Annotated in this window: 87 protein-coding genes and 1 pseudogene (2 of these 88 running past the window's edge); 36 read left to right on the forward strand and 52 right to left on the reverse strand. The window is 70.6% G+C overall.

The features are described from left to right. The 5 genes from WMF17_RS16980 to WMF17_RS17000 all read right to left on the reverse strand — a co-directional run. On the reverse strand, positions 1-603 hold the 5' portion of the coding sequence (locus tag WMF17_RS16980; protein WP_437650474.1) for a hypothetical protein. The gene continues 480 nt to the left of window position 1, outside the view; only the first 603 of its 1,083 coding nucleotides appear in the window; it begins with the start codon at positions 601-603; its stop codon lies off the left edge, out of view. 50 nt (positions 604-653) lie between these two features. Continuing rightward, positions 654-1,784 (reverse strand): hypothetical protein, encoded by a 1,131-nt coding sequence (locus WMF17_RS16985; protein WP_437650475.1) that lies wholly within the window; start codon positions 1,782-1,784, stop codon positions 654-656. Beyond that, a complete protein-coding gene (locus tag WMF17_RS16990; protein ID WP_437650476.1) occupies positions 1,784-4,552 on the reverse strand; it encodes a TonB-dependent receptor domain-containing protein in 2,769 nt (922 codons plus the stop codon). The genes WMF17_RS16985 and WMF17_RS16990 overlap by 1 nt, the downstream gene beginning before the upstream one ends. A 126-nt stretch (positions 4,553-4,678) precedes the next feature. Next, the gene (locus WMF17_RS16995; protein ID WP_437603125.1) at positions 4,679-5,362 is read right to left on the reverse strand and encodes a potassium channel family protein; all 684 of its coding nucleotides are present in this window, start codon (positions 5,360-5,362) and stop codon (positions 4,679-4,681) included. A gap of 112 nt (positions 5,363-5,474) precedes the next feature. Further along, a complete protein-coding gene (locus WMF17_RS17000; protein ID WP_437650477.1) occupies positions 5,475-7,058 on the reverse strand; it encodes a CotH kinase family protein in 1,584 nt (527 codons plus the stop codon). 266 nt (positions 7,059-7,324) lie between these two features. Here WMF17_RS17000 and WMF17_RS17005 point away from each other — a divergent pair, with 266 nt between their 5' ends. The 4 genes and pseudogenes from WMF17_RS17005 to WMF17_RS17020 form a co-directional block, all read left to right on the forward strand. Further along, positions 7,325-8,590 (forward strand): hypothetical protein, encoded by a 1,266-nt coding sequence (locus WMF17_RS17005; protein ID WP_437650478.1) that lies wholly within the window; start codon positions 7,325-7,327, stop codon positions 8,588-8,590. Between the two features lie 71 nt (positions 8,591-8,661). After that, entirely contained in the window at positions 8,662-8,808 is a 147-nt protein-coding gene (locus WMF17_RS17010) for a hypothetical protein (protein ID WP_437650479.1), read from the forward strand. 54 nt (positions 8,809-8,862) lie between these two features. Then, entirely contained in the window at positions 8,863-9,888 is a 1,026-nt protein-coding gene (locus tag WMF17_RS17015) for a hypothetical protein (protein ID WP_437603128.1), read from the forward strand. 78 nt (positions 9,889-9,966) lie between these two features. After that, positions 9,967-10,413 (forward strand): annotated as a pseudogene (locus WMF17_RS17020) (hypothetical protein); the annotation flags it as partial. Between the two features lie 39 nt (positions 10,414-10,452). Here the strand turns inward: WMF17_RS17020 and WMF17_RS17025 are convergent. Next, positions 10,453-12,396 carry a TrkH family potassium uptake protein gene (locus WMF17_RS17025; protein WP_437650480.1) on the reverse strand — a complete coding sequence of 648 codons (1,944 nt, stop codon included), beginning with the start codon at positions 12,394-12,396 and terminating at the stop codon, positions 10,453-10,455. A gap of 171 nt (positions 12,397-12,567) precedes the next feature. Here WMF17_RS17025 and WMF17_RS17030 point away from each other — a divergent pair, with 171 nt between their 5' ends. Genes WMF17_RS17030 through WMF17_RS17040 form a run of 3 tightly spaced genes read left to right on the forward strand, consistent with a single transcriptional unit; the run spans position 12,568 to position 15,297 of the window. Beyond that, positions 12,568-13,932 carry an NfeD family protein gene (locus WMF17_RS17030; protein ID WP_437650481.1) on the forward strand — a complete coding sequence of 455 codons (1,365 nt, stop codon included), beginning with the start codon at positions 12,568-12,570 and terminating at the stop codon, positions 13,930-13,932. Between the two features lie 7 nt (positions 13,933-13,939). Further along, entirely contained in the window at positions 13,940-14,932 is a 993-nt protein-coding gene (gene floA / locus WMF17_RS17035) for a flotillin-like protein FloA (RefSeq protein WP_437650482.1), read from the forward strand. After that, positions 14,929-15,297 carry a hypothetical protein gene (locus WMF17_RS17040; protein WP_437603132.1) on the forward strand — a complete coding sequence of 123 codons (369 nt, stop codon included), beginning with the start codon at positions 14,929-14,931 and terminating at the stop codon, positions 15,295-15,297. The genes floA and WMF17_RS17040 overlap by 4 nt, the downstream gene beginning before the upstream one ends. Positions 15,298-15,348: 51 nt before the next feature. On the opposite strand, the gene WMF17_RS17045 is transcribed toward WMF17_RS17040, so the two are convergent. Further along, on the reverse strand, positions 15,349-16,221 hold the full coding sequence (locus WMF17_RS17045; protein ID WP_437650483.1) for an HPF/RaiA family ribosome-associated protein: 873 nt from the start codon (positions 16,219-16,221) through the stop codon (positions 15,349-15,351). Positions 16,222-16,608: 387 nt separating this feature from the next. Between WMF17_RS17045 and WMF17_RS17050 the strand changes: the two genes are divergently transcribed. Continuing rightward, positions 16,609-17,982 (forward strand): TAXI family TRAP transporter solute-binding subunit, encoded by a 1,374-nt coding sequence (locus tag WMF17_RS17050; protein WP_437650484.1) that lies wholly within the window; start codon positions 16,609-16,611, stop codon positions 17,980-17,982. A gap of 15 nt (positions 17,983-17,997) precedes the next feature. Here WMF17_RS17050 and WMF17_RS17055 read toward each other — a convergent pair whose 3' ends face one another. The 5 genes from WMF17_RS17055 to WMF17_RS17075 all read right to left on the reverse strand — a co-directional run bounded on the left by WMF17_RS17055 (position 17,998) and on the right by WMF17_RS17075 (position 25,034). Next, positions 17,998-20,646, reverse strand: coding sequence for a KGGVGR-motif variant AAA ATPase (locus tag WMF17_RS17055; RefSeq protein WP_437603135.1), 2,649 nt, complete (start codon positions 20,644-20,646; stop codon positions 17,998-18,000). Then, the gene (locus WMF17_RS17060; protein WP_437603136.1) at positions 20,643-21,263 is read right to left on the reverse strand and encodes a hypothetical protein; all 621 of its coding nucleotides are present in this window, start codon (positions 21,261-21,263) and stop codon (positions 20,643-20,645) included. Before WMF17_RS17060 ends, WMF17_RS17055 begins: the two co-directional genes overlap by 4 nt. A 501-nt stretch (positions 21,264-21,764) precedes the next feature. Then, the gene (locus tag WMF17_RS17065) at positions 21,765-23,138 is read right to left on the reverse strand and encodes a sigma-54-dependent transcriptional regulator (RefSeq protein WP_437650485.1); all 1,374 of its coding nucleotides are present in this window, start codon (positions 23,136-23,138) and stop codon (positions 21,765-21,767) included. After that, the gene (locus WMF17_RS17070; protein ID WP_437650486.1) at positions 23,135-24,661 is read right to left on the reverse strand and encodes an ATP-binding protein; all 1,527 of its coding nucleotides are present in this window, start codon (positions 24,659-24,661) and stop codon (positions 23,135-23,137) included. Before WMF17_RS17070 ends, WMF17_RS17065 begins: the two co-directional genes overlap by 4 nt. Before the next feature lie 37 nt (positions 24,662-24,698). Beyond that, positions 24,699-25,034, reverse strand: a complete 336-nt coding sequence (locus tag WMF17_RS17075; protein WP_437603139.1) for a hypothetical protein — start codon at positions 25,032-25,034, stop codon at positions 24,699-24,701. 194 nt (positions 25,035-25,228) lie between these two features. On the opposite strand from WMF17_RS17075, the gene gspC reads away from it, so the two are divergent. Continuing rightward, entirely contained in the window at positions 25,229-26,191 is a 963-nt protein-coding gene (gspC, locus tag WMF17_RS17080) for a type II secretion system protein GspC (RefSeq protein WP_437603140.1), read from the forward strand. An 8-nt stretch (positions 26,192-26,199) separates the two neighbouring features. Here the strand turns inward: gspC and WMF17_RS17085 are convergent, their stop codons facing one another. The 8 genes from WMF17_RS17085 to mbhE are packed head-to-tail and all read right to left on the reverse strand — an operon-like array spanning position 26,200 to position 32,130. Beyond that, positions 26,200-26,385 (reverse strand): hypothetical protein, encoded by a 186-nt coding sequence (locus tag WMF17_RS17085; protein WP_437650487.1) that lies wholly within the window; start codon positions 26,383-26,385, stop codon positions 26,200-26,202. Between the two features lie 39 nt (positions 26,386-26,424). Beyond that, the gene (mnhG, locus tag WMF17_RS17090; RefSeq protein WP_437603142.1) at positions 26,425-26,799 is read right to left on the reverse strand and encodes a monovalent cation/H(+) antiporter subunit G; all 375 of its coding nucleotides are present in this window, start codon (positions 26,797-26,799) and stop codon (positions 26,425-26,427) included. Continuing rightward, a complete protein-coding gene (locus tag WMF17_RS17095; protein WP_437603143.1) occupies positions 26,789-27,070 on the reverse strand; it encodes a monovalent cation/H+ antiporter complex subunit F in 282 nt (93 codons plus the stop codon). Before WMF17_RS17095 ends, mnhG begins: the two co-directional genes overlap by 11 nt. 1 nt (position 27,071) lies before the next feature. Next, positions 27,072-27,569: a Na+/H+ antiporter subunit E gene (locus WMF17_RS17100; protein ID WP_437603144.1), complete on the reverse strand. Its 498-nt coding sequence runs from the start codon at positions 27,567-27,569 to the stop codon at positions 27,072-27,074. 4 nt (positions 27,570-27,573) lie between these two features. After that, a complete protein-coding gene (locus WMF17_RS17105; protein ID WP_437603145.1) occupies positions 27,574-29,064 on the reverse strand; it encodes a proton-conducting transporter transmembrane domain-containing protein in 1,491 nt (496 codons plus the stop codon). Continuing rightward, positions 29,061-29,411 (reverse strand): sodium:proton antiporter, encoded by a 351-nt coding sequence (locus WMF17_RS17110; protein WP_437603146.1) that lies wholly within the window; start codon positions 29,409-29,411, stop codon positions 29,061-29,063. The genes WMF17_RS17105 and WMF17_RS17110 overlap by 4 nt, the downstream gene beginning before the upstream one ends. Then, entirely contained in the window at positions 29,408-29,830 is a 423-nt protein-coding gene (locus WMF17_RS17115) for an MnhB domain-containing protein (protein WP_437603147.1), read from the reverse strand. The genes WMF17_RS17110 and WMF17_RS17115 overlap by 4 nt, the downstream gene beginning before the upstream one ends. Further along, the gene (mbhE, locus tag WMF17_RS17120; RefSeq protein WP_437603148.1) at positions 29,812-32,130 is read right to left on the reverse strand and encodes a hydrogen gas-evolving membrane-bound hydrogenase subunit E; all 2,319 of its coding nucleotides are present in this window, start codon (positions 32,128-32,130) and stop codon (positions 29,812-29,814) included. Before mbhE ends, WMF17_RS17115 begins: the two co-directional genes overlap by 19 nt. Positions 32,131-32,950: 820 nt before the next feature. On the opposite strand from mbhE, the gene WMF17_RS17125 reads away from it, so the two are divergent. Next, positions 32,951-35,155, forward strand: coding sequence for a bifunctional alpha,alpha-trehalose-phosphate synthase (UDP-forming)/trehalose-phosphatase (locus WMF17_RS17125; RefSeq protein ID WP_437650488.1), 2,205 nt, complete (start codon positions 32,951-32,953; stop codon positions 35,153-35,155). A gap of 129 nt (positions 35,156-35,284) precedes the next feature. Next, on the forward strand, positions 35,285-37,024 hold the full coding sequence (locus WMF17_RS17130) for a DUF389 domain-containing protein (protein WP_437603150.1): 1,740 nt from the start codon (positions 35,285-35,287) through the stop codon (positions 37,022-37,024). Between the two features lie 31 nt (positions 37,025-37,055). Here WMF17_RS17130 and nhaA read toward each other — a convergent pair whose 3' ends face one another. Further along, complete coding sequence (nhaA, locus tag WMF17_RS17135) at positions 37,056-38,462, reverse strand: Na+/H+ antiporter NhaA (protein ID WP_437603151.1); 1,407 nt, start codon at positions 38,460-38,462, stop codon at positions 37,056-37,058. A gap of 267 nt (positions 38,463-38,729) precedes the next feature. Between nhaA and WMF17_RS17140 the strand changes: the two genes are divergently transcribed. Continuing rightward, entirely contained in the window at positions 38,730-39,752 is a 1,023-nt protein-coding gene (locus WMF17_RS17140; RefSeq protein WP_437603152.1) for a phosphotransferase family protein, read from the forward strand. Here WMF17_RS17140 and WMF17_RS17145 read toward each other — a convergent pair. Next, a complete protein-coding gene (locus tag WMF17_RS17145) occupies positions 39,721-40,368 on the reverse strand; it encodes a histidine phosphatase family protein (RefSeq protein ID WP_437603153.1) in 648 nt (215 codons plus the stop codon). The genes WMF17_RS17140 and WMF17_RS17145 overlap by 32 nt on opposite strands. 238 nt (positions 40,369-40,606) lie before the next feature. Continuing rightward, the gene (locus WMF17_RS17150; RefSeq protein ID WP_437603154.1) at positions 40,607-41,509 is read right to left on the reverse strand and encodes a LysR family transcriptional regulator; all 903 of its coding nucleotides are present in this window, start codon (positions 41,507-41,509) and stop codon (positions 40,607-40,609) included. A gap of 180 nt (positions 41,510-41,689) precedes the next feature. Between WMF17_RS17150 and WMF17_RS17155 the strand changes: the two genes are divergently transcribed. Then, positions 41,690-42,235, forward strand: a complete 546-nt coding sequence (locus WMF17_RS17155) for a hypothetical protein (protein WP_437650489.1) — start codon at positions 41,690-41,692, stop codon at positions 42,233-42,235. Then, positions 42,232-43,722: an MFS transporter gene (locus tag WMF17_RS17160; protein ID WP_437603156.1), complete on the forward strand. Its 1,491-nt coding sequence runs from the start codon at positions 42,232-42,234 to the stop codon at positions 43,720-43,722. The genes WMF17_RS17155 and WMF17_RS17160 overlap by 4 nt, the downstream gene beginning before the upstream one ends. 35 nt (positions 43,723-43,757) lie before the next feature. On the opposite strand, the gene WMF17_RS17165 is transcribed toward WMF17_RS17160, so the two are convergent. Both WMF17_RS17165 and norR read right to left on the reverse strand, forming a co-directional pair. After that, positions 43,758-45,071 carry a PQQ-dependent sugar dehydrogenase gene (locus WMF17_RS17165; RefSeq protein WP_437603157.1) on the reverse strand — a complete coding sequence of 438 codons (1,314 nt, stop codon included), beginning with the start codon at positions 45,069-45,071 and terminating at the stop codon, positions 43,758-43,760. A gap of 206 nt (positions 45,072-45,277) precedes the next feature. After that, entirely contained in the window at positions 45,278-46,846 is a 1,569-nt protein-coding gene (norR, locus tag WMF17_RS17170) for a nitric oxide reductase transcriptional regulator NorR (RefSeq protein WP_437603158.1), read from the reverse strand. 206 nt (positions 46,847-47,052) lie between these two features. Between norR and WMF17_RS17175 the strand changes: the two genes are divergently transcribed. After that, positions 47,053-49,371 carry a nitric-oxide reductase large subunit gene (locus WMF17_RS17175; protein WP_437603159.1) on the forward strand — a complete coding sequence of 773 codons (2,319 nt, stop codon included), beginning with the start codon at positions 47,053-47,055 and terminating at the stop codon, positions 49,369-49,371. Positions 49,372-49,481: 110 nt separating this feature from the next. Here WMF17_RS17175 and WMF17_RS17180 read toward each other — a convergent pair whose 3' ends face one another. The 3 genes from WMF17_RS17180 to WMF17_RS17190 form a co-directional block, all read right to left on the reverse strand. Continuing rightward, a complete protein-coding gene (locus tag WMF17_RS17180) occupies positions 49,482-50,675 on the reverse strand; it encodes a hypothetical protein (RefSeq protein WP_437603160.1) in 1,194 nt (397 codons plus the stop codon). A gap of 879 nt (positions 50,676-51,554) precedes the next feature. Then, positions 51,555-52,463, reverse strand: coding sequence for a glycoside hydrolase family 11 protein (locus WMF17_RS17185; RefSeq protein WP_437650490.1), 909 nt, complete (start codon positions 52,461-52,463; stop codon positions 51,555-51,557). A 1,058-nt stretch (positions 52,464-53,521) separates the two neighbouring features. Beyond that, on the reverse strand, positions 53,522-56,050 hold the full coding sequence (locus WMF17_RS17190; RefSeq protein WP_437650491.1) for a catalase: 2,529 nt from the start codon (positions 56,048-56,050) through the stop codon (positions 53,522-53,524). A gap of 256 nt (positions 56,051-56,306) precedes the next feature. Here WMF17_RS17190 and WMF17_RS17195 point away from each other — a divergent pair, with 256 nt between their 5' ends. After that, complete coding sequence (locus WMF17_RS17195; RefSeq protein WP_437603163.1) at positions 56,307-57,551, forward strand: YncE family protein; 1,245 nt, start codon at positions 56,307-56,309, stop codon at positions 57,549-57,551. A gap of 20 nt (positions 57,552-57,571) precedes the next feature. On the opposite strand, the gene WMF17_RS17200 is transcribed toward WMF17_RS17195, so the two are convergent. From WMF17_RS17200 to WMF17_RS17215, 4 genes are all read right to left on the reverse strand, one after another. Further along, positions 57,572-60,484: a biotin/lipoyl-containing protein gene (locus WMF17_RS17200; protein ID WP_437650492.1), complete on the reverse strand. Its 2,913-nt coding sequence runs from the start codon at positions 60,482-60,484 to the stop codon at positions 57,572-57,574. Positions 60,485-60,486: 2 nt separating this feature from the next. Beyond that, complete coding sequence (locus WMF17_RS17205; protein WP_437650493.1) at positions 60,487-62,220, reverse strand: acyl-CoA carboxylase subunit beta; 1,734 nt, start codon at positions 62,218-62,220, stop codon at positions 60,487-60,489. 113 nt (positions 62,221-62,333) lie between these two features. Continuing rightward, entirely contained in the window at positions 62,334-62,744 is a 411-nt protein-coding gene (locus WMF17_RS17210; RefSeq protein WP_437650494.1) for a CBS domain-containing protein, read from the reverse strand. Positions 62,745-63,141: 397 nt separating this feature from the next. After that, positions 63,142-63,561, reverse strand: a complete 420-nt coding sequence (locus tag WMF17_RS17215) for an outer membrane protein assembly factor BamB family protein (RefSeq protein WP_437650495.1) — start codon at positions 63,559-63,561, stop codon at positions 63,142-63,144. Between the two features lie 317 nt (positions 63,562-63,878). Here WMF17_RS17215 and WMF17_RS17220 point away from each other — a divergent pair, with 317 nt between their 5' ends. From WMF17_RS17220 to WMF17_RS17245, 6 genes are all read left to right on the forward strand, one after another. After that, the gene (locus WMF17_RS17220; RefSeq protein ID WP_437650496.1) at positions 63,879-64,331 is read left to right on the forward strand and encodes a hypothetical protein; all 453 of its coding nucleotides are present in this window, start codon (positions 63,879-63,881) and stop codon (positions 64,329-64,331) included. Next, positions 64,328-65,422 carry an AAA family ATPase gene (locus tag WMF17_RS17225; RefSeq protein ID WP_437650497.1) on the forward strand — a complete coding sequence of 365 codons (1,095 nt, stop codon included), beginning with the start codon at positions 64,328-64,330 and terminating at the stop codon, positions 65,420-65,422. Before WMF17_RS17220 ends, WMF17_RS17225 begins: the two co-directional genes overlap by 4 nt. Then, the gene (locus tag WMF17_RS17230; RefSeq protein ID WP_437650498.1) at positions 65,415-65,960 is read left to right on the forward strand and encodes a hypothetical protein; all 546 of its coding nucleotides are present in this window, start codon (positions 65,415-65,417) and stop codon (positions 65,958-65,960) included. The genes WMF17_RS17225 and WMF17_RS17230 overlap by 8 nt, the downstream gene beginning before the upstream one ends. Before the next feature lie 42 nt (positions 65,961-66,002). Next, on the forward strand, positions 66,003-67,442 hold the full coding sequence (locus WMF17_RS17235; RefSeq protein WP_437650499.1) for a LysM peptidoglycan-binding domain-containing protein: 1,440 nt from the start codon (positions 66,003-66,005) through the stop codon (positions 67,440-67,442). After that, positions 67,442-68,812: a hypothetical protein gene (locus WMF17_RS17240; protein WP_437650500.1), complete on the forward strand. Its 1,371-nt coding sequence runs from the start codon at positions 67,442-67,444 to the stop codon at positions 68,810-68,812. Before WMF17_RS17235 ends, WMF17_RS17240 begins: the two co-directional genes overlap by 1 nt. 275 nt (positions 68,813-69,087) lie before the next feature. Then, positions 69,088-69,654 carry a hypothetical protein gene (locus WMF17_RS17245; RefSeq protein ID WP_437650501.1) on the forward strand — a complete coding sequence of 189 codons (567 nt, stop codon included), beginning with the start codon at positions 69,088-69,090 and terminating at the stop codon, positions 69,652-69,654. Between the two features lie 156 nt (positions 69,655-69,810). Here WMF17_RS17245 and WMF17_RS17250 read toward each other — a convergent pair whose 3' ends face one another. Continuing rightward, positions 69,811-70,602 (reverse strand): CBS domain-containing protein, encoded by a 792-nt coding sequence (locus WMF17_RS17250; protein WP_437650502.1) that lies wholly within the window; start codon positions 70,600-70,602, stop codon positions 69,811-69,813. Between the two features lie 361 nt (positions 70,603-70,963). On the opposite strand from WMF17_RS17250, the gene WMF17_RS17255 reads away from it, so the two are divergent. Continuing rightward, positions 70,964-71,638 (forward strand): universal stress protein, encoded by a 675-nt coding sequence (locus tag WMF17_RS17255; RefSeq protein WP_437603172.1) that lies wholly within the window; start codon positions 70,964-70,966, stop codon positions 71,636-71,638. Between the two features lie 64 nt (positions 71,639-71,702). Beyond that, on the forward strand, positions 71,703-73,097 hold the full coding sequence (locus tag WMF17_RS17260; RefSeq protein ID WP_437603173.1) for a sialate O-acetylesterase: 1,395 nt from the start codon (positions 71,703-71,705) through the stop codon (positions 73,095-73,097). Between the two features lie 88 nt (positions 73,098-73,185). Here WMF17_RS17260 and WMF17_RS17265 read toward each other — a convergent pair whose 3' ends face one another. Beyond that, a complete protein-coding gene (locus tag WMF17_RS17265; protein WP_437603174.1) occupies positions 73,186-74,652 on the reverse strand; it encodes a hypothetical protein in 1,467 nt (488 codons plus the stop codon). A 1,006-nt stretch (positions 74,653-75,658) separates the two neighbouring features. On the opposite strand from WMF17_RS17265, the gene WMF17_RS17270 reads away from it, so the two are divergent. The 5 genes from WMF17_RS17270 (at position 75,659) to WMF17_RS17290 (ending at position 81,084) form a co-directional block, all read left to right on the forward strand. Next, the gene (locus WMF17_RS17270) at positions 75,659-76,741 is read left to right on the forward strand and encodes a latent transforming growth factor beta-binding protein (RefSeq protein ID WP_437603175.1); all 1,083 of its coding nucleotides are present in this window, start codon (positions 75,659-75,661) and stop codon (positions 76,739-76,741) included. 37 nt (positions 76,742-76,778) lie between these two features. Then, a complete protein-coding gene (locus tag WMF17_RS17275) occupies positions 76,779-77,558 on the forward strand; it encodes a hypothetical protein (protein ID WP_437603176.1) in 780 nt (259 codons plus the stop codon). 67 nt (positions 77,559-77,625) lie between these two features. Further along, positions 77,626-78,768 (forward strand): aromatic ring-hydroxylating oxygenase subunit alpha, encoded by a 1,143-nt coding sequence (locus tag WMF17_RS17280; protein ID WP_437650503.1) that lies wholly within the window; start codon positions 77,626-77,628, stop codon positions 78,766-78,768. After that, on the forward strand, positions 78,765-79,583 hold the full coding sequence (locus WMF17_RS17285) for a hypothetical protein (protein ID WP_437603178.1): 819 nt from the start codon (positions 78,765-78,767) through the stop codon (positions 79,581-79,583). The genes WMF17_RS17280 and WMF17_RS17285 overlap by 4 nt, the downstream gene beginning before the upstream one ends. Positions 79,584-79,704: 121 nt before the next feature. Then, positions 79,705-81,084: a cytochrome P450 gene (locus WMF17_RS17290; protein WP_437603179.1), complete on the forward strand. Its 1,380-nt coding sequence runs from the start codon at positions 79,705-79,707 to the stop codon at positions 81,082-81,084. Positions 81,085-81,574: 490 nt separating this feature from the next. Here WMF17_RS17290 and WMF17_RS17295 read toward each other — a convergent pair whose 3' ends face one another. The 3 genes from WMF17_RS17295 to WMF17_RS17305 all read right to left on the reverse strand — a co-directional run bounded on the left by WMF17_RS17295 (position 81,575) and on the right by WMF17_RS17305 (position 84,362). Next, positions 81,575-82,327: a c-type cytochrome gene (locus tag WMF17_RS17295; RefSeq protein WP_437650504.1), complete on the reverse strand. Its 753-nt coding sequence runs from the start codon at positions 82,325-82,327 to the stop codon at positions 81,575-81,577. Between the two features lie 766 nt (positions 82,328-83,093). Next, positions 83,094-84,023: an SGNH/GDSL hydrolase family protein gene (locus WMF17_RS17300; RefSeq protein WP_437650505.1), complete on the reverse strand. Its 930-nt coding sequence runs from the start codon at positions 84,021-84,023 to the stop codon at positions 83,094-83,096. 138 nt (positions 84,024-84,161) lie between these two features. Then, positions 84,162-84,362: a hypothetical protein gene (locus WMF17_RS17305; RefSeq protein ID WP_437650506.1), complete on the reverse strand. Its 201-nt coding sequence runs from the start codon at positions 84,360-84,362 to the stop codon at positions 84,162-84,164. Between the two features lie 477 nt (positions 84,363-84,839). Between WMF17_RS17305 and WMF17_RS17310 the strand changes: the two genes are divergently transcribed. Then, positions 84,840-86,903, forward strand: coding sequence for a PAS domain-containing sensor histidine kinase (locus tag WMF17_RS17310; protein WP_437650507.1), 2,064 nt, complete (start codon positions 84,840-84,842; stop codon positions 86,901-86,903). Here WMF17_RS17310 and WMF17_RS17315 read toward each other — a convergent pair. The 10 genes from WMF17_RS17315 to WMF17_RS17360 all read right to left on the reverse strand — a co-directional run bounded on the left by WMF17_RS17315 (position 86,878) and on the right by WMF17_RS17360 (position 102,179). Next, the gene (locus WMF17_RS17315; protein WP_437650508.1) at positions 86,878-88,068 is read right to left on the reverse strand and encodes a zinc-binding metallopeptidase family protein; all 1,191 of its coding nucleotides are present in this window, start codon (positions 88,066-88,068) and stop codon (positions 86,878-86,880) included. The two genes, WMF17_RS17310 and WMF17_RS17315, sit on opposite strands and share 26 nt — an antisense overlap. 253 nt (positions 88,069-88,321) lie before the next feature. Continuing rightward, positions 88,322-91,528 (reverse strand): glycosyl hydrolase 115 family protein, encoded by a 3,207-nt coding sequence (locus tag WMF17_RS17320; protein WP_437650509.1) that lies wholly within the window; start codon positions 91,526-91,528, stop codon positions 88,322-88,324. Positions 91,529-92,108: 580 nt separating this feature from the next. Further along, entirely contained in the window at positions 92,109-93,041 is a 933-nt protein-coding gene (locus WMF17_RS17325) for a non-reducing end alpha-L-arabinofuranosidase family hydrolase (protein WP_437603185.1), read from the reverse strand. A 445-nt stretch (positions 93,042-93,486) separates the two neighbouring features. Further along, on the reverse strand, positions 93,487-94,482 hold the full coding sequence (gene yjfF / locus WMF17_RS17330) for a galactofuranose ABC transporter, permease protein YjfF (protein ID WP_437603186.1): 996 nt from the start codon (positions 94,480-94,482) through the stop codon (positions 93,487-93,489). Next, complete coding sequence (locus tag WMF17_RS17335; RefSeq protein WP_437650510.1) at positions 94,479-95,537, reverse strand: ABC transporter permease; 1,059 nt, start codon at positions 95,535-95,537, stop codon at positions 94,479-94,481. The genes yjfF and WMF17_RS17335 overlap by 4 nt, the downstream gene beginning before the upstream one ends. After that, on the reverse strand, positions 95,534-97,057 hold the full coding sequence (locus tag WMF17_RS17340) for a sugar ABC transporter ATP-binding protein (RefSeq protein WP_437603188.1): 1,524 nt from the start codon (positions 97,055-97,057) through the stop codon (positions 95,534-95,536). The genes WMF17_RS17335 and WMF17_RS17340 overlap by 4 nt, the downstream gene beginning before the upstream one ends. 149 nt (positions 97,058-97,206) lie before the next feature. Then, positions 97,207-98,148 (reverse strand): ABC transporter substrate-binding protein, encoded by a 942-nt coding sequence (locus WMF17_RS17345; protein ID WP_437604265.1) that lies wholly within the window; start codon positions 98,146-98,148, stop codon positions 97,207-97,209. A gap of 113 nt (positions 98,149-98,261) precedes the next feature. Beyond that, positions 98,262-98,960, reverse strand: a complete 699-nt coding sequence (locus WMF17_RS17350) for an L-ribulose-5-phosphate 4-epimerase (RefSeq protein ID WP_437603189.1) — start codon at positions 98,958-98,960, stop codon at positions 98,262-98,264. Positions 98,961-98,970: 10 nt separating this feature from the next. Further along, positions 98,971-100,476, reverse strand: a complete 1,506-nt coding sequence (gene araA / locus WMF17_RS17355) for an L-arabinose isomerase (protein WP_437603190.1) — start codon at positions 100,474-100,476, stop codon at positions 98,971-98,973. A gap of 11 nt (positions 100,477-100,487) precedes the next feature. Beyond that, a complete protein-coding gene (locus tag WMF17_RS17360; protein ID WP_437604266.1) occupies positions 100,488-102,179 on the reverse strand; it encodes a ribulokinase in 1,692 nt (563 codons plus the stop codon). 187 nt (positions 102,180-102,366) lie between these two features. On the opposite strand from WMF17_RS17360, the gene WMF17_RS17365 reads away from it, so the two are divergent. After that, entirely contained in the window at positions 102,367-103,356 is a 990-nt protein-coding gene (locus WMF17_RS17365) for a LacI family DNA-binding transcriptional regulator (RefSeq protein ID WP_437604267.1), read from the forward strand. A gap of 34 nt (positions 103,357-103,390) precedes the next feature. Here WMF17_RS17365 and WMF17_RS17370 read toward each other — a convergent pair whose 3' ends face one another. The 4 genes from WMF17_RS17370 to WMF17_RS17385 form a co-directional block, all read right to left on the reverse strand. Then, positions 103,391-103,975: a hypothetical protein gene (locus tag WMF17_RS17370; RefSeq protein WP_437603191.1), complete on the reverse strand. Its 585-nt coding sequence runs from the start codon at positions 103,973-103,975 to the stop codon at positions 103,391-103,393. Then, positions 103,954-105,357, reverse strand: a complete 1,404-nt coding sequence (locus WMF17_RS17375) for a M64 family metallopeptidase (RefSeq protein ID WP_437650511.1) — start codon at positions 105,355-105,357, stop codon at positions 103,954-103,956. The genes WMF17_RS17370 and WMF17_RS17375 overlap by 22 nt, the downstream gene beginning before the upstream one ends. A gap of 91 nt (positions 105,358-105,448) precedes the next feature. Then, positions 105,449-106,879: a DUF1552 domain-containing protein gene (locus tag WMF17_RS17380; RefSeq protein WP_437603193.1), complete on the reverse strand. Its 1,431-nt coding sequence runs from the start codon at positions 106,877-106,879 to the stop codon at positions 105,449-105,451. Between the two features lie 2 nt (positions 106,880-106,881). Then, entirely contained in the window at positions 106,882-108,540 is a 1,659-nt protein-coding gene (locus WMF17_RS17385) for a DUF1592 domain-containing protein (protein WP_437650512.1), read from the reverse strand. Positions 108,541-108,953: 413 nt separating this feature from the next. Between WMF17_RS17385 and WMF17_RS17390 the strand changes: the two genes are divergently transcribed. Both WMF17_RS17390 and WMF17_RS17395 read left to right on the forward strand, forming a co-directional pair. After that, positions 108,954-109,283, forward strand: a complete 330-nt coding sequence (locus WMF17_RS17390) for a hypothetical protein (RefSeq protein WP_437603195.1) — start codon at positions 108,954-108,956, stop codon at positions 109,281-109,283. Between the two features lie 470 nt (positions 109,284-109,753). Further along, a complete protein-coding gene (locus tag WMF17_RS17395) occupies positions 109,754-111,442 on the forward strand; it encodes a glycoside hydrolase family 5 protein (protein WP_437650513.1) in 1,689 nt (562 codons plus the stop codon). Between the two features lie 141 nt (positions 111,443-111,583). Here the strand turns inward: WMF17_RS17395 and WMF17_RS17400 are convergent, their stop codons facing one another. After that, on the reverse strand, positions 111,584-113,365 hold the full coding sequence (locus tag WMF17_RS17400) for a right-handed parallel beta-helix repeat-containing protein (RefSeq protein WP_437603197.1): 1,782 nt from the start codon (positions 113,363-113,365) through the stop codon (positions 111,584-111,586). A gap of 282 nt (positions 113,366-113,647) precedes the next feature. Between WMF17_RS17400 and WMF17_RS17405 the strand changes: the two genes are divergently transcribed. The 3 genes in view from WMF17_RS17405 to WMF17_RS17415 are tightly spaced (at most 60 nt apart) and all read left to right on the forward strand, a layout consistent with a single transcriptional unit that may run on beyond the window. Then, the gene (locus WMF17_RS17405; protein WP_437603198.1) at positions 113,648-114,283 is read left to right on the forward strand and encodes a hypothetical protein; all 636 of its coding nucleotides are present in this window, start codon (positions 113,648-113,650) and stop codon (positions 114,281-114,283) included. A 2-nt stretch (positions 114,284-114,285) separates the two neighbouring features. Further along, positions 114,286-115,239, forward strand: coding sequence for a hypothetical protein (locus WMF17_RS17410; protein WP_437603199.1), 954 nt, complete (start codon positions 114,286-114,288; stop codon positions 115,237-115,239). Between the two features lie 60 nt (positions 115,240-115,299). Next, positions 115,300-115,343, forward strand: partial view of a DinB family protein gene (locus WMF17_RS17415; RefSeq protein ID WP_437603200.1) — the beginning only. Its footprint extends 520 nt past the window's final position; the window shows 44 of its 564 coding nt (coding positions 1-44); it begins with the start codon at positions 115,300-115,302; its stop codon lies off the right edge, out of view.

A 115,343-nucleotide genomic window follows, 5' to 3' on the forward strand; every position in this document is an offset into this window, starting at 1 on the left:
GTCCCGGCAGACCTCGCGCTCGAAGTCCCTCGCGGCGTAGTCCGGCGGGAAGAGGTCGGCCTTGCTGAGGGCGAGGATCCACTCCCGCGGGAAGCTCACCTCGTCGCCCGTGGCGGCGCTCGCCCGGCGCAGCCGGTCGCACTCATCGGCGAAGTGCTCGAAGAGCCACCGGATGTACCCGGTGCCCTCGTTCCGGTACTTCGCGCCGTCCGCGAGGAGGATGCCCACCTGGCTCATGCCGAGCCGGAGCAGGCCCTGGCGCATCGCCTCCCGCTCCTCCGCGTCGACCGGCTCGTCCTCCCACCAGCGCCCGGGGTAGTCGTACCAGTGGATGCGGAGCGCCGGCTCGGGCAGGTCCCTCGGGAAGAAATCGAACTCGTACTCGTCGAAGCGCGTGCTGCCGTCCGGGAACCTGCCGTCTTCGAGGCGGTAAAAGCGCCCGAGGAGCTGGTTGCCCTGCGCCTTGTTGACCGCCTGGATCTTGTACGCGTACTCCTGCTGGAACGAGGGCTGGGTCTGCGCCCGGTAGAAGGCCGCGAGGAGGACCGTCTTGCCGGCGCCGGAGGCGCCGAACAAGGCGACGTGCAGATCGAGGGGCGGCATGACGGGATGCGTACGGGAGCGCGCACCCCGGCACAAGCTCGATCCGAGCGCTACTCCACCTGCACTTCCCGCCGTATCACGCTCGCGCCGCCCCGCGTGTCGTGAACCACCGCCCACAGCGACACGCGCCCCGGCTCCGAGGGCGGCGTCCACGTGGTCCCGTTGCCGCCGCGGGCGCCCGTCACCGTATCGCTCACAAGGCGACGCGCCCCGTCGAACCCGCCCCCGTCCGTGTAATAGTCGACCCAGATCGCCTCGCGCACCGGCGGCCCGCCGAGCCCGGCGGCCTCCACGTCCTCCTCGGCGGCGCCGGACGGCACGAGCGCCTCGATCTCGTACGTCGTGCACTCGTCGTCTGCCGGGTCCGCCGGGCCGCAGCCCTGGATCTGCGCTTCCGGTCGAACACACCGCTTCACGACGGGCAGACCGCCCTCGCCCGGCGTGACCTCATTGTCCTCGAGCTTCAGCGTGAACCCGTCGATCGGCGGGTTCGTGTTGGTTCGCTTGTCCCTGAAGACGTACACCTGCGTGTAGCCCACGACGAAGCTGTCCGGGCCGAGCACCGACCCGTCCGTCCCGACGCACTCGAGCGGAAACCCGGCCTCCGCCGGCGCCGTCGCCACGCGGGTCCGGCCGGCGCACACGGTGAAGAACACATAGGCCGTCGAGTACACGCTCCCGGTCTCGGTCGGCTGTGCGCCCTCGAGGATGTCGTCGGGCAGGACCATCTTGAACCTGGCCTTGCCAGGCTCGCCGCTCTGCTCCGCGGTCAGGTCGTCCCGATCGAAGAGCCTGGGCGCGCCCTCCGTCTCCTCGTTCTCGCCGTTCTCCGCCGCGCCCCCGGGGGCGAACTCCCGCGCCGCGCCGAGGAGCTGCGGCAGACACCCGATGTGCTCGTCGATCCCGACAGGCGGGTTCACACAGCCACCCAGCCACATGATCTCGACCGGGCGCGGGCCGGCGCCGGCGCCGGGCGCGTCGGCGTACGTCATCTCGAACGTCACGCCGTCGCCGAGCGGCGTCGTCACGTACGGGGTGTCCGCCGTCACCGCGAGGACGCGGAGCCCCTCCACCTCGGACGACGGTGCGAAGTTGCCCCCCGCGCAGCAGGGGATGCCCAGGCCCAGGGTCGCGAGCGCGGCGAGCAGCGCGCGACGCGCGGGCGGTGCGGTCCGTTTCATCAGAAATCTCCTCGCAGCCCGAGCGTGGGCAGGAAGGGGAGCCCCGTCACGTACTCCCGCTTCGTGTAGTTGAAGTTGTAGCTGATGCCCTCCGCGGCCATGTAGTTGTAGACGTTCTGGATGTCGAGGTAGAGGCCGAGCTGCCACGTCTTGAACTTCCACGTCTTGTCGGCGCGGAGGTCGAGCTGGTGGAACAGCGGCATCCGCTCGCTGTAGTCACCCCCGAGCGGCATGGGCGAGTACCTGGCCGAGGACGCGTGGTAGATCGCGTTCACCCGGTTCGGGTTGCACCCCTTCTTCTCCGGATCGCAGACATAGGGCGTCTGCAGGTTGCCCGACACGAGGCGGAAGCGCGCGCCGAGCTCCCAGCCCCGGCCGAGCCGCAGGCTGCCAAGCATGGTCAGCACATGCGTCTGATCGTACTGCATGAGGTGCTCCTCCTCGCCGGGCCCGTCCGTGCGCACGGAGCGCGAGAGCGTGTAGGCCGCCCAGCCGAAGAAGCGATCATCGGGCTTGTACTTCAGGAGCACCTCCCCGCCCACGGCGTACCCGGTGCCGATGTTGGCGAAGCCGTCCGCCTCCGGCGAGAAGACCACCAGTCGATCGAGCTGCTTGTAGAACCCGTCCACCGTCACGTCGATCTGGCGCGTGATCTCCTGCTCCACGCCGAGGCCGTAGTGGACGGCGCGGTTCGACCTGAGCCCCGCGGTGCCAAACGGCTCGAGGCTCTCGCGGAACTGAGGCGCCTGGTAATAGAGCCCCACGCCCCCCTTGGCCGTCGTCCGCGGAAAGTCGCTCTGGATGTCGTAGCGCCCGTTGATCCTCGGGCTCACATCGAGCGACCGCGTGTCGAGCGCATAGTCGACCCGCACCCCGGGGACGAGCCGCGCGCGCGGCGTGGGGACGATCTCGAGCTCGGCGTAGGCGGCCGGCCGGGAGTACACGCCTTCGAGCGATTGATCCTCGGACGGGTACGTCGAGAATGGCTGGTTCGACGGATGGCCGGCGGGCTGCCGCGCCGGCGCGTGGATATTGACCGTGACGAAGCCGCCCGAGAGGTCGCTCCCGACGTTCATCGTGAGGTACTTCGCGAACCGGTGCGAGAGCTCCAGCCGGAGGTCGAGCGACCTCGACTCGACGCTGAAGGTGAGGGGAGAGACGACGATCTCGCCGATCTCCCGGCCGAGGGCCAGGGTCCACAGGAGCCGGTCCCGGCTCCCCAGGCGGTTCTCGTAGCTGAACTGGAGGCGCTGAAAGGCGGTGTGCAGCCCGAAATCGCCCGTGAGCGCCGGCTCGTCCTCCGGCGGCTCGTCGAGGAGGATCTCGAAGGCGTCGTCCGAGCCGTAGAAGCTCGCGCGCACGCGCTCGTTCGGGGAGGGACGACCCTCGAGCACGAACTGGTAATCGTAATAGACCGGCGCCTGCGTCACCGTGGTGCCCGCCTCCCTGAGCACGGGCCCGAGCCACGCGTCGACCCAGCTGCGGCGGCCCGCCGCGATGAACGTCCAGTCCTTGAGGTACGGGACCGGCCCCTCGAGGAGCACGCGCCCGTCGATGAGATCGAGCTGGACGACGCCGTGATACTTGCCGTCCTGCTTCGGCGAACGGAGCCCGACGTCGACGATGCCGCCCATGGCGCGGCCGTACACGGCGCTGAAGTTGCCCGGATAGAAGTCGATCTTCTCGAGCATCTCGGTCGGCACGACCGAGGAGAGGCCGCCGAAGTGGTAGATGAGCGGCACGGGCGTGCGGTCGATGAACGTGAGCGTGTCCTGCGGCGCGGACCCGCGCACGATGAGCAGCCCGAAGCCGCTGCGCGCGACGCCCGGCAGGCTCTGCAGCGAGCGCAGCGCGTCGCCGCCGGTCCCGGGGATGCGGTCGACCTCGCGGCGCTCGATCGTCCTCCGGGTCACCTCGCGCGGCGGCCGTTCCCCCTGCACGGTCACCTCGATGCCCGCCGGCGCGCCGCCCCTGGGCTTCGCGAGCCCGATCCGGTAGCGCACCTCGATCGCCTCGTCCGGCGCGATCTCCTCGTCGGCCGCGAACGGCTCGAAGCCGGGGGCGGTGACCTCGACCCGGTACTTGCCGGGAGGGAGATTCTTGAAGCGGAACTTGCCGCTCTGGTCGGTCTTCGCGTCCTCACGACCGCCGTCGGGGCGATGGAGGCTGATCGCGATGTCCGGCAGCGGCTCGCCGGTGTCCGCCGCCATGACGGTCCCGACCACCGTCTCGACGTCGGCGGGCGGCGCCGGTGCGGCCGCGTCGGCGGGCTTGGGCGTGAGCGTGAACGCGTAGCGGTAGAGGATGCGCGACGCGGCCGGCGTGCCGTCCGGGCGCCGCGCCGGCTCGAACTGGAGGCCGGGCGCGGCCGCGAGCGCGGCCTCGTCGAAGCCGTGCCCGCCCGGCGTCGCGACCTCGGCCTTTGTCACGCGCCCGGTCCGGTCGATGTCGAGCTTGAGGATGACGCTCCCCTCGACGCCGGCGCGCTGGGCCTCGATCGGATACGCGGGCGGGGAGTACGTGATCAGCGTGGGCGCGCTGACGGCGACGGGCGCCGGCGGGGCTGTGCCCGGCTCGGGGACGACGACCGCGCCGGCGCCGCCGCGCGGAACGGAGGCGCCGCCCGAGTCGCCCTCGGCGGCCGGAGGAGGCGCGGGCGGAGGCGCGCCGGCGGGCTGCGCGAGCGCTGTGCTGCCGGTCATCGCGACCGCGAGCAGCAGCGTTCCGGAGACGAGGAGGTGCATCGCAGGGGACGCTGTGGAAGCCATGCGGCTCGCCCTTTCGCATGGCGACGCCGAGGTGAGAAGACGCATACGGCAGCCGGGACCGTGCTCCCGGGATCGGGCGCCGCGCGCGTCCGCGGATGGCGCGCTCTCCGGCTGCGCGCGGCCCGCTCAGCCGCCGAGCTCGGCCACGAACCGGCTCACGTCGTCGCTGTCGCCCACGAGCAGCAGCGTGTCGCCGTCCCGGATCACGTAGTCCGGTGTGGGTGCCTCGAGCCGCAGCTTGTCGCCGGGCCGCTTTGTCGTGTGCGGCCGCACGCCGAGCACGTTGATCCGGTACCGCTGGCGGATCTTCGAGCCGGCGAGCGTCTGTCCGACGAGCGGCCCGTGGGCGTTCCAGGGGACGACGCGGTAGTGGCTCGCGAGGTCGAGGAGGTCCTGCGCGAGCGGCATGGTGATGTCGGCGCCGACGCGGCGACCCATCTCGGTCTCGATCTGGATGACGCGGGTCGCGCCGACGGCGCGCAGGATGTCGGCCTGGCGATCGGTGGCGGCGCGCGCGATGATCTCGCGCACGCCCATCCGGACGAGCGAGGCCACGCAGAGCACGGACGGCTCGAAGTGCTCGCCGAACGTCACGATCGCGGTCTCCGCGTACTGCGCGCCGATCCCCTCGAGCACCTTGTGGACCGTGGCGTCGCCGACGAACGCGGCCGAGGTCTTGTCCTTCACGGCGTCGACGGCCTCGGGGTTGTTGTCGACCGCGATGACCTCGGCCCGGTTCTTCCACAGGGTCTCGACGACCGACGTGCCGAACCGGCCGAGCCCGATGACAAGGACGCTCTTCGATTTCATGGTCTCCGGTCGCGCGCCGCTCCCTCGCGGCGGCGCCGCGAAGGTCGCACGGATGCGCGTCCAGCGCCACGGGTCGGCGCTGCGGCGCGGGCGCCGCGCGGGGGGCCGGCGCTCAGTAGAGCCCGTCCTGGTGCTTCCACCGCTCCGAGATCCACGCCTTCAGGTACGCGATCTCCTCCTCGTACGTCGTGAAGTCGCTGCGCCCGCTCCAGCCCTCGTAGCTGCGGTACGCCTCGCCCCACCGCGCCTCGTCCCGTCGCGCGCTCGCGTCGATGCGCTTCACGTAGCCGTCCACGATCGCCTGGATCGCGCGGTCGTCGAGCGCGCCGCGCAGGACCTGCCCGTAGCGGGCGCGCAGCGGGTCGCCGATCGAGGGCTCCTCCAGGAGGCGCTGGAAGAGGAGGTTCACGCTCGTGTACTCGACGCGCTCGGAGGCCGACTCGCGCTCGGTCTCCCACGACTGGCCGAAGCTCGCGTTGAAGTCCCACGGCGCGTAGCGGAAGACGCCGCCTGCGACCGGATCGCGGTAGTGGTAGCTGTTCTTTCCGGCCGAGTCGTTGGCCACGATGAACGTGGCGAAGATCCACCAATCTTCGTAGTCGCGCAGATCGATCAGCGACCCGATCTCGGAGGCGAACGTGGCCTCGTCGGACTCGGCCACGAAGCGCACGAGATCTTCCAGGTCGGCGAACGCCTCCGGCTCGCCCTCGGGCGGCGCCCCTTCTTTCTTCTCGTAGCCGTCGTGCAGCGTCTCCTTCGGCTCGCCTTGCGCGTTCTCCAGCGCGAAGTTCGCGGCGTGGTTGACCGCTTTGTAGAGATTGCCGTCCTGCGAGTATCCGTGATCCTCCATCAGATAGCCGTCGACGTGATCCGCGACGGTGTAGAGCCCCGCGTACTCCCCGTCGAGGTAGAGGACCGCGCTGTAGGTCTTGACCTGGATGTGCTCCGGATCGAGCCGGTTCCAGAGGTCATAGGCGAGGCGCTGCCGGACATAGGAGTTGTCGTCGAACGTGCTGATGAGCACGACCTTGCGACGATCGGTGAAGCCGCCCGCCTCGCCCGGCTCGCTGAACTTGTCGTTCTTGGGGAATTTGAGGGTGTAGCTCCGCTTCGGGTACGAGAGCGAGCTCTCGCCGCGGAGCTCCGCCTCGGCGGCGTACGTACGGCCGCGGTAGATCACCGTGGCCGGGGCGTACTCCTTCGCCTCGGGGACCGGCGAGAGGAAGAGCACCGGCAGGCCGTGCTCCTCGGGGTAACGGGCCGGATCGACGACGGGCACGTTCGATGGATCGGCCCAGTTGTCGGCGACGCCGATCTTGACGCGCCCGACCTCGGACGTCTGCGCGACGCGGATCTCGATGTCGTGGACCGCGGCCTGATCGAGCCCGGGCGAGAACGTCACCTCGCGCGCGACAGGGTCGTAGGCGGCGCCCTCGGGGAGCGGGTCGAGCTCGAACGCCTCGCCGGGGAGGGTAAGGCCGCTCGCGCACGCCACGGGAAACGTCACGGTCTCCCCCTCGACGAGCCAGTGCGGCCCGCCGCCCGACGGCTCGCAGCGCCGATCCCCGGTGCTGGACGCCGCCCCACCCGTCGTGGCGCCCGCCGGAGCGGACGACTCGCCGGAGCAGCCGGATGCGTGCAGCGATCCGAGGATCAGGGCCGCCGTCAGCGGCAAAAGCTGGTGAAAATTTCGCATGACAGCATCTTACGCGATCGCGCGTGGCGGCGTGTGGGTAGCCGCTGCGGGGCGCGGCTCCCCGGGGGCTGTTGCGGCGGCACGGGACGGCCGAGGCCGAGACCGCCGGTGACCGGGGCGAAGGATGGCGGCCCTGCCCTTGACGCGCCGTCGCTCGCCTGTTAAACGTTTGTTTGAAACGGTTGATTGACAGGGGTCTGCCGGAGAGATGCGGCCCCTGAACCAGCCGAGAGGCCAGGAGGTGTGCGATGACGTGGTGCAGAGCCGTGCGTAGAGCACGGAGCGCGGCGGTGTTCGTCTTTGGGGTGGTGGGGGCGGCCGGGTGTGGCGATGACGGGGAGGCTCTCTCGCCGCCGGCTCCGGAGGTGACGTGGTATCGGGACATTCAGCCCCTCGTGGAGCGCTCGTGTGCTTCCTGCCACGATGGCGCGGGCGTCGGCGGGGTGGCGCTGACGGACGTGGAGACGGCGCAGCGGCTGGCCGCGCTCATGGCCCTTCGTGTGGGCGCCGGGGACATGCCGCCGCCGGTGCTGGACCCGAGCTGCCGCAGCTATGAAGGCGCGGAGCGGATGAGCCTCACCGCCGAGGAGCGCCTTCGTTTCGACGCCTGGGCGCGCGACGGCGCTCCGCTCGGCGATCCTTCCGATGCGCCGCCGCCGCAGCGCGCGACGGACGCCATCGCGTCTCCCGACGCCACGCTCGAGATGCCCGAGGCGCACGAGGTGACGCTCGACGACGACGGCAACGAGTATTTCTGCGTGGTCCTCGACAACCCTTTCACGGCGCCGGCCTGGATCACGGCGTTCGAGGCGGCGGTCGGCGATCCCGCGGTGGTGCACCACATGGCGGTGTACCGGGATCTCGGGGGCGACGCGGGCATCGGATACGGTGTTGCGCCGGGGACGCGTGCGTTTCCGTGTCGCGATCCGGTGATCGAGCTCGACTGGCAGCTTCTCCACAGCTGGGCGCCCGGCGTCGGGGTGACGCGGCTGCCGGAGGGCGCCGGCGTCCGCGTCGAGCCCGGCGAGCAGCTCGTCCTGCAGATGCATTATTTCGGTCACAGGGGCACGAGCAGCCTCGACAAGTCGGGATATCGCTTGCAGCTCTCGAGCGAGCCGCCCCGCGCCGAGGTCTACATGGATGTGTTCGGCCCGGTGCCTTTCACGATCCCCGCCGGCGCCGGGGCGCACACCGAGCGGAGCAGCACGCCGAACGAGGGCCCGCCGCAGCTCGTGTACGGCCTCTTGCCGCACATGCACCTGCTCGGCCGCTCTTACCGGGCCTGGGTCGAGCGCGACGGCGGCGCGGACGAGTGCGCGGCGCGCGGCGAGTTCGAGTTCCACCACCAGGCGCTCTACATGTTCGACGAGCCGCTCCGCTGGGGGACGGGAGATCGCTTCGTCGCCGAGTGCACCTGGGACAACACGGCGGAGAGCGAGGGGCAGTTCCAGCTCCCGCCGCAGGACGTGCCCTGGGGGGAGGGGACGAATCAGGAGATGTGCTTCATGGTCGCGTATCTGTCGAAGGAGTGAGCGCCCGGGGGGAGGGGAGGGTCACGTTGTGCGCGCAGACGGTGCGCGCATCCGGAATGGGGAGGAGAGCAATGGGAGACGGATTGAAGAAGGCGAGCGCGCTCGTGCTGTGCGGCGGGCTCGTGATGATGCTCGCGTCGGCATGCGACTTGTCGTACACCTACGAAACAGTGGAGCCGGGAAGCGCGGGTGCTGGATACCCGACGGAGATGTTTTAAGTGCGGATTCTAGAGAACATGGTGAGCACCCCGAGTCTTCTGAGTGGAACACATGTGGCCTTCGATCCGCCAACAGCAGAGCGTCTGGTGAAGCTCGGCGCCACGAGCATCGTCAGTGCTTTTGAGAGCCTTCTCATCGGACCGAGCCGCCGGAGCCCGCTGGAGCATGTCCGGACGCGTGAGATGTGGTTTTCTTCGTGTGAAGAGTGTTCAGATAGAGATGAGTCAGGCGAAAACTTCGATCGGCTCTACTCATCTGATGTCCGCTGGGAGCCGCCCATTGTCTTGTGGGTGACAGATAGTCTTGACGATCGGGTGAACCTCTGGAGGACCTGTAGCTGGTTGCGAGGCCTGAAGATCCCGTGCAGCGACGTCTTTATTGTCGAGTTCGAACCTGTCTACGGTACAGCGAAAAGATTGGCCGAGCCACCGAGGATACCGCCGTTCGACTGCTGCGGATCGGTCGCCCACCACCCCGACCCGGTGCTTCTGGACCGCCTCGACAAGGCGAGCCCCTGGCCGTCAGGACGCCACGATCGTGCCGTTCGCCTTTGGGAGAGCTACGTCGATGAGAACCCCTTACCGTTCGTGGAGAGCTGCGCGCGTGGTGTCGAAGGATTCCGAGAGCTTGCTCCCTTGTGGGGGCTTCTCTCTTGCTTCTTTCCGCGAAGGACCGCCGATGGTACCTTGCGTCTCAGTCGATATGACGATCTCATCTTGACTATCCTATCGTTAGAGGAGTGGCAGACTCCAGTGAGAGTCAACTGCCACGAGTCGCAGCTTGGGTTGGACTTGCTGGATCTCGTCTCCTGCACAGGGGACCTATTCCTGGGAGACCGCCTCGCCCAATGGGCAAAGCACGACTTGAGCGCCGCTGTGGAGCGCGCTCCTGGACCGAAGCCGCCTGACTACCCGCTGCTCTCGAAGGTGTACCGCCTCACCGAACGTGGGATGCAGCTCCGAGACAGGGGGCTCGGTCAGCTCGCGGACGCACCAAGCCTGCCCATCGCCGGGACCGAGGCGTACTCGCCTTCAGCCCCCTGGGTGCTGCTCGAGGATGGCGGGCTCGCTCGGCTGTGAGGGATAGCGGTACAGCGGGCCCGGCCGGAGCTGCCTGACCGGGACGCGGCTGGAGGTCTCCCGGAGGTCCGGGAGCGCATCCTGGCGGCGCCCGAGGTGGCCGTGCTCTCGGCGATGGCGCACGGGCAGAGCGCGGCGGCGGAGGCGATCGGCGTGGCCTTCCTGGCGGCGGCAGCCGGGCTCGATGAGGAGCGCCGCGCCCTGTACGGAGACCTGGTGCTATCCTCGCTGAACGCAGCGGCGAGGCGGATACTGGAGGCGATGATGAAAAGCGGATACGAGTTTCAGAGTGAATTCGCGCGCAGCTATGTAGCGAAGGGCGTGGAGAAGGGGCGGCAGCAGGGGATCCTCGAAGCCAAGGCGCACGACGTGCTCACCTTCCTCGAGGCCCGCGGCCTGGAGGTCCCCGCCGACGTCCGGGAGCGCGTCCTCGCGAGCACCGACATCGCCGAGCTGGACCGCTGGATCCGCCGCGCCGCGGTCGTCAGCGACGCCAGGGATCTCCTTGCCACGCCCGGCTCCTGAGCGCTCGCCCCCTGCTCCCGCCCACCCAGCTCCCCCCGCTCACCCGATCCCCACGCGCTCCTCCGGCAGCCGATAGCTCCGCGTCTTCCCCTGGTTCGCCAGCGCCAGCGCCAGGGTCAGCGGCCCGATGCGGCCGATGAACATCGCCAGCGTGATGACCAGCTTCCCCGGCGCGCTCAGCGACGCCGTGATGTTGGCCGACAGCCCGGCCGTGGCGAACGCGCTGACCGCCTCCAGCGCGAGGCCCATCGGGTTGTGCGGCTCCAGGGCGAGCAGGACCAGCAGGAACCCCGACACGAGCATCACGCTGAGGAACGCGACCCCCAGGGCGCGGCGCACCGTGGCCGCCGGCAGCGTCCGCCCGAGGAGGTGCGGCGCCTCCTCGCCGCGCAGCTCGGCGCGCAGCGCCGCGAGCAGCGCGGCGAACGTCGTGAGCTTGATCCCGCCCCCGGTCGAGCCCGGCGCCCCGCCGATGAACATCAGGATGCAGGTGAACATCCAGGTCGCCGGGCCCATCAGGCTGTAATCGACCGTGCTGAGGCCCGCCGACCGCGTCATCGCCGACTGGAAGACGCTCGCCTGCACCTTCACCGGCCACGACAGCCCGCCCATCGACCGGCGCCACTCGAGCAGCAGGTAACCCGCCGCCCCGACCACGAGCAGCACCGCCGTCGTGATCAGCACGACCCGGCTGTGCAACGACAGCCGCGGCGACCGCTCGCCGCGCAGCCGCAGCCGGATCCGGGTCAGGAGCTCATCGTGCACCGGAAAGCCCAGGCTGCCGAGGATCACCAGCGCCGCCACGACGCCCGACACCGCGGGCGAGCCGACGAGCGGGACGAGCCCCTCGCCGAACAGGGAGAAGCCCGCGTTGCAGAACGCGCTGACCGAGTGGAAGACGGCCGCCCAGAGGTGATCGCCGGCGCCCGAGAGGGGCTCGCCGGGGACCGGCCCGGAGGCGATCTGGTGGTGGGGCAGGAAGCTGAACAGCAAGGCGAGCGCGCCCACCACCTCGATGCCGAGCGTGAACAGGACGATCGCGGCGACATTGCGGCGGAGCCGGGCGAACGAGTCGGCGTCGATCATCTCGGCCATCACCGCCGCGTCGCGGAGCCTGAGCCGCCTGCCGGCCACGATGGCGAAGAACGTCGACAGCACCATGATCCCGAGCCCGCCGATCTGGACCAGCAGGAGCAGGACCGCCTGGCCGAACGGCGTGTACGTCTCGGCGATGTTGTGCACGGCGAGCCCGGTCACGCACACGGCGCTCGCGGACATGAACAGGCCGTCGATGAACGAGGCGTCCGCGATGTCCCGGAGCGACTGCGGCAACGTGAGCAGGAAGCTGCCGAGCAGCGTGGCGACCCCGAACGACACCGCCATGAGCCGGGCCGGGTGCTCCGCGGCCGTGGCCAGGAGCCGCTCGAGCGGCCGACGCCCCAGCAGGCCCACGAGGGCCACGAGGAACGCGAGCACCGTGTACGAGCGGTAGAGCACGACGCCCCGCTGCCCCGGATCCCCGGCCGGCTGTCCGAGCACGAGGAGCCACTTCTCGCCGATGCACGCGAGCAGCAGGATGATCGCGAGCAGGAACAGGGCGAGCCGGGGCCTCCTGGCCTCGACCCTGGCGCCGGGGCGCGCCGTTCGCGCGCGGTCGAGCGCGACCACCGCCGCGAGCCACGCTGGCACGAGCAGCGTCTCCACCGCGGTCAGCGCGGTCGAGACCCGCGGCGTGATCGCCAGGGCGAGGTCGAGCCCGAGCAGGACGGTGCTGCCGACGACCAGGGGGGCCGACCGCATCCACGCGGCGCGCCTCCGGAGCCTGACGGTGACGGCGACGACGCCGGAGACGGCGACCCCCGGCGCGGGCTGCGCGAGCATCGAGGTGACCGTCAGCGGCGACGGGACAGGGGCGCCGGACGGCGCAGCGCGCGGCGCACCTGGCCGCGACGACGGGCTCGGCGATGGATCCACGCGCCGCATTCACGCCGCCGCGACGGTCGCTGTCAAGCCGCCCTCCAGGCCGAGCCGCGCGGCCGACGCGCCCCGGGTGGGCGCCGCCGCTCAGCGCGGGGCGGCGGCGCGCTTCCGCCGAGGCGATCGCCGCCCTAGGTCTCCGGCCGGGGGTGACGCGTGTCGCTGATCGGAGGGCGCTTGAGCGCGCGGCTTCTGCGCTGGATTCCGCATGTGCTCGCGCTCGTCGCCGCGCTCCTCGCGTCGCCGGCGCGCGCCGCGGCCGCGCCGGTTGTCCACGGCGCGCCGATCCAGGGCGAGATCGACGCCGGGGTGTCGGCCTTCGTGAAGCGGGCGATCGCCGGGGCCGAGGCGGCAGGGGCGAGCGCGTTGATCCTGCCGACGAACACGCTCGGCGGGCGCGTCGACGCGGCGATCGTCATCCGGGACGCCCTGCTCGCGACCCCGCTCCGCACCGTCGTCTTCGTCGACCCGCGGGCGATCTCGGCGGGCGCGCTCATCGCGCTCGCGGCGGAGGAGATCGTCATGGCCGACGGCGCGACCCTGGGCGCCGCGGCGCCGGTGCGCGCCGGGGCGGGGGGGATGGAGCCCGCCGGGGAGAAGGCGACCTCGTACGTCAGGAAGGAGTTCCGCGCGACCGCCGAGCGCCGCGGGCGACCCCCGGAGCTCGCCGAGGCGATGGTGGACGAGGACGTCGCCGTCGAGGGGGTCGTGGGGCCGGGGAAGCTGCTCACGCTCACCACCGCCGAGGCGCTCTCGCTCGGCGTCGCGGATGCCCAGGCCGGCGACATCGACGCCGTGCTCGCCCGGCTCGGCCTGGAGGGCGCGGAGATCCACGCCGTGTCGCCGAGCTGGGCAGAGCGCGCGCTCCGGTTCCTGACGATGCCCGCCGTGAGCTCGCTCCTCCTGAGCCTCGGGCTGATGGGCGTGCTCCTCGAGCTGCGCACGCCGGGGTTCGGCGTCCCGGGCCTCGTCGGCGTCGCCTGCCTCGTGCTGTTCTTCTGGGCGCAGTGGCTGCTGGCCCTGGTCGGCTGGGAGGAGATCGCGCTCGCCGCGGCCGGCGTGCTGCTCATCGGCCTCGAGGTCTTCGTGATCCCCGGCTTCGGGGTCGCCGGCGTCCTCGGCGCGATCGCGCTGCTCGCCGGCCTGAGCATGAGCCTGGTCGGCGCCGGCGTGACGCTCGAGCGCGCCCTCGAGGCCGTCGCCCAGGCCGCGCTCTCCATCGTGCTCGCGCTGGCGGGCGCGCTCGTCGCGCTGCGCTTCCTGCCGCGGCTCCCGTTCGGGCGGCGGCTGGTCCTGGAGACGAGCCTCGGCGCGGAGGTCGCCGCCGGCCAGGAGCCCCCGGCGAGCCGGCCGCTCCCGGGCGAGCGCGGCGTCGCCGCCTCGCCGCTCCGGCCGGCCGGGATCGCGCACATCGGCGAGGCGCGGGTCGATGTGGTGTCCGAGGCCGAGTACATCGAGGCCGGCGAGGCGATCGAGGTGATCCGCGTCGAAGGCCACCGCGTCGTCGTGCGCCGGATCGTGGCGGAAGGGGAAGGGGGGTGACGAGATCATGGGGATCGATCTGGGCCTGTTGGGGCTCGTCCTGCTGCTGTTCGCGGCGCTGTTCATCGGGCTCTACATGATCCCGATACCGCTCTGGATCGCGGCCTGGGCCTCGGGCGCGTACGTCGGGCTGCTCACGCTCATCGGGATGCGCTTCCGGCGCGTCCCGCCGGGCACGGTGGTCACGGCGCGCATCAGCGCGGTCAAGGCGGGGCTCGATATCTCCGTCAACGACCTCGAGGCGCACTTCCTCGCCGGCGGCGACGTGGTGCGCGTGGTCAACGCCCTCATCTCGGCGGACAAGGCGAACATCCCGATGCCGTTCAAGCGCGCGGCGGCCATCGACCTGGCCGGCCGCGACGTGCTCGAGGCGGTGAAGATGTCCGTGATCCCGAAGGTCATCGAGACCGCCCGCATCGCGGCGGTCGCGAAGGACGGGATCCAGCTCATCGCGATCTCCCGCGTGACGGTCCGGACCAACATCGAGCGGCTCGTGGGCGGGGCCGGGGAGCAGACCATCATCGCCCGGGTCGGGGAGGGGATGGTGAGCACCATCGGCTCGGCGGCCACCCACAAGCAGGTGCTCGAGAACCCCGATCACATCTCGAAGAACATCCTCGCGCGGGGGCTCGACGCGGGGACGGCCTACGAGATCCTCTCCATCGACATCGCGGACGTCGACGTCGGCGCCAACATCGGCGCCAAGCTGCAGATCGACCAGGCCAACGCGGACAAGCAGATCGCCCAGGCCAAGGCGGAGGAGCGGCGCGCGATGGCGGTCGCGCTGGAGCAGGAGATGCGGGCGCGGGTCGTCGAGGCCGAGGCCGAGGTGCCGCGCGCCATGGCCGACGCGTTCCGCCGGGGCAACCTCGGTGTCATGGATTATTACCGGATGAAGAACGTCCAGGCGGACACCGACATGCGCGGCGCCATCGCCTCGGACATGCCCACCGCCGACGGGACCCCGGAGGCGCTGCAGCCGCGGAGCGGACACCCGTGAGCCTGGCCGATCTGCTGCTGATCGCGCTGTTCCTGCTCTTCGCGCTGGTGTCATGGTTCGGCGCGGCGCTCGGTCGGCGGCGCGAGTCGCCGGGCGAGCGGCGTCAGGACGGCGAGGCGTCCCCGCGCGCGCCGCTCCACAGGGGGCCGGCCGCCCGGCCCGGGCACGCCGCGCCGCAGTCCGTCGGGCCTCTGCTCTCGGGGCAGACCGAGGCGTCGCCGGCGGGCGGCTCCGTCGCGGGCGCCGGGCGCGCTGCCGTGCGCCGCCGCGCGCCGCTGGCGAGCGCGCTGCGCCACCGGGCCAGCCTGCGCAGGACCTTTGCGCTGATGGCGGTCCTGGACCGCAGGGCGGACCGCGGCGGCTGAGCGGACGCGCGGGCGGGGCGTGGCCCCCCGTCCGGCGCGTCGGGTATGGCGCTAGGCGCCCGCCAGGGCCTTCGCTGCCCGGGTCTTCGGAGCGCGCGCCACGCGCGTCTGCCGTTGTCGCAGGTTGTTGTCCTGCTTCTGCCGGTTTTCGCTCTTGCGCGTCGACTTGCGCGAGGGGCGGCTTTGGGCGGAGTCCTCGAGGGTGGCGGACGCGCGCGAGGTGTTCAGCTTCGTGTTGCGCGCGGCCGTCGAGCTGCCGCCCGCGCGCCGGTCGGTGGCGCTGTAGCCGGGCTGCGCCGTGTCGACCGTGGCGTCGCGCCGCTCCTTGTCGGGCCGCTCGGCCGCGCGCGCGAGGTTGTCCGTGTGGCGACCGACGCGCCGGCCGATCAGGCTGCCCTCCTCGGGCATCGGCAGCGGCCGGCGCTTGGGCCGCCGGCCCCCGGCCGCACCGTCGCCGGCGGCGCGAGCCCTGCGCGCGGCCGGGGGCGAGGCGCTCCGCCCCGCGCCGCGCAGCGCTTGGGCTGCCGGCCGCGAGCGGCCGATGGCGCGGCGGACGGCGCGCTCGGCGACGTGGCTCGCTCGGTCGATCGCCTCGCGGAGCTGCGCCGCGACTTCCTGGGTGACGACGCTCTCGAGTCCGCTCAGCACCACCTTGATGCGACACGCCGTATCCACGCCGCCCCGCGGCCCGTTCACGTCCTCCAGACGCACGCTGATGCGCTCGATGTGGGGGGCGAATTTGCCCAGCCTGCGGCCGAGGCGCTCCCGCACGTACTCGCGCACGTCGGGACCGAGCTCGACGCCCGTGGTGCGCACCGCGAGCGGCGTGCGCGCGGCCGCTGTCCGGCCGCTCACCCGCTTGACCGGGCGGGCCACTTGGCTCGCGAACGCAGCGCGCCGCGATGGCTTCTGACTCTGGCTCATCCTTCTTCTCCTCCTCTGTCGGTCTGAGTGAACCGCGGGGTCGTGTGGCAGTTTGCTACATGGCGGGGCGATCCTCCCTCGCGCGGCGAGGCGTAGCTCCGCAGCCGCTCTCGATCGCACGATGAGCATGCGCGTCTCGCACGATGAGCGTGCGCGTCGTCAGCCCACGTCGGACGCTGCGGGCACAGCAGCATGACGCGTGCCACCTCGGCTGCCCCGGACGCGCGCGCGGCCGGCGCCTGACACCCGTCGAGCAACGGTATTGTCCCGGGGATCCCAGCCGGGTCATCATGCGCTCCCTGGCACCCCCGGTCGCGCCGGCGGTCCGCGCGCGATCGAGGCGGGCGCGGGTCCACGTCGAGGCGGACAGGTCCAGGCGAGCCGCTCATGATCAAGCTCGTCTTCCGCCGCGAGGTCGCCGAGGGGTACCGCAGGGAGCTCCTGCGCGTCTGGACCCCGTTCCTGGTCCTCGGCGTCGTCGCCCTCGTCGTGACCTATCTGCTCTTCGTCGAGCCCCCGCCGCCCCGCGTGGTGACCATCGCCACGGGCCAGCCCACCGGCCGCTACAACGCCTTCGCCGAGCAGTACCGCGCGCACCTGGCCGGGGTCGGCATCACCCTCGAGATCCGCGAGACGGCGGGCTCGGCCGAGAACGTGGCGCTCTTGCTCGATCCGGCGAGCGGGGTCTCGCTCGCCTTCGTGCAGGGCGGCGCCATGCCGTCCGGGGCCCGCGATCGCCTGAGCAGCCTCGCCAGCCTCTACCGCGAGCCGCTCTGGATCTTCCACCGCGGCGACCGGGCCGACGATCGCCTCACCGATCTCGCGGGCAAGCGCCTCTCCATCGGCCCCGAGGGCAGCGGCACCCGCGCGGTCGTGCAGCGGCTGCTCGCGGACAGCGGCATCACCGCCGGCGCGCAGGCCGCGGCCGGCGCGCCCTTCGAGGGCTTGCCCGATCGGCAGGCCGCCGAGGCGCTGCAGGCTGGCCGCATCGACGCCGCGTTCTTCATCGTCGGCCCCGGCTCCGCGCAGGTGCAGGAGCTGATCCGCGCCGAGGGCGTGCACCTCATGAGCCTGCGCCGGCACGACAGCTTCGTGCGCCGGTATCCCTATCTTTCCAGCGTCCCTCTCAGCGAGGGGTTGCTCGACCTCGAGCGCAACATCCCGCCCGCGCCGAGCTCCCTGCTCGCCCCGCCCGCCGCGCTGCTCGCCAACGCGACGCTCCACCCCGCGTTGATCCCGCTCCTGATCGAGGCGGCGCGCGCCGCGCACGAGCCGGGCAACCTCCTCGACGCGCCCGGCGAGTTCCCGTCCACGCGCTTCGTGGAGGCGCCGCTCCACCCCGAGGCGCGGCGTTACCATGAGGAAGGGCCCTCGTTCCTGCGGCGCGTCTTGCCCTTCTGGCCGGCGTCGATGGTGAGCCGGCTCAAGCTCATGCTGCTGCCCCTGGCGACGGTGCTCTTCTCCATCTTCAAGATCGCGCAGCCCCTTTACAACTGGCGGATCAACGCGCGGATCTACCGCCACTACGAGACCTTGCGCCGCGCGCAGCGGGAGCTCTCGCGCCCGGTGGATCCAGCGCGTCGCGCGGAGATGGCCGCGACGCTCCGGCGGCTGGAGGACGACCTCGCCACCGTGTCGGTCCCGCTCCGGGCGATGGCGGATCTTTACCAGCTCTACCTGCACCTCGGGTACGTGCGCCGTCGACTCCAGGGCGAGCGGCCCTCGCCGCCGCCGCCGCCGCCGCCGCCGCCCGCCGCGTGACCCGCTGGCGCCGGTTCACGGGCGCCGGGCTTGCGCGGCGCGGTAGAGGGCGAGGACGCGGGCGCGGCGACCCTTGTCCATGCGGAAGCCGAGACCGTGCCGCACGATCTCGGGGAGATAGAGCTCATCCTGCTCGACACGGATGACCACGCCGTGGGTCTCGAGAAAGGTGACGTCCGCGCGCGCGAGCTCGAAATCCTCCGCCTGAAAAGGGATTTTTCGCCGCTCCTCGGGCGCCTTGCGAAGACGTTCGAACAGAGGCAAGAGGCCGGGGATCTCGACCTCGATCTCCTTGATCTTCGCTGCCGAGCACTCGACGAGCGCATCGCGGAGCGAGCGCGGCGTCAGCTTCGGCTCGTCGGGCACCTTCTCCGCCGCAACTCGGACGAGCCGCACGAGATCGCGGGCCTGCAGGCGGCCCTGGAAGTCGGACAGGGCGGCGACGACCCAGCGATCGGTGTGGGCTTCGCGGGATCTCTCGGAGCCCAGGCGGTCGCCCCAGAAGGCCTTGAGTCCCTCGCGCAGCTCGTCGTAGGGCGCGAGCGGGATGCGCTCCGGATCGATGACGTGGAGCCCCGCGCGATCGAGGATCCAGGCGACGAGCCGCAGCGCCTCCGTCGACGTCCAGACGATGGAAAATTTGCCATGGAGCGCCTCGAACTGGCCGAAATTCTGCACGATCGCGGCCTGCGCGAGATCGCGGCGCACGAAGGTGACGACGCCGAGGTGGGGCGAGCGCAGGTCGCGCACCCGGAGCGTGAAGCGCTGGAGCAGATCTCGCAGGAGACGTTGCTGGCCTTCGCTGAGAGGGGATTGGGGGCCGGGCTGGAACGAGTCCTCGATTCCGTCGATCGCGAGGCACACGGCCACACCGCGCTTGGCGAGCGCGGTGGCGACGGCCTCGACGCTCACCCCGGCGGTCTCTGGAAGACCGAGGCGCGCGGCGACGCGCCGGGTCCAGAACTCCGTGTCGTCCGTGTCCCGCGTGGGGGCTCGATCGAGGTCGGTGCGCATCGCGTCCTCGGTGAGCGGTGCCTCCGTGCCCGGAGGGCGCGGGCTGAGGGCTTCCCAGACGAGACGCTCGGCGTCCGCCACCTTCGCGGCGAGATCCGGCTGTTTGTTCACCGGGCTGAGGAGAGGAAAGACGAATGCCTGATGTTGACCCGGGAGCGGAAGAGCGGGGGCGCTGCTGGAGACCAGCGTGGAGAACGTCCGCCAGTCGCCGGCCAGGACCATCTGACCCCAGGCGAAGGTCTTCCCGGCCCCCTTAGCGCCCAGCACCACGGCGGCGGGGAGGCCCATGGGGAATTGGTCGACCAGCGCCGCGAGGGCCGGGGTCACCAGGAGGCCGAGCTTGGCGTTGCCCTCCGCGTACTCGAGCTTCCTGGCTTCCGCTGCGACCGCTTTCAGGCCGCGTGCCGATGGAGCCGGTGAGGGCGTGGCCGCGGGCGTCACCCGGGGCGCGAGCAGCGCCGCGAGCCGGGGTGCTGCTCGCTTCCCCAGGTCTGTCCCGGGGAGCAGATCACGCAGCAACTGCTCGACGGAATCGAACCGGATGAGCTCCTCCGCGAAGCGGGCCTCATGTACGTTGCCCTGCACCGCTTCCTCCGCGATGTCGTCCGCGGCGTGGGGAATGGAGTCCTGCAAATCACCGGAGAGGCGCGCGATGGCCTCGCTCGTGAAGGAGGGAGGGATCATCGAGAGGACCACCTCGGGGCGCCTTTCCTTCCGCACGCGGCTCCTCATGCGCTCCAGCACGAAGGTGGTACCCCGGATCGACTGCCCGCTGCACGACGTCACCAGGATCGTCTGGACTCGCGGATCCAGCAGAAGAGGGGAGGAGAGCTCGGTGACGCCCGCGCGGAGATCAAGGAGGACAACGTCGACGCCGAGCGCCTGACCCAGCGCCGCGAGCGCCTCCGCGATGACGTGCGCCCGCCCCGGTCCTCGCACGACCTGCTCGATCGTGACCGGCTGCGCGAAGAGCTGCTCCTTGTCGCGGTGGGATGGGAGGAAATAGAAGGTGGCGCGACCCCCGGAGAGCTCCACCCCTTCGCTGTTCAGGCGGAGCCGCTCGGTGGCGAGCGGGAGCACGGCGCGCCAGTCGTCCGCGTCGTGCACGAGCGCGAGGAAGTCGAGCAGGCAGAAGCGGTCGGGGGGGCCGGGGATCTCGAACGTCAGCCCCGGGGCCTCGAGATCCGCGTCGACCACGAGCACATGGCCCCCTCGCGGGGGCGGCTCGACCAGCGCTCCGAGGGTGGCCAGAAGCGTGGTCGTACGGCCGACGCCGCCCTTGTACGAATAGAACGCGGCGAGCCTCGGAGAGCCCTCGGGGAGCGGATGGAGTTGGCCCGGGACCTCCTTGGCGTCGGTCCAGAGGGGGCGGACCACGTGAGGCGACGGTGTCGCGTCTTCGCCTGACTCGTGGATCTCGATGCGGAGCGATCGGGGTGCGTTGAGCGTCGACTCGAGCGCCAGCGTCACGCCATCGACGGCGATCTTGGGTCCGAACACATCGGCGAGTCGCCTCGCCACGTCCGCGCGGCGTCCAGGCGCGCACGTGACGTTGAGCGTCTCGAGGTCCGCCGAGACTTCGAGCCAGGGCGGAGCCTCCTCGCCTCGCAGGGCGCGCTCCACGTCTCGCCATGTGTACAACGGGGTCATCGGATGTTCTCCTCGAGGTACTTCAGCACCGCTTTTGCCGAGATCAGGAGCTTTCTACGGGAATCCACGGACAGTCGCCGCCCGTAGCGCAGCGCCTCGTGGATCCGGTCCGGGCCCACGTCCTCGTCGGGCTCCACCAACCTGACCGCGTGAAAGCGCGGCGTCTGGCCGACCAGTCGGAGCAGTTCGTCGAGGTGGTGCGTCAGGTCGTCCTTGTCGAGCTTGAGCGTGGTCTTCTTGCCTCGCCTGTCGAGCAGGACCCGCTTGAGGCCGCACTCGATCGCATAGATGACGAGGAGCAGCGACGAGTCGCTCAGCTCGGCGCCGTTGAGTCCGGCATCCTTGTGGCGTCGGAATGCTCTCTTGAGCTGCTCGGAGCTGACGTGCGCCTTGGCGCCGCCGGGGTCGGCCCGCTGCATCATCCGGTCGGCGACGAGCGTGCTCGCGTACTCGAAGCACGCTCGCATCTCCTCGCGGGTGATGTTTACGTGATCGCCGACGTCGTCGTCGACCTTCGCGAGCGCCGCGAGCACGTCCTCCACCGCGTCTCCCGTCCGCTTGAAGACGGGCCGGGTCCCGGCGTGCGGCGCTGGGATGATGTGGTCACTCCAGGGCACGGCCGGCACCGTAGTGCAAGCGCGCGGCGGTTGTCATCGGCGCCCGTGCCGCGGAGCGGCAGCTCGGCTCGCCAGGGTTCACGATGACGCCAGCTGCTGCCCCGGGGAGACCGGATCCGATGGCCTGGAGGCAGCCAGCTGCCCCGGGGAGCTCGGATCCGATGGCCCGGAGGCAGCCAGCTGCCCCGGAGAGCTCGGATCCGATGGCCTGGAGGCAGCCAGCTGCCCCGGGGAAACCGGATCCGATGGCCTGGAGGCAGCCAGCTGCCCCGGGGAAACCGGATCCGATGGTCCGGAGGCAGCCAGCTGCCCCGGGGAAACCGGATCCGATGGCCTGGAGGCAGCCAGCTGCCCCGGGGAAACCGGATCCGATGGCCTGGAGGCAGCCAGCTGCCCCGGGGAAACCGGATCCGATGGCCTGGAGGCAGCCAGCTGCCCCGGGGAGACCGGATCCGATGGCCCGGAGGCAGCCAGCACACCCGCCATCCCCCGCGCGCTCCCTCACGCCCCCTCGTCGCCGTCGCTCCCCCCGCCGAACCAGCGCTGCAGCGTCCGCCGGTCGACGCCGAGCAGCCCCGCTGCCCGCTGCTTCTTGCCGCCCACGCGCCGCAGGACGATCTGCGCATACTCGCGCTGGAGCTCGTCGAGCGTCATCAGCCGATCCGCCGCGACCTCCAGGAAATCCGGCGCGCCGCGCCGGGCGCGCACGCCCTCGGGGAGGTCGTCCGGGGAGATCCGACCGCCGTCGCAGAGCGCCGCCGCCCGCTCGATCGCGTTCTCCAGCTCGCGGACGTTGCCGGGCCAGTCGTGCGCGAGCAGGCGCTTCACCGCCGCGCCCGAGAACCCCGCGATCGGCTTGCCCGCGTGCGCGGCCGCGCGGGCAAGGAAGTGCTCGGCCAGCGGCAGGATGTCGTCCATCCGGTGCCGGAGCGGCGGGATCGCGATCTCGATCACCGCGAGCCGGTAGAAGAGGTCCTCGCGAAAGGCGCGCTCGGCGACCGCCGCGCGCAGATCGCGGTTCGTCGCCGCGATGACGCGCACGTCGACCGGCTCCGACGACACCGAGCCGACCGGGCGGACCTCGCGCTCCTGGAGCGCGCGCAGGAGCTTCGCCTGGAGCGGCAGCGCCAGCTCGCTCACCTCGTCGAGGAACAGCGTCCCGCCGTCCGCCTCCTGGAACATCCCGGGCCGATCGCTGCGCGCGTCCGTGTACGCGCCCTTGCGCACCCCGAAGAGCTCCGCCTCGATGAGCGTCTCCGGGATCGCCGCGCAGTTGACCGCCACGAACTTCCGCGCGCGACGCCGGCTCTCGCCGTGGAGCGCGCGCGCCACGAGCTCCTTGCCGCTCCCGCTCGGGCCGCTCACGAGCACCGTCGCCGGGTTGTCCGCCACGCGCCGCACGAGCGTGATCACCTCCTCGATCGCCCGGCTGCGCCCGACCATCCCCGCGATCGAGAACCGCTGCGCCACCTCCGAGCGCAGCTCGGTCAGCTCGACCGTCATCGCCCGCTGCCCGAGCGCCCGCTCCATCCGGAGCGCCATGTCCGCGGGCTGGAACGGCTTCGGCAGGTAGTCGAACGCGCCGGCGCGCATCGCGCGGACCGCCGTGTCGATCGAGCCGAACGCCGTCATGGCGATGATCGCCGCCCGCGGGTCGAAGCGCGCGATCTGCTCGATGAGCTCGATCCCGTCCATCTCGGGCATGCGCACGTCGGTCACGACGAGATCGAACTCGCGCTCCTCGAGCAGCGGCAGCGCGAGCAGCGGCGCGGTCAGCGTCGTCGGCTCGTGGCCCATGTCGCGGGCGATGTCGGCCACGAGCTTCACCATCTCGAGCTCGTCGTCGACGACGAGCACCCTCGCGCGCGCGCTCACGCCCGGGTCTCCGCGCCCACGCCGCCCACGCCGCGCGCGATGAGCGGCGCGGCGGCGCTGCGCGGCAGGGTGACGCGGAAGCAGGCGCCGCCGCGGCCCGTGTGGACGAGCTCGACCGAGCCGCCCGCCTCGCGCACCACCCCCTCGACGATCGCCAGGCCGAGCCCGGTGCCGCCGCGATCGCCCCGCGACGTGAAGAACGCCTCGAAGATGTGCTCGGCGACGCCGGGGGGGACGCCCGGGCCGCGATCCTCGACCTCGAACGACGCCTTGCGGCCGTCGGTCTGCGCGAGGCGCACCGCGATCTCGCCGCCGCGGGGCTGCGCCTGCGCCGCGTTCAGGCAGAGGTTGAACAGCACCTGGAACAGGTGATCCGCGTCGAGCACCACGTGGACCTGCGCCGCGTCGTGCTCGATCCGGGTCGTGATCCCGCGCTGCCGGCACTCCGGTCCCAGGAACGCGAGCACCTCGCGCGCGACCTGGGCCACGTCGCTGCCGCGGCCGAGGAGCCGGGGCGGACGGGCGATGGAGAGCAGCCGCGCCACAACGCGGGAGATGCGCTCGGACTGCGTGGCGATCGTCTCCAGCTCGCCGCGGGTCGCCTCGGGCCAGCCCGGCTGATCGGCGAGGCGGCGCGCGCGCGCCAGGATGACGTTGAGGGGCGAGCCGATCTCGTGGCCGATCGAGGCGACCACCTGACCGACGGCCGACAGCGCGTGCGCCTGCTGCAGCTTGCGCTCGACGGCGGCCCGGGCGGCCTGCTCCTGCTCCAGGTGGGCGCGCGCCTCGGCGAGCGAGGCGGTCATCGCGTTGAACGCCCGCGCGAGCCGCCGGAGCTCCTCGGCGCCGCCCTCGGGCACCGTCACCCCGAGCTCCCCGCGCGCCACCCGCTCGACGCCGGCCACGATCGCGCCGGCCGGCCGCCCCACCGTCGCCCGGCTCGCGAACGCGGCGATCAGCGCCGTCGCGGCGAGGAGCGCGGCGCCGGCGAGCGCCAGCCCGCGGTTCGAGCTGCTCGCGAACGCGTCCAGGTAGCGGAGCTCCCGGACGACCACGGCGACGACCGACAGCCCGCGCTGCGAGAACGTGACGGTGCGCACGAGCGCCGGCGCCCCGCCGAGCGTCTGCTCCACCTCGATCTCGGCGCCCGTCGCGAGCGCCCTCCGCGCGAGCGCCGCGAGCGCCGCCGCCTCGCCGGCGATCGGATCCGTCACGAGGATCGGGCCCCCGGCCGCGTCGAACGCCGCGATCCCGAGGATGCGGTCGGCCTGCGCGAGCCGCTCGATCCGGTGCTTGAGCAGCTCGACCTGGCCGCGCTCCACGGCCCCGCCGATCGCCGCCTCGACCAGGCTCGCGTGGTGGCGCAGCTCGGCGGCCGCCTGGCTGCGGAGGAACTGGTGCCGGCTCGTGTGGATCGCCGCCCCGTAGAGCGTCACGGCCAGGACGATCGGCACGAGGAGCATGAGCCAGAGCTGGAGCGTCAGCCCCATCGTGCTCCGCCCCTCTTGGCTTCGCGCGTTCATGCGATCCATTGTCCCAGATGCGACACCATGTCGCACCTCATCGGGCCTCGCAGGTGCCGTCGCGGCAGAGCTGGTCGGATCGGCAGTCGCGCGCGTCCCGGCACCGGAGCACGCATCGTCCGTCGACGCACTCGTTCCCGGCGCCGCAGATCGAGCTCGAGAGGCACTCGACGCACGTGGAGCTGATGCAATACGCGAGATCGTCGTCGCGGCCCCGGCACTCGGCATCGCTGGAACAGGGCATGTTCCGCGGCTCCGGAGCGCAGCCCGCGGCGCTCGCGGCCAGAAGACCGGCGGTGGCGGCGAGCGTGGCGAGCGTGGCGAGGAAGGCGATGGGGCGGGGGAGCCGTGCGGAGCCTGTCCTTTTCGTCATGCGTTACCTGGCAGCAACTCCCAAGCCACCTGGGCACGGATGCTGCTCCACAACGGGCAGGCTGCGCTCGCGCGAGGGCCGCTGCGCGCAAGGAACGCCCGCGCGGGCCCCCGCGCTCCATCCATGGACCATGGCTGCTGGCGGATCGCGGGGTGCACCGGCGCTCGTGTGGACACTCGCTCTGGAAGACGACGGTGATCCCGGAACTCCTCATCAAGCGAACTTTCCCGGTGCTCCTCGGCGGCATGATCATGACGGCTGCGTACCAGCAGGCTTCCGGGATCTCGTACCTCGTGGAGGAAGCGTTGCTCTCCGGGTTGCCCGGAGCTCGGTCGCTGCCGCCGTCGCCGCCGCCGCGGCCCGTCTTGGGTGCCGGAGATCACACGACAAGCGCGGTGGCCATCCTCGCGCGGAACCCGTTCGACTCGAGGACGGGGCCCCTCACGCCGAAGCCTCCGGAAGCGGAGGAGGAGGACGGGGACGCCGTCACCTACGGAGATCCGCTGCTGGATCCGATCTGCGAGGACGCGCGCGTCCTCTTGATCGCCGCCTCGGAGGATCCCGCGTGGTCCTTCGCCACGATCGCGTCCGGGCGCGGGGAGCCGCTCCTCCGCCGGGCGGGCGATCCGGTCGAGGGCCGCTCCGTCCTCGCGATCGCCTGGGATCGCGTGTGGCTCGCCGAGCCGGGCGCGCGCTGTCAGGTCCGCATCGGCGACAACCGGCGCGCGCCTGCGCCCCGCGCTGCGCCGAAGCCGTCGAAGCCGCCGAAGCCGCCGAAGCCGCCGAAGCGCGGCGCGCTCCCGCCCGAGATCGCGTCGAAGATCCGGAAGATCAGCGACACCGAGTTCATCGTCGACCGGACGGCGATCGATCTGGTCCTGGAGAAGCAGGGTGAGCTCATGCGCTCCACGCGGATCGTCCCCGTCCGGGAGGGAGAGCGGGTGATCGGCGTCCGCCTCGCGCGCGTCACGGACGGCTCGCTGCTGCCCGCGGTCGGCCTGCGCAAAGGGGACACGATCCGGTCGATCAACGGCTTCGATCTGACCGACCCGCAGAGCGCGCTCCAGGCCTATGCCCGGCTGCGCTCGGCGAACAACCTCGCGATCGCCGTCCAGCGGGGCGGCAAGGACATGACGATCGACCTCCGGATCCAGTGAGCCTGCGCTTACAGGTCGATGACCTCGACGCGATCCGACTCGGAGGCTCCCTCCGTGATGCGCAGGAGGCCGTCGAGCAGGTGGCCGAAGACGTCGTCGAGGCTGTCGCCGCCCGGCGCGCCGAGCAGCGGCACCGAGTCGCCCCAGTCCCTGACGAGCATCGTCTCGCGCCGGTCCGGAGGGGGCCAGCTCATTGTTTGAGGTCAAAGCAATCGCGGCGGCGCGCGCTCGGCTCACCCGTCCTCTTTTTCACCCGCCGCACGCCCGCGTTCGTCGCGCAGGCGCCGCACGGAAGAGCCGTAGTCGTCGACCAGCGTGCCGGGCGCCCGCACGCCGCTGCGGTACGCCGCCCGCGCCACGATGTGCGCGCCGACGGGCGCGGTCATGCCCACGAAGAGCAGCGCCAGCGCCGCCTTGGTCACGCTCGCGAGCTCCCTGAAGTGCAGCGCGAGCGCGGCGAGCAGGAACGCGAGCCCGAGCGTCGCCGCCTTGGTCGGCGCGTGAATGCGCGCATAGAAGTCCGGCAGGCGCAGGACGCCGAGCGACGCCACGAACATGAAGAACGTCCCCGCCAGGGCGGCGGCGATCTCGAGCGCGCTAGCGAGCAAGGGAGCCCTCCAGGTAGGCGGCCAGCGAGATGGTGCCGATGAACCCGAACAGCACGGTCACCAGCACCATGTCGATGAACGCGTCCGTCTCGAGCAGCATCGATGCCACGAGCGCCACGCCGACGACGTTCATCAGCAGGCAATCGAACGCGACCAATCGATCGAAGTGCGTCGGCCCGCGCGCGATGCGGATCGTGCAGAGCCCGATGCCGGCGCCGAGCACGACGAGCGAGGCGAAGAGGACGGCGGATCGCGGATCGACGCTTCCCATGTCATTCCTCCGGTGATGACGGCAGCCCGCGGCCTGCGGCGCGCTGGATGAGACGAATGAATTGGCGCAGCCGGCTGCCCAGCTCCGCCGGATCGCGCGCGTAGAGGGAGTGGATGTAGAGCGCCTGCTCCTCCAGGCCCACGTCGACCGTCAGCGTGCCCGGCGTCAGAGATACGAGGCAGGCGAGGAGGATCGTCTGCACGGGGCTCAGGTCGCGCACGTCGAGGCGGACGAACGCCGGATGGAACACGGGCCGCGGGCGGAGGATGTCGCGCGCGAGCGCGAGGCTCGAGAGGACGAGCTCCCGGACGAAGCTCCAGGCGAGGGCGAGCACGCCGGCCGCAGCGCGCGCGTAGCGGCTCCGGCCGAGCGCGCGCTCGGTGAGCGCGATCGCGCCGAAGCCCACGAGGAAGCCCACGATCAGTCGCCTCAGAGAGAACTCCACCTGGAGCAGGACCCAGACGATCGCGAGGAGCAGGTTCAACGCGAGGTGGTTCATCGGCTCATCGTCGCTGCACGAGGACCGCATCCACGTACGGCGTCGCTTCCAGGAGCGCGGTCGCCGTCCGCTCGAGGTGCGCGAAGAGCGGCGCCGCCGCGAGGCCCAGGATCACGGTCAGCGCGCCGAGGCCGAGCGTCGCGCCCAGCATGCCCCGGTCGCCGCCGGCGCCGCGCGACCGCGGGCCGGTGGGCTCCCCCCAGAAGACAGCCGTCCATATCTTGAGCATCGACGCGAGCGTGAGGAGGCCGACGACGAGCGCTACCGTGGTGGCAACGACGGCGCCGGCCCGGAAGCCACCGACGACGAGGAGCAGCTTGCCCCAGAACCCGCTGAGCGGGGGCAGTCCGGCCAGCGACATGGCAGGGACGAAGAAGCCCGCGGCCACCCATGGGTGCGTGCGCGCGAGCCCGCGGGTGTGGCCGAGCGCCCCCGGCCCTCCGATGCCCTCCACGACGCCCCCTGCGAAGATCAGCGCTGTCTTCGCGACCATGTTGTGGATCGTGTGGAACAGCCCCGCTGCCACCCCGATCGGGGTGAACAGCGCTAGCCCGAAGATCATGTAGCCGACCTGGCTCACGATGTGGAACGACAGGATGCCGCGCATCGTGCTTCGCCCGAGCGCCCCCACGACCCCGATGACCATCGTGACCGCGGCGATCATGAGGAGCGCCGGGCGGAGCCCGCCGGGCGCGGCGGCGCCCAGGAGCGGGACGGCGCGGAACAGCGTGTAGACGCCCACCTTGGTGAGGAGCCCGGCGAAGAGGCCGTTCACCACGGCCGATGCCTCCGGGTACGCGTCGGGCAGCCAGAAGAACACCGGCGCCAGGGCCGCCTTGACCATGAAGACGACGATCACCAGCGCCCCCGCGCCCCAGAACGCGGAAGGCAGGCCCCCCTCGCGGACGCGCACCGCGAGCTCGGCCATGTTCACGGTGCCGGCCGTGCCGTAGACCGCGCCCACGCCGCCGAGGAGCACGGCGCTGGCGACGAGGTTGATCACCACGTACGCGAGCGCATGCTGCTGCCCTGCCGCCCGGGTGCCGAGCGCGAGCAGCGCGAAGGACGAGAGGAGCATGAGCTCGAAGAACACGAACAAGTTGAAGAGATCACCGGTCACGAGCGAGCCGTTGACCCCTGCCATCATGAGCTGCTGGAGCGGATAGAAACACCGCCGCTCGCGCGCGCCGCGGAGCGATCCGGGCGCGTAGGCGAGCGCGGCCAGGGCGACGATCGACGCGAACAGCAGCATCAGGGCGGCGAGCGAGTCCGTTACCCACACGATGCCGACGCGCGGGCTCCAGCCTCCGAGGGCGAGCACGAGGATCGCACCGCGGGTCGTCCGGGCGGAGATCACCAGAGCGGTCGCGAAGAGGAGGGCGCCGCTGGCGAGCGACAGCCACCGCTCCAGCCGCGGCCTCCCGGAGAGCAGCGCCAGGAGCACCGCCGTGAACAGGGGCAGCAGCACCGGGACCACCACGATCGTGGCGTTCATGCGTCGTCCCTCCCGGAGGGCTCATCGCTCCCCTCCCTCCGGTGGATGTCGAGGGCCATCGCGAGCAGGAAGGCGGCCATTCCGAAGCCGATCACGATCGCCGTGAGGATGAACGCCTGCGCGAGCGGATCGGCCGTGGGGCGGGCGAGGGCGGCGGCCGGATCGTCCTCCGGGATCAGCGGCGGCGCCGCGCTCGCGGGCATCCCCGAGGCGGTCAGCACGAAGAGGTTCACGCCGTTGGACAGCAGGAAGAAGCCGATCGCCACGAGCTGCACGTCGCGGGACAGCATGAGGTACAGCCCCGCAACGAGGAGCGCCCCGGCCGCGATCGCGGCGGTCCCGATCACAGCGGCGCCTCCGCTGCGAAGGTGTCGAGCACCTTGATCGCGGCGCCTACCACCGTGAGATAGACCCCGGTGTCGAAGAGCAGCGTCGTCGAGAGGCGGAGCCCGGGAGCATCGGCGGCGCCGATCTGCAGGTGGTAATGGGTCAAGAAGGCCTGACCGCGCGCGACCGCTGGCAGCCCGGACGCCGTGGCGACGAGGAGGCCGAGCCAGGGCAACCGGCAAGCGAGCGGGGCGAGCGCGGCGCGCACGGTGCCCGCGCCGAAGGCCAAGGCCGCCAGGACGAACGCGATGGTCGTGACGAGCCCGGCGATGAAGCCACCGCCCGGCGCGTCGTGCCCGCGGAGCAGCAGGAAGAGCGCGAAGACGGTGATCAGCGGGAGCACCCCTGCGGCCACGTAGCTCAGGAAGGGCGATCGCATGACCCGCCTCCCCCATGCCTGGACGTCGGAGCCGGCGCGCGCCGGGGACGCAGCGCCGCCACGCCCAGCGCGGCGACGGCGAGCACGGTGATCTCGCCGAGGGTATCGGCGCCCCGGAAATCCACGAGGATGACGTTGACGGCGTTTCTCCCGTGCGCATCGGGGAGCGACAGCGCGAGCTGCTCGGCTCCGGCAGGGGCTCTCGGAGGATGGACACCGGAGCTCCAGGCGAGGGCCGCCGCGAGGGCCGCGACGGTGCCGGCCACCGCGGCGTGAGCGACGCGCGTGCTGCGAGGCCGGACGTCGGGGCCTGGCCTGGGAAGCCTGCGAAAGACGAGCAGGAGCAGGATGAGAGAGACCGTCTCGACAAGGATCTGCGTGAGCACGAGGTCGGGGGCGCGGAAGAGGATGTAGAAGACCGCGACGCCGTACCCCGCGACCGCCATGGTCACGATCCTGGCGATACGGCTCCGCCCGAAGGGCGTCAGCGCCGCGCCGGCGATGATCATGAGCGCCGGAAGGCAGGAGACCCCGAGATCAGGGCCCCACGTCCTCGTCGCGGAGAGCCCATCCCCCAGGGCGACGGCGGCGCACGACGCGGCGGCGGCGAACAGGAGCATCACCGCCAGGTAGCGAGGCAGCCCCCCTGCCTGTGCGGCTCGACCGGCCCAGCCCGAGAGTCGGAGGACGGCCCCGGCGATGCGGTCGGAGAGGATCTGTGTCTCCGGCTCGCTGGGGGGTTTTGCGAGCCGCCTCCAGAGGAGATAACCGCCCACCCCCAGCGCGATGGTGATCGAGCTGAGGGCGAAGAGGGCGTCCACGTGGTGCCACACGGCCAGCCACCCCAGCCGCTCGGCTCCGGGCTCGAGGAGGGAACCCAGCCACCCGGGCGCCATGCCGCCGATCACCTGCGGGGCGAGCAGGATGAGCGGGACGACCAGCAGCCAGGGCGAGAGCTGGTGCCTCGGATGCCCGCGATCTTCGGGCGGGATCTCGGGACCCCAGAACGAGCTGACGAAGAGCTTGAGCGCATAGGCGACGGTGAAGGCCCCGCCCACGAGGGCCACCACGAGCGCGGCCACGCCGGCCGGGGAGTGAACGGTGAGCAGCGCCTCGTAGAGGACCTCTTTGCTGATGAAGCCGAGCACGAAGGGAAAGCCCGCCATGGCGGCGGCGCCGAACCCGATCAAGACCCCGGCGACCGGCTCGCGCCGGAACCAGTGCTCCTCCTTCAGCACCGACAGATCGCGTGTGCCCGTCACCTTCTCCATCCAGCCGACGAGCAAGAACAGAGAGGACTTGTACAGCGCGTGGTTCGCGATATTGAGCAGCTCACCGCGCGTCCCTGCCGTCGCGTACAGGCCGTAGAGCGCGGTCAGCACGCCGAGGTACGCCACCGTGCTGTACGCGAGGAGCTTCTTGAGATCCCAGGCCCGGACGGCGTCCCATCCGGCGACGACGAAGGTGGTGAGACCCACCGTGACGAGGACAGGTTGCCAGGCCGGGGATGCATGAAACACCGGGAACAGGCGGCCTATCAAGAAGACACCTCCCTTCACCATCGTGGCGGAGTGGAGATAGGCGCTGACGGGCGCGGGTGCGGCCATGGCGCCCGGGAGCCAGAAGTGGAACGGGAACTGCGCCGATTTTGTGAACGCCCCGGCGAGCAGGAGGAGGAGCGCGGTGACATGGGCCGGGTTCGCCACGATCTCGCCCGCGCGCGGGGCGAGCTCGGACAGGTCGTAGGTGCCGGCCATCTGCCCGAGCAGCACCACGCCGGCGAGCATCGCGAGGCCCCCTGCGCCCGTGACCAGGAAGGCGCGGATCGCGCCGCTCCGCGCCTCCGGATCGGTGAAGTCCATCCCGATGAGGAGCGCGGACGCGATGGTGGTCAGCTCCCAGAAGACGTAGAGGAGCACGAGCGAGTCCGAGAGGACGACCCCGATCATGGCCCCCATGAACGCGAGGAGCGCCGCCCAGTAAGTGGGGCTGCCCTTCGGTCCCAGGTATACGCGGCTGTACTGGACGACGCCGAGGCCCACGCCGGCGACGAGCAGCACGAAGAAGGCGCCGAGGCGGTCCAGGCGCAAATTCGCCGTTATCCCGAGGGAGGGGATCCACGCGATCGGGACCGTCGTGGATCCGCCCGCGGACACCTCGGGCCAGCGCGGAAGCATGATGACGAGCAGGAGCGCAGGGGGGAGGAGCGCGACGCGTCCAGCCCACCGCGGCGAGAGAAACAGCACGAGCGCGGCGCCCAGGAAGGGAACAGCGATGGTCCATGCGAGCGTCGGTAGCATGCGAGAACCCTTGTTGCCGAACGGTGCATGGCCCCCTTGGCATGTGGCTACGCGACCAGGCGATCAGCGCCCTCGGCGACGAGCACCGGGAGGGGCGAACTCCGAAGTCTCTCTTCGACGCTGCGCCCGGACAGCCTCTCGACCCGGATTCCGGAGCGATGCGAGATCACCATCAGGCGGGCTCGGCAGGCGCTCGCGATCCCGGCGAGCCCTACGTGCCGGAGCCCGGCGACGAGCCGCGCCTCGACCCGCGCTCCGAGCTGCTGTGCGGCTGGAGAAAAGTCGGTGTCGCATCCGATCGGCATGGACTGCCGTGAAGCAGCGAAAGGTGTGCCTGCCTGTGCGGCGTGCGACGATTGCGCGCTCGGTTGCTGGCCAAGCGACCGAGCAGGCAGCTCGTACCGGCGAGCCGCGCCGCCCCGAGAGCGCGCCCGCGCGGCCCGCCGGCGTCGCGCCCTCCCGAGCGACCGCGATCGCGCGCCCGGCCCGCGGACCTGTCGGCCCACAGCCCGCCTCGCCCTCCACCGGCGCGCGACGCGCCGCGACGCTCCTGCGCGGCGCGATCGCGGCTCGATCGACGCGCAACGTCGGCCGGCGCGCCGGATCAGCTTGCACGACGCCGCGCGATATGTTTTGAGTTCAAAGTATTCGCTCGCCCGCGACGATCCCGGGTGGGCATCGCGCCCTGTTCGTCTTCGACGGCACGAGGCCTCGCGGCTCGTCCCTCTGCGCCGGCGCGCCTCGCGCCCGGCGGATGAGGGCCGTGCCGTGCCTCGCGCCCGACGCGCGGCGCCTCGTTACCGCAGAGGAGGGGAGTTCCATGTCCCGACTGCTCATCGTCTCCAACCGTCTCCCGATCAGCGTGCGCGTCGACCGCGGCGCGCTCTGCCTCACGCGCTCCTCGGGCGGCCTCGCCGCCGCCATGCGCGGCCCGCACGAGCGCCACTGCGCGCTCTGGGTCGGCTGGCCAGGCAGCGTGGCGAGCCTCACACCGGAGCAGCGCGACGACGCCGACGAGGCGCTCGCCGGGATGCGCGCCGTGCCCGTGCACCTCGGCGCCGCCGAGCAGCACCGCTTCTACGACGGCTTCTCGAACGGCGTCCTCTGGCCCCTGTTCCACTACCTGCTCGACAAGGTGAACCTGGACGCCGAGCTCGACTGGGAGGCCTACCAGCGCGTCAACGAGCACTTCGCCGACGTCGTCGCCACGCAGTACAGGCCGGGCGACGCGATCTGGGTGCACGACTACCAGCTCATGCTCCTCCCGGCGCTCCTCCGGCGGCGCCTCCCCGGGGCGCGGATCGGCTTCTTCCTCCACGTCCCGTTCCCGTCCGCCGAGGTCTTCCGCATCCTCCCGTGGCGGGAGCAGATCGTGAGGGGCCTGCTCGGCGCCGACCTGCTCGGCTTTCACACGGCCAGCTACCGCAGGAACTTCGCGGCGTCGGCGGCGCACGTGCTCGGCGTCGAGCCGGGCGAGGCGGCGATCGAGCACGACGGGCGCACGGTCGCGCTCGGGGTCCACCCCATCAGCATCGACGCCGCCGAGATCGAGCGGCTCGCGGGCCACCCCGGCGTCCGGGAGGAGGCGGCGCGCATCCGCGCCGAGGCGCGCGGCCGCAAGATCGTGCTCGGGATCGACCGCCTCGACTACACGAAGGGGATCCCGCGCCGCCTGCTCGCCATCGAGCGGCTCCTCGAGCGCGAGCCCGAGCTGCGCGAGCAGATCCGCTTCATCCAGCTCGCCGTGCCCACGCGGGAGATGGCCGGCGCGTACGCCGACTTCCGGCGGGTCGTGCACGAGCTGGTCGGCCGCATCAACGGCCAGCACGGTACGACGTGCGCCACGCCGATCCACTACATGCACCGCTCGCTGCCGTTCGAGCAGGTGGTCGCCCTCTACCTCGCCGCCGACGTCATGCTGGTGACCCCGCTCCGCGACGGCATGAACCTCGTCGCGAAGGAGTACGTCGCCGCGCGGGTCGACGACGACGGTGCCCTCATCCTGAGCGAATTCGCGGGGGCCTCGGCCGAGCTCGCGGAGGCGATCTCCGTCAACCCGTACGACATCGGCTCGGTCGCCGCCGCCGTGAAGCGAGCGATCGCCATGCCGCCCGCCGAGCAGCGGGTCCGGATGGCGGCGCTGCGCCGCCGTGTGGCCACGCACGACGTCCACGCCTGGGCGCAGTCGTTCCTCGATGACCTCGACCGCGCGGCGGCGCCGGAGCCCGCGGGGGCCGCCGCGGCGTCGCGCCGGGGGATGCCCGAGAGCGTCGTCGAGAGCGTCCGCCTCGCGCCGCAGCGCGTGTGGATCCTCGACTACGACGGCACGCTGGTCCCGTTCGCGTCGGTGCCCGACCTCGCCGCGCCCGACGAGGAGCTCCTCGCGCTGCTCACGGCGCTGTCCGAGCGCGACCGCGTGCACGTCGTGAGCGGCCGTCGGCGCGCCGACATCGAGCGCTGGTTCGGCGCGCTGCCGCTCCACCTGCACGCCGAGCACGGCTTCTGGTCGCGGCCCAAGGCGAGCGACGACTGGGTCGCGCTCGAGTCGGACGCCGCCGCGTGGAAGGGCGAGGTGCGGGCGATCCTGGAGGACGTCACCCGGCGCACCCCGGGCAGCTTCATCGAGGAGAAGACCGTGACCCTGGCGTGGCACTACCGCACGGCCGAGCCCGAGCTCGCGGGCGAGCACGTGCGCGAGCTGCGCGCGCGCCTCGAGGCGCGCATCCCCATGGACACGCTGGAGCTCCTCGCCGGCGCGAAGGTGGTCGAGGTCCGGCCGCGCGGCGTCCACAAGGGCAGGGTGGTGCCGCTCATCCTGGACGATGTCCCCGCGCGGGCGGCGGTGATCGCGATCGGCGACGACCGCACGGACGAGGACATCTTCGCGGCGCTCCCGCCGTCCGCGTGCACCATCCACGTCGGCAACCAGAGCAGCCGCGCCGCCTACCGCCTGCCCGACGCGGGCGCTGTGCGGCGCCTCCTGCGCTCGGTCCACGCTGGATCCGACGCCGGATACGACGCCTGATCGCGCCGGACGCCGCGCCTCGCCCATGCCGGACGACCTTGGCCGCCGCCGCCCGCTGCGCGGCGCCGCCCGCGAGCGCCCCGCGCTCCCAGGGAGGGCGCGGCGGAGAGGCGCGTTATAAGGCGCGCCATGGATCAGGATCCCGACCATCAGACGCCCGCCGGAGCGCCGCACGGGCGGCACGCGTGGGCGGTCCTTCAGGACCGCATCGCCGCCGCGTTCGACATCGAGCCCGAGGCCCGCGAGGCCATCGTCCGGAGCATGCTGGAGCGGAGCGCCAAGGGGGCGGCGGGGTACTGGCTCCAGCTCTTCCTCGCCATGGGCATCGCCTCGCTCGGGCTCGTCCTCGGCAGCGGGGCGGTCGTCATCGGCGCGATGCTGATCTCGCCGCTCATGGGCCCCATCGTCGAGCTCGGGATGGGCCTCGCGATCGGCTCGCCGTTCCTGGCGCTGCGCTCCTTCACGCGCGTCGCCTTCAGCGTCGTCATGGTCGTGGCGAGCGCCGCGGTCCTCACGCTGATGCTGCCGTTCTACGAGGTGACGTCGGAGATCGCCGCGCGCACCTCGCCGACGGCGCTCGACCTGCTCATCGCGATCTTCTGCGCGATCGCGGCCGCCTACACCACCGTGAGGCCCGGCTCGGAGACGACCTCGAGCGCCGCGGGCACGGCCATCGGCATCGCGCTCGTGCCCCCGCTCTGCGTTGTCGGCTACGGGATCGGCACGCGGGTGACGAGCATCGCGAGCGGCGCCGCGCTGCTCTTCACGGCGAACCTCTGCGCGATCCTCCTGTTCGCGATCCTCTGCTTCTTGCTCCTCGGCTACAGCGCCGTCAGCACCGCGGAGCTCGAGCACGCGGAGCTCGCGAAGCAGAAGCCGGGGGCGATCCGCCGCGTGGCGCGCGCGCTGCAGGTCTTCTTCGAGCTGCGCCACGGGTGGATCTTCCGCGTGATGATGCCGCTGGCGCTCCTCGGGGCCGTGTACTCCCCGCTCCGGGAGGCGCTCGCGCGGGTGTCGTGGCAGGTGCGCGTCCGCACGGCGATTGTGCGCATGCTGGACGCGCTGCCGCAGAGCACGGTGCGGTCGAGCGTCTCCGTCGAGCACGGCAGCGTCGCCGTGCGCCTGGTGACGCTCGGCCGAGCCGACGAGGCCGAGCGGATCGAGCGCGACCTGCGCGACAAGATCGCTGGCGTCGCGGGCATGATCCCGAAGGTCGACGTGATCGCGGTCCTCGACGCGAGCGCGCTGGAGGAGGTGGCGGCGTCGCTCAGGGCGAGCTCGACGCCCGTCGACGTGGTGCGCAAGGAGCCGGAGCTCGTGCTCGTCCAGAAGGAGCTCGCCGCGTCGCTCGCGGGCGCGTGGCCGCACGCGGCGGGGCCGCTCGTCGCGTGGCGGCTCCGGTTCCCGGACAACGAGCCGGCCGTCGTGGAGGTCGTGCACGTCGGCCCCGCGCTCGGCGTCCCGGCGGCCGACCTGCTCGGGCGCGCCCTCTCGCGCGAGCTCGGCGCGGAGCTGGCGGTACAGGACCGCGCCCTCTCGCCCGAGCCGATCGTCGCCGAGCCGGAGAGCGGGTGGTCCTGGCTCCAGGAAGCCCGTCCCGCGCTTGCCTGGGTGGACGACGTGGAGGCGCTCCACGGATGCGTCGAGGTGCCCCCGAACCCCGAGGAGAAGCCGATCGGGGAGCTCGAGGCGGTCCTCGCGTCGCTCCGGTCCCTGCCGGCGCTCCGCTCGGGTCGGGTGCACGTCGGCGAGGGCGCGCGGTGGCGGGCCGTCGTCTCGACCGCGCCGTGCGCGCCGCCGGAGCCCGCGCCGGCCGACGCCGGCGCCGCGGCGGACACCGGTGCGGCGCCGGACGCCGGCGCTCGTTGAGCCCCGCCGTGCGGGCGAGCGCCCGCGGCGGCTACTGCTCCGTCGACATCTCGGCCTCTTCGAGCGTCCGCGCCGCGCCGGGCGTCGGGGCCTCCGACAGCGCGAACCTGCCGACGAGGAGGCCCACCACGGCCGCCACGGCCGAGGCGAGCAGGACGCCGAGCTTGGCCGCGGCGAGCATCGCGGCGTCGCCGAACGCGAGGCCCGCGATGAAGATCGCCATCGTGAAGCCGATGCCCGCGACGCAGCCCACGACCGTGATCCCGCGCCAGCCGACGCCGCGCGGCAGGGCGCAGACGCCGAGCCGGACCATCGCGAAGCTCGCGAGGAGGACGCCGATCGGCTTGCCGACGACCAGGCCGAGCATGACCCCGAGCAGGATCGTCCCCGCGGCCGCGTGGTCCAGCGAGGATCCGTCGACGCGGACGCCGGCGTTGGCGAAGGCGAACAGCGGCATGATGCCGTAAGCGACCCACGGGTGGAGCCCCGCCTGGAGCCGGACCACGGGCGGCAGCGCCTCGAGCTGGGCTCTCCTGATCTGCTGGAGGGGCGCGATCAGCTCGTCCGTGCGGTGGCTCTCGCGATGGGTGAGCGCGTCGACCCGGTTCACCGCGTCGCGGGCCGCGGCGAGGAACCCCTCGCTGCCGAACCAGGAGCGCACCGGCGTCAGCAGCCCGACGGCGACGCCGGCGATCGTCGGGTGGACGCCGGCGCGGAGCATGCCCCACCAGACGACGGCGCCGGGGATCACGTAGGCCGAGGGCGGGCGGACGCCGAAGCGCTGGAGCAGCAGCACCGCGAGGGCCCCGCCGCCGGCGATGAGCAGCCCGCTCCAGGCGATGCCCGACGAGTAGAACAGCGCGATGACGATGATGGCGCCGATGTCGTCGATGATCGCGAGCGCGAGCAGGAGTACGCGCAGGGCAGGGGGCACGCGCTTGCCCAGCAAGGCCAGTACCCCCACCGCGAACGCGATGTCGGTCGCCATGGGGACGCCCCAGCCGTGCCGCGAGATCGACGATGGGTTGAGCGACAGGTAGACGAGCGCGGGCACGACCATGCCGCCCAGCGCCGCCGCGACCGGCAGCGCCGCGCGCTTGAGATCCGAGAGCTCCCCCTCGTAGATCTCTCGCCGGATCTCCAGGCCGACGACGAAGAAGAAGATCGTCATCAGCCCTTCGTTGATCCAGAAGTGGAGGGACTGCGTGAACACCAGCGAGCCGGCGCCGATCGTGATCGGGATGTGCCAGAGGTGCTCGTAGGCGTCGCCCCACGGCGAGTTCGCCCACGCGAGGGCGAGCACGGACGCGATCAGCAGGATGATCCCGCTGGCGGCCTCGACGTGCAGGAAGCGCTCGATCGGGCCGAGGACGCGCTCGGCGATGCGGCGGGCAGGGGCCCAGGTTCCGGGGGCAAGCTGAGAAGGGGATCGACTCAAAGGACCGCCAAGGCGCGCGCGACGTTGCGCGCGGAAGGGGAAGGCGGCCCGACCGTCCCGTGAAGACCTGTCGCGGCGCTCCGCCGGCGCGACACCCGGGCGAGAGAATACTCATCCAGGCAAACGAATCCAGCGCCAACGGCTGGGCGGGCCAGGTGCCTTGCCCGGCGCCGTCGGGCGCCGTCGCTCTCGCTCGCGGACCGGATTCGAGGCGCAGTGTGGATCGTGAGCTGTCCTCGGCGCATCGTGGGACCCGGAAGGTGAGGAATGACGCGAGATGCTCTGGATCGCGCCGCGGTGACGGCCTTTCTCGTCGCGCGGCACGGCGACGCCGTGTGCGGCTCGGCCATCGAGATACGCCCGCTCCAGGGCGGGCTCTGCTCGGAGGTCGCGCTGGTCACCGCGCGGCTGCGCGGCGGCGCCGGGCCGCGCCGGGTCGCGGTCGTCGCCAAGCTCGTGGACGGCGTGGCCGCGCGCGAGGCGGCCGTCTACCGGCGGCTCTCGAGGTCCGTCGCGCGGCGCTTCTCGCCCGAGCTGCTCGGCGTGCAGCGGCTCGGGCGCGGGCGCTGGCTGCTCTACCTCGAGCGGATCGAGCCGGCGCACGCCTGGCCCTGGGCCGACAGCGGGCACACGGCCCGGGTGCTCGACCGGCTCGCGCGCCTCCACGGGGAGACGACGCCGGGCGCCCCCCTGCCGGCGTGGGACTACGAGGCCGAGAACCTCGCCGTGGCGCGCGGCACCCTCTCGCTGGCCGAGCGCCTTCCCCGCGGCGAGGTCCCCGCGCTCGCCCGGGCGCTGCCCGCGCTGCGGCGGGTCGTGGCGGCGCTGCCCGCGATGCGCCGCCAGCTCCTCGCGTTCCAGCCGCTCGGCCGCGCCGTGATCCACGGCGACGTGCACCCGGGCAACGTCATGGTTCGCCGGCGCGACGGCCTCGCGGAGCCGGTGCTGCTCGACTGGGCGCGCGCGCGGATCGGCTCGCCGCTCGAGGACGTGAGCTCGTGGCTCCAGGCCCTCGGCTACTGGGAGCCGGAGGCGCGGCGCCGCCACGATACGTTGCTCGCCGGCTACCTTTCGGCGCGCGGCCTCGCCCCCGCGCTGACCCGGCCGCTGCGCGACGCCTACTGGTTCGCGGCCGCGTCCAACGCGCTCGCCGGCGCGCTCGGGCACCACCTCGCGACGGCGAGCGGGGCGAGCGATCCCGGCGCGACGCCGAGCGCCCGCGCGGCCGCGGCCCGGAACGCGGCGGACTGGCTGCGCGTCATCCGCCGGGCCGACGCGCGCTGGAGCTGACCTGCTCGCGGTCGTCGAAGCGCAGGAGGACGCCGCGCTCGCCCTGCCACGAGAGCGACGTGAGGCTGGCGTTGCCCGGCCGGAACGGCTCCCACCGCGCGGGAGGGGCGCCGCGCAGCGCCCCGACGATCTGCCCGATGACGCCGGCGTGCGTGACCACGAGCACGCGCTGCCCCGGGTGCGCCGCGGCGATCGCGCCGATCGCCGCGAGGCAGCGCGCGCGAAACTCGCGGTAGCTCTCCCCCCCGGGCCAGCGAAAGTCGTCGTCGTCCTGGCGCAGGTTGGCCTCCCAGAGCGCGGCGTGGCGCGCCTTGACCTCCTCGATCGGCGCGCCGTCCACCTCGCCGCAGCAGATCTCGCGCAGGCCCTCGTGCGGGCGGACCGGTCCCCACGCGCCCGCCGCGATCCGCGCCGTCTCGAGCGCGCGGCTCAGCGGGCTTGCAACCACGGCGTCGAACGCCGGGCCTCCGGCGAGGCGGCGGCCCAGCGCCGCGGCCTCCTCCCGCCCTCGCGCGTCGAGCGGCGTATCGGTCCACCCGCTCATCGGCGTCCCGGGACCGCCGCGGTTGCCGGCGGTGCGACCGTGGCGCACGAGGATCAGGAGGCAGGGCTGCATGGCTCGAGGGGGAGCAGGCCGCTCGGCCTGGAGGCTAGCGTGAGCCGCGGCCCGATCGAGCGCCGCGCGCGACGGGCTCATCCCGGCGCCGCGGCCGCTCGATCGGCGCGCTCGCGCTCGCGCCCGCGCGCTTCCGCCCCGCTCGCTGCGCTGTTCATCGCGCTGTGGCGGTGTTCCGCTCGGCCCCGACAGCGGTCTTCAGCGCGACGGAGAGCCCCGGCACGCGGCCAGACGGGCTCTAACCAGCGCTTTCCGACGCGCAGACAGCGCGAAGGCATGCTCGCAACCAGCGGTGTGCCGGATCGGCGTCCATTCGGGGGTGCCACAGCATGGACACGGTGAACCCGATCGCAGGCACTGGAAGGCGGAAGCTGAACATCCCATCGCGCATACTCGCTGTATGGCGATCTGGAACCGTGGCCACCAGATCGGAAGCCCGCGCCAGCGACAGCGCGGCTGAAAAGCCACCGACGATGGCTCCGACCTTCCGGATGAGGCCGGGGGGCAGGAACGGTCGCTCGACGGCGCCGTTTTCATGGCCGCTGCGCGAGACGATGACGTGGTGCGCCTGGGCATAGGCCTTGGCGGTCACCTTGCCGTCGCTCAGAGGATGCCCGGCTCGCGCGACACCGACCAGCCGATCATGGAACAACGCTTGGCTGCGCACCTCCGGACCAAGGGACGCTTCAATCACGCCGGTCTCCAGATCGACCCGACCGTCGCGGAGGGGCGTGCTGTCCTTGTCAGGCTTCTGAAGGAAATGGAGGCGCACCCCCGGGGCCTCCTCGCCGATTCGTGCCAGGAGGTCAGGGCCGAAGTTCTCCACGAAGCCATCGCTGGTCCGCAGCGCGAAGGTCCGGACGAGCCCGGTCAGGTCAATCACTCGATCCGGGCGCAACACGGCCTCAGCGTCCTCGACGAGCTGGTGAACCCGCTCACGCAAGGCCAGCGCTCGAGGCGTCAGAACCAGGCCGCGGCCCGCCCTGACGAGGAGCGGATCACCGGTCGTCTCTCGCAGGCGAGCCAACGCGCGGCTCATCGCCGAGGGGCTGAGCCGCAACCGTTGAGCGGCGCGCGCCACGCTTCCTTCTGCCAGGAGCACGTCGAGCGTGATGAGCAGGTTCAGATCGGGGGACGCCATGCCCCGAAGATAGCATGAACCTCGAGCTTGACTGATGACAGCGGCGAGATCGCGGGAGAGCCGAAATAGTCGTCGCGGGTCACATGGCGTCCAGCGCACGGACGACATGCACACGCTGCGCGTTCCGGTATGTCACGCGGCCCTCTACCCTTCCGAGACACTTCAACGGAGGGAACGACGATGGCCAACAGCGCTCTGCAGACATTCATCGACGGCACGAAGGCGGCCTGGGGGCCGCTGACGAGCGAGCTGGTCGCCGAGTGCCGCCAGCATTTGGAGACTCTTCTCAAGGCTTCGCCGTCAGAGGCGTGGCTCGCGGCGCTTCACCGGAACGCGCCCACAAATGAGGAGCTGTATCGCGACCCCACCCATGGGTTCGTGCTCTTAGCGCACACCGAGCACGCCGGGCTCTATCGGCCACCCCACGACCACGGCAGAGGGTGGGTGATCTATGCGATGCAGCAGGGCGAAATCGAGATGGGGACCTACGCGCGCGTGGAGGACCCGGACGGCCAGGTCCGGCTGGTGAAGAGGGACTCGACCCTGGTGCGGGCCGGCCAGGTCCAGGCGTACCTCCCCGGCGACATTCACGACACGCTGTGCATGACGAGCTCGGCCCTGCTCTTCCGCTTCACGGAGCGAGACCTGAGGGTCGAGGACCGGCAAGAGCACCGGGTCACCCGGTATGTCGAACGCAACGGCGTCTGGACCACGGCGGCAGCATGACCCGTCTTCTGGCCGAAGGGCGGGCCGAGATGCCCCCCCTGGACCGATCCACGCCGCAGCAGGCCCACGCCGACGCCGGGCTGCCATCGCCGCGACGCGCCTTCGCGATCGCCGCTGTGTTGAGCGCCATGAGCCTGGTGGTGCTCGACGCGGGCATGGCCAACGTCGCCTTGCCGACGATGGCCCGCGCGTTGAGCGCCACGCCGTCCTCGGCGGTCCTCGTCATCACCGCGTACCAGACCGCGCTCGTCATGGCGCTCCTGCCCTGCGCAGCCCTCGGCGAACGGCTCGGCTATCGCCGGGTGTTTGTCTGGGGTGTCGCTCTATTCACGGCGGCGTCCGCGCTGTGCGCCCTGTCGCCCTCGTTGCCTTGGCTCGTCGCCGCCCGGTTCGTCCAGGGCCTTGGCGGCGCCGCCGTGATGGCGCTGGGCGTCGCCCTCTTGCGGTTGTCCGTTCCTCCGGAGCAGCTCGGCGCCGCCATAGGCTGGAACGCGCTGACGGTCGCGCTCTCGTCGGCCGCGAGCCCCGCCATCGGCGCCCTGATCCTGGCGGGGATGGGCTGGCCTTGGCTCTTCCTGGTGAACCTCCCCGTGGGCGCGACGGCGCTGCTGGCCGCGCGCGCGCTTCCGCCGGTCGCCGGAACGGGGCAGCGGATCGACGGGCGCAGCGTGGCGCTGAACGGCGTCGCCTTTGCGCTGCTCGTCCTCGGAGCCGAGCTCTTGCCGACACGGCCGCTCGCGGCCGGCCTGCTGCTCGCGATGGCGGCGATCGCCCTGATGGGGCTGGTTCGTCGGGAGATGCCGAAGGCCGCCCCGATGATCCCGCTCGACCTGCTGCGCGGCAGATCGTTCCGGATCTCGGCGATCGCTTCGGTGTGCTGTTTCACGGGCCAAACGGCGGGCCTGGTGGCGCTTCCCTTCTACCTGCAACACCAGCTTGGGCAGACGCCGCTCGTGGCCGGGATCTACATGACGCCCTGGCCGCTAACCGTCGCTGCGACAGCTGTCGTCGCCGGTCGCCTTGCGGACCGCATACCGACGGCGTGGCTCTGTGCTGTCGGCGGCGCCTGCCTCGCCCTCGGCCTGGCGGCGACCGCCGTGTGGCCGCTGCAGGGCGACCCTCGGCTGCTCATCGCGTTCGTCATCGTCTGCGGCCTGGGGTTCGGCCTCTTTCAGGTGCCGAACAACCGCAACATGTTCCTCTCGGCGCCACCGGAACGGAGCGGCGCGGCGGGCGGCATGCAAGGCACCGCTCGTCTGACCGGTCAGACGGCGGGGGCGGTTCTCATGACCCTGCTCTTCACCACCACCTCCCTCGACGTAGCGCCTCGGGTCGGACTTGGGATCGGAGCCGTATTGGCCCTGACCGCCGGCATCGTGAGCGCTGCGCGCGGTCCGGCACGGGGAGCTCTGGCGCGAATACAAGGCCGTGGCACGCAAGTACGGGGAGTGACGCGGCGCTCCTCGGCCGCCCCTCGACCGACGTGAGGCTCCGTGCTCGCCGGCCGCCTTGGTTCGTGGTCTCACTTGCCGTAGGCCACCCGCCACACGGTGTTGCTCTGGTCGTCGGTCACCAGCAGCGCGCCGTCCCTGGCCACCGCGACGCCGACCGGACGACCCCACACGTCGCCGGTGCTCGTGACGAATCCGGTCATGAAGTCCTCGTAATAGCCGGCCGCCTTGCCGTCCTTGACCGGGATGCGGATCACCTTGTAGCCGGTGCGCCGCGAGCGGTTCCACGAGCCGTGCTCCGCGGCGAAGATGTGGCCCTGGTAGTCGGCCGGGAACTGCTGGCCCGTGTAGAAGCAGAGGTCGAGGGACGCCGAGTGCGACTGGATCAGCACGTCCGGCACGATGACCTTGTCCCTCAGCTCGGGGCGCTTGCCCTGGTGACGCGGATCCTGGTGCGGGCCGAGGTAGTACCAGGGCCAGCCGTAGAAGCCGCCCTCTTGCACGCGCGTCACGTAATCGGGGACCAGGTTGTCGCCCAGCTCGTCGCGCTCGTTCACGCTGGTCCAGAGCGCGCCCGTCGCCGGCTCGATGGCCAGGCCGACCGGGTTGCGGAGGCCGGACGCATGGAGCGTCTCGTTCTTGCCGTCGGGGGTGAAGGCCAGGATGCAGGCGCGCCGGATCTCGTCCTCGTCGTCGTCGACGTTGGAGCGGGATCCCACCGACACGAACATTCGCTGGCTGTCCTTGCTGAAGGCGATATCGCGGGTCCAGTGGCCCCCGCCGCCCACCGCTTCCTTGCCCGAGGGGATGTTGGTGACCAGCGGCTCGGCCGGGCCGCTGGCCTTTGTGTCGCCCGCCTTGTAAGGGAACCGCACAACGCTGTCGGTGTTCGCGATGTACACGTGCGTCGGCGCATCGGCGCCGGCCGGATAGAAGGCGATGCCGAAGGGGCGGTTGAGATCCTCGGCAAAGGCGCTGCGGACGTCGGCCTTGCCATCGCCGTCCGTGTCCCGGAGCACCGTCACCCGGTCCGCCTTGCTCTCGGCCACGAACACGTCGCCGTTCGGCGCCACCTGCACGACGCGGGGCTCCTCCAGCCCCGTGGCGAGCTCGGTCACGGTGAATCCCGACGGGACTTTGGGGAACACACCGGCTGGACGATCTGCCTTGCTTGGCCTGTTGACCACCGACTCCTCCTCGTTGGGCGGGGGGAGATCGGCGACGGTGATCTTGCGCTTCACCCCCGGCGCGTCCGTTGTCCAGTCGCCCAGCGCGTCAGCGCCGGTGAGGATCCTGTCGGTGGGCGCTGGCTGCGGCGTGACCTCGGCGCGCTTGGGCGAGCACGAGGCCAGCGCGCCCGCGCCGATCAGGAGCGCCTGAGCCACCCCACGCCGGGCCCACCGGCGGTCTGATCTTCGGTTGTCCATGGACACTGGTTGCCACTCGGCTCCTCCTCTGTCCACCGCTCCCTTGGACCGATGAGCCCGCCCATCATCTCGACTTGCATGGAACGCTGTCCCATGAACGCCTCACCCGGGCGTCCCCGGGAACTCGGCTCCTCCCGCCGCGGTGGCCCCGCGGCAGGCGCGCCTCACCGCAGCCCGAGCCGCTTCGCGAGGTGGTGCAGGTTGCTGCGGTGCATCCCGAGGGACCGCGCCGCGGCGGCCCAGTTGCCGTCGTGCTGCGCCACGGCCTCCTGGATGAGCGCGCGCTGGTAGGCGTCGACCCGCTCGTGCAGCGTCGCCCCCGCCGCGGGCGGCGCCTCGCCGCCGTCGCCCTTGGCGTCCTCCGCCCCCTCGGCCCGGGGCGGCGGCGCCGCGGCCGCGAAGCTCCCGCCGAGGTGCGCCGGCTCCAGCACCACGGGCGCCCCGCGCGGCACGCCCCGCGACGCCTGCAGCACCATCCGGAACAGCGTGTTCTCCAGCTCGCGCACGTTGCCCGGCCACGGGCCGTCCATGAGCAGCTCGCGCGCCGCCTGCGTGAGCCGCACCGGGCCCACCCCGAGCCGCGCGCGCGCCGCGTCGCAGAAATGGCCCGCGAGCAGCGGGATATCGCTCCTCCGCTCGCGCAGCGGCGGCACCGCCACGCGATAGACGTTGAGCCGGTGGAACAGGTCCGCCCGGAAGCGCCCCGCGGCCACCTCCTTCTCGATATCGCGGTTCGTGGCCGCCACGACGCGGACATCGACGCGCAGCGACCGATCCGCGCCCACCCGCTGCACCTCGCCCTCCTGCAGCGCCCGCAGCAGCTTCGGCTGGATCGACGGCGGCAGCTCGCCGATCTCGTCGAGGAACAGCGTCCCCCCGTCGGCCACCTCGAGCTTGCCGGGCCGGCTCTGCTCCGCCCCGGTGAAGGCGCCGCGCACGTGCCCGAACAGCTCGCTCTCGGCCACCGACTCGGGCAGCGCCGCGCAGTTCACGTGCAGCAGCGGCTCGCCCCGCCGCTTCGACGCCGCGTGGACCGCCCGCGCCACGAGCTCCTTGCCCACGCCGGTCTCGCCCGTGATCAGCACCGTGAGATCCGACGGCCCCACGAGCGCGATCTCGTCCCGCAGCTTCTGCATCGCCGGGCTCGTCCCGAGCAGGTCGGCGCCCCGCTCCCGCTCCGCGGCTTGCCGGAGATCCTCCGCCACGAGGCCGAGCCGCTCGGCGCTGTGCTCGAGCGCGTCGATGAGCTGGCTCGTGCGCATCGCCGCCCCGGCCAGCGCGCCCAGCCAGGAGAGCGTCCTCGCGTCCACCCCGTCGAAGGCGCGCGGATCGAGCGCGTCGGTCGTCAAGAGCCCGATCAGCGCGCCCTCCACCCGCAGCGGGCAGCCGAGGCACGCGTGGACGTGCGCGAGCGCGGTCGCGTCCGACGCGAGCAGCCCGTCGAACGGATCCGGAAGATCGGTGTCCGACGGGAAGCGCACCGGCGCCTCGGCATGGCAGAGGAGGTCGAGCCGCGGGTGCGCCCTGGCGCAAAACGTGCGCCCCAGCACCTCCGGCGTGAGCCCGTGCGCCGCGAGGGGCACCAGCACGCCGTCGTCGTACCGCATCAGGCACGCCGCATCGCACGGCACCACGTGCCGCACCGCCTCGAGCAGGCGCCGGTAACGATCCTCGGCCCCCAGCGACGTCGTGAGATCCAGCGCCACCGACAGCAGCGCCTTCAGGCTCGGCATGTTGTGGATGATACAACATCGTTGTAAAAAATACAACGTCAACGTGTTGCAAAAAGCGCAACATTGGCCGCCTGGATGCAGGAGACGAAGGGGCGCAGCCGAGCGGCACGCCGCCTGCTTCATGGCCCGGCATCACGACCGGAGCCCCCGAGCCGCGCCGCGGAGGCGCGGGCGCGCGCCTGGCTCACGTGAACAACGAGGTCGATATGCATAACCTACGACGACTCTGGCTGGCGCTCGCCGCCGTCATCACCGCTGGATTCTTGATCCTCGGCTTCATGGGCCGGGAGGTATACCGGAAGGCCCCGCCGATCCCCGAGATCGTGCAGACCCCGGCAGGCAGGGTGCTGCTCACGAAGGACGATATCCTCGATGGGCAGCTGGTCTACCAGAGCATCGGCGGACAGCAGGTCGGCAGCGTCTGGGGGCACGGCGCCTACCAGGCGCCGGACTGGTCGGCCGACTGGCTGCATCGCGAGGCCGAGGCGCTGCTGTCGATCTGGAGCCAGCGAGAGCACGGCGCGCCGTTCGCGGCGCTGCCCGACGAGGCGCAGGCCGCGCTCAAGGCGCGGCTCCAGAAGACGATGCGCCACAACGGGGTCGACCCGGCGACCGGGGTGCTCACGATCTCGGACGATCGCGCCCGGGCGATCGAGGAGACGGCGGCGCACTACCGCGCGCTGTTCGGCGACGAGCCGGGCCTCACGGACCTGCGCGAGAGCTACGCGCTGCACACGGGCGCGGTCCCCGACGCTGGGCGGCGCGACAAGCTGACGGCGTTCTTCTTCTGGACCGCGTGGTCCTGCGCCGCGGAGCGCCCCGGCACCGGCGCCAGCTACACGAACAACTGGCCTCACGAGCCGCTCATCGGCAACGTCCCCACGACCGCCAACGTCATCTGGTCGGTCGTGAGCATCGTCCTGCTGCTCGCCGGGATCGGCGCCCTCGTCTGGTATCACGCGTTCCGCCGCAGCGAGGAGCCGGCCGCCCCCGCGCCGGAGCGCGATCCGCTGGGCGGGTGGGAGCTCACCCCGTCGATGCGCGCCATCGGCAAGTACTGCGTCGTCGTGGTCGCCCTGCTCGTGCTCCAGGTCGGGCTCGGCGCGCTGACCGCGCACTACACGGTCGAGGGACACGAGGTCTTCGGCGTGCCGGTCGCGGACTACCTCCCGTATGCGGTCACGCGCACCTGGCACGTCCAGCTCGGCGTCTTCTGGATCGCGACGGCCTTCCTCGCGTCGGGGCTCTTCCTCGCGCCGGCCGTGGGCGGGCGCGAGCCGAGGGGGCAGCGGCTCGGCGTCAACGTCCTCTTCGGGGCGCTCGTCTTCGTCGTCTTCGGCTCGCTCGCCGGAGAGTGGCTGGCGGTCAAGCAGTGGTTTGCCCTCGAGACGTCGTTCTGGTTCGGCCACCAGGGGTACGAGTACGTCGACCTCGGCCGCGCCTTCCAGATCGCCCTCTTCGGCGGCCTCATCCTCTGGCTCTTCCTGATGCTGCGCGCGCTCTGGCCCGCCCTCGCGCGGCGCGACCTGAGCCGGCACATCGTGATCCTCTTCACCGGCGCGACCGTCGCGATCGGGCTGTTCTACGGCGTGGGCCTGTTCTACGGCGCGAAGACCCACCTCTCGGTCATGGAGTACTGGCGCTGGTGGGTCGTGCACCTCTGGGTCGAGGGGTTCATGGAGGTCTTCGCCACCGCCGCGATCGCCTTCCTGTTCACGCGGTTCGGCCTCGTGCGGCCCGACAGCGCGGCGCGCGCCGCGATCCTGTCCACCTGCATCTTCCTCATCTCGGGCATCCCCGGCACGTTCCACCACCTCTACTTCAGCGGCACGCCGGTCTCGGTGATGGCCGTCGGCGCGAGCTTCAGCGCCCTGGAGGTCGTGCCGCTCGTCCTCGTGGGGATGGAGGCGCACGAGACGTGGCAGATGCAGCACCGGAGCGCGTGGATGCAGGCCTATCGCTGGCCCATCCAGTTCTTCGTCGCCGTCGCGTTCTGGAACTTCGTGGGAGCTGGCGTGTTCGGGTTCCTCATCAACCCGCCGCTCGCCCTCTATTACATGCAGGGCCTGAACACGACGCCCGTGCACGCGCACGCCGCCCTCTTCGGCGTCTACGGGCTGCTCTCGCTCGGCCTCGTGCTCGTGATGCTCCGCCGCCTGCGCCCTGACGCGGTGTGGAGCGACGCGCGGCTCCGGCTGGCGTTCTGGGGGATGAACGGCGGGCTCGCGCTCATGATCGCCCTGAGCCTCCTGCCGATCGGGCTCGCGCAGGCGTGGGCCAGCGTCGACCGCGGCCTGTGGTACGCGCGGAGCGCCGACTTCCTCCAGCAGCCGGTGATCGAGGCGCTGCGCTGGATGCGGCTCGTCGGAGACACCCTGTTCATCGTCGGCGTCATGGCCTTCGTGGCGTTCGTCGCCGGGCTCTGGACCCGGCGGCCGGCGGGGGCCGCCTCGGCGCGGCCCGCGGCGGCCGGCGAGGCGGCGGCGATGGCCGCTCCGGCGGCGAGCCGCGCGCCGGCGGCCTGAGCCACCCTCATCCGTCGCGGGCGCCCGCCTCACAGCTGCGCGAGATGCCACCCACGGGCCGCTCCCGAGCAGGGGCGAGCGGCCCGTGGGTGAGGCGGATCGGGGCGAGTCTACCGCGCCGTCGGGGCGGGCGCGCCGTCTTGGATCCACTTGCGGAGGGTCGCGAGCTCGGTGCTCGTCAGGGTCGGCTTGCCGTCCGCGGACTGTGGCATGACGCCCGTGAGGCAGCTGGCGCCGCCGGAGGGCCTGCATCCTGCGTTCGCAGCCGTCCCTGCGGCCTTGAGGTAGAGCCAGCTCTGGTCCGGGTTTCCCGGCACCACGAGCCTGAACTGCCCGCCGTACTTGGATGCCTGATTGACGAGGCCCGCGACGATGTCCGCCGAGCTGACGTCGCCGCCGAGCGACAGGCCTGCTTGGGGACCGGTCGATTGCGCCGCGTGGCAACCGCTGCACTTGTTGACGTCGCTCTCGAGGATCGGACGGACCGTGGTGTGGAACACGCCGGACTCCGTGGGGAGGGGATCGACGGGATCCGGCTTCAGCTCAGGATTGATGACCTGAGCGATCGCGTCCATCTCGTAACACTGGGCCGCTACCGCGTCCTTCAGCTTCTGGTCGGTGGGCGACATGCCCTTGGCGACGCGGTACTTCTCCCAGACGTTGTCGATCCAGCCGTGCAGCTTCCAGAACATGTAGTTGTCGATGTTCGTGAACTGGTTGCCGAGGCCGTGGTCGGTGTTGTTGCTGCGTACCCACTTGAAATGGAGATCCCCGTGCAGGCCGCTGGCCGACACACTTGCGCCGGGGATGGCTTGACCGGCGAAGCACTGGAGCCACATTCCGAACGCGCCTTCGTCCGGGAAGCGGCTCAGGTTCTCCGGCTTGTCGATCTCGTCGGCGATCTTCGCGTTGGCGAGCGTCGTGGCGCTCCAGGCCCTGAAGTCCGCTCTCCACTGCTCGGGCAGCTCCTCCGCCGTCGTGGGGAACTTCTTGAAACCCTCGAACTGCTCGGAGTGCTTCGGCCAGAGCTGCTTCAACGACTGGATCATGTGCCGATGCATGGCGAGGAACTGGAAGCCATCGCCCGTCGTCTTGCACTCCTGGTCCGACGGAACCGGGACCGACGAGCTGCAGATATTGACCCTGCTCATCCCCCCGAACCCGCCGCCGCCGCAGCGCCGGATGCTGTGCCACTCGAAATGGGCGGCTTGCCATTCGTTCTGCTCCATCCAGGCGATGACCTCCGGCTGAACCGTGAGATCGATCTGGCTGTTCTTGCTGAACTCCGCCGGACCGTCTTTCATCGTCGCGTCGCTGGGATGGGGATCGAAACCGACCAGGCAATGATCCGTCGAGTGTGCGCCGCCCGCTCCGCTCGAGCCTCCGCTGCCGGCGGCCTGTCCGGTGGACGAGGAGCCCGTGGTCGCGGTGGCGGTGGACGCGTCGGCGCCGCTGGTGACGGAGGAAGAGGTGCCGCTCGCTCCCCCTGCTCCCGGGGTGCCCGCGCCTCCGGCTCCAGCGGTGCCCCCGAAATCGGGATCTTCGCCGCTACAGGCCCCCAGCAGGAGGGCTGCAACGCATGAGAGGAAACCGAGCGTGCGCTGCGATATCTTGCCGAAGGACACGGTGGACAGGCCTGCCTGATCGTTGATTCGCATGGTGCTCCTAGTGACCGCTGGATGCCAGGTGCGCGCTCCCGCTCAGCCGCTGGGAGAGGCGCCAGATGGGGCCTCGGCCAACAGCTGGTTGCATTGCAGAGCGCGAGGCTCGCGGGCAGATAAGCGGGTGTAAAATTCGCTACGAAGAGATCGTCGTCGTCTCTTGGATGAGCCGAGGAGACAGGAAGAACAAAGCGATTCGAGCGTGTCAATGGCGAATCGCCACGCTCACCTCGAGTGATAGAAGTTTCCTTGCGCGATCCGCCTCCTTCGTAAAAAGGTGACGCTGTATCAACAACCTATCCGCGCATCGAAAGGGCCGCCTTCACTCCGCAGCCTGCGGGTCCCCGGTGCCGGCGGTCGTGCCGCCACCCGACACAAGCCGCCTGACACCGTGACCCGCCACCTGAGATTCCGGGAGAGCGCCGTTCGTATGCCCTGGGCGCCGGCGATTCAGCGCTCTCCCGGACCGTGGACGCGTACTTCTTCTAGTTGCTGGCCGAGGCGATGCTCAAGGCCCAGCGTTCAGTCAATCGAGACCTTCACATCAGCGCTACCGCTGCTCTGATATCCTTCCACGACCAGCGAGACCTCATAGAATTTCCCCAGGGTCAGCCCCTGGCGCCCCCACGCGTCGAAGTGGTTGGCGACGGTGATGGTTCCGCTCGTGCGCTTGTCCTTCCGGACGCTCCAGAACTGATAGAACGTCGCGGTGCCTTCGATGGAAGGCTGGTTGACTCGCTGGGTCTTGTAGATGTCGTAGGTGCCTCCGTCGCTGTCGACGGTGCCCACGAACCCTTCTCCGCCCGGCGGCCGCCAGGTGCCCCAGCTATCGATGATGTAATACTCGATGAGCGGGCCCGTCGTCCACCCATAGACGCCCAGGTAGGAGTTGCCGTTCGGCCGGTAGTTGGCCTCGTACGTGACGATATTGTTCTTCCCCCCCGGTCTCACGCCTTTGCGGCCCAACAAGTTGTTGATGTTGCTCCACTCTACGCTGAAGCCATCCGCCGTGTTGGTCAGGCACCCTTCCCCTCGGTCCTTCCAGTACTCGTAGGTGAGTCCGCAATGGGTGCCGATGCCATCGCTGCAGACCCTCTTGTCGGCCTCCGTGCACGCGACAGGTGTGCCGCCGGTCGTGCTTGAGCTCGCGGGTCCGTCCGAGCCGCCGGTCCCGCCCGAGCCGCCGGTCCCGCCCGAGCCGCCGGTCCCGCCCGAGCCGCCGTTCCCGCCCGAACCGCCGGTCCCGCTCGTTGTCGAGCCACTCGTTGTCGAGCCGCTCGTTGTCGAGCCACTCGTTGTCGAGCCGCTCGTTGTCGCGCCGCCCGTTGTCGCGCCGCTCGTTGTCGCGCCGCTCGTTGTCGAGCCGCCCGTTGTCGCGCTGGTCGACCCGCCCGAGCTAGCCGCACCGCCGGTGCCGCTACCCGTGCTCACGCTACCCGTTGTCGCGCCGCCCGTCCCAGCCGCGCTGCCACCCGACCCGGGATCCCCAGATGAATCGTCGGAGCCCGAGCAGCCAACGGCAACGAACCCGAAGACAAGAGCGTAAGTTTGTAGTGAAGCTGGACGCACGTTTCCTCCTTGGCCAGGTCTAAATTCCCGGCAACCGACTTCTTGATCACGAATAGTACTAACATTCGATGGCCAGCGACCCGGACGAGCGCTTCAGCTTCCGGCCCAGGGCCAGCCGAGGCTCGATCTCCGTCCGCCCCCTCGAACGCCTCTGTGGCCGACAGCACATCCATCCGCTCGCCGTCACCCTCGTTCCTACGGGATCCCCTCCGCCAGCGGGCGCGGCGCCCCCCGGAATCCCCCCGCGCCACCGGCGCCGCCCGCCCGAGCAGGCCGAGCGTCGCGAGCCGCGGCACGCCGACGCGCACGGTCACCTCGACCCGCTCGACGTCCGGGATCCGCCTCTCGCCTGGAAAAATGAAGCTGTATCAACAGCTGATCCATGCATGGAAGGGGCCGTCTTCACTGCACAGCCTGCGGGGCTCGAGCTCCACGTGCCTCGGCGCATTGAAGGTAAAAAATGTCAGTCCCTCTGGATTCTATGAGTGCGGAGTCGAGCAGGTGGTACCGGAGGCGAGAGGGTAGAGGCTGATCTGGAGATCGAAATCCGGGACGGCGGGGATTCGAGCCCATCGCAAAATTCGCGCGGGTCGGCGCGGTGGATTGGACAGCATTTGCAGCGGGTCTTGCCCTCATGGGACTCGCCTGCGGATCTACCGTGGGTGGCGAGACGCCCGGCTCGGGAGCACGGCGGCAAGACCATCGATCTCAGCGTATCGGTGAGCCTGCCAGCGGGCGCGAGCGGCGGGCGCGAGCGGCGGCGTTCCGGCCATCCGGCAGACACGCACTCCACGGCGGCAGGCCATCCGACCCGCACAATCACCGCGCGTTCCATGAGGAGCAGGAGGAGCCGCTGAGAGTGGATCGATCGGGAGACGCCCACGTTGCAGGGGCGGTCGTGGCCTTCGGAGATCGCTCCGTCAGACCGCCGGCGGCTCGGTCTGGCGTTGCCACGCGCGGTGCATGGCGATCGCCTCGATGAACGCCGGGGCCGCCGCGGCCACCGCGTCGTCGGGCGTGGCGAGCAGGCCCGGGTCGGCGCCCGCGCCGGCCTCGGCGGCCCTCACGCCCGCGGCCTCGGCGAGCGGCGCGGCCGACGCCGGGACGAGCAGGGGCTTGCAGTGGCGGTACTGGAGCTGGACGAACTCGACCGCGAGCCCGTCGCGCGCCAGCGCCGCCGCGCCCGCGCCGGGCGGCAGCACCGCGGCGTCGAAGAGGACGCTCGGGGCGGCCTCGATCGTGACCTCGACCGGCAGCTCGTCGCCCTCGGCGGTGCGCACCACGCCGAGGCGCGCGCCGACGTAGCGGGGCACCGCGCCGGCGAGCAGCAGCGCGTCGTAGAGGGCGCCCGACGCCGCGCCGCTCACGCCGTCGGCGACGAGGAGCGCGACGCGGCGGCCGAGGATGCGGCCGTCGCCGGGCCGGGCGAACAGCGACAGGGCCGGCGACACAGCGACCTCGGGGTCCTTGATGGGCGGCGCCACCATCGAGAGCGGCTCGGGGAGCGGCATGCCGAGGTCGGCCGCGACGCGCGCGGCCAGCCCCTCGTCGACGTTCCGCAGCATCCGGACCATGCGCTCGCGGATGGCCTGCGTCTGCACGCGCGTGAGCTCGAAGCGGAAGGCGCGCGCGATGTGCTCGCGCTCGACGGGCGTCTGGCTCGCCCAGAAGAGGCGCGCCTGCGTGAAGTGGTCGGCGAACTTCTCGGGCTTCGCGCGCAGCTTGCTCGGCTCGGTCGCGGCCTGCTGCGCCAGGAGCCGCTCGGCGACCGAGGCGAAGCCGCGCGCGCCGGCCTGGAAGGGGCAGCCGCCGGCGAGCGAGTTGGGCTCGTAGCTCACGCGGCCGCGGGGGATCGCCTGGCGGTGGAACCCGTCGCGCTGGTTGTTGTGCACCTCGGCGATCGGCGCGTTGATCGGGATCTCGTGGAAGTTCGGCCCGCCGAGGCGCGAGAGCTGCGTGTCGAGGTACGAGAAGTTGCGCCCCTGCAGCAGGGGGTCGTTCGTGAAGTCGATGCCGGGGACGACGTGCTGCGTGCAGAACGCGACCTGCTCGGTCTCGGCGAAGAAGTTGTCGGGGTTGCGGTTCAAGACGAGCCGGCCGACGGTGCGCAGGGGCGCGAGCTCCTCCGGGACGATCTTTGTCGCGTCGAGCACGTCGAAGCTCCACCGCTCGGCCTCGGCCTCGGTGAACGTCTGGATCTGCAAGAGGTACTCGGGGAACGCGCCGCCCTCGATGGCCTCCCAGAGGTCGCGGCGGTGGAAGTCGGGGTCGGCGCCCGAGATCTTCACCGCCTCGTCCCAGTCGAGCGAGTGCGTGCCGAGCACGGGAGTCCAGTGGAACTTCACGAGCGTCGCCTCGCCGGCCGCGTTGACGAGCCGGAAGGTGTGCACGCCGAAGCCCTGCATCGTGCGGAAGCTGCGCGGGATCGCCCGGTCGCTCATCTGCCACATGACCATGTGCATCGACTCGGGCATGAGCGAGATGAAGTCCCAGAAGGTGTCGTGCGCGCTCGAGGCCTGCGGCATCTGGTGGTGCGGCTCGGGCTTGACGGCGTGCACAACGTCGGGGAACTTCATCGCGTCCTGGATGAAGAAGACGGGGATGTTGTTGCCGACCAGGTCCCAGTTGCCATCGTCGGTGTAGAACTTCACGGCGAAGCCGCGCACGTCGCGCACCGTGTCGGCGCTGCCGCGCTCGCCCGCCACGGTCGAGAAGCGCACGAAGACCGGCGTCCGCTTGCTGACCTTCGCGAAGGGCGCGGCCCTGGTGAGCGAGGTGATGTCTTCTGTGCACTCGAAGTAGCCGTGCGCGCCCGAGCCACGCGCGTGCACGACGCGCTCGGGGATGCGCTCGTGGTCGAAGTGCGTGATCTTCTCGCGCAGGATGAAGTCTTCGAGCAGCGTCGGGCCGCGCAGCCCCGCGCGCAGCGAGTTCTGGTTGTCCCCTACGGGGACGCCCTGGTTCGTCGTCAGCGCCCGGCCGAGCGAGTCGACGCGGTGCTTCTGCAGCGGCCCCTGGTTCGGATTCTCGCCCGGCGCCGCCTTGGCGCCGTTCTTCTCGGACTCGTTGCTCTCGGTGATCGTGCTCGCGGTGGCGTCGAGGTTCTCGGGCTTCGCCGTGGCACCTTGCGGCGGCTGAGGCAATTTGCCGCGTAGCGCGTACTCGGCGGGTTTGTTCACGTTCTCGGGGATCGCGGCGACGAGCGCTTCGGTGGCGTCGACCTTCGCGTCGAGGCGGTCGGCGGCCGCGACGTTGCGCACGCCGGCGTCGTCGCTGCTCGTCCCGCTGCCGAGCGCGGTCGCCGCGCGCTCGAGGAGGCTGCGCTTCGGCCGCGCCGCCCGCGGCTTCGCCGACGGGCCGCCCATTGATTGCTTGGCGCTGCCCGCGCCCTTGTCGCGCGGTGCCGGCTCTTTGGACGAGGGATTCGCGGGGTGTTTGCGATCGGTCATGAGATGGCCTCCGGGGGAGCCGGGGCTTTCAGCAAGGAGCGCACCAACGCTCCAGCGCGCGCGCATCCTGACGTGCCTCGAGGGCGAGCTCGGCGCCGACGTCGCCGGGGCGAGGGTCGTACGGAGCGGCCGTCGGCCGGGCGCCTCCTGGAGCGCACGGGCGGGGCTGATCTGTGGTAGGGCAAGCCGCGTCCTGCGCGGGCGGCTGCTACGATGCGGCGTGCGCGGGCTGGCGGCGCTCGTCTCGAGGTCATCCATGGTCATTGCGCGATTCCTGGGTTGTGCGCTCGCGGCGGCGGCGCTGGCGAGCTGCAGCGACCCCGATCCCATCATCGAAACTCGCCACGGTGCTTACGAGGGCGACGCCTATCCGAACCGGCGCCCGGAGATCGTGATTCCGGACGGCGGAATGGGCGTGGTGACCGATAGCCTCTCCGATACGATCTCCCTCATCGCGCTCGAGACCGGCGAGCGGTTCGGCGTCCGCCCCGTGGGCCGCGAGCCCGTGACGATCGATGGGCCTCACCGCGTGGCCGTGGACGCCGCGGGCGGCGCGCTCTACATCGCGCTGTCGTACCCTGCCATCGCCGGCTCGAGCGGCCCCCACGCGGTGCACGGCGGGAGCGCGGTGGCCGGCTATGTCCAGAAGCTCGCGCTCGACGACCTGCGCGTCCTCGGGCAGGTGCGCGTCGAGGCCAACCCGGGCGACATCGTGATCTCGGAGGACGGCGGGCGCGTGGTCGTCTCTCATTTCGATCTCAAGCGCGCGCTCGACAACCCGGAGGACCCCGAGGCGGCGCGCTCATCGCTCGCGGTCCTGGAGCCCGACGCGGACTGGCCTCATGGCGCCGCCGCGCCGACGCTCATCCCGGTCTGCAAGGCCGCGAACGGGATCGCCCTCTCGCGGCCGGACGGCGCCCGGGCCTACGTCGCCTGTTATGGCGACAACGCCCTCGCGATCGTCGACCTGACGGACCCGGACGCCGAGGTGAAGCTCATCCCCGTCGGGCCGCCGCTGCCGTCCGACGCCCACTCGTCGTCGTACGGGCCCTACGCCGCCGTCATGTCGCCCGATCAGAAGACCATCGCCGTGAGCAACACCGACAGCAGGGACGTTCGCTTCTTCGATGTCGCGTCGGGGACGTTCGACGAATCCAGGACGATCCTCACGATAGGCGCGCCCTATGTCAGCGCGTGGACCCCTGACGGGAGCGCCATCTACGTGCCGACGCAGGTGCCCGACACGATCGTGCGGATCGGCATGACCCAGGACGACAGCAACGCTGTCGTCCGGAACATCAGCGGGGAATGCTTCAGGCCGCACCTCGCGGAGCTCGACGAGGAGCACGGGCTCTTCATCGTCTGCGAGGGCGACCAGACCGTGACGCCGGGCAAGGTGCTCCGGCTCGATCCCGAGACGCTGGAGACGCGCAGCGAGGCCGAGGTGGGCCTCTTTCCCGACGCGTTCGCGCGCGTCGCGGCGGGGGCGCGATCGCGATAAGGAACGTCGCGGTCCCTCCCTCAGGGGCCCTCCGGGTCGAAGACGGCGTCCACATACCGCATCGTCTGCTCGCGCCGGCGGCGCTTGCGATCCCCCGAGTCCTCCTCCACGTGCGCTTCATCCGGCCTCACGCGGAAGAGCGGCTGTCCCTTCTGCACGATCGCCCCCTCGCCACCGTCGATGAGCACCTCCTCGATCGTGCCGGAGAACGGCGCGAGCACCTTGTTGAACATCTTCATGACCTCGAGGACGTAGAGCGGGTCGCCGGCGTCGAAATGGCTCCCCTTCGTCACGAAGGCGGGCCGATCCGGCGCCTCCTGCGCGTAGAACATGCCGCCGGTGACCGCGACGATCTCGTTGGCCCGCCTCGCGGGCGGCGGCGCGAGGACCTTGCGCATCCGGGCCGAGAGCTCGCTGTCGAGCAGGCGCTCGGGGAGGGCGACCGTCCCGTCCTCCCGCACGTGGAGCTCGAAGAAGCGCGTGGCTTCTCCCGCGAGGACCAGCGCGTCGAGGAGCTCCAGCCCCGCCTGGAAGCCGAGGTGGGAGCCGCGGACCCTCCGCCAGAGCTCGCCGTCATGGCCGGGAGGCGCGGTGTCCTGGGACAGGACCTCTCGCAGCACGGGCCACGACGGCGCGCTGCCCGCCTGGCGCATCCGCTCGCCGAGGCGGCGATAAAAGCCGAGCGCGCGCGAGAGGAGCTCCTGGTCGTGATCCCAGATCGCGTGGGCCGCGGGGGCGTGCGGCTGCGGCGCCATGTTGAGCAGCCAGTACGTGTCCGCGAGCACCTCGACCGGGTTCTTGAGCCAGCGCACCCGCCCCGACCGGACCTCGAACGCCCCCATGTTCCGGCTGAGCCACGCCGACAGGAGGTGCGGCTCGGCGCAGATCCGCTCCACGGGGCGGCGCACAAGCGTGTCCTTGAGCGCAAAGACCTTCCTGAGCGCCACGTCCGCGCCATCGTGGGCCCCGGACTGCGCCGCCAGCCGGCGCGCGTGACGGGCGCCGAGCTCGGCCCACATCGCGTCGAAATCGAGGCCCCCGAGCTCCACCGAGAGCAGGCCGACCTGCGTGAGGTACGGGACCACGAAGCGCGTCGTCGGCTTCGCCCACACGCTCCGCGCGAGGAACCAGTGCACGAGCCCGTAATGAAACAGGAGGTTCGTGTGCAGATCGCTGCCGCGCAGGGTGGTCGTGCGCAGGATCTCGCAGAGCCGCAGATAGGCCTCCTCGCGGGAGCCGCCGTAGGTCACGAGGAGCGCGATGTTGCTGTCATACGCGCCGGCGAGCCGGTAATGCATGAACACCCCCGTGTCGGGGTTCTTCGCGCAGATGCCCTGATCGTCGCGGATCTCGTGCGAGTGCGGGTCGCTCCAGGAGACGATGACGCCGCCCGCGTGCGGCTCCAGCGCGCCGTTCGTGGCGTTGAGGCGCGCCTCCACCGCGGACCCCTCCCGCCGCGCGCGGATCGGCCGGGGCAGCCGCTCCCCGTGGCGCGCGAGGAGGACCATGCACTCGATGAGCGAGGTCACCTCGAACGCGTCGGCCGGATCGTCCGGGCTCTCGAAGCGGAGAGCATAACAGAGCTCCGACACCCGGTGCTCGACCTGGATCCGGGTGTTGACCTCCATGAAATAGTGATGATCGCCCTCGACGATGCACTCGAATGTCGAGGCCGAGTTCAGCCCCACCGCCCGCCCGAACCGCTCTGCCTCGGCCTCCATCCGGGCGAGCGAGGTGAGCTCGCGCTCGAGCGACGCCGCGCCGCGCGGGTCGCCCGCCGCGCGCGCCCGCTCGATCGCCTCGCGGAGCCCCTCCTGCGTGATCGCCACCTCGAGCAGCTTCTGCTCGTGCATCTGCAGCGAGCAGTCGCGCCCGCCCAGCGCGACGCACCACGCGCCGTTGCCGATCAGCTGGATCTCGTTGTGCCGCGTCTCCTCGATGTTGAGCTCGAGCAGGATGTTCTTGTTGTCGCCGACGCCCGCGGCCTTCACCTCGGCGAGGACCTCCCGCGCCAGCGCGGGGACCTCGGCCGCCCGCGCGCGCGCCGCGGCCCCGGGCTCCGCCGCGCCGGGCGCGATGCCGGCGAGCAGCCGCTGCCCCTTGCCGCCGCCGCCGCCGATGGCCTTGAGCCGGATCCGCCGCCCCGGGTGGCGGGCGAGGAGCTCGGTCGCGCCCCGCTCGAGCTCCGCGCAGAGCTCGTCGGTCGTGTAGAGATCCACGCGCCGCGCGTACGCCGCCGCGAGCAGCGCGTCCGCCGCCTCGGCGAGCGGGACCTCCCCGGCGAGCCGCGCCGCGAGCGACGGCCCGCCCAGCCCGCGCTCGGCCGCGGCCGCGCGCAGCGCCGCGTGATCCGGCCACTTGCGGAGCACGATCCGCCGGGTCGCGTCGTCGATGCCCGGCGTCACGCTGACCGCTGTCGCGAGCGCCGTGCGCTTCGCCTCGTCCTTGAGCCCGGCGGCGCGCTGGACCGACGAGCGAGGGCCGATGAACACGAGCCCCGCCCCCTCGAGGGTGCGCACGAACTCCTCGTCCTCGGCCATGAAGCCGTAGCCCGCGAACACGTGCGTGTAGCCGCACTCCCGGGCGATCGCGACGATCTCGTGCATCAGCTTGACGCGCTCGTCCTTCGTCGCGCCTGTGTAGTCCTTCACCCGGTGCACGCGCGCGGGGTGGATGCAGCGCAGCTCGGGCGCCAGCGCGTGCGTGTAGACGATCGAGTCCTTCTCCGACAGGAGGATGCCGTAACGCTCGATCCCCATCTGGGCGAAGACATCCATCGCCTCTTTCCGGATCGGACCCCGGCCGACGATCAGCGGCCGCACGTCCTCGGCGGCGAACGAGCGCACCCACGCCGAGCCCGATCGCCCGAGCCTGCGGTCGCGCACCACCATCGGATTGCGGTCGTAACCGCGCTTGCTCACGAAACCATCCATGGTCAATGAAACTCCCGCTGAACGCCGGCGAACGGCCCTGGCTGGTAATGGCGGAGCAGGAACTCCAGGTTCTCTCCGATCGCCGAGCGGAGCTCGCGCGGCATCACGAGCCGCGAGATGGAGCCCAGGCTGAGCCCCTCGCGCGGGTTCATGAGCTCCCGCTCGTACCGCGCGCTGAACTCGGCCTCTCTCGCCTTGAGCCACGCCGCGGCCTCCTCGCGGGCCTCGGCCTTCGCCCGCGCCTCGTCCATGCCGCGGCCGAGCCGCTCCTTGACGCCGGCCTTCTCCCTGGCGCTCGCCTGCGCGCGCACCTTGCGGAGCTCGTCCTTGTAGACGAACTCCTTGCCGGCCGGCCCCATCACCGCGACGCGCGTCGTGGGGAGCGCGAGGACGACATCCGCGCCGGTCGCGTAGTTGTTGAACGAGGCATAGGCGCCGCCGAACGCGTTGCGCACGAGCAGCAGGATGCGCGGGGTGCGCACGTCGATGATCGCGTCGAGCATCGCCCGGCCGGCCTGCACGATGCCCATCGCCTCCTGCTCCCTGCCCGGCAGGAACCCGGTGGTGTCTTCCATGAAGAGGAGCGGGATGTTGTAGAGGTTGCAGAAGCGGATGAAGCGCGCGTTCTTGTAGGCGGCCGCCACGTCGATCTGCCCCGACGCGACCGCGCTGTTGTTCGCCACGAAGCCGACGACGCGCCCGCCGATCCGCCCGAACGCCGTGATCGTGTTGCGCGCGCGCTGCGGCTGCACCTCGAAATAGTCGCCGTGATCGCAGATGCGCTGGATGAGGATGCTGATATCGAGCGGCGTATTGTAGCCTGTCGGCGACGAGATCGTCCTGCGGAGCAGCGTATCGATCTCGGTCGTCTCCCGGTCGAGCGGGTCGCTCGTCCGCTGGAAGGGCGGGCTCTCGCGGTTGTTGCTCGGCAGGTAGCCGAGCAGGCGGACCGTGGTGCGCAGCGCGCCGACCTCGTCGGGCACCGTGAGATCGGCCACGCCCGAGGCGCCGTGGACCCGCGGGCCGCCGAGGTCATCGGGCGAGACCACCTCGCCGAGGACCGATTTGACGACCGCCGCCCCGGTCAGGCCGAAGAACGTCCCGCCCGGCTGGATGACGAAGCTGCCCTGCCGCGGCAGGTAGGAGCCGCCGCCCGCGTTGAACCCGAACATGCACATGATGCTCGGCACCACGCCGCTGATCTTGCGCAGCGCCGCGAACGCCTCGGCGTAGCCGTCGAGCCCGCCGACGCCCGCGGGGACGTAGGCGCCGGCGCTGTCGTTGAGGCCGACGAGCGGGATCCCCCGCTCTCCCGCGAGCTGGAACAGCCGGGCGAGCTTGCGGCCGTTCGTCGCGTCCATCGACCCGGCGCGGACCGTGAAATCGTGGCCGTAGAGCGCGATGTCGCGGGTGCCGATGCGCAGGATCGCCGTGACCAGCGAGGCGCCGTCCAGGTTGGGCCCCCAGTTCTCGAAGATGACGCGCGGCGGCTCGGGGGTCAGCACGCGGATGCGCTCCCAGATCGTCATCCGGCCTTTGCTGTGCTGCCGGATGATGTTCTCCGGGCCCGCGGACACGTAGGGGCGCCGGCGGAGCTCCTCGGCCTCCCGCAGCGCGGCGTCGTACGCCGAGGCGGGCGCGGTCGCTTCGCCGGAGCGCTCGTCGAGCGGATCGTCGAGCGAGGGCACGACGGCGGCGGGCTTTGTGGCTAGTTCGTTGCGATCAAGGGGACTCATGGACAGGACATGCACTGTACCATGGCGCGATCTCCGGGCGCACCTCGCGCGCCCGGCGAGGCGCGGGCCGGCGTCCGCGTGGGGCGCGTGTTGGGCGCGGCACAGGGCCGCGATCAGCCGGTCTCTCTCTCGGCGAGCAAGGCGGCCAGGACGGCCAGGGCGTCGGTCGTCGTGAAGACGCCGACGACCTGTGGGCCGTCCAGCACCACCGCCGAGCCGTACTTGCGCTCGGCCATCTCGCGGACCACCTCGGAGAGCCGCGCGTCCGGCGAGACGGCGTAGGGGCACGGCGACATCGCCTCGCTGACGAGGAGATCATCGCCCTGCTGGTCCTTGAGCGTCTCGATCCAGTAGATGTCCCGCTCCGAGAGCATGCCGACCAGCCGGCCGCCGCGCAGCACCGGCAGGTGCCGGATGCGGTGCCCGCGCATGAGCGTGCGGGCGAGCCCGACCTTCTGATCGGCGCCGATCGAGTGCGGGCTCCTGGTCATGCAATCCTGGATGCGAAGCGTGGAAGAGCTCATGGGGCCTCCGCCGGGGCTGGGCTTGCGTGATGGTCCGTGACCGTGACTCGTGAATCACGTGAATCACGTAATTGAGTGATTCGGTGCTTGACGGTTTTGCAAGATGCGGACCACTGGGTGGAGCTCGGCGCTCACGGCACCGTCGTCAACGCGGCTGAGCGCGTTGCTCCGACGCGTTGCCCGAGCCGGTGCACGGCCTGCACTGCGCTGGACGTGCGAGCCCCCGCCGTCTCCCGAGCGCGTGCCTGCAGCGGCTGCGCGCGGGCGCAAGCCGTTCGCCGGGCCGCATCGGCCGGAATGGATTCCACCTCTTCGCGCGCTTTCGAGAACTGGTGGTTCCACCACAGCGGGGACCCCGATCCGGGGAGCGCCGCCTCGCCGGGCGCCTCGGTGCGCATCAGTCCTTGTCGTCGGCCTGGGCGACGTTGCCCGGCACGCCCAGGGCGACCGCGGCCATCCCTTTGCCCTTGAACCGGTTGTGCCAGAGGCTCTGGCCGGTGAGCGAGAAACACTCGATCTCGCCCTGCTTGGCGACGAAGAGCCGGTCTCCCTCCAGGAGGAGCGTGGCGCGGCCGTGCGTGGCGGTCTCCGCCTGCCAGAGCAGCTCGCCCGTCGGGTAACGCAGGCAGGCGATGCTGCTGAAGGTCGCCGCGTAGATCGCCGCAGGCGTGATCAGGAGCGCGGTGGACGAATACCCGGCGCCGCCCTGCTTGTGCTCCCAGAGCACGCGCCCGGTGACCGGGTCGACGCCGAAGATCTGATCCAGGAACGCCGCCACCAGCACCGGCGCCGCCGCGGTTGTCCGGTATTCGCTCATCCGTTGCCTCTCTTCCTGATTGCGCCCAGCAAGCAGCTATCAGCAGGGGGGCAGCGCGGCAAGCTGCGAGCACGCGCGCGGTCGCGCGCCGTGCGCACGGCGGACGATGCGAGCGATGTGAGCTCGCACGGGCTCCCGGCGGAAAGCTGAGGGCGGGGCGAGCTCCACGGAAGAGGCTCCTCGCTGCGCTCCTCCGGCGCGGCGGTCGTCCATCGGCGCACCTCGGAGAGCGCGGGGGCGGCTCCGCGCGCGGAGGATCGACATTTCGCCCGCGTTCGCTCTACTCTCCTCCGCTCTCCTCCGCCGCCCGGGCTTCGATGAAAGACACCGCACCGACGCAAGACCAGGCCCTCTGCTTCTATCGAGCCGCGCTCTCGACGGCGCGGCTGATCGACCGGGAGAACGAGCACTGGGTGCTCGACACCGACGCCGACGCGGCGTGGCGAGCGTACGGGGGCGACTTGCCGCCGGTGGTTCGCTGCGATCTCGTGCTGCGCAACCTCGCGATGCTCTACCCGGCGGCCTTCGCGCCCGGGCCGGTGTTCAGCCTGTCGGGCTGGTACGACGATGACCCGTGGGGGGTGGGGTTCGAGCGGCCCCCGGCCAGGATGGTCGAGGGGCTGTTCGCGATCCGCGCGACGCCTGCGAACGTCAAGATGACCGTGGACGCCCTCGTCGAGGCCGGGCGCCTCGTCGAAAAGAAGAAGCGGCCCCGCATGGTGGCGTATACAACGGGCGGCGCCGGTGGAGGGGAGGGCGCGGGAGCGTGATCGAGCGAATCTACCTCGACAACATCCGGACCTTCGTGAACTTCGAGTGGCGTCCGGGCCCGCTCGCGATCCTGCTCGGGGCGAACGGCGCCGGGAAGACGGCCCTCCTCGACGTCCTCCGGGGGCTCCAGGCGTTCCTGCTGGGCGAATCCTCGTCGGTCGAGGCGCTCGACGACACCAGCCGCACGCGCTGGGACCAGCGCCGGGAGCAGACCCTCGAGCTCGACGTGCGCGGCAATGGCGGCCTCTACCGCTACCGGCTGGTCGTCGAGCACCTCGAGCGCGTGCCCGGCAAGAACCGCGTCACCTCCGAGAGCTTGCACCACGACGACAAGCTGCTCGTCGAGTTCGTCGGCGGTGAGCTCCGGCTCTTCCGTGATGACGGCGGGGCAGGGCCGCGTTTCAAGGCCAAGGAGACGCGCTCCGGCGTCGGCGCCGTCGAGCCGGGCGACGACGGCCGCCGGTTGATGTGGTTCAAGCAGTGGGCGGCCCAGATCTGGCTCTTGCGCCCGGATCCACGTGCCATGTCCGCACGGGTAGAGCGCGCGGCCGCGGAGTGGCTCGCGGCCGATCTCTCGAATTTCGCGGCGTGGTACCTGCGCTCCCTCGCCGCGAAGCCCGGCTCGATGTTCAAGGCGTCCGCGGCGCTCGGCAAGGTGCTGCCCGGCTTCCTCGAGCTCCACGAGCACCTCGGCCACCTGCAAGCACGGTTCGGGGACGACGCCGCGAGCGTCAGCTTCCGCTTCGACGAGCTCTCCGACGGGCAGCGGGCGCTGATCGCGCTCTATGTCCTGCGTCATGCGGTGGCGGGACCTGGCAAGACGCTCGCGATCGATGAACCCGACAACTACGTGTCCCTCCGCGAGATCCAGCCGTGGCTCACCGAGATGACCGACCTCGCTCTCGGGAAGAACGGCCCGCAGATCTGGATGATCAGCCACCACCCGGAGGTGCTCAACCTCCTGGCGGTGGACTTCGGCTGGAGGTTCTTCCGGGATGGCACGGGTCCTACGCGCGTCGAGCGGTTCCAGCCGGCGACCGGCCTGGATCCCGCCGAGACCGTGGCGCGCGGGTGGGAAGACGATGCCTGAGGGCGTGCAGGCCGTCGTGCTCTGCGAGGACCTGCAGGCCTGGGTCTTCGTGCGCCGGATGCTCATCGCGCTGAATTACGACGCACATCGCATTCGCGTGATCCCGTATCCGGCCGAGGGCCGCGGCTCCGGAGAGCAGCACGTCCGGGAGCGGTACGCCGACGAGCTGGGCAGGCACCGCGCCCGCGCATCCCGCACGAAGGCGGTGCTCGTCGTCCACGTGGACGCGGACCGGCTGACCGTCCAGGAGCGCCAAGCGGCCCTCGAGCAGGAGCTGCAGGGGCGGGGGGTCGCGCCGCGCACGCCGGACGAATCCGTCGCCGTGCTGGTGCCGAAGAGGGAGATCGAGACGTGGATCTACTTCTTCCTCAACGGGCCTCCTGTGGACGAGCAGACGAGTTATCCCAAGCTCGATCGCCAGTCCGAAGCCTGGCCGGCAGCCGAAGCGTTCGCGGCGCACGCTCGCGCAGAGAGCCAGCCTGCCGGCGCGCCACCATCTCTCCTGACCGGGCTCGCAGAGGCTCGACATATTCCCTGACAGATCGATAGAGGCCATGCCGGTCATCTGGTTGCTCCCGATATGACGCATCCCTGGCTCAGGAGATGGCCGGTCTCGGACTTCGGCCAGCGAATCTATCTCGTGCGCGCGCATCACGCGCCCGACGATCCATCGAGCGACCCTCTCGAGCTCGTCCCGCCCCTGTTTGCCTTGTCCGCCATCGATGCGCGCCGGAGCGAAGATCTCCCCGTCCTCCAGGAGATCTACTGCGAGCTCGCCCTCTGCGGCCGGTCGAGCCTGGACCAGCAGGACCAGCGAGAGATTCGCGATCGGATCACCGCGCGGGTACGTCAGGCGCTGGAGCACGGAGAGCTCGTCGCGCTCCGCGAGATCCACGCCGCGGCGTCCGCCGCGCCCCGAGGCCCGGAAGCCCGCGCGCCGCATGATGCAACGGCAAGGTCATGGCCGGCCCGATCTCCCGGGGCGGGGACCGAGCTGTCGTTCTACGAGGTCGTCCTGCTGGACGAGCTGGAGACACCGATCGCCGGCGTGAGCCTGCGGGTGAGCACGCCTGCAGGGGAGGTCGTGCGCCGAACGGACGGAAGCGGGCGCGTGCGCGTCGACGGCGTGCCGGCGGGCTGGGGGAGCGCCGCCATCGCCAGCGCCGGTGAGCTCGCCAGGGCGCTCGCCGGCCGGGAGCGGGGCCTGCGTCGGACAGCGCCGTTGCCCGAGGGGGACACGTGGCACGTGCGCGTCCCGAGCAGGATCGGGGACGCCGTGAGCCTGCCGGATGCCGAGCCCCAGACGCTCCTGCTCGTGACGCGCACCGACCTCGTTCATATTGCCCAGGCATCCCCGTGGCGCGCGCTGTCCCTGGTCGATCGGGCGGGGCCATGGCAGCTCACCCTCGCCGGGGAGCGCGCGATGCTCGCGCTCCACTCCGGTGCGATAGGCGCTCAGGCCGTCGTCCAGGGAATGGTACCGGAGCCCTCGCCAGCTCCGCCGCCGCCGATCCCCCCGCCTCCGATCGATGCCGGGCTATGGATCGCGCCCAACGTGCTCGTCGTCCAGAGCGGCGACACGCTGGTGCGGATCGCGGCCCGCTACCTCGGAGACGGCGCCCGCTGGCGGGAGATCTGGGCGCTCAACCAGGAGCGTTACGGAGGGCGCTCGCCCGACGTGATCTTCCCCGGCGACACGCTCGTGATGCCGGCCGAGGCGATCCCGGAGTGGGTCGCGCTGCCGGCCAGCCCTGCGCCCTCGCCGGATGCGCCGGCGCCCGCCGCGCCGGCGCCGCCCGAGTGGCTTCGCGCGGCGGTCGACGCGCTCCACGAGGCGCTGTTCCAAAAGCGCCTGGATCCGGTATGGCGCTTCCTCGAGAGCATCCCGCTCGACCTGCCTGCGCCGAGCCTCGATGCGCCGCCCCCGTTCGTCGAGGAGCTCGTCTACCGATCGACGATGGTCGAGCTGGCCCTCGAGGGGAAGGTGGATCCCGTGTTCCAGGAGACGGAGCAGGTCTGATGCTGAAGCTCAGGGTGACCTGGCCGAACGCGGGGCACGCGCTCCTGCCCGAGGCGGGAGCCGACGTGCGCCTCGAGGCCGGCGGGACGCCGCTGCCGCTCGCGTCGATGTCCCCGGGCGTGCGCGAGTTCGACATCCCCGACGGGACGGCGCGGGTCGTCTTGAAGGCCATGTTCACGGCCTCGTTCGGCCCGGTCGGGCGCGTGGGCGCGATGAGCCATCCCGTGCTCCAGGTGGAGCAGCCCTATGAGATCGTGGCGGGGGGAACGATGCTGGAGGCGGCGAACATCCCTGCGTACGTCAAGGGCCACCCGCTCGTGGACACGAAGGTGATGGCCAACGTGAACGGCGCCGCGCTGGTGCAGATCCGGACGGAGTTCGTGAACATCACGCCGTTCTGGATGGCGTACGCCGCCTCCGCGTCCGAGTACGTCGCCGAGCACCAGCCGGGCGATCCGGAGCTCGTCGCCCTCGGTTACACCGGCGGAAAGCCGCTCATCTGGTTCGCCACCGTCCCCGCCGCGTGCGCCGCGCCGCCCGCGTCCGGGGTCGGCTGCATCGTGTTCTTCCGGCCCGAGAGCTACGTGTATACCCGCATCGACGAGGCCCATCACGAGATGTTCGGGCTCAACCGCTATCTGCTCAAGCCGGTGGATGAACCGCACGCGGATGTCTGGAGGCGCGACGTGTTCCGCCCCAACCCCGCCGAGGGCAACCATCCTTTTGTGCATCTGCGGGCGGGCTTCGAGGATGCGCTCGCCCGGAGCCAGAAGCCCGTGGTCATCCTTCACCCCTGGCCGAGCGGCTCCGACTTCGGCGCCGCGATCGGCGCCTCCCTGCCTGCCCTCGCCGGTGGCGCGCTCCGGCTGCTCTGGGCCGAGCAACGCCTCGCGAGGAACCGTGGAGCGATCCAGCTCGGGCGCCTCGGCGTCGCGGGTTACAGCGCCGGCGGCCTGTCCCTGTGGGCCGCCCTCGCCGGCAACCGGCAGCGCGTCTCGGAGGTGTACGCGTTCGACGCGCGGGGCACGTCCTCGAATGCACCCGCGGCGATCCAGTGGTTCAACGCGCGGAGCGACGCGGTGCTGCGGATGACCGGGGCCTATCAGCTCACGGCGAACGAGGGGATCCGGATCAGCATCGAGAAGCTCGCAGGCGGCCCCGTGGCGCGGGTCACCGCGACGCCGCCGGACAGCAAGGCCTACGAGGCCGGCAGCAACCCGCTCTGGGATCACGTGATCGCCGCCTACCCACACTCGCGCGAGAGGAAGGACTACTGGCATCAGTTCGCGATCTTCGGTGGCTACGTGGCCATGCCCGGTCCCTTCGCCTTGACCTTTCTGCAGCAGTTCTTGCAAGAATCCCTGTTTTGAAGCACGCCATCGTCCCGGTCGTTTTCGCCGTGCTCGCGGCAGGTCAGATGGGTTGCAATCGAGAGCGCCTGCCCCAGGGCGAGGCTTCGACGGGGGAGCTTACCTCGTCGGCCAGCGCGGCGAGCGCTCCAGTGGCGCCTTCCGGGAGCAACTCGGCGGCGGGCGGGGACCTGAGCGATCTCGGTGCCGCACGCCCCGGCACCACCGGGACTCCCGGCTCGGGATCGCCGCCGCCGTCGATGGCTGGTCCAGGTTCGGTCTCGCCCGCTCCTGGGATGAACCCCAACCCGAGCGCGCCGGTTGGCAAGCCGTTCGACCAGGATGCCTGGCTCGCCGCCCGCGGCGTCACCTGGCGCCCCGATGCCTCGTGCTGGTCGATCCTCGCCACGAGCCCGCCTCAGCGCCTCAACATGTGCTCATGCCACGGGGCGCTCACCCTGCCCGAGGTCGAGCTGATGGAGTGCTCGCGCGGACGCGAGCAGGAATCCACGGCGGTGCCCTTCGTGACGCACACGGTGCTCCACGCAGCGCGAGGCGGGGCGCTCCGGGCCGTGCTCGACGTGCCCACCAGCGCGATGCTCGACGACTGCGCGCCGGACACCCCGATCCCCTGCTCCGTCGCGCTCGACCTCCGCGTCGAGGGGGACGCGGTCCGATTCGAGGAGCCGGCTGGGACGACCCCCGCGTGCGACCACCCATCGATCGCCACGAACAAGCCCCTCCCGGTCGCCTCCGGCTGGAGCAGCGCCTCCTGGCAGAGCACGCGTTCCACCTACCGGCGCATCTGCAGCTCTCGCGGCCGGTACGTCTGGCAGCGCGGCGTGCTCCGCCGCGCGCCTTGATGGGGGAGAGGTCGGCCGGTCGCGCCGGGCTCGCTCGATCGGCTTCCCGGCGCCCTCGCCGGGACGAGCTCTCGTGGATCTCGTGCGGCGAGCGCGAAGCTCACCAGCCCACCAGCGCGCCCGGCGGACGGCCCCCTCCAGCCCCTCGCGCTCCGCTCAGACCCGCGTGGGCCCCGGCGGGATCAGGTATCCGCAGCTCCGCCCGAACCACCGCAGCACGTCGAGCGACGACAGGATGCCGACCACCCTGCCGTCGTCCGAGACGACCGGCAGCCGGTGCACGCCCTCATAGGCCATCAGCGACGCCGCCTGACGGATGCTCGCGCTCTCGTGCAGCTGCACCACCACGGGGGTCATCACGTCGCGCGCGGTGACCTTGACGGGCTCGTACACGTGAAAGCCCTGCTCGATCTCGATGTCGAGCGGGGCGACATCGTCGAGGTGCAAGGTCGCCCGCTCCGACTCCTCGGTGTCGCCGCGCTCCTGCGCTGTCCGGAGGAGGTCGGCCCGTGACACCATGCCGACCGGCTTGCCGTCGGCATCCACGACCGGCATCCCGCTGATCCCGTGGCGGACGAGCAGGGCCGTGATCTCGTCGACGGTGACCTCCGGCCGGACGCAGAGGACGTCCCGGGTCATGATGGCGGCGAGCGGCGCCGCCGGGTTCACGTGGTCGCTCACGCCGCCCAGCGGATCCCCGCTCTTCACCTCCGAGGCCCACTGGCGGGTATCGCAAACGACGGAGGTCCTGCGCGACGGCGCGTCGAAGTGCAGCGCGCGGAAGCGAGTGCACGACTCGCACTCCGGCACGGTGGCCGAGCGCTCCTTCAACGGACAGTAGACGGTCGCGACGACCGACTCCTCGCCGTCGTCTCCAACGATGCGCGCGCTGCGGAGCGCGTGGCGCGGGATGGGGTGCTCTCCGTTGATCGGTCCGAGGGTCGTCATCGTCATCTCTCCGCTCGCCTCCGCGACCTTCGCTCGAGGCGCTTCCTCGGATGAGCACCGCCCGTGCCACGCCCGAGATCCCCCGGAACGCCGAGGCGGCCCCGAAATGCCGCGGCCGCATCCGCGCCGCCGCGCGCCAATTGCGCCGCGACGAACGGGATGCACGTCCTGCGTCCCTCCCGCGAGGGAGCCGGCGCCCACCGCGCTCCAGGGGCCCGCTTTCCGGCGTCCGGAACGCGTGGCACGGAGCATGCGAGTCCATCGAGTACGTCGAATCCGTCCGTGCAGTGTGCCCGGCGGAGTGCCGGGCAGAGCGGAGCCATCCGCCCGGGTGGTTGGCAACGAGGGTGAGGAGGATGTCATGTCGAGCGTGAGCGCAGCAGGTCGGTTCGTCGTCGTCGTCGGAGTCGATTTCTCGGATCTGAGCAACCGTGCGCTCGACCAGGCGCTCGAGTCCGCCGGCTGCCGCGAGAACGCGGAGGTGCATGCGGTCCACGTCGAGCCCGAGAGCTGGGTCGGCATCGGGCTCTCGAGGGTGCCCGTGGCGGCCACCACGCCCGAGGTGGCGCTCCAGCAGCTCCAGCTGCGCGCGGCCGAGCGCGTCCGCGCCATGGGCGGCAAGCTCGACGGCGGGCGGTTGAAGCGCGTCGTCGTCCACTTCCGGCGCGGCGATGCGGCCGGGAACATCGCTCAGCTCGCCGCCGACCTCGACGCCGATCTCGTGGTCGTCGGCTCGCACGGCCACCGCGGGCTCGAACGGCTGCTCCTCGGCTCGGTCGCCGAGCGCGTCGCCCGGCTCGCGCGCTGTCCGGTGTGGATCGTGCGGCCCAAGGATCACGCGACCGCCGGCCGGGTGCCCGAGATCGAGCCGCCCTGCCCGGAGTGCGTGGAGCGCCGGGAGGAGACCGGCGGCGCCGAGCTCTGGTGCGCGCGCCACTCGGAGCACCATGTCCGGCCGCACCGCTACTCGTACGCGACCAACGGGGTCTACGCGGCGTCGAGCGCTGTCTATCAGGCGACGCCGGAAGGGAGGTGATCGTGAGGCGGCGGCCTCCCCCGGCGTGTTGACGTTGCGCGGTGCGCGGAGGATATATGGTGTCATGAAGCGGTCTTGCATCGCCCTTGCGGCCGGCGTGATGTCCCTCTCCGCGTCGGTCATGGCGCAGCCGGTGAAGGTGTTCGTCCTCGCGGGCCAGTCCAACATGGTCGGATTCGGCGTGGGCGCGGCGCTTCCGGCCGAGATCCAGAGCCAGCCCGACATCTGGTACGACCACCACAACCCCGACGCGCGCACGGGGGGGCCGTACGCCGCGGCGACGAGCGCCGACTGGGGGCCGCTCGAGCCGAAGGGCGAGGCGCGACGCTACGGGCCCGAGATCACGTTCGGCCGCGCGATGGCGGCGGCATACCCCGAGCACCGGATCGCGATCGTGAAGATGGCGCAGGGGGGCACGAACCTCGTCGACCACTGGGGGCGCGGGCTCGCGCCGGATCCGGAGGTGCTCTACAAATCCCAGCTCTACCATGCGCTCCTCGGCAAGCTCGACTCCGCGACGTACGCCGGCGATCGCGCCCTCCGCTACCCCGACGAGCCGACGCGGCTCGACAACGCGCTGGCGCGGCTCGAGTCGGAGGGGCACGACGTCGAGATCGCCGCGCTCGTCTGGATGCAGGGCGAGAACGAGGCGGGGTGGTCGGCCGCGTTCCGCTACGGCGACGCGCTGCGCGCCTTCATCGCGGCGGTCCGCGCGGATCTCGGCGTCCCCGAGCTCCCCGTCGTGCTCGGCCGGATCAGCGACAACCTCTACCCCGCGAACGGCGGGCCCATCGCCGCCGGCAAGGAGGCGAACATCGACGCCGTGCGCGCGGCGCAGGTGACCGTGGCCGAGGAGGACCCTCGGGTCGCGTGGGTCGACACGGACGATTTCACCCCGCGGCCGCCCAGCGATGCGTGGCATTTCGACTCCGCCGCGTACCAGCTGCTCGGCCAGCGCTTCGCCGAGGCGTACCTCGCGCTGGCCGCCGAGGCGGGCTCGTCGAGCGCCTCGTCGGCGAGCAGCGCCGCGAGCGCGGGCGCGGGGGGAGGAGGTGCCACGGCCGGATCGAGCGGGAGCGCGGCGGCCACGGGCAGCGCCGGGAGCACCGGAAGCGCAGGTGCGGGAGGAGGAGGTGCGGGAGGAGGGAGCGCCACGGCCGGATCGAGCGGGAGCGCGGCGGCCACGGGCAGCGCCGGGAGCACCGGAAGCGCAGGTGCGGGAGGAGGAGGTGCGGGAGGAGGAAGCGCCACGGTCGGATCGAGCGGGAGCACGGCGGCCACGGGCAGCGCCGGGAGCGCGGCGGGATCGAGCGGGGCCGCGCCCGGGGGCGCCGGCGGGAGCAGCGGCTGCAGCTGCGGGACGGCGGGGGGCCCGGATCACGGGCCGACGGCGGCAGCGCTCGCGCTGATCGCGCTCGCGGGCCTGCGCCGCCGCCGGGGCGGCCGCGAGCTCGGTTGAGTCGGAGGCTCATCGCCTCCGGGAAAGGGCCGCAGAGGCCCGTCGTCCTGTCGGACGGGCCGTCTGCGGGACGCTCACCGTCGCTGGGTCACTGTTGGCAGAGCTCGTTGATACACGCGTAGCCGTCGCGGCAGTCGCCATCCGCCAGGCATTCGGCATAGCAGACTCCGAGGTCGGTGCAGAGACCGCCGCCAGCGCAGGGGGTCGTCGCGTCGCACGGGCTCACGCAGTAGCCGCCAGGAAAGCCATCGTCCTCGGTGAGGCAGTAGAGGCCGGCGCAGTCGCTGTCGGCGGTGCAAGCGTCACCGTCGGCGCCCTCGCCTGCCGGCGCGGTGCAGCGACCCAAGTCATTGCACGTGGCGCCTGCCACCAGGCACTGATCGTCGCTGGTGCAGGCCGGCTCGCAGAGGTTGTCCAAGCACGCATAGCCCGCGCGGCAGTCCTCCGAGATTTCGCACAGCATGTTGCAGAAGCCGCCGTCGCCCGCCGGGATGCAGGTGCCGCCGCCGGCGCACTCGCCGATCTCCGGATCGCAGTCGCCCAAGCAGTAGCCGCCAGGATAGCCGGAGTTGAGCTCGGAAAGGCACCGGCCGCCGGCGCAGTCGCTGTCGACCGTGCAAGGGGCGGCGTCCGGGCTCGCCGGCTCGCCGCAGAAGCCCGATCCCTCGTCGCACACGCCCACGTCCGGGCACTGAGCGTCGCTCGTGCAGTCCGGCTGACAGAACCCGTTGATGCACCCATAGCTGTCGCGGCACTCGCTCGACTCTGTGCACGCGGCCAGGCAGAAGCTGCCCTGCGAGTTGAACCGGCAGGCGCCGCCGCCGGGACAGTCGCTGTCCGTCTCGCAGACGCCTGAACAGGCGCCGCCAGGATAGCCGTAGGTCTCGGGCAAGCAGAGGTCGCCCGCGCACATGGCATTCGCCGAGCAGGGAGCGCCGTCGGCGCCGAGCTCGCCGCCGCCGGCGCCGCCGGTGCCTGTGGTGGCGGAGCTCGTCGAGGTGACGCTGCCGCCGCCCTCGCCGCCGGTGCCTGTGGTGACGGAGCTCGTCGAGGTGACGCTGCCGCCGCCCTCGCCGCCGGTGCCCGTGCTCGCCGAGCTCGACGTGGCGCCGCCGCCCTCGCCAGCGCCGGTGCCACCGTCGCCGCCGCCCTCGCCAGCGCCGGTGCCACCGTCGCCGCCGCCCTCGCCAGCGCCGGTGCCACCGTCGCCGCCGCCCTCGCCAGCGCTGGTGCCACCGTCGCCGCCGCCGGTGCCGCCGGTACCGCCGCCGGTGCCGCCGGTGCCGCCGCCGTCGCCGCCGGTGCCGCCGCCGGTGCCGCCGTCGCCGCCGCCGGTGCCGCCGTCGCCGCCGCCGGTGCCGCCGCCGGTACCGCCGGTACCGCCGCCGGTGCCGCCGGTGCCGCCGCCGTCGCCGCCGGTGCCGCCGGTGCCGCCGGTGCCGCCGGTGCCGCCGCCGTCGCCGCCGGTGCCGCTGGTCGTCGAGGTGCCGCCGTCGCCCCCGCTGCCGCCGCTCCCGGGGGTCGATGGGCCGTCATCGCCGCACGCTGCGGTCATCAAACCAAGTGCAAAGAGACACACAAAAGATCGCATCTTCATCCGCTGCTCTCCAGCCGGTAGGGGTCCAGTGACGCGGTGCCGGCCGTCGGAGGCGAGGCGCCGCAGCGCGATGGGCGCACGCGCATCTTCTGTCGAAACGGCACGGATGCCAACGGCTCTTTTCACTCCGTCTCCACTCTTCCGCGCCTGGTGCACCCGGGATTCCCGCCCCACCTCCGCGGCGCTGCGCCTGGTTCCGCGCCGGCACCGCCGATTGCCGCGTCCGCTCCACGGCTCACGGAGCACGCATTGCCGGCAGCAGGATCACTTTCTTCCTCCGCCGCGCGACGGTGGTGGGGTCATTTGAACATGAAGGCCGCAAGGCCGGAAGGCGGGAAGGCGGGAAGAAAATCATCAATGATCTTCCCGCCTTCATGTGACATCTGTCTGGGCAAATACCCCCACCACCCGCGCGAGCCCTCCTCACGGTCTGCGCGCCTCTCTTCTCCTGTGCCTTCGCGCACGTCCTTGATACTCTCCTGCGCCCGCGCGCATCGCCTTGCTTCCTCAGCGGTTCTCCCGCTCCGAGCCGCTCGCCTCGATCCCCGCCGCCGCCGCGCCCGTCTCCCGACCGCGCCCTCCTCCAGCCGACCTCGCCCCGCCTCGAGCGCACCGCGCGCCTGCCATGCCACACGTCGTCGCGCGGTCGCTGGGCTGCGCGCTCCCGTTGCGCCTCTCCCCGGCCCGAGCTTCAGCGCGGAGGCGCGCACTCCGCTGCTGCCGCGCGCGCGTCGCCTCGGTGATTGACCGGGCGCCATCCGAGCTGGTATAGGTAGCCGTTTTCCTTTGGCAGAATTTTACAGTCACATTCGAAGTGAGAGGCGGATCGAGCGCGGTGTGCGCCGGTGAAGGGTACCTGGAGCTTCCAGCGCCGGCCGTGTCGTATGCCCTCGCCGGCGTCGCGGCGGCGCTCTGCGCCCCGGCGGGACGACCCCTTGCTTCAGAAGATGATGAGGAGACCCCCATGCGTGTCAGACACGTGATGATCACAGCAGCTCTCGTCAGCAGTTTCGCCGCCTGCGCCATCTCGGATCCCGGCGACGGCGAGCGGCCAGCCTATGCGACGGTCTGCGAGGCCCGCTGCGCCTGCGAGGACTGCGCCGGGGACAGCGAAGGGCTGTGCGAGGCCGAGCAGGAGGCCGTCGAGGAGCGGGCCAAGAAGCGCTGTCAGGACGAGCACACGGCGTACGTCGATTGTGTCCGTCTGGAGGGCCGGTGTGTGGATGGTCATCACCTGGCCGAGGTCTGCAACGCCCACGCGGCGGCCCTCCTCGGCTGTCTCAAGCCGAGCAACCGCGATCACTGTCCCAGCGCGGGCGACGGCATCTGCGACGAGCCCCAGGGCACCGACACGTGTCCGGCCGGGACCGACCCCGCCGACTGCCTCTCTGTCTGTCCGTACACCGGCAACGGCATCTGTGATGAGCCCGAGAACACCGGCCGGTGCCCGGCGGGCACGGACGTCGACGACTGCAGCCTCGTGCCGTGCAAATCGGTGCAGGACGGGACCTGCGACGAGCCCGAGGGCACCGGGCTCTGCGACGAGGGCACGGACGTCATCGACTGCATGGTCATGACCTGCGCCGAGGCGAACAACGGCGTCTGCGACGAGCCCGAGGGCACCGGGCGCTGCGACGAGGGCACCGACCGCGCCGACTGCCCAGCAGGCGAGCCGTGCCTCACCACGAACAACGACGTGTGCGACGAGCCCGAGGGCACCGGCTCCTGCGATGAGGGCACGGACCTCGTCGACTGCGCCATCCCCGCCGTCGCCTGCGACGACCTCGCCGTCTGTGGCAACGACACGAGCGGGTGCATCGCGTGCGCGAACGAGGGGAGCTGCGCCGACGAGCTCGAGGCGTGCACCATCAACGACGACTGCTTCTACCTCGCCCAGTGCATGGTGACCTGCGCGGACGACACCTGCGTCAATGAATGCCTGGGCGCGTACCCGGACGGGCGGGATTCTTACTACAACTACGACACATGCTTGCACTGCGAACAGTGTTATTACTCGTGCGGCGCGAACAGCGCATTCGAGTGCTGAACCGTGGCTTACCCTCAGCGCTGCGGAGGAGATGAACATGCTTGATCGACGAGACGTCCTTGCGCTTTCGGCCCGCGCCGCCCTCCTGGCTTCTCTGGCCGGCGTCGCCTCCTGCGGCGGCCTCTCGGCGGGCGACTACGCGGTGTACCGCGTCGCCCTCGAGGCGTCCGAGGAGTCGCCTGGCTGCTTCCCCGACGACAGGCCGCTCCTCGCGGACAAGTACGACGCCACCACGTTCCGGGACGGCCAGACCTTGCTCCTCTACCTCCCGAGCGACGAGGAGGCGGTGCTCGACATCGGCGGGCTCGCGCTGAAGGGCTCCACGGACGACGATCCCTACCTCTTCGAGGGCAGCTCCGAAGACGTCGAGTTTCCCTTCCGCAAGAGGGTCACCGACGCCGACCAGGACGGCATCGCCGATGACATCGACCCGTTCGTCGACGCCGACAAGGACGGCGACGACGACTCGGACGCGACGAGCGACGGCGAGGTCGACACCGACGGCGACAAGCACGACGATCGCGACGAGGTGGAGGACCCGTTCGTCGACGCCGACGACGACGGGGATGACGACCGGTTCCGGGAGATCGTGGGCGACACGAGGATGATCTCCAGCCTCCGGGTGCAGATCTCCATGACGGTCGACGGGTCGACGGTCAGCGGCGTCGTGACGCGGACGACCGAGGAGACGTGCGACGGCGACCTGTGCCCGCCCCACGTCGACGCGCCGTGCGTCGACGTGCAGCGGTTCCGCGGCGTCGAGGTCGACGAGGCGGATCTGACCTTCGGCGTCAGCGCGCAGCCGACGACCCCGTGAGCCGCGCTCTCCGGCGGCGCGCCGCGCGGCGCGTGACGGGCTGCCCGTTCTGGTAGCATCGCCCCGCTTGCCGGAGCTGCCTCTCTCCCCCGCCGATCTCCACGCGGTGCTCGCGCCGCTCCCCGCCGCTCGCCCGCTGCCCGCGCGCGCCTACTGGGACGACGGCGTGCTCGCCTTCGAGCAGGCCGAGATCTTCGGGCGCTCCTGGGTCTGCGTCGGGCGCGAGGACGAGGTCGCCCGCCCCGGAGAGTGGTTGCTCGCGCCGCTCACGCCGGCGGGGGTCGTCGTCCTCCGCGGCGCGGATCTGGAGATCCGCGCGTTCCACAACGTCTGCCGCCACAGGGCGGCGACGCTGCTCGACGGCGCGTGCGGCCGGCTCTCCCAGCTCGCGTGCCCGTACCACGGCTGGACCTACGAGCTCTCCGGCGCCCTGCGCGCGGCGCCCCACGCGCCCCCCGGCTTCGATCGCGGCGCGCACGGGCTCCTGCCCGCGCGGGCGGGCGCCCTCTTCGGCTTCCTCTTCGTGACGCTCGACCCCGGGGCGCCCTCGCTCGAGAGCGCGCTCGGCGACGCGCCGCCGTGGCTCACGCGCCCCGAGCTGCGCTCGCTCCGGCGGGGCAGGCGGGAGGAGTACGAGGTCGCCGCGAACTGGAAGCTCTGCGTGGAGAACTTCCAGGAGTCGCACCACTTTCCGCGCGTTCACCCCGCGCTGGAGCGGCTCACCCCGTGCGGCGACGCCGTGTCCTGGGGCCGGGGCGGCCCGTGGCTCGGCGGGATCATGGACCTCGCCCCCGGCGCCGAGACGGTCTCGACCGGCGCGGGGCGCGGGGCGCGGCCGCTCATCGTCCCCGAGGCGGAGCGGCGGCGCGTGCGCGACGCCATGCTCTTCCCGGGCCTGCTCACGAGCCTGCAGCCCGACTACCTGCTCACGTACCGGCTCACCCCGCGCGCGCCGGACCGGACCCTCGTGGTCGCCGACACCTACTTCCATCCGGCGGCGTTCACCCCCGGCTTCGATCCGGCCGACGTGTTCGCCTTCTGGGACACCGTGAACCGCGAGGACCGCGCCATCTGCGAGCGCCAGCAGCGCGGGCTCCGCGCGCCGGGCTACGCGCCGTCGACCTACGCCATGGTGGAGGACGGCGTACACGCCTTCGATCGCATGGTCGCGCGGAGGTACCTGTCGGCGCTCGGCGCGAGGACGCCATGAGCAAGCTCTGCGGCCTGTGGGGTCGCCCGTACATCGACCTGTCGCCGCTGCTCGACACGTCCTGCTTCCCGGAGCTCGATCGCGAGATCGTGCTCGGGCTCTGCCGCGTCGAGCCCTCGTACACCGGCGGGAGCCTGAAGTGGATGGGCGTGGTCGCGCCGTGGGTGCACGAGGACCCTTATGTGGACTACGGGCAGGTCATCGCCGGCTTCTCGCGCGAGGAGCTCCGCGACTTCGTGGCGCTCGCCGACGACCCGTCCGCGTTCGATCTCGACCGGCGCGACGAGTACACGTTCGGAGACGAGACCGATCACCCGCTCACGCGGGCGCAGATGCTGTACCTCAAGTACCGCTACGGCGTCTATTTCCCCTGGAAGGTCTGCTATCACCTGCTCGAGAACGACCGCTGGGAGGACAAGCACTCCGGCGCCGGCAAGGACTTCTCGGAGGAGGCGAGGGCGGTGTTCCCGCGCACGGTCGATTTCATCCGGAGCCTGCCGTTCGCCGAGATCGGGCGGTGCGTGATCTTCGGCCTCGAGGCGAACGATCACGCGCCCGCGCACCGCGACACCGAGCCGGGGAGCGCGCTCGGGCCGGCGCAGTCCATCTCGTTCGATCCGCGCGGCGACAAGCGGTTCTATCTCTGCGACAGGGCAGGGGAGGAGCGCACGATCGTGCGCGCGCCGATCTACTGGTTCAACGACATGGATTACCACGGGGTCGAGCCGGACCCGTTCTTCCGGTACTCGATCCGGGTGGACGGCGTGTTCACGCCGGATTTCGTGAAGCGGCTCCAGCGGCTCTACCGGCGGTAGGCGCGGGCAACCGCTCGGTCGGCGGCGAGATGCGCTCGGACAGGCCGGGTGGTTCGTTCCCCCTCGATTCCGGCGCCCATGCCGGGCCGGCGTGATGGTACAAGACGAGGTACCACGCGCCATGAGCTCCGTCCTCCCCGCCTCGATCACCGAGCTCCCGCTCCTTCGGGGCCGCAACCCGCTCGCCCGCCGCATCGAGACCCGGCATGGATTCCCCATCCTCCCCGGCCGCTTCCCGGTCGTGGGCCACATGCCGGCGATGGCCGTCGACGAGCTCGGCCTGCTCCGCGAGGGCCAGCGCCGCTTCGGCTCCCTCTTCTTCTGGAGCCATGGCTTCGAGGCCTGGCAGCTCATCTACGCCTCGAACGAGTCCTTCTCGCTCTTCAAGAGCAAGGCCCTCGACTCCTCGTATCTGACCGAGGGCGGCGTCGGCCACCTCTTCGGTCAGACGCTGATGGCCCACGACGGCGCCTCGCACCGCCGCCTCCGCACCGCGATGAACGGGCCCTTCTCGCCGAAGGGCCTCGACGCCGCGGACGTCGGCGCGATCGTCGCGGCCAGCGTCGAGCGCAAGGTCCGCTCCTGGGTCGGCCGGCGCGACGTCCAGTTGCTGCGCGAGACCCGCGAGCTGGCCCTGGAGGTGATGTTCAAGATCGCCGGCGTCGAGGACGACGAGCTCTCCGAGTGGCGCCACAACTACGAGGATCTGATGCTCGTGGTCCTCAACCTGCCCTTCGACGTGCCGGGCTCGCCGCGACGCCGCGGCCTCCGCGCCCGCGCCTGGCTCGACGCGCGCATTCGCCGGATCCTCGCCGACGTGCGCGCCCGCGGCGAGGAGAAGGGCCTCCTGCCCGCGCTGCTACAGGCCCGCGACGAGGACGGCGAGCCGCTCTCCGAGCAGGATCTGGTGGGCAACCTCCGCCTGCTCCTCCTCGCCGGCCATGAGACCTCGGCCTCGACCATGGCCTGGTGCGTCGCTCACCTCGCCGAGAGCCCCGCGGTCTGGCGCGCGCTCCGCGAGGAGGCGTCGAGCGCGCCGGATCTCCCGCGCTCGCCCGCGGATCTCCGCCGCTTCCCCTTCGCCGAGGCCGTGTTCCGCGAGGCGCTCCGCCTCCACCCGCCGACGCCTCACGACGCCCGCCGCGCCGTCGCCGACTTCGAGATCGAAGGCCGCACCGTCCCCGCCGGGACCATCGTGGCCATCCCGCTGGTCCTGCTCTCGCGCGATCCCGAGCTCTACCCGGATCCGGACAGCTACCGCCCCGAGCGCTGGCTCGGCCGCAAGGAGGCGATCTCGCCGCTCGAGATCGCCCAGTTCGGCGGCGGCGCGCACTTCTGCCTCGGCTATCACCTCGCCTGGATGGAGATCGTCCAGTTCCTCGTCGCGCTCGGGCGGGCCCTCCCGGCCTCGGGCCCCAGGCTCCAGAACGGATTCCCTGCCTCGCGCTACCTCCCGGTGCTCCGCCCCGCGGCGGGCACGCGCGTCCGCTTCGACGGCTGACGCGCCGCGCCCGGCGACGCCATGCCACGCGCCTTCAGCTCGAGGACCGCCGCAGCGGCGCGTCGAGAGACGGGCGGTGGTACGCCGGCAGCCGGGAGCCGAGCCAGGCCGTGGGCTCACCGAGCGGGCACGCTCGGGGCGGCTCGATTCGCTAGATTCCAGAGCGATTTCTCTGGATCCAGGGTGCATTTACCTGGATATTTGAGTCGATTCTCTAGATTTTGCTTAGTATTAGCCAGATTTTTGAAGATAAACTCTGGATCCTGCCCGCGTTGACCTGGAAAACTGGACCGATTCTCTATATCGAGTCGAGTTTTAGATGGCGGACATCGGTCGAGCGTGGCGGCGCGTCGAGCTGATTCCGGAGCAAGCGCTCTCGATGCGGCGCGCGGCGTGGCCGCGCCACCGCTCCGAAGCGACCCTGTAGATCTCGTCGATGACGCACAGACCCGCCGGGGGCCGGGCGTCTCGCTCTCGCGGGCTACGCGGTCTAGTTCGCCTCCGGCTGCTGGGGCAGCGTCTGGGCGTAAGCGCCGAGGTCGCCCAGCACCTCCGGGCTTTCGGCCAGCGGCGGCATCGCCGTCCCGGGCTGACCGAAGCGGACTTTGTGCAGGAACTCGTGCGGGTTGTCGTTCGCGATCAGGCCCGGGAAGTCCTCGAACCCCGGCTCGCTGCCGACGACCGTGGTGTTGAGCCCCTGCGGTCCGTGACAGGCTGCGCAGCTCGACTGGAACGTCTGCTCGCCCGCCACGGTGTCGCTGATGAACTTACCGTCCGGACCGATGTACGTGCTCGTGTCGATCGTCCACTCGCTGACGAACACCGCCAGATCTCTGAGCTCCTGCTCGCCGAGCACCGACCCGAAGGCGTGCCCGCCTGCATCCGCGAGCAAGTCGACGATCTCGGCCTGCGTCTTCGGCGTGCCGAGCACGCCGGCGATTCCGGTGCGATGACCGCCGCTGCCGTACGCGCCGTCCTTGCCCCCATAGTCCCAGCCGTGACACTCCTTGCACCGCCACGTGTCCGCGCCGGAGCGCGTGTTGCTTGCGGTGTCCGGTCGGCTCGCCCACAGCGGGTGATCGGTGCCGGGTGCCTCGGCGTCGATCACCGCCCACCAGCTGTCGTAGAGGGCGCCGCCCCGGACCCCGTCGCCGTCGACCTCTCCGCCCGCGCCGCCGCCGTCGCCGTCGCCGCAGGCGCCGGACCCGATGACCATCAACACAGCTGCAATCACGCGTCTCATGGGGGCTCCTCGTGTCGTGAATGAGCTCGGCAGAGATCGTCGTTCGTCGAGCTCGGTTGGATACAGGAAACGGTACGGGACGCCGGTGCCGGAGGTGAAAGGCCGCTGCTCACCGACGTCCCACCTCTGATGGAACCAGGTGATCGCAGAATGGCGTTACGCCAACCCGTGTGTGCAACAAGGCTGCACGATTACAGGCTGCTGCAAGCGGCTTGACTTTCAGGTGGCGTCTGGACTTCCTGGCCTCGCCGCAAGGAGTGTCCCGAGGTCCCGGCGTGCGTCCATCGCGCAATTATAGTGCGATCGCCGCACGCTAGCGCTTCTATTTCTGCGACAGGGCAGGGGAGGAGCGGTCGCGCGCGCGGATCTACTGGTTCAACGACATGGATGACCACGGGGTCGAAGCCGACCCGGCCTTCCGGTCCCCGATCCGCGTGGACGGCGTGTTCACGCCGGATTTCGTGAAGCGGCCGGCCGTCCTTCACGAAGTCGTACAGGCCGCGCCAAATCGTACAGGCCGCGCCGGTTCCAAAGAAAACCGGCCGCGCAGGGGGCGCGAGCCAGGCGCGCGCCGCGCCCTGAGGCGAGCGCGCGGTGCGGGGGGGATTGGGCGCTGTCAGGTCGGGGTCGCGCCAGAGGATCTCGGCGCAGCGCAGGAGATAGTACAGGCCCAGGGCAACAAGGCAGAGGCCGGCATCAGCACACGCAAGCTCGGACGCATTCTTGGTCCATGATGCTGTCCGTCAGCATGCGCCGCCCACGCTCGTCACTGCGCGACGCAGCTCTCCTTCATCACTTCCCAAACTGCATCTCCGGTGGCGATGCTACCGGCAGAGGTGGGGTGGATCCCGTCTTGCGTATAGTCGTTGTGTCCGTTCCAGGTCGGACGAAGGTCCAACCAGTAGCATTTCGGCGACGTGAGCCCGTCGCACAAGGCCTTCATCTTCGGTCGGAGCGTATCGAGGCAGGACTTGAGCGATGAGAAATTGTTTCCGATGGGGTCTGGATAGAAGAAATAGACCACCTTTTCGACGTTGTCCTCCGCCATGGTCTCGAACAACGACTCCGCCGCCGCGAGGGCTCCGTCGCCGTCCCCTCTCAGCAAGCAGTCGTTCCCGCCCCCATCCATCAGCACGTACTTGATCATGCCGTTCTCCGCAGCTTTGCGGTACTGGCTGGGAATTTGATCGTTGGCCAACGTCGTGCCGCTGACCGAGTTGTCGATATAGCGATCGTTCGCAGCGAGGGAGCCGTTGGCCTTGGCCTGCTTTTCGATCTGCTGCGTGATGCCGTGAGTCGCGGCGATGAACGATTCGCCGATGACCGCGACCTGATTCCCCTTGGTCTGGCCCTTGACGCACTCGCCCGTCTCTCCGCCTGTGGCGGCCGTCTCTCCGCCTGTGCTGGCCGTCTCTCCGCCTGTGCTGGCCGTGCTGCTGGTCTGCCCGGTGTCTGCGCCGCCGCTGCCCGAGGTGCTCGTGGTTGCTGAGCCTCCGGTGCCGCCAGGGCCCGTACCGCCCGTGCCGCCCGTGCCGACCGTAGCCGTGGTCCCCGCGCCGCTGGTGGTCCCGTCAGGGCCGCCTCCGCCGGTCGAGGGCGTGCCCTCGTCAGCCGCCTCACCACAGGCCCAAAGGCCGATGCTCAGGAGACCGAGAACGCTCAGATTTTTAGCAAAGTAGAAACGTATTGACCGCATTTTAATTTCTCCAGTGTCCGCTCGGCGCCGAGGTTTCAAGGTACGAAAGACCCTCATCCACCTGATATCCACAGTTTATCCATGCATCGAAGGGACCGCGTTCACTCCACAGCCTGCGGGGCATCGAAGGGACCGCGTTCACTCCACCCCCGACGAGCCACCCGTCGCCGACGAGCCGCCCGTGGCACCGGAGCCGCCGGTGCCGGTCCCGGCGAGCCGTCCGGCGCTGCCGTTGCCGGGCGGCGCCTCGGTCGTCGCGTCTCCCTGGCTGGAGCAGGCCAGCGCCGCGAGCGCAGCTACCCCTGGAGCGGTCGTGCAGAAATTGCGAAGCGTCTCCATTCGCCCTCGCCCCTCCGTTCCAAGATCTCCGTCCGTCCTCGCATCGCCCGATGCAGGTGACTGCCACGACGTCGTACCCGAGCCACCTGGCTCCAGGTATAGGCATACTCGCCTATGCCTCGATGCGAGACGTCACGCCCATGTTGGTGGACTGAACAATTCGGGCGAGAGTCGAATTCGGTGGTCACTACGAACCTCCTGGCTCGTCTCGTGGAGGCGCAGGTCCAGCGGGGCCACGCCTCGGGGGGCTCGTGGATCGACGCCGCAGCTCGGGCGACCTCGGCGACGACGTCCAGCCCCCATCCCGGCTGACTGTTGCCGGGCGTGAGCCCGCGATCGCGCCAGGGGGCCAGGGGCCGCGCAGCGGGCGCGGCAGTACGGCGGAGCGCGCGCCGGATGGCGCGGCGGACCGCATCGCCCTTGCGGTCGTCGGGGCGCGCCCTCAAAGGAAATGCCCCGCCGCGAGATCCCTCCCGAATGACCCACGACCTCCGCATCACCCCATCCGACGCCGTGACCCGCACCGAGAAGGCGAGCGCCGAGGGGGAGCTCGCCCCGCTCCCCAGCGACGATCGCCTCGCCTCGTTCTACGCCGGGTGCCCGGTCGCGCTCTTCACGACCACGCCCGAGGGGCGCTTCATCGACGCGAACCGCGCGTTCGCGCGCCTCCTCGGCTACGCGGACCCCACGCAGTTCGTCGACCTGCCCGTCCCGACCTTCTACGGCGACCCCGGGAAGCGGCAGGAGATCATGGGCATCCTCGACCGCGAGGGCGCCGTCCACGGCCACGAGGTCGAGTTCGTGCGCCTCGACGGGACGCGCGTGTGGGTCAGCATCACCGCGCGCGCCATCCGCGACGCGGCCGGGCGCGTCGTGCGCTACGAAGGCGCGCTCGAGGACGTGACGCCGCGCCGGAGGGCGCAGGACCTGCTGCGCCTCAGCGATCAGCGCTTCCACCTCCTCGCCAGGGCCACGAACGACACCCTCTGGGACTGGGACTTCGCCGCCGAGACGGTCTGGTGGAGCGAGAACTTCGAGCGCACCTTCGGCTACCGGCTCGACGAGCTCGAGCCGGGACCCGAGAGCTGGATGGGCCGCATCCACCCGGACGACCTCGATCGCGTCTACCGCAGCATCCACGACGCGATCGACGGGACCGCGACGACGTGGAGCGAGGAGTACCGCTTCCGCCGCGCCGACGGCGAGTACGCGATCATCTACGACCGCGGCCTCGTGCTGCGCGACGGGGCAGGGAAGGCCATCCGCATGATCGGCTCGATGATGGACGCCACCCTGCAGCGCCGGCAGCAGATCCTCCTCGCGTGGCAGCGCAAGGTGCTCGAGATGATCGCCCTCCACCACGGCCTGGAGGAGACGCTCGACGTGCTGTGCCGCGACGCCGAGGAGCTCTCGGCCGGCCGCCGCTTCACCGTCCTGCTCGCGAGCGACGACGGCCTCCGCCTCCTCCACGGCGCGGCGCCGAGCCTGCCGGCGTCCTACAACACGGCGGTGCACGGGCTCCTCATCGGCCCGCGCGCGGGCTCGTGCGGCACCGCCGCCCACCGCCGCGCGCCGGTCGTCGTGGAGGACATCGCGACCGACCCGCTCTGGGCCGACTTCCGCCACCTCGCCCTCCCGCTCGGGCTGCGCGCCTGCTGGTCCACGCCCATCCTCTCCTCGAAGGGCGAGGTGCTGGGCACCTGGGCCGTGTACAGGCCTTCGCCCGGCGCGCCGACCCCCGCCGACGAGGAGGTCGTCCGCGTCGCGACGCGCCTCGCCGCCATCGCCATCGAGCGCGCCCGCGCGGACCTCGCGCTGCGCCAGCGCGCGGACGAGCTGGCGAGGCTCACCGAGGCGCTGCAGCGCTCGAACCGCGAGCTCGATCAGTTCGCCTACGTCACGTCGCACGATCTCAAGGCGCCGCTGCGGGGCATCGCGAACCTCTCGCAGTGGATCGAGGACGACGAGCACGAGCACCTGAGCGAGGCGTCGAAGCGGAACCTGGAGCTCCTGCGCAACCGCGTGCAGCGCATGGACGCGCTCATCGACGCCATCCTCGATTACTCGCGCGTCGGGCGCATCCGGGTGCCCACCGAGGTCGTCGCGGTGGGCCCGCTCATCGAGGAGGTCGTGGATCTCCTGTCGCCGCCGGGCGGCTTCCGCGTCGAGGTCGCCGGCCCCCTGCCCAGCGTCGTGGCGGAGCGCACGATGCTCCAGCAGGTCTTCATGAACCTCATCGGCAATGCCATCAAGCACCACCGCGACAGGGAGAGCGGCCGCGCCGTCGTCTCCTGCGCGGACGCGGGCTCGCACTGGCGCTTCGCGGTGGCGGACAACGGGCCCGGCATCTCCCCGCGCTTCCACGACAAGGTGTTCATCATCTTCCAGACGCTGGAGGCGCGGGACAGGTCGGAGGGCACGGGCGTCGGGCTCGCGCTCGTGAAGAAGATCGTCGAGAGCAGCGGCGGCGCCGTCGCGCTCGACTCGGACGTCGGGCGCGGCGCCGCCTTCTCGTTCACCTGGCCCAAGGGGCTGGGGTAGCGGCGGGCGCCGGGGCGGGGGCTCCGTTCACGACGAGGTGGATGAACTGCAGCTTCGCCACGGCGGGGCGCGGCAGCACGAACGGGTAGAAGTCGTGCTGGCCCATGCTGCGCGACATCTCGTTGAGGACGCCCGTCAGCTCCACCCAGGCGTTCAGGAAGCCGAGGAAGGTCTCGGCCCCCGGCGCGTCCGGTCGCCACAGCGCGTCGGTGCCCCACGGCTCGGCGTCGAGCTCCACGTCGTCGGCGTCGATGCCGAAGCTGAGGGCGGTGTCCACGGTGTCGACCATGTGGAGGTAGTGGGCCCAGGTCTCGGCCCAGTCTTCCCACGGGTGCATGCTGGCGTAGGCGCTGACGAAGCGCTGCGGCCAGTCGGCCGGCGGGCCTTGCTCGTAGTTGGTCTTCAGCGCTGCGGCGTAGTCCTGACGCTCGTCGCCGAACAGCTCCCGGAACGTCGCCAGCCATGCCGTGTCGCGCACCAGGCGGTCCCAGTAATAATGGCCGACCTCGTGCCGGAAGTGCCCGAGCAGCGTGCGGTAGGGCTCGCGCATCGCGGCGCGGATGCGCTCGCGCGTGGCGTCGTCCGCCTCCTCGACGTTCAGGGTGATCACGCCGTCGGCGTGGCCGGTCAGTACCCTGGGCCCGTCGGGCGGCGACGCGAGGAAATCGAAGCAGAGGCCGCGCTCCGGGTCGTCGCCGAGCTTCGACTTCACCGGCAGGTTCAGCGCGAGGAGCTGCGACACGAGCCGTCGCTTGGCCGTCTCGATGCGGCGCCATAGCGCCTCGTGATCGGCGATGGAGAGGTCCGGAATGGTGCGGTTGAGCCGGCAGGCGTCGCAGAGCGCGGGCGTCTCGGCGGCCGCCGGGACGAGCCAGTTGCAGCCCGAGGCCGAGTCGAAGTTGCCGCAGCGTCGATAGAGGCGCGGCGGGTCCGCCGTATCGTGCCAGAGCTGCCAGTCGCCCTCGGTCGGCCCGGGCTTCAGCGGCAGCACCTGGGCGCGCTCGGGCTCATAGCCGAGCGGCGCCTTGCAGGCCAGGCACTCGCTGTTGCGGAAGAACACCGGCCTTTCGCACTGGCACCGGTAGGCGCGCGGGGCGGTGGGTTGCTTGGCCGGTTTCCATACGCTGCGCAGGCGCGCGATCAGACTGTCGAAACGGGTGGGCATGAGGGTGGATGGGTCTCGATGGTGAGCGATCGTCTTCTTGATGGCAAGCTATGTGCCAGGCAAGGGGCGCGATGTTCCCGTCGTGCGCCTGACGCCGCGCGACGCTCCACCGCTCGCCCGGACGTCGCGGAGTGTCTCAGTGTGGCAAAAACGCCGTCGATCCGACCCAGGTTGGGTCGCCCCAGGTCGGGGCGTCCAGGCCGGGATCACCCGCCCAGGAGGGGATCCCGTGCCTTTGCGCGCTCGCGCCTCGCTACGGCTTCGCGCGGTAGCTCTCGGGCGGCCCGAGGTAGCTCGGCTTGAGCCCACCCGTGTCCACGACGAGCTTCTGCACCACCACGGTCGGGTCGACCATCCAGAACTTCAGCACGTGCTCGCCAGGCTGAGCGATTGTGTGCGTGGTCGACGTGAGATTCATGTTGTCCGACGTGTTCCTCTCCCACGACTTGTTCATCGGGATGCCGTTGAGCGCGGTGGTGACGTTGACGACCTGCGGCTGCCCGTCGTCGATGGACACGGCGTACTTCAGCCCATCGGAGTGCAGCACGTTGTTCCTCGGCGACAGGTATGCCCAGACCGTCACCTTCCCGGACGTGAAGGTGTTGATCTTGTACTCGAGGTGCGGGCTCTCTCCGCCGGGCGTCTGCCTGGCCGCGGTGACCGGGAAGGGCGTCATGCCCCCTGCCGTCCGGCCGATGTCCGGGATGAGCTGCCACGAGATCGGGTCCGCGCCCACGGCACGCGTGAAGTGCTCGGCCTCGATCGAGACGTACCCGTTGCTCTCCACGAACCCCTCGAGCGCGTCGCGGTCCACGTCCGGGTTCTTGACGATGGCCTGGACGACCACCGAGCTGCCGTTCGGCCCCGTCACCGTGATCGGCACCTCCGTGGTCCCCTTGGGCGCGGCCTCCCAGTCGACGCTCACCGTGGCGCGCACTTCCTTCTCGATCGCGCCGTTGTTCGGCCAGACCTTCACCCAGGGCACGGACGGCTCGATCTTGTAATCGAACGGCGCCTGACCGCGGTTGAAGACCTCGATGTACTGGGCCGGCTGCGTCTGGAACGGGGTGAGCTCGGGCAGCACCGCCGCCGTGCCCTGTGCGGGCCAGACCTTGTCGGACCCGTCGATGGCCACGCCCATGTCGGCCCCGCTCGGCAGGCTGATCTGCCGGAGCTCGGGCCAGATGAAGTCCTCGATGGCCGTGTTGTTCCGCTCCGGCTGCTGCCAGCCCGAGTTCGGATAGTTCCCGCCATAGCCGATCTTGGGCTGCGTCTGGAAGCCCTTCCATTTCCCGCCGGCCAGCGTGTTGTTGTAGTAGCTCGACATCGCCTTGTCGTCGGCGAACCGGGCCTCGGCGGTCGTGGCCATGTCCTTCGTGGCGGCGCGCTTCTGGGCGGCGTAGAGGATGTTCTTGAACCCGGCCAGGCGGAGCTCGTACAGGTTGGCGCTGGCCTTCACCTGGTAGAGCACGAGCTGGTAGTAGGCGTCCCGGAACGACGCCGGCAGCGCCTCGTTGAGCCGCTCCGCCTCGGCCGCGAGCGCCTGCCACTCCGCGACGACCCGCTCCGCCTCGCCGTAATGGATCAGGCTGAAGGGGCTGCCGTCGGCGTAGACAACGGCGCTGTCGGGGTTCGTGGCGATGTTGGCGTTCGGGTTGAGGGTGATGACCCGGTTGAGCAGCTCCGGCTTCCGGCGCGACTGGAGCCTGGAGTACATCGTCAGCACCTCCGCGATCTCGGCCGCGTGCTCCGGCCCGAACTGCTGCGCCGCCCACTGCCGCTCCCACACGGGGAGGCGCTCGATCGGCCACCGCTCGGGGTTCCACGCATAGTCCAGGAAGAACTCGAGCGGGTGCTCCTCGTTCTTCATGTCGCCCACGTTCACCACCCACAGCCGATCGACGCCGTATCGATAGGACAGGTGGAGCTGCTCCCAGACGCTGGGGAGGAGGGTCGTGTCGACCCACTTGTAGTTCCGGCCGCCGCCCACGTAGTCGAAGTGGTAGTAGAGCCCGTAGCCGCCCGATCGCTCCGGCGCCGACAGGTCGGGCAGCTCGCGCATGTTGCCCCAGTTGTCGTCGCACCAGTTGATGATCACGTCGTCCGGCGCCCGCATGCCGTCGTCCCAGAAGGCCTGGACCTCCTTGTAGAGCGTCCAGACCTGCGGGATGGTGGTGACGTCCTTGCCCGTGACCTCGCCCAGGATCTCCCGCTGCGCCGCCACGATCCGCTGCATCAGATCGATGTTGCCGCCGTTGTCGATGGGCAGGTCGCCGTTGCCGCGCATCCCGACGGTCACCACGCTCTCGTAGTCCTTCATCCGCGTGATGCTGTCGGTCCAGTACTTCTTCAGCGCCTCCGTGTTCCTGTCGAAGTTCCACTGCCCGTTGCCGCCGTACCGGCCTCCGGATTGCCCGAAGCGATCCCACTCGTCCTGCGCCCGCATCATCGGCGCCTCGTGCGAGGTCCCCATCACGATGCCGTACTCGGCGGCCAGCGCCTGGCTCTCGGGGTCGTCGTCGAAGAGCGACCTGCCCCAGACGGCCGGCCACAGGTAGTTGGCCTTGAGGCGGAGCATGACCTCGTACACGTGGGCGTAGAGCTCATGGTTGAAGCCGTCCGGGCGGCTCGAGTTGGGCGCGGGGCCGAAGGTGTTGCGCGCCCAGGTGCCCAGCGCGGGGTTCTCGTCGTTGATGAAGAAGCCGCGGTATTTCACCTTCGGCTCCCCCTGCGAGTAGCGCCCGGGCAGGATGTACAGCTCGTCGTGCTGGTGCGCCGGGACGTCGTCCCAGTAGTGCCAGGGCGACACGCCGATGTTCCTCGAGACGTCGTATGCGCCGAAGATCGTCCCGCGCTGGTCGCTGCCGGCGATCACGAACGCGCGGCGGACGCCCGGCGCCGGATTGTCCACCACCTGCAGGAGGGACGTCTCCCACCGGCCTGCGATGTCGGTGACGTCGAGCTTGTTCTCGCTCACCAGCTGGTCCACGAGCGGGCTCTTGCCCAGGGTCCCGATGATCACCACGTCGTCCGCCGCCGGGATCTCGTCGAGCGAGATCTCGGGCTCGACCTGGGTGACCCGGCCGATGTCGGTCTTGAGGTCGCTCACGACCCGGACAACGCCCGCGTAGTCGCTCGAGCTCACGACGAGCGGCGCGGCCTTGCCGGCGCCGACCATGGGGAAGCGCTCGGGCCCGGGCTCGAACGCGACGTACTTCTCCGGATCCTCGGGGTGCGGCGGGTCCGGATCTCCCGTCGGTTCGCCCGCGCCTCCTCCCGTCGGTTCGCCTGCGCCGCCTCCCGTCGGCGAGCCTGCGCCACCCCCTCCCGTCGGCGCGCCTGCACCCCCTCCCGTCGGCGTGTCCGGATCGCCGGGCTTCGGCGACGCGCCGTCCGAGCCCGAACAACCGCTCCCCAGCACCGACAAGGCGAGGGGCAGCACCCCGCAGAGGATCCCCATCCGCACCAGGGGCCTCCAGGGGGCCCACAGCGCGCCGAGCGTTCGCTTGCCTGGGCGGGCACACGGACGACCGGCGCACCGCGCGCGGGCGTTCTCCTGGCTGGATCGCGTCAATTCGTTGACGCTGCAATATTCTTGCGTGGTTGTCATGTGCGACCTTCCCGGCTGTTCACTCGAATGGACGCCCCCGGCGCACGCCGAGGTGCGCCTGCGCAATCAGAGACACAAAGCGACACAAGCACGCAGCTCCTCGTGGACACGAGGCTGCAGCGGAGGACGGAGCCCGCCTGCTCGCCCTGCCAGATAACCCAGGTTGTCGATTGTCGCCCGTTGCCACGCGCAAGGCGTGCTGGAGTCCCCGGGCTCGCGGCGCTCAGGTCAGGCTCAGGTATTCCCGGAGGGGGTCGGTCTGATCACGCCTGGCACGGCGAGGGCGGCGCGCCCTTCGTCCCGTCGCCGAGGGGACTTCCGGCGGCGCGCGCGGATTTGTCGACCTCACGGCGATTCACGCTCGAGACGGCCGGCCCACGGATGCCAGCGCCGCGCTCGCCCGAGCGGTCCGGCTCGTCATGGCTTCACATCACCGCGCATCCGTGAGCAGCCCGAGGCTGTACTCGTGCAGATTGTACTCGGCCCCGGCCTTGGTCCGGCCCTGATAGAGATACTGCATGTTGCAGGTGTCGATCGTCATGGTCTCGTCGGGGTTATCGCGGAGCATCTCACCGTGGCTGATCCCGTCGTTCGACCAGCCGGCGCCCGTGACGTTGCTCTTCCCCGCGAAGGGGTTTGCCTGCGTGTCCGCCAGCGGCGTCCAGGCGCCGTCGAGCTTGTCCGCGGTCCAGGAGCGGAAATACCGACCGTCGCCGATGCTCTCGTGGATCAGGAGATACTTGTCCGAGCCCTTGATCTTGTAGACGTTGGCCGCCTCGAACAGGTCGAACCTCTCGTCGCTCATGACGATGACCGGCGTGCCGAAGCCATTCGGGAAGCTGGCCTTGCTGGTCTGGCTTCGATAGAGGTGCCCGTTGTCATCGGAGAAGAAGAGGTGGCAATTCGCGTCGTCGCAGATCACCCAGAAGTCGATCCACGTCCCTGAACCCTTGTTCTGGGTGACGATCGCGGGCTCGTTCGCGATGAAGGTCCGAGGCGCTGACCAGGATCGGACGTCGCTCGGATCCTTGGTGGTCGAGTAGGTGGGCGGCTGGCTCTGGTAGACGAGGTACCACAGGTCCTGCGGCGAGAAGTAGAAGAGCTGCGGGGCGCACTTGTACCCGGTCAGGTTGGGGTTCGTGCTCAGGAGCGTCTTCGGCGCCGACCGGGCCTGATCCCAGTCGGTGAAGTTCAGATACGTCATGTTGTAGCCGTTGGAATAGTGCGTCGCGTACACGTGCCACTTGCCGTCATGGAACAGGACGGTCGGGTCCTTGATGGACACGGAGCCGCTCGGCGGGGTGATCAGCACGGGTGACGACTCCCATTTGAAGCTCGTGGGCACGCCGCAGCCAGGGCTCATGCTGCCGCCCGTGGACGAGGCATCGCCGCCCGCCGCGCCGCCGGCGCCACCACCGCCGGCGTTCGGAGAACCGCCCTCGTTTTGCGCCCCGCCCCCGCTCGTGGAGCCGCCCCCGCTCGTGGAGCCGCCCCCGCTACCGGCTCCGGTTCCGGTTCCGGTTTCGGTTCCAGCTCCCGATCCACCCTGACCCACGGAGCTCCCCGCGGTCGCCCCGGACGAGGTGCTCGGCTCCTCCGGGGTGGGCTCTGTGTCGGACGAGGCGCAACCCACAATGATCAATCCAACGAAGGTGATGAATCCTGCTGCCCATGAACGCACGGTGACCTCCAAGCTGCTTGTCGTGAAACTATTGATTCCCGCGCGAGTTCAAGACAACCATCGCACGAGCGCAAAGGCCTGTTGGCGCAACACGTGCTCGAACGGCGCCCCCATCATCCCGCCCGTGTCATGCCGGCCGGGCGCTCCGCTGGAAGAGCCGCTGGAGCAGGCAGGAGACCAGGAGGAGCAGACCGATGACGATCTTGGTCCACCAGGAGCTGAGGGTGCCCTCGAACATGATGAGGGTCTGGATGGTGCCGTGGATGAGCACGCCGAACAGGGTCCCGACGACCGTGCCGAAGCCGCCGGTCAGCAGGGTGCCGCCGATGACGACGGCGGCGATGGCATCCAGCTCCATGCCGCCGGCGTGCAGCGCGTAACCGGACACCATGTAAAACGTGAAGGCGACGCCCGCCAGCGCCGAGCAGAACCCGCTCAAGGTGTAGATGAGCACCTTGGTCCTCGGCACCGGGAGGCCCATGAGCAGGGCGGACTGCTCGCTCCCGCCGATCGCGTAGACCGTGCGGCCGAAGCGCGTGTAGTGCGCGAGGTAGATGGCCGCGGCGAACAGCACCAGCGCGATGACGACGTTCCAGGTGATCGACGTGTCGAACAGGAAAGGGATGCGGCGCGACGAGACGTCGACGTAGAAGCCGTGGGTGATCGTGATGGATTCGATGCTGATGAGGTAACAGAGCCCGCGAGCCAGGAACATCCCCGCCAGGGTGACGATGAAGGCCTGGACCTCGAAGTACTGGATGATCACCCCCATCACGAGGCCGATGCCCGCGCCCATGGCCAGGACGAGCGGGATGACCACGGCCGGGCTGACGCCGTGGTGCTCGACGAGCGACGCCGAGACCATCGTGGTCAGCGCGATGACCGAGCCGACCGAGAGATCGATCCCGCCGGAGAGGATGACGAAGGTCATCCCGATGGCGGTGATCGCCAGGAACGCATTGTCGATGAAGAAGTTGAGGAACACCTGCAGCGAGAAGAACCCCTCGAACAGGCACGACCCGGCCCCGAACATGAGCGCGAAGAGGCCGATGGTGACGGCGAGCGGCAGGTGCCGCGGGTGGATCCGGACGGACCGCCTGGTCGCGGCTGCGATGTTGCTCATGGTACGGCCACTCTCCCTGCACGCTGCTTTCCGATGAGATCCCTGACCTTCTGCGACTGCAGGATGCTGACCAGGAAGACGACGATGGCCTTCACCACCAGGTTGACCTCGGGCGGCACGCCGACGGAATAGATCGTCGTGGTGAGCGTCTGGAGGATGAGGGCGCCGATGACGCTCCCCGCCAGCGTGAACCTGCCCCCGGAGAGCGACGTCCCGCCCAGGACCACGGCCAGGATGGCGTCGAGCTCGAAGAGCAGCCCCGCGTTGTTGCCGTCGGCGCTCTTGACGTTCGAGCTCACGATGAGCCCGGCGATGCCGGCGCACAGGCCGCACACGGCATAACAGGCGAAGGTGATCGAGCGCGCGCGGATCCCGGCCAGCCGCGAGGCGACCGGGTTCACGCCGATCGCCTCGACGAACATGCCGAGCGCGGTCTTGCGGGTCAGGAGCCAGAGGGCGGCGCCCACGCCTGCCACGATGAACAGCGAGACAGGGATTCCCAGCAGGAAGCCGTTCCCGATGACATGGTAAGGACCGTAATAGATCGTGAGGATCTGGCCGTTCGTGATGAGCTGGGCGACGCCCCGGCCCATGACGAGCAGGATCAGGGTCGCGATGATCGGCTGCATGCCGAGCAGCGACACGAGCGCTCCGTTCCACATGCCGAAGACCAGCGCCACGCCGAGCGCGCCGCCGATGACGATCGGCAGCGGGAACTGCGTCACGTTCTCCATGCCGGTCCCGCCGCGCAGGGCCAGCTCGCCGCCGATCAGCGCCGCCGCGACCGCGCCCGAGATGGCGACGACCGCGCCCACCGAGATGTCGATGCCGTGGGTGGCGATCACCAGGGTGAGACCCATGGCGATGATCATGAGCGGCGCCGCGCGGTTCAGGATGTCGATGACGCTGCCGTACAGGTGGCCGTCCTTGACCGTGATCGCGAAGAGCTGCGGGTTGGTGACGAGGTTGAAGAGGAGCAGGAGGCCGAGCATCGCCGTCGGCCAGAAGGCGCTTTTCCGGGTGAGCCGGCGCAGGGAGGCGGCCGCCGCGCTCACGCGTGACCTCCCGCGATGATCCGGTACACCGCCTGCTCGTTTGTCTCGCCGGTGGCCAGGTCGGCCACCTTGCGCCTGTCGCGCAGGACGACGACCCGGTCCGAGTAGCGCAGCGCCTCGGCCATCTCGGACGAGACGAACACCACCGCCATGCCCAGGTCGCAGAGATCCATGACCTGGCCCATGATCTCGCCCTTGGCCGCCACGTCGATGCCGCGGGTCGGCTCGTCGAGGATGAGCATGCGCGGGTCGGTCGCCAGCCAGCGGGCCAGGAGCGCCTTCTGCTGGTTGCCGCCGCTCAGCTTGGAGATGGGCACCTCCGCGTCGGCCGCCACGATGCCGAGCCGCTGGATGTACGTGCGGGCGATCTCGTCCTGTCGTCCGCGAGACAGGTTGCGGAAGATGCCGCGCTTGGCCTGGAGGGCGACGACGATGTTCTCGCGCAGCGAGAGGTCGCCGAGGATGCCCTCGAGCTTCCGGTCCTCGGGGCAGAAGCCGAGCCCGCGCGCGATCGCGTCGAGCGGCGAGCCGATGCGCGCCTCTGCGCCGCCGATCTCGATGGTGCCCTGGTCCGCCCTGTCGATCCCGAACAGGAGCCGCACCGTCTCCGACTTTCCGGCGCCCAGGAGACCGGCGATGCCGAGCTCTTCCCCCGGCCTCACCTCGAGGTCGATGTCCCTGACCGAGCCTTTCTTGCCGAGGCCGCGTGCCCGCAGGAAGGGCGCCTCCACGACGGCCGGCTTCGCCGCCCGGGCGCGCTCGGCCCGGGTCGGGCCCTCGTCGGCGACGTCGCGCCCGACCATCTTCGTGACGAGATCCATGCGCGAGAGCTCCGCGGCCAGGTACTCGCCGACCCGCTGGCCATTCCTCAGCACCGTGATCCGGTCGGAGATCTCGAACACCTGGTCGAGGAAGTGCGTGATGAACAGGACCGCCATCCCTTGCCCCGTGAGGCGCCGGATGACGGAGAACAGCGTCTTGACCTCGTCCTCGGCCAGGCTCGATGTCGGCTCGTCGAGGATGAGGATCTTGGCCCTGGCGCTGAGCGCGCGCGCGATCGCGACGATCTGCTGGACGGCCAGGGAGAAGGCCGAGAGCGGCGCGGCGACGTCGATGTGGACGTTGAGGTCCGACAGCAGGGCGGCGGCCTTCCGGCGCATCTCCCCCCACCGGATGGCGAAGGGGCTTTCGCCCTCATGCCCGAGGTAGATGTTCTCGGCGACCGACAGGTTGGTGCACAGGTTCACCTCCTGGAACACGGCGCTGATGCCCGCCCGCTGCGCGCCCTGCGGGCTCGACGGCCTGATCTCCCGGCCATCGAGGAGGATCTGCCCGCCGTCCGGGGGGTGGACGCCGGTGATGACCTTGACGAGGGTCGACTTGCCGGCGCCGTTCTGCCCCATGAGCGTGTGCACCTCTCCCGGCAGCAGGCGGAAGTCGACGGACAGGAGCGCCTGCACACCCGGGAAACTCTTGGAGATCCGCTTCATCTCGAGCACGGGCACGACGTCGCTCCCCATGGCTCCCATCCTCTCGGCGCCGAGATCGCCGCCGCGCGCGCCCGGACAGCGCTGTCAACCGAACCGAGGCCAGGGCGGGAAGAAGCTCCCCCCCTGTCCCCCGGCCTTCCCGTGAAACCTCGATGGGCAGATGAGCGCGCCCCCGCCGCTCAGTACTTGCGCTTCGGGAGCTCCTGGGCGGCGGTCTCCATGGGGAAGACGCCCTCCTCGGTCACGATGCGCTTGGGCAGCGTCTTGCCTGCCACCACGTCCTTGACCGCGCTCATGAGCTGCGGCCCGAGCAGGGGGCTGCACTCGACGGTCACGTTGAGCTTGCCGGCCATCATCGCCTCGAACGCGCCCTTCACCGCGTCGATGGAGATGACGAGGATGTCCTTGCCCGGGCGGAGGCCGGCCTCCTCGATCGCCTGGATCGCGCCGATCGCCATGTCGTCGTTGTGGGCGTAGAGGACGTGGATGTTCTTGCCCTCCGCCTTGAGGAACGCCTCCATGACCTCCTTGCCCTTCGCGCGGGTGAAGTCGCCCGTCTGCGAGCGGATGATCTTGAGCTCGGGCCTGTCCTTGATGATCTCCTCGAACCCCTTCTTGCGGTCGATCGCGGGGGCCGAGCCGACGGTGCCCTGCAGCTCGACGATGTTGACGGGGTCCTTCTGATCCTTCGTCTTCTCGACCAGCCACTTCGCCGCGCGGCGGCCTTCCTCGACGAAGTCCGAGCCGATGAAGGTGACCCAGAGGCTCTCGTCCTTCACGTCCACGGCGCGATCGGTGAGGATGACCGGGATCTTGGCCGCGCTGGCCTCGCGCAGGACGGGCTCCCAGCCGGTCTCGACCACGGGCGAGAAGGCGATGACGTCGACCTTCTGGGCGATGAACGACCGGATGGCCTTGATCTGGTTCTCCTGCTTCTGTTGCGCGTCGGAGAGCTTGAGGTCGAGCCCGGCCTCCTTGGCCGCCTCCTCGATCGATTTTGTGTTCGCGGTCCGCCACTCGCTCTCGGCGCCGATCTGGGAGAACCCGAGCGTGATCTGCTTCTTTTCCTTCTGACAGCCCAGCCCGGCCAGGATCAGCGCCAGCCCGGCCAGCGCCACCATCGTCGTGGCGACAAAATTGCTCCTCTTCAAGGCGCAGCTCCTTTCATCGTGTCCATCGCCCCGTCTCCCGGGGCACCTTGGTCGTCCTCGCCGTCGTCCCGCGACGTCCGGCGTCACTTCTGGCCGTAGTACGCGCCCTTCCCGTGTTTCCGGTCGAAGTGCTTGCGCACGAGCGCCTCGGGCAGGCGCGCGGCGCCCGGGTGGATCGCGCGGGTGATGAACGCCATCCTCGCGATCTCCTCGAGCACCACGGCATTGTACACCGCCTTGTCGGCGTCCTCTCCCCACGCGAAGGGGCCGTGCCCCGCCACGAGCACCATCGGTGTGTGGATCGGGCTCCGCTCCCTGAAGCACTCGACGATCTGCTTCCCGGTCTCCGTCTCATAGTCGCCCTGCACGGCGTCCGCGCGCATCACCTCGGTGCACGGCACGTCCTCGGCCAGGTGATCCGCGTGCGTCGTACCGTAGATCGGGATCGGCGTGCCTGTCTGCGCCCAGCTCGTCGCGTAGGTCGAGTGCGTGTGCACGACGCCGCCCACCCCGTGGAAGCTGGCGTACAGCACGATGTGCGTCCGGGTATCCGAGGAAGGGCGGAGCTTGCCCTCCACCACGTTCCCCTCCAGGTCGACCACCACCATGTCGTCGGCCGATAGCCGATCGTACGCGATGCCGCTCGGCTTGATGGCCAGGACGCCCCGGTCGCGATCGAACGCCGAGACGTTGCCGAAGGTGTAGATGGCGAGCCCCCGGCGCGGGATCTCCAGGTTCGCCTCCCAGGCGCGCTCGCGCAGCTCTCGATAGGTCGTGCTCACATCCCGGCCCTCAGTGCGCCATCCGGTAGGCGAGGTCGTTCCAGCGGAGCTCGTTCTTGAGCGCGCGGATCTCGGTCCCCTCGCCGATGCAAACCACCTCCACGCCGGCGATGGAGGCGAAGTCCTCCACGTGCGCCATCGTCAGGGCGCGGCTGTGCGCGCAGTGATGGGCGCCCCCGGCCAGGATCCACGCCTCGCACGCGAGCTTGAAATCCGGCCTGGGGATCCACACCGCGCGCGCCACCGGCAGCTTCGGCATCGCCCTGTCGGGCGCCACCGCCTCGAGCTCGTTGGCGACGATCCGCATGCGGCCGCGCATGTCAACCATGGCGACGTTCACCGCGGGCCCGGTCCCGGCGTCGAAGACGAGCCGGCAAGGGTCCGCCTTGCTGCCGATGGAGAGCGGGTGGATCTCCAGCGACGGCTTCCCCGCGGCGATCGAGGGACAGATCTCGAGCATGTGGGCGCCGAGGACGCGCTCCTTCCCCTGGACGAGGTGATAGGTGTAGTCCTCCATGAAGGAGACGCCCCCGCGCAGGCCGGCCGACATGACCTTCAGGGCGCGGACCAGGCCGCAGGACTTCCAGTCGCCCTCCGCCCCGAAGCCGTAGCCGTCGGCCATGAGGCGCTGCACCGCGAGGCCGGGGAGCTGCTTGAGCCCGTGCAGGTCCTCGAAGGTCGTGGTGAACCCGCCGAAGCCGCCCTCCTCGAGGAAGGAGCGCATCGCCGCCTCCTGCCTCGCCGCGTACCGCAGCTCGCCGCGGCGATCTCCGCCCTTCCTCAGGGCGGGTGCGACGGAGTACGCCTCGTCGTACTCCGCCACCAGGCGGTCGACCTCGCGCTCGTCGACGTCGGCGATCCGCCCCACGAGATCGCCTATGCCGTAGCCGTTCACCGACCAACCGAGCTTGACCTGCGCCTCGACGCGATCGCCGCCGGTGACGGCCACCTCTCTCATGTTCATGCCGCCGAAGCGGGCGATCTTGAGCCGCCGCGCGTCCAGGATGGCGCAGGCGGCGCGCGCCCAGACGTCGAGCTTGGCGAGGACGTCGTCGTCCATCCAGTGGCCGACGACGACCTTCCGGTCGATGCGCAGGCGAGCGCCGATGTACCCGAACTCGCGGTCCCCGTGGGCCGACTGGTTCAGGTTCATGAAATCCATGTCGATGCTGTCCCAGGGGAGCTCGCGGTTATACTGCGTGTGCAGGTGCGCGAGCGGCTTCTCCAGGCGCAGGAGCCCCGCGATCCACATCTTCGCGGGCGAGAACGTGTGCATCCACGTGATCACGCCGGCGCACCGCGGCGTCGCGTTGGCCTCGCGGCAGACGGCGAGGATCGCCTCCGGGCTCTTGAGCGTCGGCTTCCAGACGACCTTGACCGGGAGCTTGCCGGAGGCGTCGAGATGCGCGGCGATCTCCCGCGCGTGCTCGGCGACCTGCTTCAGCGTCTCCTCGCCGTAGAGGTCCTGACTGCCCGTCAAGAACCACACCTCGAAGCTCTCCCGAAGTTCTTTCATCGCGACCCTGCTCATTGCGTCAGCTCCCTCTCCACGAACGACCCGAGCGCGACATAGTCCCGATAGAGCGCGTCATAGCGCCTGGCGCGCTCGGGATCCGGCCGATACCGGGCCTCGGTCCCGGGCGACATCGCGCGCTGTGCGTCCTCGATCGTGGCGTGCAGGCCGGCGGCCGTGGCGGCGAACATCGCCGCGCCCAGGGCCACCGGCTGCTCGCCGGCGCGGACCTCGACGGTCATGTCGAGCACGTCCGCCAGGACCTGCATGGTGAAGGGGCTCTTCCGCGCGACCCCGCCGACGCCGATGACGCCGTCGATGCGGAGCCCCTCGGACCGGAAGCGCTCGACGATGGAGCGCGAACCGAACGCGATCCCCTCGGCGAGCGCGCGGTAGATCCGCGGAGCGTCGGTGGCCAGGTCGAGGCGGACGAGGGCGCCCTTGAGCCGCTGGTCCGCGTCCGGGGTCCTCCGCCCGTTCAGCCAGTCGAGCGCCATCACCGAGCTCTGAGCCGGCGGGATCTCCGCGGCCGCCCTCTCCAGCTCGGGGATGATCCGGTCGATGACCTCCTCGGCGATCGCCGCGCGCGGCGCCTCCCCGTGCGAGCCCCCGGCGCCGGGGAGGGCAGGGGGGATGGCGAGGAGCGGCCAGCTGAGGAGCCGCTTGAACCAGGCAAAGACGTCACCGAAGGCGGACTGCCCCGCTTCGTAGCCGATCGCGCCGGGGAGGATCGAGCCGTCGACCTGGCCGCAGATCCCGGCGACGAGGACCTCCGGCGCGCCCGTCTTCGGGACGACGAGCATATCGCACGTGCTCGTGCCCATGACCTTGAGCAGGTGGTGCGGCTGGATATCGCCGCCGACCGCGCCCATGTGCGCGTCGAACGCGCCGACGGCGACGACCACGTCGCCCGGGATGCCGAGCCTCTCGGCCCACTCCGGCGAGATCGTCCCGAAGGGCGCGTCCGCGGTCCAGGTCTGCGCGCCGAGCGTGGCCCTGAGCGCGGGCAGGCGCGGATTCAGCCTCGCCAGGAACTCGTTCGACGGATAGCCGTCGAACGCCGCGTGCCACATCGCCTTGTGGCCGGCGGCGCAGCGGCTCCGCTTGATCCGCCCGAGGTCGTCTGTGCCGGTCAGGACGGCGGGGATCCAGTCGCAGTGCTCCAGGACGGTGACCGTCGCGCGCGCGACCGCCGGGTTGGCCTCGATGACGTGGAGCACCTTGGCCCAGAACCACTCGGCGGAGTACACGCCGCCCTCGAATTTCGTGTAATCCACGCCGCCCCAGGTCCGGGCGACCTCGTTGATCCGCGCCGCTTCGGCCACGGCGGTGTGGTCCTTCCAGAGAAGGAACATCGCGTCCGGGTCTTCCTCGAAGCCGGGGCAGAGCGCGAGAGGCCGGCCCGTCGCGTCGGCCAGGACCGGCGTGGATCCGGTGGTATCGACCGCGATCCCGCGCACGCGCGCGGCGACGTCGCTGCCCGCCTGGCTCAGGGCCGAGCGGACAGCCGCCTCCATGGCATGGAGGTAGTCGAGCGGATGCTGGCGGAACCGGTGCGCGTGTGGGTCGCAGTAGAGCCCCTGCGCCCAGCGCGGGTACGGCGCGACCGCAGCCCCCGCGAGCCCGCCGTCGCTCGCGTCCGCGACGACCGCGCGAACGGAGTCGGTGCCGAAATCGATGCCGATGACGAAGGTCCCGATGCCCATGACGATCCGCTGCAAGGTGAAGCCGAAGCCAGAAAAGTATGGCCCGAAACAGAATGTGAACGTTCACACGACGGATGTCAATTCCAATCGGTCCGTCTACGGCTATTCTCCCGCCCTGATGACGGACAAGGTGGATAGGTTGCTTCCGGAGCGCCGCGTCAAGAGGGGCGGGCGCCGGGCTGCGGTCATGGTGGACGTGGCCAAGCTCGCAGGCGTCTCGTATCAAACGGTGTCGCGGGTCCTGCACGACAGCCCGCATGTGCATCGCGACACGCGGGAGCGGGTGCTCGACGCGATCCGCCAGCTGGACTACCGGCCCAGCTCGGTGGCGCAGGCGCTCGTCACCGGGCGGTCGCGGACGCTGGGCGTGGTCAGCTTCGACACGACGCTCTACGGTCCGGCGTCGACCCTGCTCGGGATCGAGGACGCGGCGCACGACGCCGGCTACGGCATCAGCATCGCGAGCTTGAAGTCGCTCAGCCGCGCGCCGGTGGTGGAGGCCGTGCAGCGGCTGTGCGATCAGGGGGCGGACGGCATCGTCGTCATCGCCCCGCAGCGCTCGGCGGTGGACGCGCTCCGCCATCTCACGTCCGACGTCCCGGTGGTCGCCGTCGAGGGCGGGCCGGACGATTCGTTCCCGGTGGTCGCCGTCGATCAGCTCGGGGGCGCGGTGGCCGCGACGCGGCATCTCCTCGACCTGGGGCACCGGACGGTGTGGCACATCGCCGGCCCGCCCGAGTGGCTCGATGCCGACCAGCGCATCGACGGCTGGCGCTCGGCGCTGACGGCGGCCGGCGCCGAGATCCCGCCTCTGTTGCGCGGCGACTGGAGCGCGCGCTCCGGCTACGCGCTCGCCCCGCAGCTCGTGCGCACGCCGGGCATCACCGCCGTGTTCGTGGCGAACGATCAGATGGCGCTCGGCCTGCTGCGCTTCCTCCACGAGATCGGGCGCGAGGCGCCGCAGGACATCAGCATCGTCGGCTTCGACGACATCCCGGAGGCGGCCTACTTCACGCCCCCGCTCACCACCGTCCGCCAGGACTTCTCCGAGCTGGGACGCCGGTGCCTCCACCTCCTGCTCGACCAGATCGAGAGCGGCCAGCGCTCCTCGTCGCGCGTCGTGGTCGAGACCGAGCTCGTCCTGCGCAAGAGCACCGCCGCCCTCAGACACCCGTGAGCCCGCGTGGCGGGGACCTGCGAGCGTTCACATTTCAACGCCCTTCGAGGCAGATCGTGCGCACGAAGCGCCTCACGGTCGAGGCGCGATGCTCGGCGTAGTAGCCCTCCGCTGCCGCTCTCGACGCCTCGCCGGGCACCTCGAGGCAGTCCGCGATGATCTCGTAGCCGTCCTGGAGCGGGTCCGAGTCCCTGGGGTGCGCGCGACGAACCTCGTGCACGAGCTCGCGCATCCGCGCCCCGCTCCGCGCGCTCATCGCGTCGTTCAGCAGCGCGATCAGGCCGTTCTCATGCTGGATCTCGAGGTGACGCGGCGTGACCGGGTGAGGGTGAGCGGGGCCGTCGTGTCGGTCGTCGGGGCTCGGCCCGATGACGGGCAGGTCGAGGGCCGCCGCGGCGACCTCGGCGCTGCCGAGCGCCGCGGGCGGTCCGGCCGACGCGCGGCGCGACGCTCCCTCGCGCGGCGCCTCCTCCCGCGACGTCTCCTGCCGAGATGAAGGCAGCCGTCGTCCATCGGGCTCTCGCGAGCGATGGACGACGTAGAGCGCCGCGCCGAGGAGCATCAGCGCGGCCACGACCCAGCGCCCGCGCGTCGACCTCACGGGATCGTCACCGTCCATGTCACCGTCTCTTGCGAGCGGAGCCAGCTGTCTCGACCCCAGCAGGGATCGATGTAACGGGGGTTCGTCGAGGGCGGCGGGTCGAGGCACTCCCCGCTGCGGTAGCGCACCCACTCTTCGCCGGCGTTGTCGTAGGCCCTGGCGACGATGGTGTGAGTGCCCGGGGCGAGGCCCGCCGCGGCGACGTTGTAGACGGGGCCGCCGTCGGTCGCGATCACGTCGCCGTCGAGCGTCCAATCGACGCTGATGACCTCGGGATCGATCACGTTGACCGCGAGCGTCGCCGGGGCCGTGACGGTGCCAGCGGGTGGATCGGTCGAGTCGATCGGCTTGACGCGCATCCAGATGTCCATGATGATCTTCTCGCGCGAGACCGGGTTGAAGCTCGTGTCCTTGTTGTCTCCAAACAGGCTGTTCATCATCGAGTTCGAAGACGGGCGGTACTGCCCGCTGTCGACATAGCGGCTGCCGACGAAGGTGCCCTGGATGCCCGTGGCGTCGGCGGCGTCATGGCCCAGCCACTTGTCCCATTTGCCCGCCGTCGTCGTGCAATCGCTCGTCGAGTTCACCTCGACGTACTCGGTGCCGCTGCCGCTGCACGTGTTCGCGCCGCAGCTCGAGCCCGTCGCCTTGGCGCAATACTCGTCGGCCAGCTGATGGAAGCCGTGGCCACCTTCATGCAGGGCCGCTCCGGCGGCCTCCGGATGCGCGCCGGACCAGAGCATCCACGACGCGCCCGTGTTCCACCAGCGATTGTTGTTCAACACGATGGCGTGCCAGTCGACCTCGAGATCATCGGGGAGGTTCGCCTTGAGCGCGTCATCCGCCGCACGGGTATCGCAGTCTGCGAGGCGGCTCTCATCGTCGCCCGAGCAGCCGAGCGCTCCTGGGACGCCGTTCGAGGGGCTGACCAGCTTGATGGCGCAGATGTTGACGAACTTGCGATATCTGCCGTACGGCTCGCCGATCGGGCTGCTGAAGCGCAGGTCCATCGCCGCCTCGACGTGCTCGATGTACGTGGTGTTCACGGTCGTGGCGTCGTAGCCGTCGCCCAGGATGACGTAGTTGACGCGGTTGACCGGTGGGCCAGCGCTCTCGATGGTCACGCCATTCGTGCCGCAATCGAGGACGTAAGCGGAGCCGCCTCCTCCATCGCCGCCGGGGACGAAGGCTCCCCCGGCGCCCGTGCCGGCAGAGCCGCCCTGGGCCGCGCCGCCCGAGCCGCCCGAGCCGGGACTGCCGCTGCCTGCTGCCCCGCCGCTGGCAGAGCCGCCCTCCGACGTACCGCCGCCGTCCGTCGTCGCCGTGCCGCTGCCGGGGGCCTCGCCGCAAGCGCAGAGCGCCACAAGACTCACGACGCGCAGCATGCAGCTCGATTTCATCGCTCTCGCCTCACGATCTCTCGCCGGTTGCAATGCCAAACGGGAACCGGGAGCCTGCGCCGCAGGTGCGTGTGAGCCCTGCGGCCTCCGCTCACCCGAACAGCCCCTCGATCGCCGTGGTCCGCTGGTCGCTGTCCCCCATCACGAGATCCGGGACACCGAAGGCGGCCGCGCACGCCATCCACACGTCGTTGGTGGAGCGGAGGCCGCGATTGCGGTTGGTCCACACCTGCCCGCCGCGCAGCTTGGTGCCCTCGCCGCCGAACAGCAACCACGGCATGTTGTCCCAGTTGTGCGTTCGCGTGCCGACCTCCGTGATGTAGGGGACCAGCGTGCTGTCGAGCAGCCTCCCGCCGGCCACGTCCTCCGTCTCCGCGAGCTCCTGCAGAAAGCCGGCGACGTGGCCGGCGTAGAACTCTTCTACCCGCGTGAGGAACTCGAGCGTGTCGCGCGTATCGGGATCGTGGCTCGTGGTGTGGTGCACCTTGAAGATGGAGGAGTCGGGCGGCCACAGCTCGCCGAAGCTCACGTGGTTCGTGCCAGGGGCCCACTGGAACGTGACCACGCGCGTCAGGTCGCAGCGGAAAGCGGCCTTGATCACGGCGAAATGCAGGGCGCCGATGCGCGCGTGCTTCACGTCGTCGCGCTCCGAGACGACGTGCGAGCTCTCGTAGGGATCGATGTGCCCGCTCACGTCGATGGTCTCTGGCTCCTGCGGGACGCCGCAGGACGCGGGATCCCTCGGGGCCGCGTCAAACTCCTTCTCCACCTCGCGGATGGCGGCGGCGTGCCCCTCCAGCGCATCTCGCTGCGAGCTCGGCGCGAGGCTCTGAAGGCGCTTCAGGTCCTTCATCGCGAAGTCGAGCACGCTCTTCTTCTCCAGGCGCGCCCGCGCCAGGGCATCCAGGTTGTCGTCCGTCGGGCCGCCCGGCATCAGCGTGCCGAACACCCGCCGGTACGCCTCGAGCGGCTGGTAGTAGGGCTTCATCGGCGCGCGCGGGCCCGAATAGGACATGTGGCGGGTCGACACCTCGGGCGTGTCGGCGCGGTTGTCGCAAGAGACCTGGAGCGATGCGATGGGGGGGCCCTGCAGCTCGAGCGACTGCTTCACGAGCAGCTGGTCGATGCTCGGCCCCTCGGCCATCGGATCGTCACCGCCGTTGCCCGGATACAGCTGCTTGGTCCGCTGCCCCGTGGCCATCAGCACCGTTCCGCGCTCGTGGCCGCCGCCGACGGACCCATCGAAGGGCAGCTTCAGATCGCGCATCACGACCATGCGAGCCTTCATGGGCGCGAACGGGTCGAGGATGCGGGAGAGCGTGAAGTCGGTCCCGTCCCCTTGCGGCCAGAAGTTCTGATACACGGTGCCGACCGGGCGCTGCACGATCAGCAAGCGCTTCGGCGCCGTCGCGCCCTCCGCGGCCGACTCGAGGCCCTTGAGCACCGTGACGAGGCCCGCGGCGGCGCCGATGCCTTGCAGGAAGCGGCGGCGAGACCATGCATAGGATAGGTTGTAGCGCACAGTCAATTCCCCTTGGCGCGCTCGGTCAGCGCCGGCGATGTCACGATGGCTCTCACGACGTTGGGTAGTGTCCGCTGGCCCTCCGGCAGCGTCGCGATCACGCGCTCGACCTGACAGGCGCGGGGCGTGAGCGTGTCGTCGTCCGTGCCGTAGGTCAGGAGGTGCCGCGTGACGCAGGTGGCGAATCCATCGGTCTCCGCGACGGCGTCGATGAACTCGACGGCGCTCGCGTAGATCCCCCCGATGTCGCCCCTGCCGGTCAGGTCGACGCGCGCGTCGATCGGCTCCCCATCGACGGTGTCGCGGTACCGGCCGACCGGATCGTACTGCTCGAGCAGCAGGCCGAACGCGTCGAACTGGTTGTGACACCCCGCGCAGGTGGCGTTCGCGGCGCGCGCGTCGGCGCGCTCGCGCTCGCTCAGGTCGGCATCGAGCAATTCCTGGATCGCGTCCGCGACCGACTCCGGGGGCGCGCCGATCTTCCCCATGCAGAGCAGCGCCCCGTGCACGAAGAGCCCTCGCGCGACGACGCTCGTGTTGTCGGTCCGGGACAGCGCCGCGAGCAGACCGGGCTGCGTGAGGATCCCGGCGCGCTCATCGGCCGGCAGCGTGACCCTCGCGAACTCCTCCGGGTCCGCGCCCGTGTGCTCCACGCCGTAGACCTGCGCGAGCAGACCGTTCACGAACGTCTCCCTCGAGGTGAGCAGGGCCGACACGTCCGCGCCGCGGTTCCACAGGAGCTCCTCCAGGAGCAGCTCGGTCTCGTGGAACATGCTTGCCTGGAGAGCGGGGGTGTACTCGGGGAAGAGCCCTGGATCCTTCACCGTGCCGAACAGGTTGCTGAGCCCCCACGCCGCGATCAGCGTGGTGCTCAGGCTGCGGCGCGTCTCGGGCTTCTCGAGCAGGCGCTCGGTCTGGCGCATCAGCTCCGCAGGGTCGTTCAGGGCGCCGGAGTCGGCGGCGGCGGCGAGATCTGCGTCCGGCAGGCTGTCCGTCAAGAAGAACGAGAGCTCGCTCGCGGTCTCGTGCGCCGAGAGCTTCACCACATCGCCGTCCGCGCCGTCGCCGAGCTCGGTGCGGTAGGAGAAAGAGGGCGACGCAAGGATCGCCTCGACAGCGAGCGAGACGCCGCGTTCGTAGCTCGTCTCGCTCCCGAGGCGAACCACGGACCCCAGGTTGTCGAGCTCCGTCGCGTCCATCGGCCGGCGGAACGCCCGCTGCGCGAACCGCGTCAGGAACGCCGTGGCGCAGGCGTCGTCTCCGTCAGGGGCGCAGCCGGTCACCTGCTCGAAGCGCCCCGCGAGGCTCTCGGCCGCATAGGCGGCCCTCGCGAGCCGCGTATGCACGAGGGAGGTCCCGGCCACGACGCCCTTCTTGGCAAACGGCTTCGTCCGCGCGTCCGGCGCCTGGTCCGGCTCGATGGCCTCATCTCCCAGGAGATCCCGGATGGCGTTCGAGAACTGCAGATCGGCGAGCAGCACGATCCGTCGCTCCAGCCGCGGGTTGCACAGGCCGTCTCCGCTCCCCGAGGGATTCCCTTCGCCGCCCGGGGAAATCGCGCCATCACCGAGCTCGCCAACGCACCCTGCAACGAGGAGCGAAGCGCATGCGACCATCCCCCGCAGTCGAGAGGCGAGCTTGCTGCGAGTGAACGTTTCCACCTCCGGGCGCTCGTACGCGACGCTCGGATCAGGAACGCGAGTGGAAAGTTTCATGACTTCGGCTGCGCGACATCGGTCCTCGAGGCGCCTTGGAGCTTTGTCGCGAGCGGGCTCCAAGGCGGCGTGAGCACCGCCTTCAGCGGCGGCCAATAACGAAGATCGATTCACACGATACCTCCCGGCGAGTCCGCCGTGCTGCGTGGATAATCCCATGACCCTCTGGGCTGCGGCAAGCGCGCTGGGACCGCGCCGCGCGGCCGCCCCGGATCGGAGCCGCTGCGCCCCTCCGCGCGGCCGATCCTCGTGTCGTCGGGGATGGTGGCGCTCGCGACACTCGGTCATCGTACCGGTGGTGAACCCATTGTTGTTCATGGTCAAACCGTCGACCATGGCAACCTACGCGGGCAACCGCCGTGATGCCGTTCGCCTTCTCGATCTCGAGGCAGGCCGACGCATCGTGCAGCGGGGTCGGGCCCGCCATCACGCCGCCTCCCATCGCGCTGTCGTCGATGACGAAGGTCCCGGTGCGGATGACGCCCCGCTGCAAGGTGAGGCCGAAAAAGATGAGCCTCCAACCGGAGGTGATCGTTCACATGGCCGAGGTCAACTCCAATCGGTCCGCCCGCGGCTATTCTCCGGCCCTGACGACCGACAAGGCTGACGAACGGTCCAGCTCGGCGGCTCGCACCGGGAGCAACCGCTGCCGCGATCGTCGCATTGACACGCCGTTTCCCGGGATTTGACACGAGGCATTATGATGCCGTGAAGGCTTGACACAAGGCATCATGCGGTCGTGCTGGTGGGCCCGGAAATTCGTCGGCGATCCGAAAGTCAAGCTCCTCGTGACAGCGGCCGCATCGTTCAGCCCGGCTGCGCGCGACGGTTGGTGAGATAGCTCGTGTAGCGATCCACCCTCGCGGGAAAGCGACACTCTATCCGTAATTATCCAACCATCCCGACATTGAGGGGCACGTCCCATCTTGACCCCTTGTTTTATGGCGAGTAGTGTACACGGCCGGTTGGCAACCGGTCGTGTGTTGCCTGTCTGCGAATTCTGCGCAGGGCCGACTATCGAGCGCGATCAAGCGTTGATCTTGGATTGGCTAGCGGTCGAACCACGGCGGGCGTGAACGCTCGAATCCGTGTTCCGTGCGCTGAATTTGTGCTTAACGAAAAGAGCTAAGTTATGAGAATCCGAGGAAGCCATATCTTCTTGTGTTCCTTCTCCCTCGCCGGCCTGCTGGCCATCGGCTGCGGCGGCGACAGCGCGAGCGGGGGCGAGACCGGCTCGGGCGGCGCGGGCGCTGGCACTCCCACGGGCTCGGGCGCGGGCGCTGGCACCCCCACGGGCTCGGGCGCGGGCGCTGGCACCCCCACGGGCTCGGGCGCGGGCGCTGGCACCCCCACGGGCTCGGGCGCGGGCGCTGGCACCCCCACGGGCTCGGGCGCCGGTGGCGGCACCACCAACCCGAACGGGGACCCCACGCCGGCCACCGATGACTCGCCGGCCGGTAAATTCCGGGTCAACCCCGATAACGGCCGCCTGATGGCCGACGGCACGGAGTTCCAGGTTCGCGGCGGCAACTGGTTCGGGCTCGAGGGGCAGGACGATCTCGATCGTCCCGGCGCCATGGAGCTCTTCATCGGGTCGATGTGGTGGGCGGAGAACTCCGCCCCGCGCACCATCGAGAAGACGATGCAGGAGCTCAAGAGCTCCAATCTCAAGTTCAACACGATCCGGCTCCCCATCGCGCCGCAGACCCTGGTCGCCGACCACCCGGACGGCAACTACAGCACCACCACGCCCCGGATCAGGAACAACGACGAGACCGTCTATCCGTACGCCAACGCCCTCGAGGCGCTCGAGGACTTCCTCAAGAAGGCCTCCGCGAACAACCTGAACGTCATCATAGGCATCCACTCCTGCTCGAACCACCTCGGGTGGCGCGCGGGCAGGCTCGACGATAACAAGCCCTACGTGGACAGCGAGCGCGAGAACTACGACTACAAGGCGGACGACTACAACTGCGTTGAGGGCGCGGACGCCTACGACATGGACAAGTGGCTCGCGAACATCCGTACGATCGCGAAGCTGCCCGCGAAGCTCGGGATCAAGAACATCATCGGCGTCGATTGCTTCAACGAGCCGTGGAAGTACAGCTGGCGCGAGTGGGCGGACATGGCCAAGGCCTGCTACGACGTCATCAAAGAAGAGAATGATGACATGATCGCGGTGGTCCAGGGCGTGTCGGGCAGCCACCAGACCCCGGGCGGCATGGGCCTGGAGCTGGAGCCGGAGCCCCACGGCGATGAGAACCTCAACCCGAACTGGGGTGAGAACTTCTACGGGCAGACGGCCTACCCGATCCAGATCCCCAAGAATCGGCTCTGCTTCTCGCCCCACACCTACGGGCCTGCAGTGTTCGTTCAGAAGCAGCACGTCGATCAGTCGAAGGCCGGCTGCGAAGGGCTCGAGGACGAGGCGGCCGCCGCGGCCGGGTGCGGGCTGATCCTGGAGCGGAGCAACGCACAGGCTGTCGCGAGCCTGACAAAGCAGTGGGACGAGCACTTCGGGTTCCTGCACGACGAGAAGTTCTGCGTGATCACCGGCGAGTTCGGCGGCGTGAAGGACTGGCCGAAGAACGAGATGGACCCGGCGCTGGCCCAGCAGTGGGCGCACTTGCCTGCCGGCAAGCGCTACGACTGGGAGTGGCAGAACATGTACACGGACTACCTGATCAAGAAGGGGATGACGGACTTCACCTACTGGTCCATCAACCCCGAGTCGGGTGATACGGGTGGCATCTACGAGCACGCGTACACCGACGCCGACAAGACGGGCTGGGGCACCTGGACGAAGCTCGACGCGGAGAAGGTCGAGATGCTGGCTCGCCTCAAGTAGACCGAGTCGCGGATCATGAAGACCGCCCGCAGGCCTGGACCTGCGGGCGGTTTTTCTTTGTGGCCAGCGACTGCGACGGCGGGATGACCGGCGCTTCACGCCACGGCGTCTCCGCGTGGCGCGAGCGCGGCCAGACGTCGCTCATTCATGAGGGCAGACCAGCGCTTCGGGCGGGCTCGTGTCGTGCGTGCCCACGCCAGCGATGCGGTTGTCCTCCGGGTAGAAGAGCGCCTCTCCGTCCGTCGGGCCCGACAGCCAGCATAGCTGCTGCACGGATCTCGATTGCCTCCCGCGCGAGGCGCTGCACCGCGCGACCTCGCCCCCGTAGACCGTGACGTTGCTGGCCTGGATCATGATACCAGGGTAGGCGCCCGACGCCGGACGCAAGGCGTTGTTGAAGACGAGCGGGTTCGCCAGGATCACGGTTCCGACCCGGAGCGCGTTCGTGGGCAACGACGTCCGCGACTGCAGGTGAACGCCGTAATACCCGTTGCCCCAGGACCAAAGATCATGGAGCTCCACGTCGTTGCCCGCCTGGAGATGCACGCCATGGTACCCATTGTAAGCGGACTTGACCCTCTGGAGCACGATCCGCTCCGGGCGATCCCTCACGAGGGGGCTTGCCATGGCGACGCCAGCGCCGCCGTTGTGATGAAAGTAGCTGTCCTGGACCACGACATTCCTGGGCACCGAGCCCGGGAGGGCAATCCTGCTGGGGACCTGGGCGGCGATCCACAGGCCGTGCCCACCGTAGACGGTCGTAGAGCCATCGCCCGGGTGAATCAGGCTATGGTGGACCTCGCAGTTCCGCACGGTCACATTCGCGGTGACGATCTTGATCCCGCCGGCTCCGAGCGGGCCGTTGATGTTCTTGATCTCGCAGTTTTCAACGAGGATCGGGGGGGTGGCATGGTATCTGGCGACCGATGCCAGGTAGATGCCGCCCTTCGGCACGCCGTCCACGATCACGTTCCGGATCGCGCCTCCGGACCCCATGGCAAAGGTGATTCCATCCAGGTTGGATGGCTTGCAGGAAGGCAGCTGAGGTGAGAACGGCGCGTACCGCATGATGACGTTCTCCACCTCGCAGTACGAGCAGTTATTGATATGAATCCCGCTGTTGGCCGTCTTTCTTGGCCCCTCCGTGAGCTCGATCTGCAGATTGCGGATCCGGAGCCCAGCGACCGCGTCGACCACGTGCCCGCTCGGCCTGACGACCCTGCTGACCTGGATCGCCCCGGGAAACTGCTCCGGATTGCAGGGGATCGCCACCAGCGTCGCGGTCTCCGGATCGCCAGGGGCGGCGTCGGGAGACAGCTCAGGCCCCACCAGGGTCAACGCGTTGTAATGAGGTCGCAGCGGTGTGCGCAGCACGTACCGCCCGGCGGGGAAGGCCACGGTGCGCCTGGCGTTCCTCAGCGACGCTGCACATTCGATGGCCCGCGCGATGCCCGGGCTGTCGTCGACGTCATGGCTGCGGTCCACGGAGGGGTCGGCGGAGAAGGGCCATTCCGCCGGCCTTGCCAGGTAAGGCAGGACATCCACCACGCCGTCCGGGTCGACGGACCCCGCCAGACAGCAGGTCGACCCCTGGCACGCGTTCAGATCCTCGTGCAGTACGCGGGTGCCGGCGCATACCTTGCTCTCGGGACAAAAATCTCCCGTGCAGAGCGGCGACTCGGTAGCGTAAGTGGGGCACGGTTTGAGGGTATCTTCGTCTGCGGTGAGCGGCGGTTCGGTGTAGGGCGCATCGAGGCTGCAGAGATCGGGGTACGCCGCGCTCTCCTCCGCGGGAGGGTGGTAGCCCCAAGCAGCGCTGGAGCCGCCGGAGCTGGCCGGGGACACCGCCGCCCCGGCCGGGGCGGAGATGAGCGCGAACAGGCCACACGTCCAGGTCCTCATGATCCAGCGCGTGAACGGCATGCGTTTTCCTGATATTTGCTGAGGGTCACGTGGTTAATACAAGATGTGACAAGCGAGAGGCGGTCTGGCAAATCATTGTTGGATCGATGGTAGAGGGATCTCCTGGTGCATCCCGGCAGCGCTGGTGTTGGAGCGCTACGGACCGTGTCCGGCATGAGCGGTGTTCCCGGGTGGGCACAACGAGGGCGGCGCGACGCAGCAGGTCAGTTGATACCGGAGAGCGCGCCATCGTGGAGATGAGTGGAGAACTGGCGCCGGACGACGGTGGACGGAGGGCGCCGCGTGCCCACGCCGTTCGGCGCCCGGGAGCGTGCGAGCCGCTTCCCTCCTGACGGCGTTGCGGGTTACCGTTCGCTCGTGCGCGTCCTGGAGGTGTCCTGCGCCCTGCCGATCCTCGTGATTCTGGCGAGGTACGTGCGGGAGAAGCTCGGCACCGGCAGGATGGGCGAGATGCTCTTCGCCTGCCACGTCGCGGGCCTCGCCGTGGCGCTCGGCCTCCTCGCCGGGTCTGCGTGGCTCGTCGGGCCGGCGTTCGTCTTTTCTGTGGGCGTGGGCGTCCCCGCGTGGCTCATCGAGGTCATCGCCACCCGAAAGACAACGCCCCTCGCGGTCGCCGCGCACCTCGCGCCGCCCGCGGCTGCCGCGCTCCACCTCGCGCAGCGCGGCCTGCCCGCGGGCAGCGCGCTCTCGGCCTGGGGCGCGTTCGTCGCGTTGCTGCTGCTGAGCTTCTTCGCGACCGACCCGGCGCTCAACGTGAACCTCGCCCACCGTCCGTCCCGAGAAATGGCGTACTTCGCGCCCACGCCCTGGTCGGCGCGTCTTCTGACGGCAGGCGCGTCGCTCGGCGCGCTGCTGGTGGCGGAGTGGGGCTCGGCGCGTGTCTTCGGCCGGGGTGTGGCGCCCCAGGCCTGGGGGTGATCATGCGCTTTCGTGATCGAGGGGTCTATCATTTCGCGGGGCGCGTCCGCTGCCCCTTTGCCGGGCTGGGTACGCGCGGCGATCACGAGAGCAACCGCCTGGCCCTCGACGATGATCGCTCCCAGATCGATCTGGATACCGGGGCGCGGCGCATCGTTCTTTACAACGATCATCCCTACCAGCAGAAGACCGTCATCGGCGATGTCCTGTTCCTGGCCGAGGGGACCACGGCGAGCGGGCGCAGATCCCCGTTCGGCGTGCACCTCAAGGTGTTCAAGAAGGGGCGCGTGTTCTCGTTCGATCTGCACCGGCACATGCGCGCGGGCGAGCCCCTGGTGACGGCGACTTTCGAGCCCTTCGAGGTGATCGTGAAGGACGCGGTCACCCGCGTCGTCGCGCTGACGCCCGACGAGGTGCGTGAGCTCTGCCTGCGCCCGTCTCTCGCGCTGCGCGCGGTCAAGGCGATCATGGCCACGCGGGATCTACGCCCGGGCGCGGCGCAGGATCCGGCGCAGGCGGGCTATCGCGTCGCGGATCTGTCGGTGGGGTTCGGGGCGCTCGGGGTTCATCACGGCATCGTGCGGGCGCAGCTCGTGTCGCTCGACGGGGCGAACGCGCCGCTCATCCGCCGCGGATCGGTGCCCGAGATGCTGCGCGAGGGGGCGTGGGAGCTGTCGCTCACCGCGCTGTCGAAGCGGTGGCTCGACGCGGTGATCGCCCGCGATCTGTTCCTGTTCGGGCTGGAGGGCGTGTCGATCTTGCGGCGGGTGCGGGAGCGCGGGCTCACCGAGGGGGAGACGCTCTCGTTCCGGTTCGAGCAGGGCGGCGGCTGGGTGGTGCTGGGGGAGGCGAGGGAGGCGCTGCCCGAGGCGACCGACGTGGCGCGGGCATATCTGGAGTTCCATCTGCTGGGCGGGCTCCTGGCGGAGCACGCGGAGGGGAGACGGCAGGAATGACGACCGGCTTCCCGCGCGCGGGAAGGAGCAGGGGCGGGCGGCCATGCTAGGTTCCGGGCCATGAGCGATGACAGCCCTGGCGTCCCGACTCCGCCCATGGCCAG

Origin of the sequence: Sorangium sp. So ce362 (assembly GCF_051519845.1) — a bacterium.
Classification (GTDB): domain Bacteria; phylum Myxococcota_A; class Polyangia; order Polyangiales; family Polyangiaceae; genus Sorangium.

Excerpts from the sequence above, each read along its gene's own strand:
- WMF17_RS17375 (WP_437650511.1), bottom strand. The coding sequence starts at position 105,357 with ATGAAATCGAGCTGCATGCTGCGCGTCGTGAGTCTTGTGGCGCTCTGC.
- WMF17_RS17365 (WP_437604267.1), top strand. The coding sequence starts at position 102,367 with ATGGTGGACGTGGCCAAGCTCGCAGGCGTCTCGTATCAAACGGTGTCG.
- WMF17_RS17205 (WP_437650493.1), bottom strand. The coding sequence starts at position 62,220 with ATGAGTCCCCTTGATCGCAACGAACTAGCCACAAAGCCCGCCGCCGTC.
- WMF17_RS17160 (WP_437603156.1), top strand. The coding sequence starts at position 42,232 with ATGACCCGTCTTCTGGCCGAAGGGCGGGCCGAGATGCCCCCCCTGGAC.
- norR (WP_437603158.1), bottom strand. The coding sequence starts at position 46,846 with ATGCCGAGCCTGAAGGCGCTGCTGTCGGTGGCGCTGGATCTCACGACG.
- WMF17_RS17195 (WP_437603163.1), top strand. The coding sequence starts at position 56,307 with ATGGTCATTGCGCGATTCCTGGGTTGTGCGCTCGCGGCGGCGGCGCTG.
- WMF17_RS17240 (WP_437650500.1), top strand. The coding sequence starts at position 67,442 with ATGCTGAAGCTCAGGGTGACCTGGCCGAACGCGGGGCACGCGCTCCTG.
- WMF17_RS17230 (WP_437650498.1), top strand. The coding sequence starts at position 65,415 with ATGCCTGAGGGCGTGCAGGCCGTCGTGCTCTGCGAGGACCTGCAGGCC.
- WMF17_RS17370 (WP_437603191.1), bottom strand. The coding sequence starts at position 103,975 with ATGGACGGTGACGATCCCGTGAGGTCGACGCGCGGGCGCTGGGTCGTG.
- WMF17_RS17345 (WP_437604265.1), bottom strand. The coding sequence starts at position 98,148 with ATGGTGGCGCTGGCCGGGCTGGCGCTGATCCTGGCCGGGCTGGGCTGT.
- WMF17_RS17315 (WP_437650508.1), bottom strand. The coding sequence starts at position 88,068 with ATGCCCACCCGTTTCGACAGTCTGATCGCGCGCCTGCGCAGCGTATGG.
- WMF17_RS17340 (WP_437603188.1), bottom strand. The coding sequence starts at position 97,057 with ATGGGGAGCGACGTCGTGCCCGTGCTCGAGATGAAGCGGATCTCCAAG.
- WMF17_RS17250 (WP_437650502.1), bottom strand. The coding sequence starts at position 70,602 with ATGACGACCCTCGGACCGATCAACGGAGAGCACCCCATCCCGCGCCAC.
- WMF17_RS17095 (WP_437603143.1), bottom strand. The coding sequence starts at position 27,070 with ATGGGAAGCGTCGATCCGCGATCCGCCGTCCTCTTCGCCTCGCTCGTC.
- WMF17_RS17180 (WP_437603160.1), bottom strand. The coding sequence starts at position 50,675 with ATGAAAGACGGTCCGGCGGAGTTCAGCAAGAACAGCCAGATCGATCTC.
- WMF17_RS17125 (WP_437650488.1), top strand. The coding sequence starts at position 32,951 with ATGTCCCGACTGCTCATCGTCTCCAACCGTCTCCCGATCAGCGTGCGC.
- WMF17_RS17260 (WP_437603173.1), top strand. The coding sequence starts at position 71,703 with ATGAAGCGGTCTTGCATCGCCCTTGCGGCCGGCGTGATGTCCCTCTCC.
- WMF17_RS17290 (WP_437603179.1), top strand. The coding sequence starts at position 79,705 with ATGAGCTCCGTCCTCCCCGCCTCGATCACCGAGCTCCCGCTCCTTCGG.
- yjfF (WP_437603186.1), bottom strand. The coding sequence starts at position 94,482 with ATGAGCAACATCGCAGCCGCGACCAGGCGGTCCGTCCGGATCCACCCG.
- WMF17_RS17045 (WP_437650483.1), bottom strand. The coding sequence starts at position 16,221 with ATGAGCCAGAGTCAGAAGCCATCGCGGCGCGCTGCGTTCGCGAGCCAA.
- WMF17_RS17025 (WP_437650480.1), bottom strand. The coding sequence starts at position 12,396 with ATGCGGCGCGTGGATCCATCGCCGAGCCCGTCGTCGCGGCCAGGTGCG.
- WMF17_RS17130 (WP_437603150.1), top strand. The coding sequence starts at position 35,285 with ATGGATCAGGATCCCGACCATCAGACGCCCGCCGGAGCGCCGCACGGG.
- WMF17_RS17150 (WP_437603154.1), bottom strand. The coding sequence starts at position 41,509 with ATGGCGTCCCCCGATCTGAACCTGCTCATCACGCTCGACGTGCTCCTG.
- WMF17_RS17235 (WP_437650499.1), top strand. The coding sequence starts at position 66,003 with ATGACGCATCCCTGGCTCAGGAGATGGCCGGTCTCGGACTTCGGCCAG.
- WMF17_RS17210 (WP_437650494.1), bottom strand. The coding sequence starts at position 62,744 with ATGAGCTCTTCCACGCTTCGCATCCAGGATTGCATGACCAGGAGCCCG.
- WMF17_RS17155 (WP_437650489.1), top strand. The coding sequence starts at position 41,690 with ATGGCCAACAGCGCTCTGCAGACATTCATCGACGGCACGAAGGCGGCC.
- WMF17_RS17220 (WP_437650496.1), top strand. The coding sequence starts at position 63,879 with ATGAAAGACACCGCACCGACGCAAGACCAGGCCCTCTGCTTCTATCGA.
- WMF17_RS17070 (WP_437650486.1), bottom strand. The coding sequence starts at position 24,661 with ATGAACGCGCGAAGCCAAGAGGGGCGGAGCACGATGGGGCTGACGCTC.
- WMF17_RS17255 (WP_437603172.1), top strand. The coding sequence starts at position 70,964 with ATGTCGAGCGTGAGCGCAGCAGGTCGGTTCGTCGTCGTCGTCGGAGTC.
- WMF17_RS17140 (WP_437603152.1), top strand. The coding sequence starts at position 38,730 with ATGACGCGAGATGCTCTGGATCGCGCCGCGGTGACGGCCTTTCTCGTC.
- WMF17_RS17105 (WP_437603145.1), bottom strand. The coding sequence starts at position 29,064 with ATGAACGCCACGATCGTGGTGGTCCCGGTGCTGCTGCCCCTGTTCACG.
- WMF17_RS17320 (WP_437650509.1), bottom strand. The coding sequence starts at position 91,528 with ATGGGGATCCTCTGCGGGGTGCTGCCCCTCGCCTTGTCGGTGCTGGGG.
- WMF17_RS17245 (WP_437650501.1), top strand. The coding sequence starts at position 69,088 with ATGAACCCCAACCCGAGCGCGCCGGTTGGCAAGCCGTTCGACCAGGAT.
- WMF17_RS17055 (WP_437603135.1), bottom strand. The coding sequence starts at position 20,646 with ATGACCCCGTTGTACACATGGCGAGACGTGGAGCGCGCCCTGCGAGGC.
- araA (WP_437603190.1), bottom strand. The coding sequence starts at position 100,476 with ATGAAAGAACTTCGGGAGAGCTTCGAGGTGTGGTTCTTGACGGGCAGT.
- WMF17_RS17175 (WP_437603159.1), top strand. The coding sequence starts at position 47,053 with ATGCATAACCTACGACGACTCTGGCTGGCGCTCGCCGCCGTCATCACC.
- WMF17_RS17265 (WP_437603174.1), bottom strand. The coding sequence starts at position 74,652 with ATGACCGCAGCGTGCGGCGATGACGGCCCATCGACCCCCGGGAGCGGC.
- WMF17_RS17275 (WP_437603176.1), top strand. The coding sequence starts at position 76,779 with ATGCTTGATCGACGAGACGTCCTTGCGCTTTCGGCCCGCGCCGCCCTC.
- WMF17_RS17310 (WP_437650507.1), top strand. The coding sequence starts at position 84,840 with ATGACCCACGACCTCCGCATCACCCCATCCGACGCCGTGACCCGCACC.
- WMF17_RS17295 (WP_437650504.1), bottom strand. The coding sequence starts at position 82,327 with ATGAGACGCGTGATTGCAGCTGTGTTGATGGTCATCGGGTCCGGCGCC.
- WMF17_RS17360 (WP_437604266.1), bottom strand. The coding sequence starts at position 102,179 with ATGGGCATCGGGACCTTCGTCATCGGCATCGATTTCGGCACCGACTCC.
- WMF17_RS17050 (WP_437650484.1), top strand. The coding sequence starts at position 16,609 with ATGATCAAGCTCGTCTTCCGCCGCGAGGTCGCCGAGGGGTACCGCAGG.
- WMF17_RS17190 (WP_437650491.1), bottom strand. The coding sequence starts at position 56,050 with ATGACCGATCGCAAACACCCCGCGAATCCCTCGTCCAAAGAGCCGGCA.
- WMF17_RS17400 (WP_437603197.1), bottom strand. The coding sequence starts at position 113,365 with ATGCCGTTCACGCGCTGGATCATGAGGACCTGGACGTGTGGCCTGTTC.
- WMF17_RS17300 (WP_437650505.1), bottom strand. The coding sequence starts at position 84,023 with ATGCGGTCAATACGTTTCTACTTTGCTAAAAATCTGAGCGTTCTCGGT.
- WMF17_RS17085 (WP_437650487.1), bottom strand. The coding sequence starts at position 26,385 with ATGAGCTGGCCCCCTCCGGACCGGCGCGAGACGATGCTCGTCAGGGAC.
- WMF17_RS17000 (WP_437650477.1), bottom strand. The coding sequence starts at position 7,058 with ATGCGAAATTTTCACCAGCTTTTGCCGCTGACGGCGGCCCTGATCCTC.
- WMF17_RS17285 (WP_437603178.1), top strand. The coding sequence starts at position 78,765 with ATGAGCAAGCTCTGCGGCCTGTGGGGTCGCCCGTACATCGACCTGTCG.
- WMF17_RS17010 (WP_437650479.1), top strand. The coding sequence starts at position 8,662 with ATGGGAGACGGATTGAAGAAGGCGAGCGCGCTCGTGCTGTGCGGCGGG.
- WMF17_RS16995 (WP_437603125.1), bottom strand. The coding sequence starts at position 5,362 with ATGAAATCGAAGAGCGTCCTTGTCATCGGGCTCGGCCGGTTCGGCACG.
- WMF17_RS17075 (WP_437603139.1), bottom strand. The coding sequence starts at position 25,034 with ATGACGAAAAGGACAGGCTCCGCACGGCTCCCCCGCCCCATCGCCTTC.
- WMF17_RS17325 (WP_437603185.1), bottom strand. The coding sequence starts at position 93,041 with ATGAGCCCTGGCTGCGGCGTGCCCACGAGCTTCAAATGGGAGTCGTCA.
- floA (WP_437650482.1), top strand. The coding sequence starts at position 13,940 with ATGGGGATCGATCTGGGCCTGTTGGGGCTCGTCCTGCTGCTGTTCGCG.
- WMF17_RS16990 (WP_437650476.1), bottom strand. The coding sequence starts at position 4,552 with ATGGCTTCCACAGCGTCCCCTGCGATGCACCTCCTCGTCTCCGGAACG.
- WMF17_RS17305 (WP_437650506.1), bottom strand. The coding sequence starts at position 84,362 with ATGGAGACGCTTCGCAATTTCTGCACGACCGCTCCAGGGGTAGCTGCG.
- WMF17_RS17145 (WP_437603153.1), bottom strand. The coding sequence starts at position 40,368 with ATGCAGCCCTGCCTCCTGATCCTCGTGCGCCACGGTCGCACCGCCGGC.
- WMF17_RS17115 (WP_437603147.1), bottom strand. The coding sequence starts at position 29,830 with ATGCGATCGCCCTTCCTGAGCTACGTGGCCGCAGGGGTGCTCCCGCTG.
- WMF17_RS17100 (WP_437603144.1), bottom strand. The coding sequence starts at position 27,569 with ATGAACCACCTCGCGTTGAACCTGCTCCTCGCGATCGTCTGGGTCCTG.
- WMF17_RS17215 (WP_437650495.1), bottom strand. The coding sequence starts at position 63,561 with ATGAGCGAATACCGGACAACCGCGGCGGCGCCGGTGCTGGTGGCGGCG.
- WMF17_RS17270 (WP_437603175.1), top strand. The coding sequence starts at position 75,659 with ATGCGTGTCAGACACGTGATGATCACAGCAGCTCTCGTCAGCAGTTTC.
- WMF17_RS16985 (WP_437650475.1), bottom strand. The coding sequence starts at position 1,784 with ATGAAACGGACCGCACCGCCCGCGCGTCGCGCGCTGCTCGCCGCGCTC.
- WMF17_RS17410 (WP_437603199.1), top strand. The coding sequence starts at position 114,286 with ATGCGCTTTCGTGATCGAGGGGTCTATCATTTCGCGGGGCGCGTCCGC.
- WMF17_RS17200 (WP_437650492.1), bottom strand. The coding sequence starts at position 60,484 with ATGGATGGTTTCGTGAGCAAGCGCGGTTACGACCGCAATCCGATGGTG.
- mbhE (WP_437603148.1), bottom strand. The coding sequence starts at position 32,130 with ATGCTACCGACGCTCGCATGGACCATCGCTGTTCCCTTCCTGGGCGCC.